The following is a 114,674-nucleotide window of genomic DNA, read 5'->3' as shown; positions in this document are numbered from 1 at the left end:
GGAGTCCCGATGGCCAGAACATTACCCGTGGCAGGTCTCGAAAAGGTGGCCTGCGCGCCGGGCAGGGGCGAATGTGCGGACTGGACCAGTCGTCCGAACAAGGTCAGACCCGCCGACCAGTTCGCCGGGGTTCTTTCGCCATACCATACGGAAAGATTACGTCCTGCTCCATGGACCGCCAGCGGAAATCCCGTGTGCTGGAAGAGGGCGAGATTAGGCAACACCGTATAACGGTGCGTGGTGGGCAACTGCAAGGTGGAATCAGGGAAAATGGATACCCTACCTCCCGCAATCTGAAAGGTGATGTGATTTTCACCGCCTGCCAATGCCGAGAAAGGGATAGTGGTTTGGTAATTGGCTACCCCTGGGGTAAGTTTCCACTCGGATATCCAGTGGTGATTGGCCATGACGGTGATGATGGGCTGGGTGGTGGGGTTCGTCAGCGGCACCGTAGCCATGGTCAATTTCATTTTTAAATTGCTCTGCCGCGAGGCAAAGAGACCGCCGGGCATCCAGAAGTCGATATCCGCGCTGCCGTGAGGCGTGTTTAATGTGGAGTTGCCGCCGTAAAGGTCGTGCAAACTCACCACCTGTCCCGGATACACGGCATTCTGGGGACCAAAATTCATGGCCATCACCTGCGCACTACCGATGACACTCCAGCGATGACCGAGCGGTAGCATGTTACGGTTCACTGCAAAGGCGCGAGCAGCGGCGAGCACCTGGGCGTCGTCGGTGCCGGTAAATACCAGGATGGCCCCCAAAGAGTTGTCAGGATCGCGCGCCAGGAAGACCGTCGGACCCGTAATGGGTGTGCGCGGTCGCAGTGCCGCAGGCAACTCCGAAGCTTCTCCGATCACGCCAGAAACACCCAGATGAGCGGGCAGCGCAGAAGATGTGACGGCAGCGCCCATTTGCGCATCGACGCGCAGCAAATTGGCCGAGCGCAGGGCCAAACCTGCGATCGCCTCTTGTGCAGCAGTGAGTAATGCAGGGTTGGTATTGCCATAAAACTGAATATGCAAGGGTAAAACGCCTTTTGTTGTAGCGGCCTCACTCAAAATCATGGGTAAATGCGAAAAATCCATATGCTTCCACGGGATACGCTGCGGAGCGTAACTGAGCTGTGAGGCACTGTAGTCAATCTGGGTCCAGGCCCCCGTAGGTACCGCTTTCGCAGATGGCGTCGCATGCCCGGGAATAGTCTGGATTTGGAGCAGGTAGGTACCCGCAGTAAAGGTCTGATGGCCGAGCAAAACCGTGAAGCTTCCCCGTGGCAGTTTGGGGTTCAGGGAGACAGCACCGATAATCTTATGATCCATGGAGACCACCAGCTGAGACCCCGCCGTGGTATCCGGACTGGTCAGATAACGAACCTGGAGTGTTGCGTTTTGGGCCGTGTAATGGGGCTGCACCTTCCAGGTCAACTGCGCGGCATCATGACCGGAACGCAGCACCGTGATTTTTTTGCCTTGGGCCAGTGCTGAAAGAGGCAGTATCACCGGATCGCCCGCCGTTAACGCGTTCGCTGGCACGATACCAAGCAGCATGCAGGCAAGACCTGCAGAGCATATAGTTGTTGCGTATTTGCGTTTCATCGCTAGCATGACGTGTCCTTTATGGTTTTATCCGCGATCGGAACGATTGTAAAACGCCACTGTCCACAAGGAGCGCGCATTTACCACAAACAGACGATGGGTACTACGCATCACAGCATGTACTCCTTGTTTCAGGATGAACTGCATGTTGTTACCGAGACCTGCAGTAGACTTTTTGGCAATGTACAAATAAGCAGCGAAAAAAGAGATTCTTTTACGCCGTTGCTCCAATCGTTCCTCCAGTTGTCGACTGTCGCCGTAGATCAAGTCCACTATCTCGGCTTTTTGCTGGGTGTTTTGGTATTGGAATTGCACCCCAAGCTGCCCAGAAATATTGCTCTTTACTTTTGCTGGAATATGAATTACACGCCCCTTCTCACGTACGCTTTCTAACCAAATAATGATATTTTCTTGTGGTTTTAATGTTTCATGAACGCCTTCTGGACTGGGCATTCGGAGAGATGCTCCTCCCGTGGACAGATCGGTGATACGTACTGCTATACGACGATCATTCGCAGCGTGAAAAACAGCAGGAATGGGGTGCATCGGCACAATGCGGAATTGTTCGCGACGCTGTTTACGCTCTAGGGTCACACTGACGGCTGCAGCTACAATCATGAAGTTAATGAATTCCCACATCATAGTGAAAATAAGCTGCGGACGCTCCCCAGGATGGTTCAGCCAACGCCAGCCACCCACAATCAATGATAGTAAAACAATCAACAGCAATAGATACTGCACCCACGCTGTCGGAGCTATGGAATCCCTGTCCAGTTGTTCACCTTTTGGGGTTACCTTGAAGGACAATTTTCCGGGCCTGAGAATGGTCGCGGCAAGTGCCGGCGCCGCCAGAGGTGTTTGTACCATCTCGTACACATCAGAGATCAGCGGCCAACGAATTTTTCCAAAGATGAAGTCGGAAAAAATCATGGTGGACAGAAAGTAGGGCACACCATATATCGCGTACTGCTCTGTGGTAGCATTATAAACCATGATTCCGAACAGGAGAAACATGGATGGCGCCAGAATCGTTATGATGCGTGAAAATGGAAAAAACCAGTAGGAAAAACTCGCCAAATAAGCAATGCGTTGCATCGGCTTCAACCCAGGGAGGGTCAGTGGATTTTTAAAATGCAGCAATTGCAACGCGCCCTGTGCCCACCGTACGCGTTGTGCAATGAAACTCATCATTGTTTCGGGTTGCAAACCAATGCTCAGGGATTCATTCAAAAATACGCTATGATATCCCTTGGCGTGCAGAATCATCGCAGTTTCAGCATCTTCCGTAATGGTATCGCCTTGAATGCCACCTACTTCCAGCAGCATGCTTCGGCGCATAACTGCCGCAGATCCGCAAAAGAAAGAAGCATTCCACCCATCCAAACCCGCTTGAATGACGTTATGAAACAGTTCTGTCTCGGGTGGTGAATCATAGAAGATACCCAGATTTTTCTCAATGGGATCAGGATTAATAAAACTATGCGGAGTCTGTACGAGAAAGCATTTTTCATCCTGAAGAAAGAAACCGACAGTCTTTCTTAAAAAATCTCTGGTAGGGACATGATCTGCGTCAAGAATCACCATTAATGCACCGTGCAGAGAATCCAAGGCAGCATTTATGTTGCCCGCTTTGGCGTGATCATTGTGTACCCTGGTATGATAGGTGACACCTAAATTCAAGCAAAGCTGCTGAAGTGTGCGACGACGTGCGCGCGATTGTTCGGCAATTTTTTGTTTATTACATCGATCATCCGTACCCCCATCATCCAACAAATGAACCTGAAACTTATCTGACGGATATTGGATGTTTAGCGCACCCAGTAAAGTCACCTCTAGCAACTCTGCGGATTCGTTGTAACTCGGAATCACAATATCGACGGTCGGGAATTGCGACTCATCAGAAGGTAATGGTGCTGGGATACGACGGCGCGGGTTTACATTGACGAAGTAACCCAACAACGCAAATCCTGCCGAATATATTTCGGCAGCAAACAGAGTGAGGCCCACAATCAGGCTGACGACTCCATAACCACCAATAGTAAATTCTACGCGCCAAATCAAATAACGCGCGGTCAAAAAAATGGCGAGAAAAATACTGATGATACGCAATGGGGCGACCCATGGCCCCTGAAAATGGAGCTTACGCCCCAAGAACAAAATAACGATCATCGCCAAGAGCATGACAGCGCCAATGTAGCCTTCCGCCCGGGTCGAGACGGGGCTGGCTGCCAATAACCACACGCCGCACAGCCCTACCAGAATACTGAGCACAATTACCATGGTTACTAAGGAGCTTATCGTTGTTCGGATTGACATAAGTAACCTCGTTCAATTCGTGTCTTTAAGTTGATGCAGATCGTGCTCGAACGAGAGCAGGTCTACACGCTGCAAAGCACTCTACACGCCGACAACACCTCTTTATCTGGGTAGAAACACCCCTGCGGCAAGGCCGGTCATGGATCATAAAATCAAGGTTCCCGCTGGTTCTCCCTGCAAGTTTGCCAAAGCCACCTCAGTATCGGGCTTCGTTCGGAGCGATGGCTCCGTGCAGCGGAATAAGCGTGCTCATCGGTGAAACGCGTCTCCAGTAGGAAATCGTTCTGGACATCGTAGCAACCGTATTGAGCAAGACCCATGCCATACAAGTTCTATCTATGAGTTACAGCGCCTTAGAACATACCAGAGACTTAAAACACTTTTTTCTGGACACATTTTCTGTAGGCAAAAAGCTACAAAAACATATGACGCACTTGAAGATGAATATTTTATTTAAAAAAAACAACGATATAATTTGGTAGCCATTTTGCAACGTGCCTCACGCGCCAAAGCCTTGGCGATCGGGCCACGGATTTTTTCACTCGTCTGGTGGACCAATTGGAAGTCGGTTCTTCCTTGAGATGCAACGCCTCTGTGGAGTCTACTGTGATGGCGGTGGCAACGGGGTGGTGTCAAGCGATACCCCCTGCCTGATCTCATCCTGGTGCAGGAGCACCTCCCCTGGCCAAAGCCGGTGGGGATAAGGCATTCGTGGAGGTTCTGCGGGCTGCTCTTTCCTATCGGGGGTACTTCGGAACATCTCCGTCAATGATACCGACGGCGTACTTTGGCAATCGTTTCACCGAATATTTGTCATATATCTGACCCAATAATATTGTATATATTATCCATAATAAGTAATATAATTTATAAAAATTCACATTTATATAATATAAAAACCATAACAACAGTAATATGCGATTTTTATGGCCTCCATCCCATTTTCCGATTCATGAAATCACCAGCGCCAGACTCCACCCATCGCGAGTCCAGTGGTTGAGGTGTTGCCGGCATAGTTTCCCAGATACTCGGCGTACAAAGATAATCTATGGATAATATGCAGATCAACGCCCACATCAGTGGCCAGCGACGTCCTGTCCGGAGCTATACCCACCTCCGACACCGGGGGCAACTGGCCTAATGCTTCCGTGATAGCACGTGTATTACCGGTTAAAATACGCTGGACCCCGAGATCAACATGAGGTGTTACGGTCATTTTCCCGATATGATAAACGCGGCTAAAGTTGACGCCCGCTGTAGCATCCGTTTCATTGTCCGTCTGGGCGGCATAGTTTAAGTCGAGGAGCGATGTGGCCCCATGCTCCGAGAATCCCGGTTGTGACTGTGAATAGCTTGCCACGCCGGCATTGGGGGTCACTGTCAACCAGGGCGTCTGAACAACATACCCGCCCTGCAACACAGCGTGTATCATCTGCCCGTGATAACTGCCTAAGGCTGTAGCGCCCGTATTCGGAAGATTACGCAGTCCCTGGATGGATTCGCTGCTGTACCCCACCAACACATTCATAACTACTTGATGGTACCTATACTTTCCATACAGCATCGTGCTCACACTCCCGATATTGGCCTGGCTACCGTCCGCATATCCCGTAGCGGGCAGGTTCAACAAAGTATGCACGTACCCCATCGCCACACCTGCCGTAAAGCCGTGGTGCCGGAAATCGGCGCCGCCATAGACGCCACCGCTTTGATCGGAGAACGCAGATATTCCGGCAGATCCAGTAGCATTACCGACGTCGCCCAATCCCTGTAACCAGAATCCGAATGGTGACCTGCCACTCTGTGTATTCTGATCCTGCGCACCGGGGACGGATAAATTGGCCAGTTGCCCTGACATGACGGTCCCCATGGAGTCCAGCATGGTGTGCGCAATCACCGCACCTGCGGAACCTTTATCATGCGCAAACACCAGCGCATCCGCCTGCGTCGTCATGTTGATTAATACGGTAGGAATATCTGCGTAAATCTGCCCGCCGAGATACGCCGGGGCGTCATTCATGCCCACTTGCCCAGGAGTGGCAACCAATTGGATGCTGAGCCCGTTTTCGTTGGTCACCAGATTGGGGGTAACATAGGCCGGAAATGGATCATAAACAGTTGTCGAGAATGCCCCCCTAATCCCCCCTCCCGCAGTAAGTATCTGGTATTGATCCCCGGCCACATAACTGGCGCCGGGATCCACTTGTATCAGCAATTTTCCGGCAAGATCGGCGGTACCGGAAACGGCCAGCACATCATGCGCCAAAGGGGCAACTTCAATAGCCAGCGTACCATCAGCATTCTGTGTGTAGTTACCGTTGATATGCAGGGTGCCGATGCTGCCACCGGGGAATACTGTACCATCATTGGTAACATTACCCACGACCGTACCATGGCCGCGCAAAACACCTCCTGAAGTCACGGTTACAGCACTATTCAGGGTGGCACCAGGGTGCGTGGCGTCACCGACTTCCAGCGTGGTCGGTGTCGTGGCGGTGGAAAAGCCAGACACGCCGCCGACCGTTGCGTAACCCAGCGTATTGGAGGCGTTATCCAGGATCAACGATCCACCACCGACTATCGTCAGTGGACCGCTCCCGGAAAAGCGGCTATTTACCGTGTCGATATTACCGTCCGTGTCTACAACACCCCCATTGCTACTCACCACGACGGGCAACGACAGGTTCAAGCCTCGCGCGGTGAGGAATGTACCGCCATTCAACGTGAGGCCGCCGCCACCCAAGGCATCGACATTAGCGACATCGAGAGTGCCACCCGCAATCATGGTGCCACTTTGGTAGGTGTTGTCGCCAGTTAGTGTAAGCAGACCCGGTCCCTGTTGCCAGAGCATACCGTATCCACTGATGGCACCTGGAACCACAATGTTTCCGGCGCTATTGAACGCCAGCGCACCATTATCGACGACATTGCCCGGAAGATCCCCACCCATGCCCCCGCTGCCAATCTGAAGGCTCGTATAGCCATTAATCGTGGTGCCTCCGGAATACGTGTTCTCTCCGGAAAGGATGGTGGTACCGCCTCCGGAGATTGTCAGGCCGCCGGTTGAAGTGCCATTTGCGGGAATGAAATTCCCGGCAAAACGGTTGATGAAACCGGCATTATTGATCGTTCCACCATTTTGTCCGATAAAAAAGGCGCGGCCATCTTGTAATGCGGCCGTGGTCAGGAATGTCCCGTTATTGAGGGTAATGTTACCACTACCCATTTCAGATTCAGCGCCAATAGCCAGGGTGCCGCCATTACTGACAACAGTGCCGCCAGCGTAACCATTGTTGCCAGTGAGGGCCAAGATGCCAGAACCTTCTTCACGGACGCTGCCTGATCCGTTAATCATACCCGGGAAAAACACCTGTTCAGGCACATCAAAAACAATGGAACCGTTATCCAGAACATTGCCCAGAATACCGCTCTGACTATTGTCGCCATTACCAATCTGGAGCGTGGTACCCGGCGTGATCGTGGTACCCCCTGTATAACTGTCCTCCCCGGTAAATAACGCTGTGCCGCCCCCGGTGACAGTGACACCGCCATCGCTGGTGCTGTTCATTGGTATGAAATTGCCGGCGAAGGTATCCGTATAACCATCCGTATTCAGAGTACCGCCGTTGAGACCGATGAAGAACGCTTTACTATCCTGTAATGCCGAAGTCGTTTCAAAAGTGCCACCATCCAAGGTGATATTGCCACTGCCCAGCGCACTCTCGGCACCCACGCCCAAGGTGCCACCCGTAACCAGGGTGCCGGCGGTATAACTGTTGTTGCCGGTCAAATACAAAGTGCCAGGTCCCTGTTGCCATACGATGCCCAGGCCGCTGATCTGACCCGGAAAGGTGACATTGCCGGACCGATGAAATGACAAAACGCCGTCATTGAGAATGTTGCCAAGAATACGGCCCGTGCTACCACCATTGCCCAACTGTAATAGGGTTGAATCTTCAATATAGGTGTTTCCGGCATAGGTATTGTTCCCGGTCAGCGTCACACTACCGCCCCCGACCACGAATAAACCCCCATTACCTGAAAAAGTACCATTGAATGTATCGGCATTTCCTGCCGTATCAATGGTTCCACCATTGCGGATCTCCTGTACGGTGCTGGCGTTCGCCGTACCGTTGACCCATGCCCGCCCGTTCGCGTTGAGCACATAGGGTCCATTGCCAATCTCGGCAGTGTTCGGGGCGCCATTGCTGTTCACCAGTCCGAAGTAGTCCGAAGAAGTGCCGAAATAATCGACGCCATTGATCGTTGCGTGATTCATGTCGTTGAAAAGTGCCATAGCGAGACTGCCAAAGACGCCCTGCTGCTGTAACTCAGGAGAAACCTGCAAGATTTCGGCATAGGCTTTGGCAGCAATCGCCGACCAGTTTGCGGTATCGCCTGCTGGCGTGTACGGATTCATCATCATGTACCCGAGCAATAACGGTTTGCCATAGGTCGCTTGCAGATAGCGGGAAAAGGCGATAACCCTACCGGCTATGGTGCTCATACCCTCCTGCTGGGGAGTGACCACCGCGCCACCGGTAACTGCGCCACGCATTTCCTGAAAAGTGATGAAGTTCAGGTATGGCGCGGCGACGCTCAGGGCTGGATAAAAGTTGGACCATTGGGACGCGTTTTCGGTGCTGCCGCTATAAACGCCGAAGTCTCCGACGCCAGCACTGGTGAGAATAGTCAGGCCAGGATGCTGGGCATGTTGAAGAATCTGTGCGGCCTGGGCGAGCCATGCCCCGAATTGCGCCTGATTACCTACCCCAGGGACATTGAACTCAGGTTGAATCACTACGGACACGGTACCACTCAGCGTGGACAGATAGTTGGCGAGCAGTTGGGTGTTTGCCAACCACGCTTGTGCATTTTGCTGCACATAACCCCAGGCACCTGAACCCATGGAGCCCAGGTCACCCAGGTAATAATCAAACAGAATGGGTACGGAACCCTGTTGCATAGACTTTTGCATGCCTGCCATCCAGTTGGCCTGCCAGCCTTTGGTAAGCCATATGCCGAGCGCCTTGTTATTGCTGGGGAATTGCATTTGTTGCAGGAGGGAAGGCGTACTCACGTAGGTATTACCGACCGTATTCAACGTCATACTGTCGCCGACCCCAAAGCAGTAGGCCCCCCCGCAAAGAGAAGTCAAGGCGGCGGGTGGAACACCCTGATCTAGCGCAATGTTGTTATCGATCGTCATGCTGCCGGAAGTACGTAGCGCCCCATTTTGGAGGTCGAGCAACCCGCTACCCAGACCAGAGCCAGCGGCAATATCCAGAGTGGAGGCATTGACCACGATCCCGGCATTACTGGTGTTGCCTGCGCCAGCCATGACCGTACCACCACCACTGATGAGCTGTGGCGTGGCCGTGGCGGCACATGAGAAGCACAACAATGGGAACATAAGCTGACTACGTACGATTAAACGTATGGCATGCGCCAGATTAAATGTTACGGGCCGATCTGGGGTGCTGCCGGACAGGTAATTATTGTTTGATGGCATATTAGATAGCCCTTGCTTAATGATTACCATAATACAAATCAGAACGCTGATTTATATAGATATTATAATGTCACGATTCAATATATAAGAATATATTTGTGCCATTGATGTACCATATTATGTATCACACACAACATGGTCAATAATTATTTCGACTCAATTCTTGGCCAATTTCAATACCTGAAAGCATTGCCGCATGGATTATATATCAGAATTTTATATCACATAAAAACGTAACATAATGATATGCATTGAAAATGCAACTGGTCGAACCTGCCCCCGAGTTCGACGGTTCATCGGCAAAAATCGTCTATTTCGTAACGCTGCCCCAGTATTCACAGGGGCTTCAACGTCGAATTTCTAAAACTTCTGATGCCGGGGTGCCGGAAAGACCAAAAAGCATACCGTCGCCACACTGGGGCGGCTGGACCAGGTCGATAGTCAGTTGAATGCCGTGATTCAGGGTCTGATGAAGGTCAGCGGGCAGGCACCCGCCGCGACGCAAGCGGTTTCTTCCCCGCCGGACGATGTGGAAGTTCTGACCCGGGTGCTGGTCCTCAACCGGCTCTGCGAGCCCGAATCGAAATTGGGCGTACTGCGCTAGATGGAAACCGTCGCTTTGCCGTCAGAAGGCGGGAGTTCAATCTCAGGCTGCCCCGTGTGACATCAACCCGGCGGTGGCCCAGGCGAATATCCGTGAAGCCATTTGCCGGCGCGATCGGCTATACCAGTCACCGGTTGCGGGAGTATTTGGTGGGCGGTGCAGGGTTTGAACCTGCGACCCCTGCCGTGTGAAGGCAGTGCTCTACCGCTGAGCTAACCGCCCAAAATGAGCAAGCTCATCTGGAGACGGCATAAAATACCAATCAAAGGCATCAAGGTCAAACGCTTTCGACCTTCTCACATCCTTTTTTTCACGTTAGACTGCCAACCGCTATCACTCCACATGGTGCCTCAGATGCCCTATCAGCGACGGTCACCCTATCCATGATGTTCCTGAGACACCTGCCAACGGTTCAGGAACCACGACTTTACATGGCCCTGGAGCGCACCTATCTGGGCTATTTCAAACTCCTCTTCGTTGCTATCGGCACTGGCCTGGTTTCCGCGCGTCTGGCGGTACTATTTAAAGCGCTGCATTATGCAACATTGGCACATTTCTTTACCGAACTTTTCAACTGGCTGACTTGGCCCGCCATCGCCCTGGTTTTTGTGGTAGGATTTCGCTTTATGTCGGACTTGGAACACATCGAAAAAGGACTCCCTGTGGCTGCAAAAGAAATCATTGATCCGCGCATTTACATGGCCGCCGAACGCACCTTCCTGGCTTGGGTGCGAACCGGTATCGGCCTGATTGCCTTTGGCTTTGTCATTGAGAAGTTCGACTTCTTTCTGGAGCAGCTCTCCACCATGCTGCACACCAAGCTCGTCATGGGAGAAGGATTCTCCGGGATGGGGATCATCTTTATTCTTCTCGGCATCACCAATCTGGTGATCGGAGGCATCAACTTCATTCGCACGGTCAAAAAAGTGGACGAGGGTTCTTATCATGTCCACAAATTTCTCTACGGCCTCTATGGTGTCATTCTGCTGAGTATCACGCTCGTTCTGGCAGTCATGATCATCCGTGTGTCGCCCTGATGCCGATTTTGCCGCTAAGGCATCCGTACGAGTGTTAGATAGTCGTCATAAGCCCAATAGCACGCATGAAATGGATATTTTTCTGATCCCCTTCTCTCATTTCTCCAGATAACCGATTTACTTTTGTCCAATATACCGAGGCAGTGCTCCACGCGCCGATCGTAGGAGACGGGCGGAATACCCGCATGGCCACCCCAGGCAATAATGACGGCGTCATTTTCCGGACCAATGACATAGGCCTCTCCCTGTTGTCTCAGCGTGCCGCCTACTTCCTTGCTATCAGTGCCGCGTAAGGCGTAAAGATTCAAAACATGTAGCCCGCCCGCTTGCGGGAAATGGCGCCAGACATACTCTGAAGCAGTGCGTACGGTCTTGTCAGCGGTCATCTCGCTTGCACTGGAAGGGTTTTTCAGGAAAATCGTAAGCATGCTCCCCTTGCGGCCGGAAAACGGGAGAGTGAGCCGGTATCGCCATGTCCTGCAGGGCGAGAACAAGGCAGTGATCTGAGTGGTATCTACGGCGGAGGCATGCTGAACAGTCCTACCAATGCGCAACGGTTACCTCCTTCACAAAGTGGCCAGATTGGAGCAAAGGTAGCCGAAGCCATAAACATGAGGGTCTCAAAAATAAAAGGGCAGAGAGGAATACCTCAATGCCCTTACTTTATGGTGCGCTCGGAGAGAGTCGAACTCCCGACCTACTGGTTCGTAGCCAGTTGCTCTATCCAGCTGAGCTACGAGCGCGTGGAGGGCGTAATATACCTACAGACGGGGGGTCGGTCAATTCCTCTGCCACGGCACCTATCGGAGCCCTCAACCACCGGTGATACCGCCCTCCGATGTGTCCTTATTCTTCGCCATTTCCGCCTTGAGCCTGGCGAGATCATCATCCACACCGCTCGTCGCACGCACCTTGTCCATCTCTTTCTCGGTCTGACTGCGGCTATCAAAAGGATCATTCAGCGCACCAGACTCCATCAGGCCATCCATCGCCACTGCCTTGGCCTCCATGTGCTGGGCACGATCCTGAGCGCGACGCATGGCATCACCGGCGCCATCCATATCCTTGTCAATGCCCGTGAGTGCCTGGCTGACTTTGACCTCCGCCTGCGCTGCCGTCAGTTCACTCTTGGTGATCTCCTTTTGCGTTCTGAACCGCTCTATATGCTCCTGAAGCTTATTCTCGTAATCCGTCAGCTTTTGCGCCTGAGCCGCCACCGTATCATGCGCTTCCTTGAAGGAAGCGATCTTCTGCAATTCAGACTGCTTCTGGGCTAATTCAGCGCGCGCCAGGTCTTCCCGATTGGCTTCTAGGGCCATTCGCGCGTCCGCATCCGCTTTGTCGACGGCCTTCTGCGCCTGCGCCATCTGATTTTCCAAAGAGACACGCTCGGTCACCACATCGGCAAGATGCCTTTTGGTATCCTGCAAATTCGTAATCATTTTTTCATAGGACAAGTCTAGGCTTTCCCCCGGGTCTTCCGCATTATCGAGAAAATGATTCACTTTGCCTTCCAGTATCTCTGCGGCACGTTTAAATATCGACATCAGATCACTCCTTACGACGGCGTCGCGCTGTTCATTGCATCAATCATTCACCGGGATCACCAGTTGCGGGCTCAGGGCGTCGACCAGGGCATCCGCGTTGTCCATGGCCTTCACCGCTGTACCCACCGCAAAAAACTCAATGATATGCGGTTTCCAGTTGTGGCTGCCTTCATGCAGTTGCACTCCGGTAATGCCATCCGCCTGGGCCTCCTGTGCCTCATGCTGCATACGCTCCATGGCCAGTTCACGCGCGTCATACATGGCCTGCGTAAATTGCTCCATTTCTGTATTGCGCCCTATATTACCCATGGATTGCAAAAAACTCTGGTGGGCCACATGGTATACACAGGAGCCCATTACCATTTCCATCGGCCGATAACCCGCCTGCAGCAACATCCAGAAATCCTGCCCACTGAGATCACTGGTAAAAGGTTTACCCCCTACCCCCTTGAATCCAGAGGCGCCGCTGCGATGCGCGATAGCCGTACCGATCGCCATGAATTCGAGAATATCCTGATCCCATTCCATGCGTTTGACTTCCAGACGCACACCGACAATACCGTCCGCCTGTAGCAAGGTAGCCTCCTGTTCCATGCGACTCATAGCCAGTTCGCGGGCTTGATACATCGCCTGGGACAACACATCCATCTCCATGTTCTGATTCCAGTTACCATACTGAATACCCATGTGGTAAATGCAGGATCCCACCACCAGCCCTAAAGGCTCAAAATTGGCCTTGCGGACCATGACGAATTCGTTGACGGAGAGATCGGAGGTAAATATGCCTTCGTGGCTGCCCTGCGAGCGCAAACCCTTCAGACGTTCGACGGCATGGGGAGCCAGTTGTTCCGTAGTATCGGTCATATAAGATCCTTTCGTGTCGTGGCGGCACTTTTCAATGAGTGGTCAACAAGAGAAATCATCGGAATCAACTCGTGCCGGGGGGTGTTTTTCGGCAAATAACTGATGGCCGTGCCAATACTGATGTGACGGCACAGAAAGCGTTCCGGATTATTCTGATCGGCGGCAACCCGAAACATCTGGGTAGTGCTGGTATGCGCCAACACTGCGGCCGCCATACGCCGCCCGTCTTCACGTAAATCATAGAGGGCGCGACGGCGGACATTTTCCTGGAATGCCGACAGGTCGGTGATTTCCATATTCCAGTAACGTGCCGCAAAGGGGGAGGACTGAGCGGCCTGCACGGCAACGGTACCCATCCACGGGCTGTACCAGTCAAAATTAGCACCGATAGCGATGCCCACGGGCACCACTCCATCTTCCAGCAACCGGACAAATTCCAGTGCCGAAACAGTAGCTACGACCGGCTCCGCAGACGGTGGCAGCCCGCGAATGCGGATGGCCGTGCCGGTAACGCCATAATCCATATCTTCGTGCTCACCATGATGCACTTTCATCCGTACATCGACGATGGCATTCGCACCCATGGCCAGTGCCTCCAGGCGCATGCGCTCTACCGCCATGTGCCAACCATCATAGTGCCCCTGGGTCCAAGAATACCCAAAATGGTACCAGCAGTTGCCGGTCACCATACCAATGGGTTGTACGCCGTGGCTACGCTGCAACAGCAACTCAGACGCCCGCGCCGTACTGATCCAGGGCAATTGCCCTTGGCTGGTCTGAAACATGCGGCTTTGAACGAAAGAAGGGAGGCGGTGTTGGCGCAGCGCCAACTCCCATTCGGAGTCACGCTGCATTTCTTCGGGGGTTTGTGAGCGGATGCCTTTGCTGGTGCTCTGACCGATATTTTCTGCGGCACGCTGGGCGTCATGTGCGACTTCCTCGATGCCGTGTTTGATCTTGTCCCAAATGGACATAACCCCTCCTTCAAATCACCCCATAAGAAAGTCGTGTAAGGTATCGCTGGCGCCCCGCATTTCGCCGGAGAGATCAGCCAGGTCGGCAACCAAGCTTTCCAGCCAGACGGATAACGATAAATCTTCGTGTTTGAGCACTACGCCACGTACGGTTTTCGCGCGCACCGTGCTGATATGGGCGCCCTCTTTTTTGAGAATATAGTCGTTATTATTAGTATGGATAGTAATGGACTCAATGTGGCTGGTTTTCGCAAAAAATCCATCCTTCTTGCGCTCTACCTCCACAAAACCCGGCACGTCACCCTCAAGACGCGCGGCCAACCCTTCCACAAAGGCCTTCATGTCTGTTTGTGCCCGTCTGATCCAGGCCGTATTCCGCTCAAAATCCGTACTCATACAGGGCCTCCCTCCCTAGATTGCCACTCATATACCGGAAATGAGACTCTTCGTCCCAACTTTAGTTCGCGAATCCCGATCATGCACGAATTTTTTGGAGTTCCGGCCCATCTTCCATTTTCACATGTAAACGCTGCAATTGCGCAAACTGACGATAAAGCGGACAGAGCAGTTCGCCGAGGGCGGCCAGAGAAATCGCCATCAGCGCATAGAGCAGAAAATCCGCCAGTACCCCAATCCCCACTTCGTGGTGCAACACGGCCAAATTCAACTTGTCCACTTGCGTCTATTCCACCAGCGGATCCCCTGCTTGCTGGCCGTGGACGCCCTCCATTTCGCCAGTTCTCCCCGATAACCGCCGAAGAGAATTCGCCACAATCACTACCCACCGCAGAGCCAAATAGAAGTACCCAAAAACGTCAACCTTTCACACCCCACATCCCGGCAAATAGCGGCCTTGCGCAAAACAGTTGATTTTAGTCGAAGGATGCTTATCATTTGCGCTCTTGCGCGCATTTCTCGCGCCCGATAAGTTTGCCCCTGGAGTTGATGATCGTGGATATCCGCCTTTCTCGCCGCGTGAATGCGGTGCGCCTCTCCCCCACGCTTGCGGTCACTGCCCGTGCCCAACAACTGCGCCGCGCAGGGAAGGACATTGTCAGCCTGGGTGCTGGCGAACCGGACTTCGACACCCCGGAGTACATCAAGGAAGCAGCCATCGCCGCCATCCACCGGGGCTTCACCAAATATACCGCCGTCGGCGGCACACCGGAGTTGAAGGCCGCTATCATCGGCAAATTCGCCCATGACAACCATTTGTCATACCATCCCGACGAAATTCTCGTTTCCGTCGGTGGCAAGCAAAGCTTCTTCAATCTTTGTCAGGCGCTTCTGGATGCCGACGACGAAGTCATCATTCCCGCGCCTTACTGGGTATCTTATCCGGACATCGTGCTGCTGGCTGAAGCGCGGCCCGTCATCATCGATACCGACGCCAGCCGGCGTTTCAAGATCAGCCCGGAGCAACTGGAAGAGGCGATCACCCCCAGCACCCGCCTGCTGGTCATCAACAGCCCCTCCAACCCCTCCGGCGTGGCCTACAGTCGCCCGGAACTGGAAGCACTGGGTGAAGTACTCCGCCGTCATCCGCATATCCTCATCGCCAGCGATGACATGTATGAGAAAATCCGTTTCTACGATGAAGACTTCGTCAACATCGCCAATGCTTGCCCGGATCTGACCCCGCGCTGCATCATCATGAATGGCGTGTCCAAAGCCTATGCCATGACCGGATGGCGCATCGGCTACTGTGCTGGCCCCAAGGAGCTGATCACCGCGATGAATACGGTACAGTCCCAAAGCACCTCCAATCCCACCTCCATCGCCCAGGTGGCCGCCCAGGCGGCGTTGGAAGGTGGCGACAGCGCCATCCACGAAATGGTGCATGCCTTCAAGCGGCGCCACCAATATGTCTACGACCGCCTGAAAGCATTGCCCGGCGTCGCCGCCATGCCCTCCGATGGTACCTTTTACAGCTTTCCGGGATTTCGCGAAGTCATAGCGGCGAAAGGCCTGCGTGACGATCTTGCCCTCGCTGAAGCCTTGCTGGAGGCCGGAGTGGCAGTAGTACCCGGCTCAGCCTTTGGTACACCCGGCCACATCCGTCTGTCCTTTGCGACCAGCGATAAGAATCTGGAAATGGCCCTGGACCGCATCAGCGCTTTTATCAACGGCCAGACAGACCGCTCCCGAAACTGAGGGCGCGTTACCCTAGTACCCCACCAGGATTAACCCCGATCAGGACGCAGGACTGATTATTATCGCCGCAGCCACTCGACGGGCGCGCCTCCGGGCTTCCTCCACATCATCGGCACCAGCTATACCCACCCCGAGGCGCCTGAGCTTGCTGGCTGTCGGCTTGCCGAAAAGCCGCAGATCACTTTCCGGCACGGCCAGCGCCTCCTCCAATCCTGAATATTCCGGCCCCCAACCCAGATCCTTCCCGCGAATCACCGCAGAAGCCGCCGGACGCCGGAAGCCCGGATCGACCGGCAAACCCAAAATGGCACGCAGGTGCAGGTCGAACTCGTTCTGCCGCTGACTGGCCAGGGTCACCAGACCCGTATCATGGGGCCGGGGTGAGAGTTCACTGAAGATGACATCTTCGCCGCGCACAAAAAACTCCACCCCATACAGCCCCCGTCCGCCCAGATTATCAGTCACCAATTCCGCCATCTTTTCCGCCTGCCGCAAAACTGCCTCACGCATCGGCTGCGGCTGCCAGGATTCCACATAATCACCGGCTTCCTGACGATGTCCGATAGGCGCACAAAACGTCGTCCCAAAGGCAGAGCGCACCGTCAGCAGCGTGATCTCGAAATCGAAGTCGACAAAGCCCTCGACGATGATCCGCTGACCGCCGACGCGGCCCGCCGTCTGCGCCTCCTGCCAAGCCAGCGCCAGTTCCGTCGCGCCGCGCACTACGGACTGCCCCTTACCACTGGAAGACATAACCGGCTTGATCACACAGGGAAAGCCCAGCATTATTGCCGCCTCTTCCAACTCTGCCAGTGTCCCCGCGAAACGATACGGCGATGTCGGCAAGCCCAACTCTTCCGCAGCGAGGCGGCGGATGCCCTCGCGGTCCATGGTTAACCGTACTGCCCGAGCCGAGGGCACCACGGTGGCCAACCCCAGCGCCTCGATTGCCGCCAGTGCGGGAGTCGCAATAGCCTCGATTTCCGGCACCACAAAGCGCGGACGCTCGCGTTTGACAATGGCCAGAATGGCCTCTGGATCGGTCATATCCAACACATGGGAACGATGGGCGACTTGCATGGCCGGCGCATCGGCGTAACGATCCACCGCAACAGTCTCCACCCCCAAACGTTGTGCGGCAATAAGGACTTCTTTACCCAGCTCGCCCGCACCGAGCATGAGTAACCGGGTAGCGGAAGCAGAAAGCGGTGTACCAAGTATCATTGCATTTCCCTTGTAAAGACAAAATCTTCGCGCAACTCACCGCAGGTTGAAGATGCCCCCCAGCTTATGCGCCTATACTTAAAGATAACATTTTCGACCAGGCGTGTACGCAAAGGAGCAAGCAATGGGTAACAAAAGTATCGGAATGGTCGGCTTAGGTCGAATGGGTGCCAATATGGCGAGGCGCCTGCACCGCAAGGGTCTGGAAGTCACCGTTTACAATCGCCATACCGAAAAAGCCACTGATCTGGCTAAAGAAACAGGCATGCACGCTGCCGAAAGTCTGGAAGCCCTCGTTCAGGCCTTGCCCGGCCGCCGGATCGTTTGGCTCATGCTCCCCGCCGGAGAGGCCACCCAAAGTCATATCGACTCCATTCTTCCCTTGTTGAACAGGGGTGACATACTGATTAACGGCGCGAATGCCTTTTATGAGGACTCCATCGCCCAATCCAAAAAAGTGGAAGCGGCGGGGGTGAATTACGTAGATGCCGGTGTTTCTGGCGGTGTCTGGGGTCTACAGGAGGGATATGCCCTGATGGTCGGCGGTAGCCAGGAAGCCGTAACTCAGGTAACGCCTTTTCTGGAGGCACTGGCGCCGGGCACCGACAAAGGCTGGCTGCATTGTGGGCCGGTTGGTAGTGGTCATTTTGTCAAAATGGTCCACAACGGTATCGAATACGGAATGATGCAAGCCCTCGCCGAAGGCTTCGCCATCCTACAGGGCAAAACCGAATTCGGACTGGATCTCGCCAAGGTGGCCGAAATGTGGCGCTACGGCAGCGTCGTCCGCTCCTGGCTCCTCGACCTTACCGCCGACACCCTCGCCAAAGATCAGGTGCTCGCCGACATCGCGCCCGTGGTGGCGGATTCCGGCGAAGGTTTGTGGACCGCGCAGGCAGCTCTCGCACTGAAAATTCCCGCGCCGGTCATCACCCTCGCTCTGCAGATGCGCTGGGCCTCTCAGGGGCGCGACGGCTACGCCGCCAAACTCCTGGCGATGATGCGTAACCAGTTTGGCGGCCATGCCGTGCAAAAGGAGGACTGAATGAGTAACTGTAATTGTCAGTTCGTCATTTTTGGGGCTACCGGTGATCTCGCCAGCAAAAAACTTCTCCCCGCACTGTATCATCTGCATTGCGCAGGCAGAATGCCTGACGAGTTGCGGATTCTCGCCTTTGGACGACGTCCCTGGGACGACAAGGCCTGGCAAGATTTTCTTCAGGAGCAGATGGAAACCTATGCCAGCAATTATCAAGCCGACCATTTTGCTGATTTCTACAGGCATTTTGAATATGTGCGCGGTGAAATCCATGAGCCGGAATCTTACGCCAGACTCCGCAACCTGCTGACTCCGGAAGGGGCCGAAAAGCCAGCGGACACCATTTTTTATCTCGCCATTCGTCCCGCCGATTTTATTCCAGTGGTACAGCGTCTCTCCGAGGCCGGATTTAACCAGGATGGCGACTACCGCATCGTGATTGAAAAACCCTTCGGTGATGATCTGGAAAGCGCCGTACAGCTCAATGAGCAACTGCATCGCCACTTCCGCGAAGACCAGATTTATCGTATCGATCACTATCTTGGCAAAGAAATTGTCCAGAATCTGCTGGTTTTTCGCTTTGCCAACTTACCCATCGAGGCGGTCTGGAACCGCAATTACATCGACCACGTCCAGATAACCGTGGCCGAAGATATCGGCATTGAAAACCGGGCCGGCTATTATGATCAAGCCGGTGCCCTGCGCGATATGCTGCAAAATCACCTGATGCAAATTCTGACGCTGATCGCCATGGAACCACCGCCGTCGCTGGAGGCGGACAGCCTGCGCGACGAAAAAGTCAAAGTCCTGCGTTCCATCCGCCCTATTCCCAAATCGGCCGTCACCGCCTATGCCATGCGCGCGCAGTATGGGCCTGGCGTTGTCCACAACAAACATGTTCCCGGCTATCAGGACGAGGCGGGAGTTGAACTCAACTCGGTAACAGAAACCTTTGTCGCCGCCAAATTTTACATCGATAACTGGCGCTGGCGCGGCGTGCCATTTTACTTACGTACCGGCAAACGCCTCACCGCCAAAACCTCCAGCGTCGCGATCCGCTTTCGCCATACGCCACAGCAACTTTTTCGCGAAACCAGCATTGAGCGCATTGAACCCAACTGGATATTACTTTCCCTCGAGCCCGAAAGCCTTAAAATCGAAATCCAGATCAAGGAACCCGGTCTGGAAATGCGCGCCCGTCCCGTGCAACTCAACGCATCCTATCGCAAAGAAGGGGAACAGGAACTGGATGCTTATGAGGCCCTGCTGCTGGATGTGATGCAAGGCGACAAAGCCCTGTTCATTCGCTTTGACGAGGTCGAATGGGCTTGGCGTGTCGTCGACCCCATCATCAAGTCCTGGGGACGGGAGACCGACTACATCCTCACCTACCCTGCCGGCTCCTGGGGACCAGACGAGGCCACCCGGATCATGGATAAAGAAGATCAGTACTGGCGCAATCAAATCTAAGTCGAATCGAATGGCGGAGACCACCCGCGCTCCGCCATTACCCCGCCTGTCGTCTGTTGCAAACAGAAAAAACTATATAAAAATCAATAATCCTAAGGCAACCTTCGGAAAAGCGTAGCCAGTAGTCTACAGACAGGCCCGGTACGAGCTTTGTTTTCCCGGATATTTTTTCACTTTAATATAATAATTTCAGATCACTAAAACGATATGGCACGATCCATGCTTACAGCTTAAGCGAAGGTCAAAACCTGATCATAAAGGAGCTTAACGATGCAAAATCCCATTATTCCCGAACGCGAAATTCAACGACTTTCCGAGGTTATCAAAGCCATGTCTCACCCCTTGCGGTACAAGATTATCTGCCTGTTGGGGCGCGGTGAAATGAGCATGCAAAACCTCGTAAAAGCCATCAATACCAGCCACAGTAATGCATCACAGCATCTTGCCCTACTGCAGGACAGTGGTCTGGTACTGGTGCGGCGGGTAGCCAGCCGTGTGTACTTTCGTATCCGCGATCAGCGCACCCTGCGTCTGCTGGCCATGAGCCACCACGTCTTCGCCTGACTTTCAATCTAACAGCGGCATACCGCGCCGCAGAAATTCTGCGGCGCTCTCACCGCTTTCAGCGGTACCCAGAAAGCGCCGCCATGCTCCCGCGCCATTTTGCCCAAAGCGCAGCCCATGCAAATGGCGACTCAAACGCGGGGCGGGCAACGCCTCTCCCCATTGCTCCGCATATTCTATCAAACCCGACAAGATCACTTCGGGCACTGGCAGAGTCTCCCTACGCCCCATGGTACGTTCAATTTCCGCCAACAGTAGGGGATGATGATAGGCCGCACGCCCGATCATGACCCCATCCACTGCGGAAAATTGCGCCGTCACCGCCGTCAATTCGTTAAAGCCTCCATTGATCTCGATGGTCAGATGTGGCAGTTCTTTTTTCAACTGATGCACCCAATCCCAGCGCAAGGGCGGCACGTCACGGTTTTCAGCCGGACTGAACCCCTTCAGCCAGGCATTACGCGCATGAACAATGAAGTGTCGGCATCCCGCCATCGCAACGATTTCGATGAAAGCACGCAGCGTCGCGTAATCCTCTTCCCGATCCAGACCGAGACGATGCTTCACGCTGACAGGCAAGCCACTTTCTCCCATCGCTGCCACCAACTCGGCGACCAACTCAGGCGTCGTCATCAGACATGCCCCAAAGCGGCCCTTTTGCACCCGTGGCGAAGGACAACCCACATTCAGATTGATCCCATCATAGCCATAGGTATGCGCCATCGCCGCGGCCGCACGCATCGCCGCTGGATCATCCCCACCCAACTGCAGAATCAGGGGGTGCTCTGCCTCAGAGAATTCGAGAAACCGCTCAGGATCACGCCCCAGAAGAAGCGCACTGGTGGTGACCATCTCAGTGTAAAGCACACAGGAAGGGCATAACAAACGCAGAAAATACCGACAATGACGGTCTGTCCAGTCGAGCATGGGGGCTACGGATAATATCTTGTCGTTTGATTTAATATTTTTATTGTTATTCATAAGACAATCTCATTCCCCGACATTCTGAATTATGCCGTATCTGACCGCTATAAGTCGCGCGAGCATCGGCTACCGCGGTGTTGCTTTGAAAGACAAGCCGATAAGCACGTTTTATCATCCCCTTGCTCAGGGCTTGAGGCGACAGGAGCGAAAGTGCTTGCCGAGCAGCATGAGGAACTGGATGGTCTGCTGGGTTTCCGGTTGTTTCATGAGGTCCCAGAGTCCACTGATACCACCCTTGGGTGCGGGGGTATGAGCCGCTTCTTCAGTAGCCCCAGCCAGACAGCAGAGGAAGTCGGTCAGGATATGCTCCTGATCCATTTTTTCCACCACAGCTAACAGCCGGTCCATGACGCCGGTACGGGTGGCACGGTCGAGCAGACACATGGCGTCGCTGGCCATGCCCGCCATCCTGGTCACCATTTCGTCGCTCATGGAGTCCTGCGCGGCACCGACCATACGCGCCAGATGCACGATACGCTCAAGGTCACCATTTTCCAGCAGTGCGGAGAGGGTGGGCAGGGCATGGACGATCTGGCTGCGATTGATCCGGTCCAGCAAATCGAGCCCGTCGCTGGCTAGCCCCGCCAGCCGCCCGACTATTTCATCACTCATGGAGTCCTGAGCGGCCCCAGCGAGCCGCGCCAAGTGCACAATACGTTCCAGATCGCCGTTTTCTACCAGACGCGTCAAAGCCTCTTGGGCTTTGGATAGCGATTCTTCGTGGGTGGCTTCTGATATTATGGCAGCCATAGATCACCTCCTTTCCTTTAGAGTAAACCACGGGCACTGGCCCAATAGAGCTTGTTATAGGCCATCTTAAAGGCATGGACCGCACCGTTTGGCGCCTTGGGCTGCGGGGGGTTTTGGTAATCAAACATGGCGTAGGTGGCGCGATCCTTGCCCGCCTCAATGAAGCAAAAGACCTTGCCGTCGTAACTGCGCACCGGTCGCCCTATCTTGATCATTGCCGCGACATTTTCTGCTGCCGTCTCCGCCTCAAAATGAGCCGTCGAGCCGGCCTTGCTGATAGGTAAGTTGGTGGTGTCCCCCAGGATAATGACATTCTGACCGTGTTCACCTTCCATGTGCAGGGAGGTACGGTTGGTGGGAATCCAGCCATTCTCACCGAGACCGTTCTTCTCGATGACTTCCTGGCCCTTGTGCGGCGGCACAGCCACCAGCAGGTCATACTTGACGGCAGCACCTTCTTCACTGAGCACTTCGGCGTTTTTACCGTCGACTTCCTTCATATTGAAGAGCGTTTCATACTTGATTCCCATACGGTCGAATTCTGGTGCCGCCCACTTCGCCACATTTTCCAAGCTATGGACCCGACCGATGGGATAGGTGTAGTAGAACTCGGTTTTATCCAGCAGGCCACGATCCTTGATGAAATCGTGCATGGCGAAGGTGAGTTCCAATGGAATCATCGGACACTTGTGCGGCAGACCGACGGTGACGGCGATGCGCCCGCCCTTGAAGTCCGAGAGTTGCTTGAAGAACTCCACAGCATTCTCCGCGGTATAGCAATTGATGGAGTTCTCCTTGAGGCCGGGAATATTTTCTGGCACGGGACGGGAGCCGGTGGAAATGACGATAATGTCATACTCATGGACTTTGCCACTCTTGCACTTGACATGGTTGTCGGCGAGATGAAACTCCTCCACGGGATCGACATGGAACTCAATGCCTGACTCCAGCAGGCTTTCTTGTTCGCGCACGAGTTCATCAGGGGTCGCACGCCCCATGGCAACATAGAGCCAACCAGGCTGATAGACGTGGTCGTAGCTGGCCGAGAGCATGGTGATGTGGGCCTTCCCGGTTTTCATTTCCTGTTGAATGCGGCGGGCAAGAAGATTCGCAAAAATCGTGCCTCCCATACCCCCACCGATGACGAGAACTCTCATGATGTCACTCCTTGTTTGTCTCTGCACTATTTGGACGTCGCGTTACTTGGCTTTACGAACCCGGATATGCCAGGTGCCTTCGCTATCCTGTTCGGTATCCAGCATTTCATGGCCGACTTTCTTGATCCACTCCGGCACGTCTGCGGCGGAACCGGCATCGGTGGACAACAGTTCCAGGGTGTCACCCACACTCATCACCTTCATGGTGGAAATCAGCTCCATAAGAGGCCCGGGACAAAAACTGCCGCGGGCATCTACGACTCTTTCACTCATCTGTTACTCCTTCGCTCGCGCTTGTTGTTAGATTATCGCTTCAAAAAGTAAGGATCTGCGCCCCTTCGGCATCGCTGAGAAATTTGGTGAGTCCCATGGGACCGGCGACAATATCCTCCATGCCATCCGCCTTAACCCCCATAACATCCATGGCCATGGAACAGGCCCATATCCTGGCATCCCCCAGTTCCACGGCTTGCTCAAAAATGTGATAAAACGGCGGCACATTGTGCCCGGCCATCATTTGTCCCATCTCTCCTTCCGCCGGGGCCTCCTTGCGGTGTCCCTTCACAAAATAGGGAAAGGCGTTCATGGATAGGAAGACATGTACTTCCGATCCCGAAACGGCCGCTACAGATGCCGCCATCGCCGCAAATTGCAACTTCTCCCGCTCGCCGCTTAAACAAATGATATAAAGTTTGGCCATGATGACTCCCCCAAAATATACGCCTGCAGTTTAGCAGGAGACTTGGTCATGTACGAATGAATAATCCTATATACGTAAACTAGCGCGGATATCTCTCAGGTTGACACCAAGTGTCGATATTTTCTTATAGACGGCACGTGGTGTGATCCCTAATTCTAGCGCAGCATCTTGTACTCGACCACCATTTTTGAGTAATACCTCCAACAAAAACTGCGACTCAGAGAACATTCTTGTTTCTTTTTGGCGGTCACGAAAAGACTCATTGCCACTGACAGGAGTGGTGAACTCGCTCCCAACCAAACAATCAATCACATGACTTTCGCTCAACAGGAACGAGCTTTCCAAGGTATTCTCCAACTGCCTGACATTTCCTGGCCAGCCATATGAATATATTTGTTTCCATGCTCCATGACCTAAAATTTTCTGAACATGATGGTGTTTAGCAGCGAGACGTTGCAGAAACAGATCGCAAAGTGGTCCGATATCGTCCAACCTATCCCGTAAAGGAGGGATTTGCACTTCAATAACCATCAACCGGTAAAACAAGTCTCTCCTGAATAAATTCTGCTCGACAAGATGTCGTAATGGTTGATTGGATGCGGCGATCACCCGCACATCAACTCTTAGTGAATGCTCACCACCAACCCGCACAACCTCGCCTTCTTGGAGGACCCGAAGCAATTTTACCTGTGCTGCATAAGGCAAAGAATTCACCTCATCCAAGAATACGGTCCCTTTGTTCGCTCTTTCAAAAATACCTCGTCTTTCACGATTGGCACCTGTAAAAGCACCGCGTTCAAAACCAACAATCTCGGATTCTATAAGCTGTTCTGGGATTGCACCACAATTTATGGCAATAAATGGCATTTCACTTCTATCACTCGTAGCATGTATTAGTCGCGCAATAATCTCTTTACCGGTACCTGTTTCACCTGTAATGACAACGCTCGTGTTTGTTGGTGCAATGAGCTCAACAGTCCTAAATACCGCGCTCATCGCCCTAGATTCTGCAATAATATTTTTGGCAACAGATCTATTATTTTCTGATCCAATGTCAGCTGCCTTACACCAAAGATTGAGGGAGTCACTTTCACCCTTGATAACATTCCCCGTCATGGATGAAGTTATTTTTCCGCCTTTAATACCATATTCTGTCCCCGATTCTTTTGAGGCCTCATCCTGATCCGTGTAGATAACAATTTCACAATTACTGTCGTTGGTGGCAATGCGCTTAATAAGGTTGACTTTAGCATAACCGAAATTTCGAGCCGCTATAGCACCAAAAACACTAGATGTCATTCTACATAATTCTGGAGACTCCTTGACCGATGTTCCAAATGGGCAGCAACAATTGATCACTTTAACTGCGTTTGGCGACACCTCCTCAACCGAAAAACCACCACCGATCCTATTTTTCAAATCAACTATAGTGTCTGCATATTGGGTAATATCGAGATTATCGTCCGCAGAAACGCCTCTTTCAGAGCGTATATAGGCTTCAAGACATTCGGCAGCGGACAGCCCCAAAACCTCTATACAATGCTCTCTACTTATGTTTTGTGCGACGTGCGTTTGAGTGCACGATTTGATACTTTGTGCTAAAAATCTTTGCAGAAAACTCACCTGCGAGAGTAGTTGTCCTTTAGGAAGATGGTGGATTGTCATATACCCCCCACTGAATACTTAGATGAAAGCGCAAGCTTGATTTAGTATAGCAGCTTCGGCAGCGGCAGAACTTAGCATCTTTACATATGGGAATGAGTGCTCTCCACCTTGCAGCATGAGCAAGCCCCTCTATCATGCCTGAGGGACTTCACAGCCAAGTCACGACCTATGCTCATTTGACCTCTGATAGCTGGAAGACCAAATTGTCGATTGGTCGAGCCGCCACAGCTAGGACAACACGGATTTGAGGCATTATAGGACATCAGATTTTCAAAAAATGTACCACATGAACTACAAGACAAGTTGAATAAAGGCATTTTATCACCCCTCACGAAAATTATAGTTCTTGCGCACCACCTAATGACTCATGACTCATAATGCTCTATTTTGCACCCATCGCCTTGTCTGTATTAACTTTTTCTCCTATTCTAAAATGTGGGGGACGCAGATGCCCGGTTTCGACCTCCCAAATCCATCCACTAATTGTCACATGCTTTGGTATAAGAGGATGCTTACGCATATATTCCACCTGCCTCGCGCAGGTTTCATCTACATCTTGGTACATCTTCACCCATTTGCCAAACATTCCAGCCTTTAGCGTCAATTCCGGCAAGTCTGGGTCGAGCTGAATATTATCCAAATCTATCCCCTTATCCTTCAATGACTTTACGATAGTATCTGTTTGTGCCGACATCATGCCACATTCGGTATGATTAATAATGACAATCTCTTCCGTGCCAAAGAAGTTGCAGGTAAGCATTGCCGAACGGATGGCGTCATCAGTAATTAATCCGCCGGCATTGCGAAAGACGTGAGCATCTCCCCTATCGCCACGAATTCCGAGCGCATCATCAACAGGTAACCGCTCGTCCATGCAGGCACACACCCACAACCGACGGTTGTTCGGGATACCCATCTGACGGCGGAGAGCCCAACGTTTGTGACCCTCAAAGTCGCTTTCGAGTTGCTGCTTTAGTGACATGATAATACTCCTTCTTCTAAAGATGAACCTCTGTGACAGTTAGGTGGCGCAAAACGATATGAGCATATTGCGTGCCCGGTTTTATACGCATAGAAACAACTGGTTGTCACTCATGGTTTGGAATTATGTGAACCCGTGGTTCACATGTGATGCTATATAACGCTTTAATTATCATTAAAAACATACTAGTGCTTGAGTGAACTTGGTATTCTTCATAAACGTCCCCGTGCTTCAGTCAGCATAGCTGCGACATACAGCGCAGGAGAGAACACACCGCCCGCCCCGCCGGAATCCAGCGTAATGGAAAAGTCATGGTCTTCAGCAAAAGCAGGAGAGGAATTTTTGATTCAGCGTTCGCAGGGCAAGCTTGCTCAGGAAGCAATCAAGCTTCGCAGGGTGCCCACCGCGCCAATCGTTTTAACGATATTTGGAGGCTGGGCCCGGAATCGAACCGAGGTACGCGGCTTTGCAGGCCGCTGCATGACCACTCTGCCACCCAGCCTTAAAAGAAAGGGGAAAGACTGAATGCTTTCCCCCGATTGTGGAGCGGGAAACGAGGCTCGAACTCGCGACCCCAACCTTGGCAAGGTTGTGCTCTACCACTGAGCTATTCCCGCATGGGCGAAGAGACTACCGGGATCACCTATCCTTGTCAAGACGGACGCCGCTGGCCATCAGGCTGGGCCAGGCGGCACGTAAGTAACCTACCATACTCCAGAGTGTCATCGCCGCCGCCACGATCAGGAGGAGAATGCCCAGCTTGCGTCCCGACAGGCCAAACAAAGGTCGTTCGTAGACCAGGAGCAGAATCGAAATCATCTGCGTAGCCGCCTTCGCCTTGCCCAGCCAGGAGACAGCCACCTTCTTGCGCTCCCCCAATTCTGCCATCCACTCACGCAGCGCTGACACGGTGATTTCCCGGCCAATAATCACACTAATCAGAATACCCGCCAGTATCTTTGGTATCTCTCCTGAAGACGCGATGAGCACCAGTGCAGTGATCACCATGATTTTATCGGCAACAGGGTCCAGAAAGGTACCAAAGGGGGACACTCCATGATAGCGTCGGGCCAGATAACCATCGGCCCAATCCGTAATCGCCGCTACCGCAAAAATGGCGGTGGCGGCGAAAGTGCGCACATCGCCCCCCCAGTAAAAGAGCGCCACAAAAATAGGCACCAGCAAGATGCGCAGAACCGTCAGGAAATTGGGCAGCCGTTTTATCACAATCAGGCACGTCCTACGTGGAAGAAATCATATATCCGCTGCGCGAGCTCCAGATGGATACCTTCTACGCGCTGCAAATCCTCTATACCGGCGTCACGAATCCCCCGTAAACCACCAAATGCGCGCAACAGCGCGACTCGCCGTTTCGGTCCGATCCCGGCGATGCCATCCAAATCAGACTCCTGTCGTGCCTTGCCGCGCCGCGCCCGATGACCGGTAATGGCAAAACGATGCGCTTCGTCGCGTATCTCCTGAATCACCAGTAATACCGGGTCATCATCGTCAAGTTGTCGCGCGGCGGCCCATCCGGGAATATGCAGCATCTCCAACCCCGGACGCCGCGTCGTCCCTTTCGCTACCCCACACAACTGAATACACTCTATCTCCAATGCGTCCAAAGCCACTTGCGCCCGGGCTACTTGACCGGGACCGCCGTCAATAAAAACGATCTCTGGCAAGGCCAAGCCTTCTTTTTGCAGGCGCGCGTAGCGGCGATACACAGCCTGCTCTATAGCCGCGTAATCGTCCCCACCCTGGATGTCACGGATATTGAAGCGGCGATACGCATTCTTCAGCGCCCCATCTTCACCGAAAACCACACAAGATGCCACCGCCGCTTCACCCCGCGTATGGCTAATGTCAAAGCACTCTACACGCTGCGGCACCTCTGCGAGATCAAAAAGCTCCTGCAACAGGAGCATACGCCGCCGTCCGGCAGTGGCGCTCTGCGCGCGTTGGCGCAACGCCCCCACGGCGTTGGTGAACGCCAATGCCATCCAGCGTCGGCGCGGACCGCGCTGCGGCTGATCAATCATGACCCGGTGTCCGGCTTCGCTGCTCAGAGCCTCCGCGAGTGAAGTCAGCGAACGCGGCAGCACATTGACCAGTAGATTCCCCGGCACCTCTTTATTACTGTAGAACTGCATGAGGAAGGCCGCGAGCACATCTGGCGCACGCACTTCTTCCGTATGGCGTGGGAAAATTGCGCGTCCGCCCAGTTGTCGTCCATTGCGGATAAAACTGACATACACCACCCACTGCCCATTCTCTTGGGCGGCCGCCAGCACATCAAAATCACCCCCTCCTGCCTGCGCCACATACTGACGCTCCTGAATTTTGGACAAAGCGGCGATCTGGTCACGCCGCCGCGCGGCTTCCTCAAAATCGAACTGCTCCGCCGCAGCCTGCATGCACGCGCTCAGTCGGCGAATTGCTTCGTCACTCTTGCCCTCCAGAAAGCGAATCGTGTCCGCCACATCCCGCGCGTAGTCCCCTCCGCTGATATGCCCGACACAGGGACCACTGCACCGGCGAATCTGGTATTGCAAGCAAGCCCGGCTGCGGTGATGAAAGGTATGATCCTCGCAGGTCCGCAAGCGGAAGGCTTTCTGTAACAGCACCATACTCTCACGCAGTGCGGTAACGGCCGGATACGGACCGAAGTAGTGCCCTTTGCCCTTCTGGGCACCCCGGTGCAGACTCATGCGCGGCGTGTCGTGACTGGTTTCTATGAACAGGTAGGGGTAACTCTTATCATCCCGCAGCAGGATATTGTACGGCGGGTGGTGGCGCTTAATGAGATTCGCTTCCAGCACCAGCGCTTCGGTTTCAGTGTGGGTCACCACCACTACGACGCGTTTTACCCGCGCCAGCATCGCCAGTGTTTTTGAGCTGTGACGCTGCTTTTGAAAATAAGAGCTGACGCGACGTTTGAGATTGCGGGCCTTGCCCACGTAGAGCAGACCGCCACCTGGGCCAACCATCTGGTAAATACCGGGCTGACTGCTTAATGTGCGCAGAAAGTCGCCAAGAACGAAAGACGTTTCTGCCGTCTCCATATCTCCCTGAGTATTTTCTATGGATTCAATATCCATCAGATTTCAGAAATTTTGAACAACCCATAGCGCTCATTCACTATCCAACATACGCAGATACTCCCACGTGAAAATGCCGGTGCTATGACCATCACTGAAATGCAGCTGCACCGCGTAGTTGCCCACCGGTGCCACCTCCACAATGCTCACGTCCTCTTTACCAGTAATCACCCGCGCCTGATCGGGTGTGTGCCCCTTACACTCCGCGCAGGGACACTCCACCCGCAGGTGTTCAAAGGTCAGACGGCTGGTGTGACCGTCGGCCCAATCTACTTCCATGACGCGGCTGATCATGAGGGGACGAATCTCCAGGGGCTGGGTACGGGGCTCAGACATGATTACCTCTCAGGGACCGGGCTGGTCAGAAATAAGCCTCTAGGGTACAATTCACGCCCTCTAAAGGGAATGCCCAGAAGGACCACAGTATGAAGATTTCCGCCTTTGATATCCGCCCCGGCAATATTCTGGAGCATGAAAAAGGACTTTGGCGTGTACTTAAAACCGATTTCGTGAAGCCCGGCAAAGGTGGTGCCTTCGTGCAGATCGAGATGAAGAATATTGAGACGGGCACCAAGTCCAATACCCGCTTCCGCTCTGGAGAAAGTATAGAGAAGGCCGTCGTCGAGCCGCGTACCATGCAGTATCTATATACAGATGCCACCGGCTATGTTTTTATGGACAACGAGAACTTTGAGCAGCTCATTCTCAGCGCGGATCTGCTCGAAGGACAAACCGGCTATCTCTTGCCCAATACCGAAATCCAGATCAACCTGCATAACGACAGACCCATTGGCGTTGAATTGCCGCCTGTGGTTGTTTTAGAGGTGAGTGAAGCCGATCCCGCCATTAAGGGACAAACCGCTACCGGCTCCTACAAGGCCGCACGTATGGAAACCGGCATTACGGTTATGGTCCCGCAGTTTGTGAATAAAGGTGAAAAAATCCGGGTGAACACGGTAGACGGCAGTTACATCGACCGCGCCTGACAGATCGTAAACGGACGGATTGCCGGACCTGCGAGACGCCCGGCACGAAACTCAGGACACCTGGGTAGTTGTATTCACGCTGTTGGGAGTGGCTTTGGCCGGGATCACCCAGACAAACACCTCTCCCTTACTGACCATCCCCAAATGACGTCGGGCCAGTTCTTCAACAGCATGGCTCCCCGTTTGCAGGCTCGTCACCTGCGCAGTTAAAAGATCATTGCGATCTTTTAACTGCTTTAAAATGACCTGCTTGTTTTCCAGTTTCTGGTGCAGTTCCACAACATTCCACCAGCTTCCGGAAGCAAACCAAAGTGGATATTGCAGGGCGCACAACACGGCTAGAAGCATAAAGTCCGCAAGGCGCATCTCTGCCTTAGCAATACCTATGCTATCTTTTACGTGCGCCCAATAGCCCATGCCGAAAAATCCCCGAAAATTTAATGGACCAGAAAATAGCTCATAAAATTCCTTTTAATCCAGATTATAAAAAGTTGCAAGTCCAGGATAACGGGCCGCGTCGCCCAAGTCTTCCTCTATACGCAACAAACGGTTGTATTTTGCAACCCGATCCGTACGCGACAAAGAACCTGTTTTAATCTGACCGCAACCTGTAGCCACTGCGATATCGGCCAACGTGGTGTCTTCGGTTTCTCCGGAGCGGTGCGAGACGATGGCTGTATAACTATGGATTTTTGCCATTTCAATGGCCGCCAGGGTCTCGGATAAGGTACCAATCTGGTTGAGTTTAATGAGGATGCTATTAGCGACACCACGCTCAATACCTTCGCGCAAAATGGTCGTATTCGTCACAAAAATATCATCGCCCACCAACTGCAAACGATCACCGAGACGATCAGTCAGCATGATCCAGCCTTCCCAGTCGTTTTGATCCATGCCATCTTCAATGCTGATCAACGGATAACGATCGGCCAGTGTCGCCAGGTAGTCTACGAATTGCGCGCTATCGAGTTCGCGCTTTTCACTGGCCAGATGATAACGCCCATCCCGATAAAATTCACTGGACGCCACGTCCATGCCCAGCCAGATATCTTTGCCCGGCTGATAACCCGCCTTGCCGATGGCATCCATGAGCAATTCCAGCGCAGCCTCGTTGGAAGGCAGATTCGGGGCGAAACCGCCCTCGTCGCCGACGGTCGTTGCCAATCCGCGCGATTGCAGTACGGCTTTGAGGCTGTGGAACACTTCCACCCCCATCTGCAGCGCCTCTGAGAAGGACTCCGCACCCGCCGGGATCAGCATAAATTCCTGCATGTCCACGTCATTATCGGCATGGGCACCACCGTTGATGACGTTCATCATCGGTACCGGCAATTGCAGAGGACCAAGGCCGCCAATATAGCGATACAAGGGTTGGCTGGCGGCGTGGGCGGCGGCATGGGCAGTCGCCAATGAAACGCTCAGGATCGCGTTGGCGCCGAGACGTGCCTTATTTTCGGTGCCATCCAGGGCGCAGAGGGCGGCGTCAATATGCTCCTGCTCTTCGGCTTCCATGCCGAGGAGTAGATCCTGGATCTCACCGTTGACGTGCTCCACGGCTTTGCGCACCCCCTTGCCACCGTAGCGCTGGCCCCCGTCACGCAATTCTACGGCCTCGCGCTCACCGGTAGAGGCGCCACTGGGAACAATAGCACGACCCATAGCACCATTTTCCAGATGGACTTCGGCCTCCACCGTGGGGTTACCACGCGAATCGAGAACTTCACGGGCTTGTATGCGGACGATGGTGTTCATGCTAACTCCTCAGGATGGTTTTCAGGAAAATCTTGGTCTTTCACGAGATGATCAATCCGCTGGAGGACACGCAACAGGCTCTCCATACGTCCCAGCGGCCAGGCGTTGGGGCCATCGGACAAGGCCTGCGCCGGATCAGGATGCGTTTCCATAAAAAGCCCTGACACACCTGCCGCCACGGCGGCGCGCGCCAGCACCGGGATAAATTCACGTTGGCCCCCGGATCGATCGCCCTGACCACCCGGGAGTTGCACCGAATGGGTTGCATCAAAAACCACAGGGCATCCGGTCTGGCGCATCACTGCGAGGGAACGCATATCCGACACGAGGTTGTTATAGCCGAAGGAGGCACCGCGCTCACAGACCATAATCTGGTCATTGCCGGTGGCTTTGGCCTTGTTGGCGACGTGCAGCATATCCCAGGGCGCGAGGAACTGGCCTTTCTTGATATTGACTGGCTTACCGGCAGCAGCGACGGCCTGAATGAAATCGGTCTGCCGACAGAGGAAGGCCGGGGTTTGCAGCACGTCGGCCACTTCCGCCACGGCCGCCACGTCTTCTTTTTCATGGATATCTGTAATGATCGGCACACCCGCTTCCCGGCGGACCTTTTCGAGAATGCGCAGTCCTTCGTCCCTACCGGGTCCGCGGAAACTCTGTCCCGAAGAGCGGTTCGCCTTGTCGTAGGAACTTTTATAAATAAAGGGGATACCGAGGCGTGCACAGATATCGCGCAGATCTTCCGCCGTGCGCAACGCCAGGGATTCACTCTCGATCGCACAAGGTCCGGCAATCAGAAAGAAAGGGTGCTGCAGACCTGCCTCGAAGCCACAAAGTTTCACGCTGCAGCCTCCCGTTCCCGCTGTGCTATGGCGGCGCGCATAAAGGCATCAAACAATGGATGTCCCTCACGCGGGTTACTGGTGAACTCCGGGTGAAACTGGCAGCCCAGAAACCAGGGGTGGCCCGGCAACTCCACCACTTCCACCAACTCGGTATCCGCAGAGAAACCCGTGTAACGCAACCCCGCCGTGGCCAACGAATCGCGGTAACGGTTGTTGAACTCGAAGCGATGGCGATGTCGCTCGTAAATCCGCTCCTGCCCATAAGCTTGTGTCGCCAGACTGCCGGGTTCCAGTCGGCACTCTTGCTCACCCAGCCGCATAGTGCCGCCCAGATTACCGCCCTCCTCCCGATACGCCTTATGACCTTCGGGATCGGACCACTCGGTCATCAGCGTAATGACCGGCGCCGGAGTCTGGGGGTCCAGCTCTGTACTGTTGGCATCCCTCAGCCCGGCGCAATGCCGGGCGAACTCAACGACCGCCAACTGCATGCCGAGGCAAATACCGAGATAAGGCACCTTCTGCTCCCGTGCGTAGCGAATGGAGGTGATTTTGCCTTCAGTGCCACGTCCGCCGAAACCGCCGGGCACCAGAATAGCGTCTGCTTCCGCGAGCATCTCCGTCCCCCGCATCTCAATATCTTCCGCATCCACATAAAGGAAGCGCACACTCCGTCGCGCCCGTAAGCCCGCGTGAAGCAACGCTTCGGCCAATGACTTGTAAGACTCGGTAAGTCCCACATATTTGCCCACGAGGGCAATCACCACCTCACCTTCCGGATGTTCCAGGGCATCTATAATGCCATTCCATACCGAAAGATCGGGGGCTGGCACCTGCAGGCCGAGAACCTGCACCACCAAATCATCCAGACCCTGCGCATGGAAAAGCAATGGAATACGATAGATGCTATCGGTGTCGATGGCGGAAATGACCGCCCTTTCTGGCAGATTAGAAAAGAGCCCGATTTTAGCCCGGTGATCGGCAGGTATAGGCCTGTCGGCACGGCAGAGCAACACATCCGGCTGAATACCGATGGCACGCAGTTCGCGCACCGAGTGCTGAGTCGGCTTGGTTTTCATCTCTCCGGCAGATGCCAGGTAGGGTACCAGCGTCAAATGCATGAAGAGGGTGTCACCATGTTCCTCCTCCACCGCCATCTGCCGGATCGCCTCCAGAAAGGGCTGCGATTCAATGTCACCGACGGTACCACCGATTTCCACCAGCGCCACATCGGCATTCGCCGCACCCAGCCGGATGCGCCGTTTGATCTCATCGGTGACATGCGGGATGACTTGCACCGTACGTCCCAGATAGTCGCCGCGCCGCTCTTTTTCAATAACGGTCTGATAAACCAGGCCCGTGGTGAAATTATTGCGCTTGTCCATCCGCGTCGAGAGGAATCGCTCGTAATGGCCCAGATCCAGATCCGTTTCCGCACCGTCGGCCGTGACGAAAACCTCACCGTGCTGAAAGGGGCTCATGGTGCCTGGGTCGACATTGATGTAGGGGTCTAACTTGAGCATGGTGACCTTCAACCCACGCGCCTCCAGCAGTGCACCAAGAGCTGCACCAGCAGCACCCTTGCCCAGAGAAGAAACCACCCCACCTGTTACGAAAATGTATTTGCTCATAGGACTCGCAGTGCGCGCATTTAACCTGCGCATGGTAGCCAATTCGGACGCGAGGCACAACGCAAACCGCCCTTCTGCGACAGCACGCGGGTAGCTCCTGCTGCCTTGACATTTTTCACCTTGAAACAAAAAACACGCCGGATTGTCGTTTATCACTTCAGCCCGGCGTGCTCTTCACTCTTCTGGCAATCTGGGCCGATCATCTCCGGCCCTGGGGGGATTATTTCAGCGTCGCCATGTCAATCACAAAGCGGTACTTCACATCGCTCTTCAGGATTCTTTCGTAGGCGGTATTGATGTAGTCCATGGGGATCATCTCGATATCCGACCCAATCCCATGCTGCGCGCAGAAATCCAGCATCTCCTGCGTTTCCCGAATGCCACCAATAAGGGACCCCGCAAGTTGCCGGCGCTTAAAAATCAGGTTGAAGACTTCCGGTGACGGATGGGGCTCTGCCGGCGCACCCACCAGCGTCATCGTACCATCCCGCTTGAGCAGGTTCAGGAAGGCGTCCAGATTATGGGACGCCGCCACGGTATTGAGGATAAAATCGAAGCTGTTGGCATGGCTGGCCATTTGCGCGTCATCTTTGGAGATACAGACCTCATCCGCCCCCAGCCGCTTACCATCCTCCACTTTGCCGGGGGAGGTGGTGAACAGCACCACATGGGCACCCATGGCGTGCGCCAACTTGACGCCCATATGACCAAGGCCGCCCAGACCCACAATGCCGACCTTTTTACCCGGTCCGACACCCCAGTGGCGCAGGGGTGAATAAGTGGTGATACCGGCGCAGAGCAGCGGTGCCACACTCGCCAGATCTTTTTCATCATGCTGAATCTTCAGCACAAAGGATTCTTTGACCACCACACTCTGGGAATAGCCTCCGTAGGTATTTTCGCCGCCGAATACCGGGCCATTGTAGGTTCCGGTGAATCCATTATCGCAGTACTGCTCCTCACCCTCGTCACAGGACGGGCAGTGCCCGCAACTATCCACCATGCAACCGACACCGGCGAAATCACCGACTTTAAAATTTTTGACATCCTTACCAACGGCAACGACGCGACCCACAATTTCGTGACCGGGAACGGAGGGATACAGCGTGTTTTTCCATTCATTCCGAGCGGTGTGCAAATCGGAATGGCAGACACCGCAAAAGAGTATATTTATCTGAACATCATCAGGACCCGGCTCACGACGCAGGACTTCGTAGGGCGCCAACGGACTGCTGGCGGTCTGAGCAGCATAGGCTTTAGCCTTAATCATCATGTTCTCCTGTCATTGCATACCGTCCGGTTGGTTTACAGGATAGGCAATGCCCTACGCGACGTCAAGGCTGCAAGGCGTGCTATTGTCCTTATGAGTCGCACTTCAGTCCTCTTCCAGAGATACCGGCAGATCGGTGCCCAGCAGACGGGTCTCCAGTTTTTTGATATCGTCCCGCAGCGTCGCCGCCTGTTCAAACTCCAGGTTGCGGGCATGACGGTACATGGCCTCCTCCAGCTCCTTGATTTTCCTGGCAACCGCTTTGGGGTCATTGAGCACGCGATAATCCGCGTTTTTTTCCGCGGCGCGCGCGGCGGGTTGCGCATTGCGCCGATAGACCCCTTCAATCATGTCCGACACCGGCTTGATGATGCCGCGCGGGGTGATGCCATGCGCCGCATTGAACTGCAACTGCTTCTCCCGGCGGCGGTCGGTTTCAGCCATGGCCCGGGCCATGGACTTGGTGATGCTGTCCGCGTAGAGAATGGCCCGTCCGTGCAGGTTGCGCGCGGCGCGCCCGATGGTCTGAATCAGCGACCGCTCCGAGCGCAGGAAGCCCTCCTTATCCGCATCCAGAATGGCGATCAACGCCACCTCCGGCATATCCAGGCCTTCCCGCAGCAGGTTAATCCCGATCAGCACGTCGAACACCCCGGCGCGCAGATCGCGAATGATCTCCACCCGCTCCACCGTCTCGATATCAGAATGCAGGTAACGGCATTTGATACCCAGTTCATGGAGATAATCGGTCAGATCTTCGGCCATCCGCTTGGTCAGCGTCGTCACCAGAATGCGCCAACCGGTACACACAACCATGTTGATTTCACTTATCAGATCATCGACCTGGCCTTTCGCCGGGCGGACGTCCACAGCCGGATCGACCAAACCAGTGGGCCGTACCACCTGCTCCACCACCTGTCCAGAGTGCTCCAGTTCGTAGGGACCAGGCGTTGCGGAAATAAACACGGTCTGCGGCATCAGCGACTCGAATTCAGGGAACGTCAGGGGCCGGTTGTCCAGCGCCGAGGGCAGACGAAAACCATATTCCACCAGGGTTTCCTTGCGCGAACGGTCGCCCTTGTACATTCCCCCGAACTGCGGGACGGTCACATGGGATTCATCCATAAACAGCAGGGCATCCTTGGGGAGGTAGTCCATCAGGGTTGGCGGCGCCTGGCCGGGCACCCGTCCCGAGAGGTAGCGGGAGTAATTTTCGATCCCCGAGCAATACCCCAGCTCGGCCATCATCTCCAGATCGAAGCGGGTGCGCTGCTCCAGCCGTTGCGCCTCGACCAGCTTGTTGGCGCGGCGCAGGTCGTCCAGACGCGAGCGAAGCTCATCTTTAATAGCGTCCAGCGCCGCGAGAATGGTCTCGCGCGGGGTGACGTAGTGGCTTTTGGGATAGATGGTGTAACGCGGCAAACGGGTGATCGTCTTGCCGGTCAGAGGATCAAAGAGCGAGATACGCTCCAGTTCGTCGCCAAAAAGCTCAATCCGAACGGCTTCGTCCTCACTTTCTGCGGGCCATATATCGATGACATCGCCATTGACGCGAAAGGTGCCGCGCTTCATTTCCAAAGGATTGCGGCTGTATTGCATCTCCGCCAGACGCTTGAGGATAGCGCGCTGATCCATGGTGGCGGACTCGCGCAGATGCAAAATCATACCATGGTAGGAGGCCGGATCACCCAAACCGTAGATAGCGGAAACGGTGGCCACGATGATGACGTCCGGCCGTTCCAGCAGGGCCTTGGTGGCTGAGAGGCGCATCTGCTCGATGTGGTCATTGATGGCGGCGTCTTTTTCGATGAAGGTGTCGGAGGACGGAACGTAGGCCTCGGGCTGGTAGTAATCGTAATAACTGACGAAATACTCCACGGCATTGTGGGGAAAAAACGCGCGCATCTCCGCGTAGATCTGCGCCGCCAGGGTCTTGTTGGGCGCCATGATGATGGCGGGCCGATGAGTGCTTGCGATGACGTTGGCCATGGTAAAGGTCTTGCCCGAACCGGTCACCCCCAACAGGGTCTGGAAAAATTCGCCGGAGGCAAGGCCGTTCACCAACAGCCGTATGGCCTCCGGCTGGTCGCCCTGTGGTGGGAAACTGCTCTCCAGGGTAAAGCGCTTATCCATGCTCTGCTCCGATCGGCCTATACCACCAACCATACACGCTGGCAGCCGTCAGCGAAAAGGGGCACGCACCGGCACCGGCACCGGCACCGGCTTCCCTGACCGCCACCGCTCCTCTACAATGACGCGGACGATTTATTGTCGGATTATCCCTTGCGCCTGTAGCTCAACCGGATAGAGCAACGGCCTTCTAAGCCGTAGGTTACAGGTTCGATTCCTGTCAGGCGCACCAAATAAAACAAAGGCTTAGGTTATTCTCCTGAACCTTTTTTCAAAAATGTACCACCAAAATACACCAGTGCCACACTCACAGGCTATTCCTTCGTGTTATCAGGGAGTTGAAATTTTCAGCGGCTTGTTTAGTACTTTCGGAAAGCATATCTCGTTGGCAATTCGTCTTTGGCCTCTACGCCAGTATTGCCTACAAACGACGTGGGGCCGTATTATCCGGTATAATGAACGGCAGTAGCAGACTGATTGCAGACATTCACCAACGGAAAGCAAATGACACCATCCGACCCACTCCGGCCAGTCATATAACACTAACACTCCGTCGGCTATGGACCCATCAGCGGCCGTTCAACGCCTTGGCTTTCGACGCACCGGAGCGCCACCGTAGGTGCGTCCGGCAACAGCCACTTGTTAGTTACCTATCACAGAATTCAACTCATTACAGACAAACATCTATTCAGAACTTGTTGGTTCCCAATTATTATAAGCTTCAGTTTTTTCCTAGTTCTAGTTATATTTTGGAGCAACATTTTTACCGAATCATAATAAGTTTTTGAATTGTAGGTTAACAATCCTTTGGCGTTATAAGAAAAATACTGATCGATAACAACCGCGACATTATCAAACTCCTGCCCGATCACTCGATGTGATGTCTTGCTGGATAGCTGTGAGTATGACTCATGATGCTCTGTCTCGTATTGAGAAGGCGTCAATCTAAGAACCTCCCATCCATTATTACTTATAAGTGAAATATAATCTTTAACATCTGAGGTGTCAGTGAAATAGTCGAAATCAACATTCCCACAATCCGAAAAAGATATGTCATTTCTTTGATTGTTGAATAGGAGTTTGATGAAGCCAGCAATTTCTTTATTTGTTCTGATTTTTTCAGACAACTTAAACTTCAACACGAATTCTAAAGCGTCAACTTTTCCCTCAATATTCGTTCGCGATTCTGCGGACGACAAAGTTTGTTGCTTGTCATACGAAAATATACAATTCGCATTGCTTGTTTTAGCGTCACCGACCAATCTATCAAACTGACTAGAATATATTCTTTGCGCCTCATCAACGACAACTAAATCTATATTAGTTAAATCATAGTTTCTGAAATCTTTTATTGAAACTATATTCCATCCAATTTTTATCAGTCGATGGTGACCATCATTTAGCTGCCCACAATGTACAATAATTGTACGTTTTGATTTTTTTACAGACTTAACAATATCATATGTCAACAGTGTTTTACCGGTACCTGCTCCCCCAGTAATTGAAATGAAAGCAGTTGCACTATCGTCTATTATACCCAACACTTTATCTCTAATATCCTCTTGCTGGCTTGTAAGAAAATACTGACCATTGACAAATTTGTCCGTGGAATTAAAAGGGGAAACTAAGTAGTCAGAAGGGTTAAACAAATTATCTGGGCTGTCTAACTCAATTAAATTCTGATTTGTTAATAATTCAATCAAAAATTTGAGATCAACTGCCTCAGGATCGCCTGCAGAATTTAGTTTGTATAAGGTTTTTGTTTGAGCTATGAAGCACAAATTATGGACAACTTTATTTATATGGCTAAGATAATAATTATTTCTTGTTAACTGTTTCTTGATCTTAGTCTTTGTACTTGTATTTTTAATCTCTATATTCAGGATGTAGTTGCTGCCAAATCTTAGAAAATCAAATTCTTTGCTAATATGCTGTATTTTATACCCGACATAAAACTCGTTGAATATGCTTACAAACCGAAGCCGCGTCGACATCTCCTCTATCAGAACCTTCAGGTCGACAACTTCGTTATTTTTGATATCTACGCCATAATGCTCTATAAAACTATCGTATTCATTAGTCGGAAGCGAACCATGTGCTTGCACAAGAGATATTAAGTTAATTTTTTTCATAAATTTAGGCGTCCTTATTTAGACCTTGCGCAACCATCCATCAGATCTTTTCAAATGGGTCAACGGAATTAGATAGCGCAACTAACGTTGAAGCTGTGCGGCGCAAACGAAACGCAGTGTAGTTTGCACCCGAACGAGTGTCTTGTAACGACTCTTTTCTTCTGCAATCCTGCCGTCCAACGGTTTGAGAATGAACGGCTGGATGTGGCCGATAGTAGCTCTTCCCATGCCGCCTGTGAAGGACCGCTCTCGCTGCGTACCTATCATTGGGGCGATCACACAGCGGCAAAACGGTGACGGCGTCTTTGGTAGAATAGTCCGGTGTCAGACGGTGAAGGAGGCTTGGGAATAATTGCACGCAGGACAGCTATCCCCAGAATGATCTTTTGGCCGCTGAGCGGCATGCGGAGATGGCGGCCACCATGCGTGACCCGCTGCAAGAGATTGCTGCTATCACTGAGGTCATGGTACGAGTCCTGGTGGTCAAGCACCTCTTCATGGCCTGTCTGACGAACAGACCGAATTCCAGCTCTTGGACCGACGCAGTTTTCAACGATTCTAAGGCTTGATCCACAGCATCTCTTCTCTTTTGCTTGCTAAAGTGTCTATTTCTACAGAGAGGGTTTGCCATCCCTCTCTTTCCAATTGTATATATGCTTGCGAATTGTAACCGCTGAGGATTGCTGAACCTTTGATCCTCAGCAGTAAATCTACTAAGCGATGATGATCCTCATTAGTGAGTTCTCCGGCATAGTCACCCTTGCCTGTTCGTCTAGTATCCATGACGTATGGCGGATCGATGTAAAAGAACACGTCTTTTTCATCTGCATATTCCTCGATGACGGCAAGTCCATCACCCTGTTCTATAATAACGTTCTCCAATCTCCGTCCTGCACGGTTCAAGGTGTCCAACCACTTTTTCATGATGTGCGGCGTGACTTTTTTTGTAGCATTCTCATCATATTCAAAATGATCCAGATATCCCAGCGAGCGCATACCGTAGCTGATTTTGGCACAGATGTAGTACGCTCTCGCCAAGGTTATGTCATCTGCGGAGCCGATGTTAATACCTTTTGTAACTCTTTTTTCTCCACTGCCATTTACTGTTTTCGTCTTTTTAGCCAGCTTACCGAGAAGTGGCAGATGTAGTTCTCTTGTCTTGGGAATCATTAGATAGTGTGAGAGTTGATCCAGTAGAATCTGACGCGATGCAGGCTGAGACAGGACGGTATAAAAAGTTATGAGGTAACCGTCAAAGTCATTAATAATTTCTACAGGCGATGGCTGCTGGGCTAGTGTCATGGTGGCAGAACCGCAAAATGGTTCTATCCAGAGCTTATGCTGTGGTATGATAACTTTCTTTTCCTTTATAAGTTTAGTTAACCATAGTTTATTACCCATATATGTTATGGGTGGATGGTACTCTGTATTGAAACACACCTGTCTGTATCTATTAGAATCCAGCGCAGATTCAATGTATCCGTACCCATGCGTCACATAGTCAGATGGACTGGCACTCAAGCCATAAAAACCACTGACAGTGGTCTGAAGATTGCTGATTATTTCTCTATGCTCCAGCGGACTGACATTGCCAAGTTTTTGCAATGCTAACAGGTCAAAAAGCATATGGTACTCGAACGTAGATTGGTCTAGATTATTGGCGGATAATATGCCAATAAAAAGCTCTTTCTGGTCATCCGGCAGGTAAGATACAAGCTGGTCAAAAGTGAGGTCATGGGTGGCATCCGCAGGATCATGGATGTCATCTTCATCAATATGTCCAGCTTTTGTGTTGAATGTTTTATTTTTCATCGAGCCATTTCACTATATCATAATTATTTACATACTGTTCTTCTTTGTTGACCAACTTTGCCGTAGCTTGCTTGGTTATCTGTATGGTCACCTTTATATCGTCTGGCGCTATGTTATGTTTTTTAATAGCCTCATCTATCTTGGCTACAGAGTTAATGAAGGTATCCATTGTGACAGTGGCTTCTCTATAGAACACCGGTGGCGCAGGAGGATCTTTGCTATCATTATTTTTTGTATACACAGAAGATGAATCTGCTCTTGTATATGTAGTTTTGCCATCTCCTGACAACACCGTACTATCTACAACTTTCTTCGCGTCTTCCAACTGTGAATCAATAATGCTTTTAGGTACTGATTGTCCTTCTAAACTTTTAAGTGTGGTGAGCAGTGTATTTCTGGTTATTGGATTCTGCATATAAGGGCTATCACTAGCCATAGCAGTCTGTATGCGTTTTAGCGTAGTGATTGCGGTTTCAGGATACTTTCTCAGTAAATCCTCATACTCCGGTGTAATAGAAAACAAAGCGTGAGTGATGCGTGTGCGCGGAATATGGAATTTAGTGAATATGCTATTCTCAGTCTCACCATTGCTTATTAAGTGATTTATCCATGCCGCCAACTCTGGCAGGGAGTAGTCTTCTCTAGCCATGTTGCCTATAAAGGCTCTATGCAGCGCGTCTTCCTGCTCGATCACCACGGCTGGTATCTTTGTGGATATCTTCAGCTTTTTAAATATGGCAAAGCGTAGCAGTCCTTCTGCCAACTCATATGAGGTGCCTTTGCCTTTTTTGCTATAGACTTTGATGGGTTCATAGAGACCGTAGTCTTTTATAGCCTTGTAAAGTATAGACAGGTTGGAGTCCAGGTCTTCTATGTTATTGGAATTTTCTATCGTAGACAGGGTTTGAGCGCGTGCTTGTTGTAAAATTGGAGGAATGCTAATACTGTTTATAGTTAAGTGGATGACTTCGATGGTCTTGCTTGGATTTGCGTTGAGCATGCCTTATGTCCATGAAGTGGCGGTTGGCTGTCCAATCTTGTAGCACAGCGCTGCCATTTGTGTCAATTTTCGTTTGTCATCAGTCTCTTGGAGAGTTACTATCTAGTCAGAGTTCACCTTCTGGAGGTTGAGATGGGTACCATCCGCAAGCGCACCACTACTGCCGGAAACGTGCGTTATGAGGTTCTCATACGGAAAACAGGCTTACCTCAAGTTTCAAAAATGCTGAAAACGAAGAAAGAGGCGGAATCTTGGAAAGCTGAAACCGAGACTGCCATCAATAAAGGCACGTATGACTTTGGTGACAAGATAAAGAAAGAGTCGTCAGACACGGACGTTGTGAATACATCCATGACCCTTGAATCCTTGTTTACTGTATATTTTAAAAAGTTTGCAAGTGGTCTAAAAGATGGTGGACGGAGAGATCGGCAACGGATCAAGCCTATAGTTGAGTATATGGGGTCCGTTAAGCTTATAGATTTAGGTAGAGACAAGATCACAGAATATGTGCTTAAAAGACTTAATTCGACAGGATTCAGGCGCAAGACTAAAATATCAGGTGAAACCATTAAGCATGAAGTTAATTTGATTAAGAGAGTCATCAACGTTGCCATAGATTTATATAACTTGAAATTGCCATACGGCAATCCTGCCGTTCTTCCACGGACTAGCGCCATCACTAAAAAACTTAAAGGAGTGAGCCGAGAAAGAATTTTAAGCGTAGATGAAGAAGTCAGGCTATTAGCTGAGTGCGGCGCGTCACGCAATAGTGAGATTCTCAATATAGTGCTATTGGCCATCGAGACGGCGATGCGCAAAAATGAAATACTCACGATGGCATGGGATCGGGTTGATCTAGACAGAGGAGTCATTGCCATACCTAGCGACATTGCAAAAACTGGCACTGGCAGATTGGCACCACTGACTCAGTCGGCTGTCCAGATTCTTACAAAGATGAAGGACGCAGGCAGTGGCAGTGGACTGGTGTTTAAGTCTAAGTATGACGCCGTTCAGCGCTGTTTCACACGTGCCTGCCAGCGTGCAGACATCAAAGACTTCAGGTTCCACGACCTACGGCATACCGCAATAACAAGAACACATGACCGGACTGGGATGCAGATGCTACACTTAATGCAGTTTTCCGGCCATAAGAGCACACAGATGGTCAAGCGATACTATACTGACAATGTCGATGATGTTGTGAGTGAACTTAATAAGACGCGGTAGGTTATTTAGCGTTCTGATGGTGTAAACACCTTAGAAGTGTCCATGTTCGCTCATATAGTCTGCAATTTGCCCTTCTGTCAAGTTTCTTTCCAGCATATCATAAGGTAGTTGAGCGCCAAGGTACATCAGCAGCCCGAGAACCTCCTCGCATCGCTCATCAAAAGATAAGGATATTCCTTCCGCGCCAAACATTGCCAAAAACGTTTCTCCGGTTTGTTCCAAAAGAAGATCATCCAGGCATTTTATTTTGTCGGCTTCACTGTATTTGTGCCCATTGATAAGACCTTCCTCCACATACGATAATTTTTCTTTTTGTTTGAAATATTGCATATAATCATGAATCTCTTTAATCTTTTTTGGCGAATCCGGTTTTATTACATAACCCGCGCACATTTCCTCATATTTGTCATTATTATATTCTCTATGTCTTTTATATATCATCTCACCAGATAAAAACTTTGCCATTAATCGGTACGTCTGCCAAACATCCGAACGGCACGCCTCTGTTAATTTTTCTGTGCTCATATCCTTCATTTTGCGCCCATCAGTATGCTTTCTTTCGCCTAAATTAGCCCTAGATAAATCATCAAGTTTGTATCTTTTGCCTTCTTTATTATGGATTAAATCTAATAAATCATAATGGTTTTTTTTCTTTGAAAGAGGATCATGTTTATTTCTTCCGAGATTCTTCAGTACAACATTTATATCAAAACTTTTACCATTGAAACTCAATATATTGCGTTTCAATAACTTTTTATAAAGCAAATGAAAATCATCAGGCAGATATGTTTCGTACTTGTCGGACAGGCTGTCGTAACAGACACAAACTCGCGGTTGTGGCATGTGTTCAAATGTGTCTATGCCACTATTCTGTGCATCTGAAAACTTTTTAGTAAAGGCTCTGTTTCTATATCAAATACCACCACGTCGTTTAAGATATTTTTTTCCATCGATTTGTAGCACCTATTGGTAGAACGTAGCGGCAATTGATGGAAGTCACATCACTCCACAAGATACTTCAGACTTGATGCTCATCTTCGTTCTCGTCTTCATAGTCCGCGTTGCCTGCATCTGCCACAACAGGTTCCATTGGTGTCTGTTTCTGCACAGGTTTAGCGTCTATACCCTTACCCGTCAAGGACATATCGTACAAGCTGGCCACTGCATCCGCAATCGATAGACCCGGCACCACTCCTGCCAGTTCATGCACTGCGTTTTTCTCCACCACATCTCCAATGGCATCACCCTCTCCCGTATCTGCTGGCTGTAGCTGTTCAAGTTTAACATCCGGCGCGATGATCTGCTGCTGCGCTACTCCCTGTGGCCGGTCCTCTACCGGTTGCTTTCCGAAAGCAGCGGCGGGTGGCTCCCACCTGCGGTGGTACGGCACCCCAGTCCGGTCGCTTGTAGCCTGCCTGTGTCCATGCAGCGGGTACTATCATCGGGTGATACTTCGTCAGCTTTGGAAACCTCCAACACAGTATAGCGGCATGTTCTCCCTGCATGATGAGTGCGGTCGGCCCCACATTCTCCTTCACATTTAGCCGTCGACCGAAATCCGAAGGCATCATGACGTGTTCTTTCACGGGTTGAAAACCACCAGACTGGCTTGGCGATCCTCCGGAGGTGGAGGACATGGGTGATGATATCTGGCGCTGGTATCTCTCCACTTCCCGTTCTCCCAGTAGATCCGATGCCCATTTTTGATCCTGTGGTGCCGTGAGTCTGGCGATGATCTTCGTTGCCGTCTGTCCGGCCCAGATGGTCGATGTATGTCGGTCATATTCACGTTCAATCTGACTGATGCTCTGCGTTCCCAATATCACCCGCATGCCTTTACTCCGCAGGGTCTCTAGCGCCTCCGTGATCGATGGCACCTTCCCGCACTGCGGCACCTCGTCCAGTATCATCCAGATCCGACGCTCGGAAGGATCGCAGTCCGGCATCTCCGATACCTGACGCACGACCTGCTCGATGATCGATGCCACCCATGACCGGTTCAGCGATTTGTTGCTCGGACGATAACCCATGATCGCCACGTTTGAAGTCTTGCCGCTCAGCCATCCTTTGACGCTCCACGGCTTATTTTTGCCGTTGCATACCTCACCTGTGCCGATGTTAATGACTGCTGAGAGTTTGGCCGCCATCTCAGCGAGAAAACTGGCGGTGGTCTTCGAGTCCTTGCCTCAGCAAATAAATTGCAGATGTTGAAGCAGTACACTCATCTAAGGGCGGAGGATCTGGCGAAGAGGATGGAGTGAACAACGATCAGTTAAAGCACATAGCCAGCACATTGAACGCCATTGCTTTTGCCGAGTTCGCGGCCTTTGGGTATGCTGGTTCATGGCAGACCTTTATGACCCGCTAACGACGCCACAGATTCTAGCCAAAGCACATCATGCCCTAGATCGTGCTGTAGATCTCGCGTATGGTCGGAGATCGTTCGTTGGCGATGCAGATCGTGTTAGTCTTTTGTTCGGGATCTACCAGCAAGCTACCTCCGCCCTGTTTTCTCCTGAGAAGACAAAGAAGCCCGGGAAGCTGCACAAAGACAATGAAAAATTTAATTAATGATATACAGTTAAAAATTATATACTGTAAACCATAAAGAGGAGTAAGAACATGATGAATTGGAAAAACAAGAAAGTTTCCATAAGATCAGGCAAGAAAATTGAAATAACCTGTAAAGACATAATTCACAAGGTTGCGATGAGCAACTATTTGCCAACAGCAACAGGGCAAGTTGAATCAAAGAATCCTGGTGAATTAACTTTGTTATTGGAAAAGCTAGGAGAAGACTTATTATCTGTAAATAATGGGGTATTGAGTTTTGATAATAACGGGAAATTAAAAATTTTTGAGATAATCGGAATATTACATACATCTGAAAAATCAATTACATTCTCAGTTGCCCCGCCAGAGTAAGCAAGGCGCGACAAAAGAAAAACGAAGGTTTTCTGAACACTTCGTTTCTGGACACATTCGGGGCTGTTCCCGGCCCTGAATCTGTCCATCAACCCGTCCACCTTTCTGTGCCCGATAAACCCCACTGCATCACGCCTTGCGCTGGATATACTCGCGCAGCACGGCGTCCATGCGGGATTGCCACCCTTCTCCGGTCTGCCGGAAGTAGGTGACTACCTCCGGGCTGTAACGCACCGAGAGCAGCACCTTGCGACTGGCCAGCTTCGGGCGCCCCCTGCCGCGCCGGATCAGTTGGTCCCCCTGATATAACTCCGCTTCCCGAAAAAACTGCGCGTCCAGCTCGGGGGCGTCGTCCGGATCAACCCAGGTGCTGGGCATATTGGGCTTGTTCTCGCTCATTGGCTTTCCTCATGCTGATGATGTGCCGATCATTGATATTACGAGGCGTCCATACCATGACCACCATCCGTTCCCGCAACATGCCTGCCGTGATGAGGCGGACTTCTCCGTAGTCCTTGCGGTCGTCCTCGCGGGTAAAGTGCTTTCCCGCAAACACCAGCGGCGCGTCCTCAAAATCCAGTCCGCGCTCTTCGAGAGTCTTTTGGCGCTTGGAGGGATCGTAGGTGATCTTCATTTATTTATTATAGCTACATATATTTAAAACGCCAGTGGCGACTGCTCTCAAAACCGGCCGTTTTCGAGATGTTTCAAGCGATGATCATTGCCGCACAGTAAATCAATGGGTTGCAATTCTCGAAAACCATTTTCAGTAGGCAGCCACGGTTTCCAATCATGGTGACGAGTTTGGAGAACACGATGGTCAAGCCGCCGGACGACAGCTTCCGCTGCATCACCGACCACTCGCCAGGCAACTGCCAGCCCAGTCCGTCCGTTGTGAGGCTCGGCATGGAAAGTGATTAGGTACGCAGTGGCTTGATTGGGCCCGTCTTGTGTAATATATTGCGTACACAATGTGGCTGAAAGGAGGCGATTATGAGCCTACGTGTAGGAGTGCGAGAATTGCGCGACAAATTAGCTGAATATCTGGAAGCCTCAATGCCCATTGAGGTTACCCGACATGGGCAGACCATCGGCTTTTACATCCCTGTCCCCAAAAAACCCAGCCAGTCAGAGAGGGATGCTTTGCTCGAAGCGGGGCGGCGAATGCGTGAAGAAATGGAACGCTTGGGTATCACAGAGGACCAACTGGTTGCAGGGTTCAAGAAATGGCGCAAAAAAGATCATGCCGCGTAGGAGGTTGGTTGTAGACGCCAATATCCTGATTCGTGCTGTCTTGGGGCGGCGAGTGCGGCAGCTCATCGCCGATGCATGTGACAGGGTCAGTTTCTATGTGGCCGAAGCGAATTATGACGAAGCCACGCACTACTTGGCAGAATTGGCCCCCGCCCGGGAGATAATGGTGGCCGTACAGTTGATTGGCCAGGAAACATTGTCGCCTGTAGAAAACGCCGCAAAAGCCAGAATTGCCCGGAGAGCCGAACGGGATTGGCCGGCGGTGGCAGCGTCCTTGCTGCTGGACTGTCCGATCTGGACGGAAGATCGAGATTTCTTTGGCGCAGGTGTGGCAACAAGGATGCGCTGCCTTCATTGGGTTCTGATCGGCGGCACTAGACTTAACTGGAAGCGGCCGTTTGATTGGGTTAGGCTTACAAAGCGAGAATCGCTTACTCCAGAAGGAGACCAAGCCATGAATCAAACGAATGAAGCGTTCAGGCTTGGTGTAATTCTTGGGTAAACACGATAAAGATCCAGACCGCCGTTCTCAGCGGTCGGAGCGATGCCAACATAGCTTTTGCTGACCTTTTGTCCTTGTTAGATGGGCTTGGATTTATGCTTCGCGTGAAGGGAGGCCATCATATCCTTACCAAAGAAGGGGTGGCCGAGATCATCAATCTCCAACCCATAGGACGCATGGCGAAGCCCTACCAAGTGAAGCAAGTGCGCGGCATACTCACCAAGTATCACCTGGGGATTAATAACGATGAGTAAGTATGAACTGGTCATTTATTGGAGTAATGAAGACAACGCTTTTATCGTGGAAGTTCCTGAGCTCCCTGGCTGCATGGCCGATGGCGCCACTTATCAAGAGGCGGTAGCCAATGCGGAACGGGTGATTGGTGAATGGGTCGAGACGGCAACAGATCTGGGGCGCTCCATACCAGAGCCACGCGGGCGGTTGCTCTATGCATGAAGCACTCTTTCAAAAGCGATGGATGGCGAAGAAATCATTGGCGTCGAGGTGGGTACCTGGCCGCTGACCTTCACCAGGCCCTGAATCACGGCATTCAACTGACTGTCGACCTGATCCAGCCGCCCCAGTGTGGCGACGGTACACTTTTTGACCTTCTGCCGCAGTCAAAGCCTGTTGGACAGCAACAGGCTGTAAGCGGACTTCATGGATGTTTATCAAGGGACAGCATTAACGGCCCAAAACGACAATCGACCTCGTGACAGCGAATATCCAGCACTATTGTTTACTGGACTGGGCAGCCTTGCCCTGTTCTAGCGTATCCCAATCTCCAACAAGGTGAAGATGCCTGAACCGCCCCGGGTATTGTAGAAACTGATTGACTGATTAATGTAAGTCATGCCGCTTTACCGGCCTGACGGGCGAGTTTCTGGTAATATTGTGCCTCAGCTTCTGCCGGAGGGATATATCCCAAGGGTTCCAGAAGTCGGTGGTGGTTAAACCAATGCACCCATTCCAGGGTGGCCAGTTCCAGGGACGCTTTGGTTTTCCAGAGCGCCTCGGCAAGCCGTTCTGCATAACGGATGCTGACATACTGCGAACCACGGTCGCTGTGGTGAATCAGGGATTGGCCCTCTGCGGTTGTCGTCCGGCGGCGCTGTCCAGAGAGCGGGGATGGGTTTCCTGTACCACCAGCGCAATCCACAGCCCTGAAAGAGCGACAATACCGGCCGTAGCCCAGATGGCGGGGAGAATTTCATTACTCCATTGCGCTACCAGCCCCAGCAGCAATCCGCCGATGGCATAACCGGTATCACGCCAGTACCGATAGACACCGAGGATGCGTCCGCGCTCCAGCGGTGGGGCCGTGTCGGACATGGCGGCGACCAGATTCGGGTACAGGAGCGCCATGCCCAGACCCATGATGAGCGCCGCCAAAACCCACAAAGCAAAGCCTTGCATCAGGGCAGTGGTCGCCAGGCCCACAGACAACAGAAAAAAGCCGCTGACGATGGGGATCTTGCGCCCGATGCGATCGGCCAGATGGCCGGTCCAGAGTTGCGAGAGCCCCCAGACGGCCCCGTAGACACCGGTGATCCAGCCGATGGCCACCACCCCCATGGCGTGCTGCAGGAAGTAGAGCGGAAAGAGCACCCAGACGAGTGTGTCGGCCACCTTGTTGGCCACCCCCGCCTGACAAAAGGCGCGGTAGCGTGGGTTTCTGAAAGAGACGTCGATAAAGCCGTGCATCCAGTTCGTGGTGGCCGGAGACGCGGATACGGGATGGGCGGCATGCTCGGCATGGACCCAGGCGATGGTATCACGCACCCGCATCAGCAGGACCAGGGCGACCAGGATCGCGCCCAGTCCGAAGAGCAACAAGGCCCAGCGCGGGCCATAGAGCACCGCCAGATAACCGGTGGCGAGACCCGCCAGTCCCATGCCCACATAACCCGCCGCCTCATTGATCCCCACCGCCAGGCCCCGCTGTCGGCTGCCCGCCAGGTCGATCTGGCTGGTCACCGTCATGGTCCAGGTGAAGGCCTGGTTGATGCCGAGAAAGACGTTGGCGGCGATGATCCACCACCAGTTGGGGGCGAAGAAGATCAGCAAGGGGATGGGGATGCCCGCAATCCAGCCGAACAACAGGACACGCTTGCGCCCGATACGATCGGAAAGGGAGCCTGCCACCAGATTAAGCGCCCCTTTGACTAGGCCAAAGGAAATCACGAAGCTCGCGAGAAAGAGAAACGCCCCCTTGGTCACCCCGAAATCGTGGGCGAGTGAAGGCAACACCGTGCGCTCCATGCCGATGACCAGGCCGACAAAGAACACTTGCACGGTCTGCAGCAGAAATTGGCCACGGTTGCGGGCGATTCCGCGCTGATAGGTCATAGCCGGTACATGCACCGGCTTCATGACGGCGCTTTGCGCAGCGGTACGACTTCCGCCAATTGCTGGCGGCAAGCGGTGGTGATATCCATCTGGTCAAGGATCAGCTTCCGCACGATCTCACAGGTCTCCAGCACATCCGGGCTGGTGAGGCGGTAATGACAGAAGGTGCCGCACTTGTCGCAGTGCACCAGACCGCGCGCCTTGAGTACGTTGAGATGTTGCGAGACATTGGCCTTGGACAGGCCGGTCAACTCCGTCAGTTCCCCCGCGGTATGCTGCCGTTCACCCAGGTAGTGGATCATCTCCAGGCGCTTGGGATGGGCCAGCGCCGCAAAGACCTCGGCGAAGAGGGCGAAGCGCACCGTTTCCGCATTCATATCGCCGCCCCCAGATTGGCCGCCACGATGCGCGCCATCTCCGCCGGCCGTTCCGGAATGTTGGCGGTGAGTTCGCGGATGAAGGTGTCTCGATCAGTCATGGACAGATAGGGGTCCCAGCGCTTCTCGAAGCCGATGGTGGAAGACGGCTTGCCGGACAGACCCGCACCACAGACACTGCCCGCTGCATGGCCAGGGAATATCTCCAGATCGTCGGGCAGGGTGAGGAGTTTGTTGTGGATGCTGTCGAAGATCAAGCCCGCCATTTCCTCCTGCGCCCCCCCCAAATCGGGCCGACCAACACCACCGACAAACATGGTGTCCCCCGTCAGCACGAACCAGGGGTCGGCGCTGCGCCGCAGATCACTGACCAACAGGCAGATGCTGTCGGCGGTATGGCCGGGAGTATGGAGGACTTTCGTTACCACATTACCGCTTGCCAGCACCTCGCCGTCCTTGAGCCCGCGGATTGGAAAATGGACCTTGCCCACGTCGCTTTCGTGCAGGCAGTAGGGTGCATCCGCCAGTTCCGCCAGTTTCCGGCCGCCGGAAAAATGGTCGGCATGGATGTGGGTGTCGATGACAAAGTCGATCCGCACGGCGGCCTTTTGCGCTGCATCCAGAAAGCACCGTTCATCGCCAGCCACGACATCCACCGCCACCGCCGAACCCTTGCTGCCACATCCATAGAAATAGGACAGGGTGCCATCAGCATTGCTGTGTTGTTTGAAAAACATGGATCACTCCCCAATATTCATTAGTTAACATGCTACGCAACTAATAAACTAATAGCACCTCCACTATTTGTCAATGTGCCCCAAGATGCCGTGATCCATAGTGGTCACGCACGGGAGGAGCGTATCGGTGCATGCGTCCCCCCGAGGAATCCGCAGTCGTTAGCACTTCCCGGCGGGAGATCTCAAACCCGATGATCCGGCGCCAGTGCGCATGGATGGGCCGGATCGCCGGTCTCCACCTGCAAAGTGGGATGATCGATACGAAAACGTAGCTGCAATTCATCGCCAATCTGATTCAGAAGTGCGTCCCCCGGATAGCCGTTCGGCATGACCAGATGCGCGGTCAGTGCCGTTTCCGTGGTGCTCATGGCCCAGATGTGCAGGTCATGCACCGCCGTCACATTCGGTAGGGCGGCGAGATAGGCGCGCACCACCTCTGTCTCGATCCCTTCTGGCACGCCATGGAGGGCCAACTGGGTGGAATCCCTCAATAACCCCCAGGTGGCGATCACGATCACCGCGCTGATGAGCAAACTCACCGTGGAATCCAGCCAAAACCAGTGCGTAAAGAGCATCACGATTCCGGCGATGACCACACCCAGCGAAACTACCGCGTCGCTCGCCATGTGCAAAAAGGCTGCCCGGATATTCAGATCGCCCTTACGCCCTGCCATGAACAGCAGCGCCGTCCCGGTATTGATCAGCACCCCGAAAGCCGCCACACCGATCACGATACTGCCGTCTACCGGAGCTGGCTGCAGCAGACGCTGAATCGCTTCCCAGGCAATCCCGCCAGTCACCACCAACAGGAATACGGCGTTGGCCAACGCCGCCAGAATAGACGAACTGCGCAGCCCATAGGTGAAACGGACTGAAGGTGGGCGGCGGGCCAGGGCAGTGGCGCCCCAAGCCATCAGCATGGCCAGCACGTCACTGAGGTTATGGCCGGCATCCGCCAACAGGGCCAAGGAATGTCCAATCACCCCGAACACGGCCTCAACCAGCACGAAGCTCAGATTGAGCGCCACCCCGATGGCGAAGGCACGTCCGTAGTCCGCCGGGCCATGGGCATGATTATGCCCATGCGCGTGGCCGTGGGTCTGTTGGTGACCAGTGGTATGGTCGACATGATCATCAACGTCATGTTGGTCGTGTGTCATACATCAATCCTTCCCCGCAAAAATCCGAATGTCTGCCCATTAAAAATCTTTTGGTGGCCGCCGCCCAAGGGGGATGCTGTGTATGTCATGGCGGTTTATTCCGTCTCCCCCGAAATGATTACCATGCCGCCCCAAGGCAGCGTGTGGGGCAGCAGCCGTTCCATCGTCCGTGCCACCCAATTCCCGGCAGGAAGAAATATGGCGGAATGCATCACCAGTCGGGATACCGGCAAACCGGCGAAGAAATCGAGCAACTCACCGGGACGATGCCAGCGCGCTCCATGGTAGGCCCCGCTCCCACCGCCCTGCCCTTTCTGCACATAGAGCAGGCTGCTCCGGTTGAGCCAGCCGATGGCGAAACGCTGGCGCGCCACCCGCACGATCTCGGCCACGGCCTGCCGCTCACCATCCACAAAACACAGGGCCGCAACCGAGACCACACGGTCAAAACTGCGGTCCGAAAAAGGCAGGGAGCGGGCATCTCCAGCTACCCAGCGGATCGCGGGGGGACCCTTGGCGTGGGCGAAGGCAAGCCCGTCCGGGCTGGGATCAAGACCGGTGACGCGGAGGTCTTTCTCGGCAAAGCGGCGGGTAAACCACCCGGTACCACAGCCCACATCCAGGAGTGTATCTCCCGGCCGCGCCTGGAGGAGCCCCGAGAGCAGGCGGAACTCCGCCGTGCCGATCCAACGCCCCCGAGGGGTGTCATACCAGGCGTCATAGGTGGCGGCGTCCATCAGGCTACCACCCCGTCGATCTCCGCCCCAATAGTGAAGAGATCCAGACGCGCCCCCCATGGGGGCCTATCGGGGCGCCGGCGTTGCAATCGAGGTGGCCCGGTAAATCGCTCACCCTTGACGGAGATCCGCCCACCATTCCTGCAGGGTGGGAATATCCACGACCACCTGTTCCCCAGCGGCCTGGCCCTGCAATACGTGCGCGGGGGATGCCGTTTCTCCCAAATGATCGAGAACCCGCAGCGCTGCGCTAAAGTCTTGTCCTTTGGTATATTCCGTCTGGGTAATGATGGTAGCAAGCCCCGCTCCACGGGCGGACTGTAGTCCATTCGCCGAGTCTTCAATCGCGAGGCAGTCTGCGGCAGGCAAACCTAATTGACCCAGCACATAGGTATAAATATCCGCTGCCGGCTTTTTGTGAGAGACAATATCCCCGGCGCCGATCGTATGAAAGCGCTGCGGCGCCTCCGCGCCTAAGGTGCTCTTCAACAGGGACTCGACATTGGCCGGCGTGGTGGTCGTGGCAATGGCCAGCAACAAACCGTGATCCCGTGCCGCATTCAGCAAACGCTCCACACCGGGGCGTAGCGGCAATAGTCCGGCATTCATCATCTCCACATAATACCCGGTCTTTTGGCGATGGATAGAAGCAATGTCAGCATCGCTCAGTTGCGGCAACTCCGGATGTTCATTCAGGAAAGCCCTGAGGCGTTCTTTGCCGCCGGTAACCCTCAGATAGTAGCCATAGGTCGGTACATCCCAGCTAAAAGGAAGGCCAGCTTCGGCAAAAGCCTGATTGAAAGCGACCCGGTGGGCATCCCGCTCGGTATCGGCAAGGGTACCGTCCACATCAAAAATCAACGCGCGCAACGACATGGATCTAAGTGTCTCCTGAATTTACGGTAAAATATAGTGTCATAACCATCCACCAGAACCGTCAGCATCTCAACGGTCTGGTGGAGCATTGTAACCAGCACGCATTAGATTGCCAAAACAGCTATTCTCTGTTAAACGTAAGCGCGTTATTACCCAGGACAGGAAGCCCCCCATGGACGAAAGCATGCCCCAGCCCGCGAAAAAAGTGCCCGGCGCAGCCCAGCAATTCACCGCCTTCACCCCCTACGAGCCCGCTCCCAGCGAAGAGTATATGAACCCCACGCAGATTGCCCACTTCCGCCAAATTCTGGAAGATTGGCGCAGCGAACTGATGGCGGAAGTCGACCGCACCGTACAACACATGCAGATGGAAAACGTCAACTATTCCGACCCCAATGATCGGGCCAGTCTGGAGACGGACATGGGCCTGGAACTGCGCGCCCGTGACCGGGAACGCAAGCTGATCCGTAAGATTACCCAGGCTCTCGACCGTATCAAGACCGGAGAGTATGGCTACTGCGAAAGTTGTGGCGTGGAGATCGGCCTGCGCCGTCTCGAAGCCCGTCCTACCGCCACCCTCTGTATCGATTGCAAAACGCTGGAAGAAAAACGCGAGAAACAGATGGCGCAGGAATGATACCATGCGCCTGCTGGTCCGTAACGCGCGCATCGCCCTACCCTCCGGTGAACTCTATCATGGTGACCTTTTTGCCGAAGATGGTCGCATTGTCGCCATCGATCGGGATATAGACCGCGCCGCCGATACAGTGATTGACGCCGAAGGTCATATGCTGATGCCCGGCGTTATGGACCCGCAGGTGCATTTCCGCGAACCCGGCAATGAACAGAAGGAAGACATTTCCAGCGGCTCGCGAGCCGCGGCCAAAGGCGGTGTTACCAGTTTTCTGGAAATGCCCAATACCAATCCGTCCACCACCAGCCCCGCTGCCGTGGCGGACAAACTGGCCAGAGGCGCGGAAAAATCCGTGGTCAACTATGGATTTTTTATCGGAGCCACCCCGGACAATCTCGACAATCTGCTGGCCGCCGATGCGGCCTGCGGCATCAAGATTTTTATGGGTGCCAGTACCGGCAATTTACTGGTGGACAAGGAGGCGGACCTGGATCGCATTTTCGCGCATGGCCGTAAACTAATAGCGGTCCACGCCGAAGACGAGGCCCGCATTCGTGAACGGCGCGCCCGGTTTACCAACAGTGGTGATCCTGCCGATCATTCCCGTATCCGCGATGAACAATCGGCGCTTATTGCTACCAAACGAGCCGTTCGGCTGGCGAAAAAATATCAGCGCCGTCTGCACGTCCTGCATGTCTCCACAGCCATGGAGACCGAGTTCTTACGGCAGGAAAAGACGCCTTATATCAGTTGTGAGGCGATTCCCAACCATCTGTTCCTGACCACCGATGCCTACGCTAAAATGGGTCCTCTGGCGCAGATGAACCCTCCCATTCGCAGTGAGCACGACCGTCAGACCCTCTGGGAGGGTTTGCGCAGCGGTGTCATCGATTGCATTGCTACGGATCACGCCCCGCACCTGCTGGCAGACAAGGCCTTGGGATACCCGCACGCACCCTCCGGCATGCCCGGCGTGGAAACCAGCCTGCCCCTGATGCTTACCGCCATGCGCGACGGCCATTGTAGTCTGGCCGAGTTGCAGCGCTGGATGTGCTACAATCCGGCGCGCCTCTATGGCGTGGTGAACAAAGGGCGCATTGCCATCGGTTGGGATGCGGATCTGACCTTGGTCGACATGACCCAAGAAAAGCCCGTTCGCAACGAGGAGATGTTCACCAAGGTGGGCTGGAGTCCCTTCAATGGCTGGCTCCTGACGGGTTGGCCTATCACTACCATTGTCGGCGGCCGGGTGGTTTTCGATAAGGGCGAGATTCTCCCCAACGCGCACGGGCAGCCGCTGCACTATGTCGAGCCGACGCCCCTGCCGGCGGTGGACTGAACACCGGCATTCCAGAGGCAGAGGGCCGTTCCCCCGGGGGCGCTCGCCCAGGGTGCGGTGTAGTAACCCAGAATGAGCAGCAAATGCCCCGCTTCGTCCCAGAGTAAGGGCACATCCGCACGTCGATCCGGTGGGACCCCCGCCTCCAGCAGCAATTTCTTCAGGGGACGATGTTGGCCCTGCCCGGTTAGGGTGAGCGCCCCCTGGCGGCGGCGGCGCCAGTACAAGCTCGTCTCCGCAAAACGCTCAGCCAGCGCGTGATGAAAACCGTCCGGTGCGGTATCCCGGAGAGCACACTGCCAGCCAGAAATCGGCAGCGGATCTCCCTGAGCGGCACACCAGGGGCCTTCTTCCCATTCCTTTTCCGCCATCGTGCACGGTTGCGGCCAAGCGCGCAGCAGTCCGCCCTGCAACCAGGCTTGCCCCCCCTCCCACTGAATCCTCGCGCCCCCGCGTCTCTGCATTACCGCGTCCCGCAGAGCCTCCAGACGCTCCCGGCTCGGCACGGGAATCTGCCTCTGTTGAAACCATCCGCGCAGAAAAACCCGCTGTGCGGCAGCAGAAAGGGACTGCAAATACTCCAGGGAGAGCCGCTCCGCAGAAAGTTCAGGGTAATCTGCCCGATACTGCTGCCAACGAGAACCAAACCAATCCGCCGCGATTTCCCGCATATCGGCGAGATTATCCGCAGCACGGGCGATATTTGGCGCCGCATGCGGCCAGCCCAGATCACCCAGTTGCGGGAGCAGGATATTGCGCACTCGTACCCGGTCATAACGCATATCGGCGTTAGCCGGATCATTCAGAAAAGGTAAGTGCCACTGCTCCAGATAATCCCGCAGCACCTGTTGAGGTACATCCAGTAGTGGACGGATCAGCAGCCCGGTACCCAGTGGGCGCTGCCAGGGCATGCCCGCCAGCCCGGCTACACCAGCACCGCGCAACAGCTGCAAAAGCAGAGTCTCGGCCTGATCCTCCAGATGCTGTGCGGTGAATAGCCAGTCACCCTGACCCAACTGCGCCGCCATGAGGGCATAGCGGGCACGCCGGGCTTGATCCTCCGGCCCTTCGCCCGGGGTGTCCGCGGGTAGGTGCAGCAGGGTGAAGGGAACCCCCAGCGCCGCCGCCTGCCGCTGGCAGGACTGTGCCCACTGAGCGCTGTCCGGATGCCAGCCGTGATCCACATGCAAGGCGTGAACGGTGTACCCTAAAGAAACCAGCGCCACGAGCAGAGCCGTAGAATCACCACCGCCACTGTAAGCCACGTACAATATACGCCCTTCCGAGGGGTGCAAACTCCCCTCCAGACGCGTCCGGAGACGTCGCTCCAGCTCAGGCGGCGCCGATGACTCCATAGTGCATCAGGCGTTCGTAGCGGGTGGTCAGCAACTTGCTGGTATCCATCGCCTGCAGCTCCTGCAGGTGATGGGCGAAGCGCTCGCGGGTCAGTGCAAAGACCGCTTCCGGATCACGATGCGCGCCACCAAGGGGCTCTGCCAGCACCTCATCGACCAGACCCATTCCTTGCAGACGACGTGCAGTGATACCCAGTGTTTCCGCTGCCTCGGCCGCCATGGCGGCGTTCTTCCAGAGGATTGAGGCGCAGCCCTCCGGCGAAATGACGGAGTACACTCCGTACTCAAGCATCAGCATCCGATCACCCACGCCGATCGCCAGCGCCCCACCGGAGCCGCCTTCGCCAATCACTGTGCAGATAATAGGCACTGCCAGGTCGGACATTACCGCGAGATTGCGGGCGATGGCCTCACTCTGGCCGCGCTCCTCGGCGCCAATACCCGGATAGGCACCCGGCGTATCAATGAAAGTAAATACCGGCAAGACAAAACGTTCGGCAAGGCGGAGCAGACGTAACGCCTTGCGATAACCTTCCGGTCGCGGCATCCCGAAGTTGCGCTGAATCTTTTCCTTGGTGTCGCGACCCTTCTGATGTCCTATCCAGACGATAGGCTGCCCACTGAAGCGGGCCAGGCCGCCAACAATCGCCTGATCATCGGCAAAGGCGCGGTCCCCTGCCAGTATCTGTACTTCCGTGAACAGTGCCTGCACATAATCCAGGGTGTAAGGCCGCTGTGGATGCCGGGCCACCTGTACCGTCTGCCAGGCACCAAGCTTGCTGTAAATATGCTGCAATTCTTTGCGCGCTTTGACCTCCAGACGGCTGATGTCATCGGCAATACCCGGCTGATTCAGGGCGCGAAGTTCTTCCACCTTGGCATCCAGCTCCGCTACCGACTGTTCAAAGTCCAGATAACTGATTTTCATGTTCACTCCTTATCATTCCGAACAGGGCCAACGCTCAGGCCGGGCGGCGTGCCCCATATCGGGCACGCTCCAGTGGGACGACATTATTGACGAGGGATGTCGTCGACCGATAGTCCCAATGCCAGCGCGCGGTGGGTGCGAGCACCATCAAGGCGGCGATAGCGGCGGGACCCGCCGCGAAGCTCAGGCTCTCCGCCACCCGTAATTGCGCGACAATATCGGCACCGACGCGCAAACGCAGACGCAAAGCCGTTTGGCCAGGGTATTTACGGAGCACGGCAAGCAGGTCTTGGGGAGCCAATTCTGCAGCGATTTCCAGCTCCAGGGTCAGTTGCGTAGCCAATTCCTCACGCGCCCGCGCCGTATCCAGCACGCGCAGGGCACTGAGCCGCAAGCCACCAGAATAGCTGTCCTCGCCCACCTCCCCCAAAATCAGCACCGGCTCCTCACCCTCCCCGACTTTACCGGCCTGCGCCCAGACTTCGGCAAAAATGACAACCTCCAGCCGCCCCCGACCGTCGTCCAGGGTCAGGAAATATATACGATCACCACGCTTGGTCCGGGTGCTGCGCCGCGCCACCACCAACCCAGCCACCAGCACCGTGGTGCCACTGCAGATGTCGCCGAGAGGCACCGTTCCCAGTGCCGCCAGATCATCCCGCAGACTAGCCATGGGATGGCCACTGAGATAAAAACCCAGGGTCTCCCGTTCCTGACGCAGGGTTTCGGTGAGGCTCCATGCTTCCGCCAGCACCGGCGGTGGCGCCACCGGCAATGCTTCCTGTCCGCTAAACAACGATTCCTGCTGACTTGCCCGATTGCTCTGAAACTGCGCCGCTGCTTCAATACAACTGTCCACGGAAGCAATCAGGCTGGCCCGCGACACACCCCAGTCATCCATAGCGCCGGCACGAATCAAGGCTTCCAGGGCACGGCGATTGATCTTCTGGGTATCCACCCGGCAGAGCAGATCGAAAAGATTCAAGAAGGGCCCTTCTCTACGAGCGTCGAGAATCGCCTGAATGGCGGTCCGCCCCAAACCTTTAATGGCTCCCAGACCAAAGCGGATATCACCATCCCCCTCCGGTCGGAACTCCAATACCCCCTGCTGAACGCTCGGCGGAACAATCCGTAGCCCCATACGGGTACACTCGGCAAGCATCGCCACGACCTTGTCGGTATGGTCCATATCCGCGGTCAACACAGCCGCCATAAAAAATTGTGGATAGTGCGCCTTCAGGTAAGCCGTCTGATAGGACACCAGAGCATAGGCTGCCGAGTGCGACTTGTTGAAACCGTACTCAGCAAACTTTTCCATGAGGTCGAAGATCGCCCCGGCCTGGTCCGCTAGCAGACCATTTTTGTGAGCCCCCGCCAGGAAAATAGCGCGCTGCTTGGCCATTTCCTCCGGTTTTTTCTTGCCCATGGCCCGCCGCAGCAAATCAGCGCCGCCGAGGGAATAACCCGCCAGCGTCTGTGCGGATTGCATGACCTGCTCTTGATAAACAATCACCCCATAGGTTTCATCGAGAATCGGCGCCAGGTCGGGATGCAGAAAAGTTACCTGCGCCTTGCCATGTTTACGGGCGATGAAGTCATCGACCATGCCTGACTGCAGTGGTCCGGGCCGGAACAAGGCGACGAGGGCAACGATATCTTCAAAGGTGTCAGGCTGCAGACGCCGCACCAGATCACGCATGCCAGACGACTCCAGTTGGAAGACCGCCGCCGTCTCGGTGGATTTGAGCAAGGCAAAAGTCGCCGCATCGTCTAAAGGTAATTGCTGAATATTCACTGGTGCGCGCCCCGTCGCCGCCGCATCGGCATTGATGAGTTTGACCGCCATATCAATGATGGTCAGGGTGCGCAACCCGAGAAAGTCGAACTTTACCAGTCCCATCTTCTCCACATCATCCTTGTCGAGCTGGGTGACGTTGCCCCCCCCTTCGGAGCCGTCGTTAAAGAGCGGCAGGCGGTCGGCCAGCGGTTCCGGGGAAATCACCACGCCACCCGCATGGGTCGAGGCGTGGCGCGGCAAGCCCTCCAGGCGCAGGGCGATGTCCAACAAGTCACGGACATCGTCTTCCTCGGTCTGGCGGCGGCGCAGTTCCTCGGATTCCTCCAGGGCCTTCGCCAGAGTCATACCCAGATCGCCCGGCACCAACTTAGCCAATTGGTCGACAAAGCCGTAAGGCAAACCCAGCACCCGGCCGACATCACGTACCACCGCCCGCGCCTTCATCGTCCCGAAGGTAATGATCTGCCCGACCCGATCGCGACCGTATTTGTCGGCCACATACTGAATCACGCGGTCACGCTGATCCATGCAGAAATCCACGTCGAAATCAGGCATGGAAACACGCTCGGGGTTGAGAAAGCGTTCGAACAACAGGCCATTGCCAATGGGATCGAGATCGGTGATCCGCAGTGCATAGGCCACCAGCGATCCGGCACCGGAGCCACGCCCCGGCCCTACCGGGACGCCATTATTTTTTGCCCACTGTATGAAATCCGCAACGATGAGAAAATAACCGGGGAAGCCCATCTGCTGAATGACGCTGACCTCACGCAACAGGCGTTCATGATAAGGCGGCGTGGCGTCGCCGGTGATATGCAGTTCCTGCAAACGTTCCTGTAGACCTTTTTGCGCCGCATCATGCAAATATTCATCTACGGACTGACCGGCAGGAATGGGGTAGTCCGGGAGCGCATACTGGCCTAACACCAGCTCCATATTACAGCGTCGCGCGATTTCGATGGTGTTGTCGCATGCTTCCGGCAGGTCCGCAAAACGCTCTCGCATTTCTTCGGGGCCTGGCAGACGGTGTTCCGGCGTAAAACGGCGGGGACGGCGTGGGTCATCCAGGGTAAAACCCGCCGAAATACACTGCCGCGCATCGAAAGCGGCAAAGTCCGCCGCATCCAGAAAGTGTGCATTGTTGGTGGCCACCAGTGGTAAATCCAGTTTTCCTGCGAGCAGCACCGTGGCCTGTACCAGCGCCTCCTGCCCAACCTCGCCATTGCGCTGCACTTCCAGATAAAAACGTTCGGGGAAAAGCTTTGCGTAGTATCGTGCTCGGCTTTCCGCCTGCTGGGGATTGCGCTGCAGGGCACGCCCGATTTCCCCCTGGCCTGCCGCAGACAACGCGATGAGACCGTCACTCGCGCCTTCCAGCCATACCGCGTCGATCTGTGGACGTCCGTGGCGACTACCCTCCAGGTAAGCCCGACTGAGCAAGCGACTGAGATTGCCGTAGCCGGTTTTATTCATACACAGCAGGACCAGACCGGCGGGCCGATCTAAATCTGCCGCATCATGCACCCAGATTTCACTGCCAATCAGGGGCTTGACACCCAGACTCCGGGCCGCGTTGTAGAATTTGACCAGGGCGAAGAGATTGCCATGATCGGTGATCGCTACGGCCGACATGCCCCGCTCCGCACAGCGCCTGACCAGCGCCTTCACCGGAATAATGCCATCCTCCAAGGAATATTCAGAGTGTACGTGCAAATGGACAAAGCGGGGGGCACTCATTGCACCGCCGCCCAAGCCCGATCCACAGGAGCGAAACCACGCCGGTGCAGGACCGAGGGTCCACAGCGCCGCAGGGCAGCCAAGTGCACCACAGTGCCATAACCCATATGTCGCGCCAATCCGTATTGGGGATAATACCTGTCGAGCAAGAGCATCTCCTCATCCCGCGCTACTTTGGCCAGAATACCCGCGGCAGCGATCGCATCCACCTGACCGTCGCCACCCACCCGCGTCTCTACCTGCCAACCGGGGGGTGACTGGTTGCCATCGACAATAATCCGCTGAGGTCGCCGGGGCAGGCCCGCAACCGCCCGGGCCATGGCCCGCAAAGACGCCTGTAAAATATTGTAGCGTTCTATCTCCCAAACCGCAGCCCGGCTCACCGACCAGGCCAGGGCCTCGCTGCGGATACGGGCAGCCCAATGCGCCCGTGCCACTGCCGTCATTTTCTTGGAATCATTCAGGCCATGGAGGGGGGCGCGCAGAATCACCGCTGCCGCCACCACCGGCCCGGCAAGCGGCCCCCGCCCCGCTTCATCCACTCCGGCACACTGGGGACCCCAGTGTTCCAGGTCCGGTGCGTTTTTCATAGGACGACCGGCTTCACGTCAGCATCTCGCGTAGTACCTGCTGCAATTGCTCCGGGGGATCGCCTTCCAGCAAACCGCGCAGTTTTTGCAATTCTGCCACCTGCACGGGGCCTGCCGGACCCAAAAGTGCGGCTAGGGCATCCGCCACTTGCGCGGGCTCGAATGCCTCCTGGAGAAATTCCGGGTACACGGATTTTTTCAGTAGAACATTGGGCATGGCCACGAAGGGTGTCTTCACCAGCCTGCGGACAACAGCAAAGGTGAGTGCGTTCAAAATATAGACGACCACCGCCGGGCGCTGCATGAGTGCGGTTTCCAGGGTGGCGGTACCGGAGGCGACCAGCACCACATCGGCGGCCGCCAGCACAGTTTGAGTCTGGGCGACCACCAGCCGTGCATCTTTCGGCCCGGCACCTTGTTTCCAGAGCCGCTCCCAGAGGGGGCGTAACTCCTCCCTGGCCAAAGCCACCAGAATTCGCAGATCCGGCATCTGTTCGCGCAAGCGGCGAGCCGTTTCGGCATAACGCAATACCAGTCGTTCCAGTTCACCACGCCGACTCCCGGGTAAAAGCGCAAGCACCCGGCCATCTGCCGCCATGTTCAGTGCCGCCCGCGCGCTTTCCCGGTTGGGCACTGCTGCAGTCTGCGCCAACAGTGGATGTGCCAGCACATGCACCGGCACCCCCACCTGTGCATAAATGGGCACTTCAAAGGGAAAAAGCACCAGCATGTGGTCCACCACGCGCTTGATCTGATGAATCCGCTGCGAACGCCAGGCCCAGATCTGTGGACCTACCACATAGAGCACCCGAATGCCCAGATTTTTAGCCAGCTTGGCAATGTGCAGATTGAACGCCGGATGGTCGATCAACACCACGCAATCCGGCCGTTCCGCCTGCAGATGCTGCCGAATCTGCCCATAGAGCCTGCGCAGGCGGCGGTAGTGCCGCAAAACTTCGACCAACCCTATCATCGCCAAGACTTCACCATCGGCAATATTCTGCACCCCCGCAGCCTGTAGGCGGGATCCAACCACCCCCGACCACTGTAGAGCGAGTCCGGCCTGCGCTGCATTCGCCATGATTTCCAGCCCGAGATTTTCGCCGGAACGCTCTACCGCGAGCATAAAGGCCTTGCCCAAGGTCCTAGCCGTGCAGGGTGCGACGGATCACGGCAGCAATCCTGGCAATCTGCTCTTCACGCAGTTCCGGGAACATGGGCAGCGAGAGCACCCGCTCCGCCAGACGCTCCGCCACCGGACAACGGGCTTGGGGCTGATGCGCAAACATCTTCTGCCGATGCCCCGGAATGGGATAGTAGATAGCACTGGCGATGCCCTCCGCATGCAGTGCCGCTTTGACCGCATCCCGTGCATCCGATTGGATGGTAAACTGGTGGAAGACGTGGTGATAGCCCACCGGCACCGCAGGCAACTGTAGATCGAGACCCGCCAGATGTTCGGCGTACCACCCCGCCGCCTGCCGCCGTCCAGCGTTATAAGTCGCCAGATACGGGAACTTCGCCCGCAAAATCAGCGCCTGCATTTCGTCGAGGCGGCTATTATAGCCCAACACGTCGTGGTGGTAGGTTTGCCAGGAACCATGGTTGCGCAATCCGCGCAGTTTACGTTCCAGTTCCGCATCCGCCGTCACCACCATTCCACCATCCCCGGCAGCACCGAGGTTTTTACTGGGGAAGAAAGAAAAACAGCCGAGGTCGCCAAAGCTTCCTACCCGCTGTCCGTTTATTTCGGCGCCAATGGCTTGGGCACAATCCTCAATGACCCGTAAACCATGCTTCTGAGCGAGCGCCATGATGGCAGGCATATCGGCGGGCAAGCCGTAGAGATGTACGGGGATGATCGCCTTGGTCCGCGGCGTAATCGCGGCCTCGATACCGGCAACGGTCATGGCGTAAAAACGATCATCCACATCCACAAAGATGGGCGTAGCACCCACATAAAGCACGGCTTCCGCAGTCGCAATGAACGTAAAGGCAGGGACGATCACTTCGTCGCCGGGACCAATCCCCAGGGCACGCAGAGCCAGCATCAGGGCATCCGTACCGGAAGCGCAGCCTACACCGCAAGCAACACCGGAGAGTCCCGCCACCTCCGCCTCCAGCGCACGTCCATGATTTCCCAGAATAAAGCTGGCCTCTTCCAGAATTTTCCCTATCCCCGTCAGAATCTCATCCCGCAGTGGCGCAAAGTGCGCGCGCAAATCGACCATGGGAATTGCTGTATTTTGCGTCATGCATCACCGTCCAAAAAACGTCAAGACCAGCACCAGTATGCCTCTCAGTGCTGTAGAAAAGCCTCCACGGCCACCCGCACCTGCAGCGCCGCCGCCAACACCCGCCGACCCGCGATGCCATCACAAAACACCGGCCGGTGCGTCACGATGGCGTTCAGAAAATCCTCAATCTCCGCCGCCAGGGCATCCCGTTTGGGTAACTCCACGGCCTCATCACGCACACCGGGAATTCCCGGCACAGCTCCCGCACCGCGATGGTAGATATGCAGGGTGTTGTTGAGAAAATCCACCGAGGCATAACGATCCTGCCAAAAAATACGCATGCGCCGTGCTGGCTCCCGCACCACCCGGGAGGCCGCCAGGTTGGCCACCGTGCCATTGTTCAGCGTCATCCAGGCATTGGCCATATCCGCCTTGTCCGTCACTGCCGCGACACCCACAGCGCGCACATCCACCGGCTCAGCACCGGTCAACAGCAATGTCAGATCCAGATCATGAATCATCAGATCCATAATCACGTCGATATCCAGCGAGCGCGGCTTGAAGGGCGCCAGACGTTCCGCTTCGAGATAGCGAGGCGCTCCGTAGCCCGCCTGGCGCAAATGCTGAATCGCCGGATGCACCCGTTTGATATGGCCGACGGCCAGCACCAAGTGACGTTCCTGCGCCATGCCGATCAGTGTATCCGCTTCTTCGGTATCCAGGGTAAAAGGCTTTTCGACCAGACAGTGCACACCTGCCTGCATGGCCGCTTCCGCCACAGCGAAGTGGGTGGAGGTGGGGGTGGCAATGGACACCGCATCCACTTCGGCCAGCAACGCGCCGACACTGGAAAAAGCCTGGCAATCCAGCTCTGCCGCCACCTCTGCAGCGTGCTCGGCATTTTGATCAAAAATACCCACAAATTGCGAAAGCGCGGCATATTTCTGAGCGTGGAAACGACCCAGATGACCCACGCCGATAACACCGGTTCTCATGTTTTTCATGGCCGGGTAATTCCCCGCTTGCTGCTGCGGATAAAGTCCAGGAGATAGGCCACTTCAGGCGCGTTCAGACCACGTTGCAAGACTTCATCCATGGCACCTTCCAAACGTTGCCCAGAACGGAAGAGTAGGCGGTAAGCCCGCTTAATCTGTAGGATAGTCTCCCGGGAAATACCCCGCCGCGCGAGACCGCGAACGTTAATCCCATGCAATCTGGCATGGTTACCCGCCGCCATCATAAAGGGCGGAATATCTAGCGGAGCCATGGTACCGCCGCCGAGAATCGCATGTGCCCCTACCCGCGCATACTGATGTACTGCCGACAATCCGCCGAGGATGGCGTGATCTTCGACACTGACATGACCGGCGAGTGTTGCAGCATTGGCCATCACCACCTGATCGCCAATACAACAGTCATGCGCCACATGGCAGTAGGCCATGAGGAGATTGTGATTGCCAATCCGCGTGACCCCACCACCTTTCACGGTGCCGCGATTGATGGTGACAAACTCGCGTATCGTATTGTGCGAGCCGATTTCGAGCGCGGTAGGTTCACCCGTATAGCCAAGGTCCTGGGGAGCAGTGCCCACAGATGCAAATTGAAAGATATGGTTATGGGCCCCCAAGCGGCTAGGACCTTCAATGACTGTATGCGCACCGATCTGGCAGTGATTGCCGATCTCCACATCTGCACCAATGACCGCAAAAGGCCCGATTACGCAACCCTCGCCGATCCGTGCCAAGGGATCAACGATAGCCTGCGGATGAATCTGTGCAGTCATTGGGCATGCTCACGCAATGTGGCCAATAGCAACGCAGAGGCGACCTCCACCCCATTGACCAGTGCCATCGTTTCCATCTGCCACATACCGGAACGCCGACGACTTACATTGGCGATGAGTTCCAACTGATCACCCGGCGTCACCGGCTTGCGGAAACGTGCCTTATCGATCCCGGCAAAATAAACCGCCGCGTTATCGCCATACTTGTCTTCGGAGACAAAGGCGAGAAGAGCCGCAGCCTGGGCAAGCGCTTCAATGATGAGCACCCCCGGCATAACCGGAAATCCCGGGAAATGCCCCTGAAAATACGGCTCATTCATGGTGACATTTTTCAAAGCGCGCAAACGCTTCCCTATCTCCATTTCAACCACCCGATCCACCAGCAAAAATGGATAGCGATGTGGCAAGCGTTTAAGAATATCCTGAATATTCAGCTCATTCACGATCAGATGGCTCCCCGTTTGTAGATAAATCCTGCCCGGCTTCACGCTCGATTCGCTGCACCCGACGGAACAGTGCGTCCAGCCCGTTGAGACGCGCGACGATCCGTCTCCAGCGGTTCACTTCCTGTGCGGGGATCACCCCCGAATAAACACCAGGACGATGCAAGGAATGCGTCACCGCGCTCTGTCCGGCAATCACACAGCCATCGGTAATTTCTATGTGACCGGTAATCCCCACCTGACCACCAATGCGGCAATGACGGCCAACCCGCGTACTTCCCGCGATACCAGTCTGTCCGGCGATAACCGTATGCGCACCGATCTGGACGTTGTGCCCAATCTGCACCAGATTATCTATCTTTACCCCGTCTTCAATCACCGTGTCGGCCAACGCGCCACGGTCAACGCAAGAGTTGGCACCAATCTCCACGTCATTTCCAATGAGCACACGACCCACCTGCGGTATCTTCAGAAACCGGCCATCCGCCTCGGCAAAACCAAAACCATCGGCACCGATCACCGCACCCGCATGGAGGATGCAATCGGCGCCCAACTTGCAGCCCGCATAAATTTTAACACCGGGGTAAAGATGTGACCCCCTCCCAACCGCCACGCCCGCACCAATAAAGGTGCCGGCCTCCAGCCAAACACCCGCGGCGATCACCGCTCCGGCCTCTATCTGCACGTAGGCATCTATGCGGGCACCGGGATCCACCTGCGCATCTCGCGCCAGTTGCGCCGTATGGTGCAGCCCAGGCTGAAGGGTGTCCTGCGGATAGATGTGCTGCATGATCCGCGCAAACGCCGCATAGGGATTGTCCGTCAACAGGCAGTTGCCGACAAAATCCTCCGCATCCTGCGGAGTAATTACCACTGCTCCCGCTCTACTCGCTTTTAACAGACTTCGCAAATGCGGGTCCTGATAAAAAGTAAGGTCCGCACTGCTGGCCGTATTGAGAGGCGCCACAGCACTAATCTGGTATCCAGCGTCGCCACGCAATTGAGCGCCAGCTACCTGTGCAAGATCACCGAGGAGATACAAGCCATGCGCCACGCTATTTACCACCCTTCACTTTATCAGAAGGAGGTTTGGCCGCCATCGCCGCCACCACCTGCGAGGTAATATCAATGGCGCCATTCACATAAAGCACAGACTTATCATTGAGGATAACCGTATAGTGCCCGGCACGCCCAATTCTGCTCACCACTTTGACCAGTTGATCCTGTATGTTTTTCAGAATCTGATTACGTTGATAGTTTAAACCATCCTGGGCCTGCCGCTGGAACTGCTGAAAATTGAGGATCATATTTTGCAATCGTGCCTCTCGTTCCTGCCTTTGCGCATTGGTCAGATGCGGAAAATCTCTTTCCAAGGTCTTTTGAAAGGTGTTGACCTGTTGGCGTTTCGCCTCGATTTCCTTCTGCTTAGCCGCTATCTGTTTGTTGAGGCTGGTCGCGCCTGCCTGCGCCTCGGGCAGTTCGCGCAATGCGCGATCGAGATCCACAAAGCCGATCTTCAGTGGGGCTGCCCACGCTACCGCCGAAGTCAGCATCAACAGGAGAACGACCCCAATGCGCAGTTGCCAATTCATATCCTAACGCCACACTATCAAAAATTATTACCCACGGTGAACTGCAAAGGCTGGGTCAAATCGTTCGGATGCCTATTGAGTGGTACGGCGAGAGACAGGCGCAGAGGTCCCATCGGGCTGATCCACAGGAAACCGACACCCACCGTCGTCCGCATTTGGCCCAAACTCGGGAAATACTGATTGTTGTATGAGTAGTTATTTCCACTGGCATCCGAGTTAACACCATAAACCCATCCGCTGGCCGCAAACAGAGACATCCGGAAATTATTGTTATCTGCGAGGCCCGGAAGCGGGAAATACAGGCTGGCATTAAACAGCAACTCACGAGTACCGCCTACGGGGTAGCCACCCACTTGTGGTCCCAACGAATAGGTCTGGTAACCCGGCAAGGTGGTCGGGCCGCCCATATAGTAGTTATTAAAGAATGGCACACTTAACCCGCCATAGCCGTTGATAAAGCCGTAGCGCCCACTCAATCCACCCGTCAGCCAGGAAGTAATGGGATGATAATAGTCCGCTTTAATCTCCGCCTTATACCAGCGCAGTTTCGCGGGGGGCACCGCAGCCTTCAGCGCCAGACTTCCGTAGAAACCTTTAGTGGGAAATATCGGTGAATTCCGGCTGTCAAAAGTCAGGGCATTTCCAACCGTCAGCGCTGTGGCTGTGTTACCAAATGTCTGGACATATTGGGAGTAAATTGCTGGCGGATTAGCAAAGAGATTAATTGTTGTATTACTGAAACCCAACGACATATAATCATAGATATACTGCATCACTGGAATACCCAGCGTGGCAGTTCCGCCGTAATCAATTTCCTGATAGGGGGCTACGGACAGAATGGAAAGATTGGTGTTGTTCCGATATAGGCTGAAGCCGAGACTGATGCCGTCCGGCGTAACATACGGGTCTGTAAAGGAGAGATTGTACGCCGTCCCCAAACCACCCACATTCGCCGAGAAAGACAGCGCGTTACCCGTACCCATAAAATTGTTTTGACTGATCGAACCATTGAACAGGATACCCTGGGCATTGGAGTAGCCAACACCAATACTAAAACTACCCGTCGGCCTTTCGCTCACATCGACATCCAGATCCAATTGATCAGGATGCCCCGGAACGGGTACGGTTTTGGTGTTGATCTTGTCGTAAAAACCGGTCTGCTGCAGACGCAGCTTGGAGCGCCGGATCAGCGCGCCATCATAAAGCGCGCCTTCCATCTGCCGGAATTGACGCCGAACCACGTAGTCCCGGCTTTTGTCATTACCAGTGATTTCAATGCGGCGTATATAGACCTTACGACCTGGGTTCACCTCAAAATTCAGAGCCACTTCGTGGGTTTTTGCGTCCACTTTGGGCACTGGCGTGGTATTGGCGAAAGCGTAGCCCAGGTTTCCCAGCTTTTCCGCAATGGCACTATTGGTGTCATTGATCTTAGCGCGGGAAAACACGTCGCCCGCCCGGATCTCCATCAGTTTTTCGAGTTCCGGCTTTGGCACGACCAAATCACCACTCAGATGCACCGACTGGATATGATAGAGATTCCCTTCATGCACATTGACCGTGATATACACAAAGCGCCGGTCCGGCGTTACCTGCACCTGACTCGATTCGACATCAAAATTCAGATAACCCCGGTCCAGATAATAATTGTGGAGTTTCTCCAGGCCTTTCATAAGCTTTTCACGGGAATAACGATTGTTTTTGCTAAAGAAGGAAAACGCATCCGGCGCGCCGATGCTGAAAAGGCCGCGCAGACGGCTTTCACTGAAGGCATGATTACCGACAATGGTCACCTGCTTGATGGTCGCCTGCTCGCCTTCCTTTGCGTCAATATGGATGGCCACCCGATTGCGCGGCAACTTTATTACTCGCGCATGAATCTTGGCGTTGTAATAGCCCATGCCTTCATACTGTTCCTGCAGACCATGCACCACCTGATCAAGAATCGAGCGATTGAAGATATGCCTTTCCACCAGACCGACTCCTTTGAGCGTGCCATTCACCTCGCTCTTGGAAAAGGCCTTGATACCCTCCATCTTGATGCTGGAAATGATGGGCCGCTCCTGCACGATGACCAGAAGATTGTCGTCAGAACGGGCAATGGTCACATCCTTGAAGAATCCCGTGGAATAGAGATCCTTGATGGCCTGCTGCGCCTTCTGGTCATCCACCTGCTCGCCGATATGGATAGGCAGGTAGTTGTAGACCGTACCTGGCGCGATATGCTCCAGACCACGAATTTCTATATTCTTGACCGTGAAGGGCGTAAATGCCCAGGCTGGTGCCGCCCAAACGGCGCTAACACAAGCCACACTCGCGGCGAGAAAAACGGGGGATGCCGAACTGAGGCTAAATTTTTTCACGGTGTCAACAATCTCATAATATCATTGTAGAAGGCGAAGGACATAAGCATCAGAAGCAGCACTATACCGATCTGCTGCGCTTTTTGCACCACCACCGCAGGGAGTGCTTTACCACGCACCATCTCCACGGCGTAAAACACCAGATGGCCCCCATCCAGAATCGGAATGGGTAGAAGATTAAGCACCCCCAGGCTGATACTAATCAGCCCGAGAAAAGACAAAAATGGCGCCAGACCAGCTTGTGCCGACTGCCCGGCAAATTCCGCGATGGCAAGCGGACCACTGATATTATCCGGGGATACAAAACCCTGCACCATACGCATGATCATCTCCACGGTCATACGCGACATTTGCCACGTGGTTCGCACCCCATAGATCAAGCCCTCCAGGGGACCTCGCTCGCGCAGGACAATCAGATTTTTGGGGAGAGGTGCCATGATGATGCCGATACGGCCTATCGGCTTTCCGGCCTTGTCGAGAAACATCTGTGGGGTGAGACTTACGACTTTTGCGAGTCCTTGCGCCGTCACATAACGCAGCTGAATCACTTTATCGGGGTGCGATTCGACATACCGGGCCAAGCCCTCCCAGCCGGGGACCCTGTGACCATCGATGGCAACTATGCGGTCTCCTGCCCGCAGGCCGGCCAGTTGGGCCGGGCCATGCGGCTCTACAGCACCGATGACAGCGGGCAGGTAAGGTTCCATCCCGATGACTTTACTGATAAAGTCTGGCCCTACCGCATCAGCGGTAAGCGTCTGCAGAGGCAGCATGTGGATCATCACCCGAGCACCGTCACCGCGCGTCGTCTGCAAGGTCACCGGAGTGCGTGCAATCGCCGCGGAGAGGAGCCTCATGCGCACATCCTCCCAGGTATAGACACGCCGCCCATCGATCATCGCTATACGTTCCCCCGGCTGCAATTGCGCCTGAGCCGCAAGAGAATGGTCCTGAACCGGACCAACGATGGGTGCCAATCCCGGGATACCGAGCCACGCCACCCCCGCATAAGCCACGACCGCAAACAAGAAGTTAGCCAGCGGTCCCGCCAGGGCAACCAAAAAGCGTTTACCGGGCGAGAGCTTATCAAAGGCCCGTTTACGGTCTTCAACCGAGGCTGGCTCACCCTCCTGTTCGCCGAGCATTTTGACGTAGCCACCCAGAGGAAGTGCGGCAATCACATACTCCGTCTGATCCCGTCCCCAACGGCGGCTGATCAGTGTCGGCCCAAAGCCGATGCTGAACTTGAGTATCTTGACACCCATGGATTTGGCGACCGCGAAATGGCCCGATTCGTGGATCAGCACGAGGATACCGATAGCCAGAATAAAGGCTCCTATGGTCTCAAAAATCTGCATTTGTTCTCAGGAAAATCACTGCATACCCGACCTGTGCCGACGAAGATGGCGGACTGCGGCTTCCCGTGCGAGTTGATCAACGGCCAGCACAGCATCCAGATGATCGGGAGCGGCAGGCTGTAATTCGCTGAGCGTGTCTTCAACGACGGCTGCGATACGGGAAAACGGCAGGGCACCCTCCAGGAAGGCCTGTACCGCCACCTCATTAGCCGCATTGAGCACGGTCGCTGCGGCACCGCCAACCTTCAACACATTGAACGCCAAAGCCAAACAGGGAAAACGCTGTAAGTCCGGCTCTTCGAACTGCAGGTCCGGCCCACGCGCCAGATCCAACGATGAAACCCCGCTTTCCATGCGCTCCGGATAAGCCAGGGCATGGGCAATAGGGGTGCGCATATCAGGGTTACCCAGTTGCGCCAGCACGGAGCCATCCACGTACTCCACCATGGAATGGATGATGCTCTGCGGGTGGATCAATACATCAATCTGGGATGCCGGGAGATTAAAGAGCCAATGCGCTTCAATGACCTCCAACCCCTTGTTCATCATGGTCGCGGAGTCTACGGAGATTTTCCGGCCCATAACCCAGTTGGGATGGGCGCAGGCCTGATCCGGCGTTACCGCCGCCAGACGCTCGACAGGCCAGGCCCGGAAGGGTCCCCCGGAGGCGGTCAGCAGAATGCGGCGCACGCCTTTGCCTTCGGCAAAGCACTGGAATACAGCATTGTGCTCACTGTCGATGGGGAGCAGCGTCACCTGATGATGCCGCACCCGCTCCATGAACAGGCTACCCGCCATTACCAGGCATTCTTTGTTGGCCAGATAGACTTTTTTGCCAGACTCCACCGCCGCCAGGGTCGGTAACAAGCCGGCGGCGCCCACAATAGCCGCCATCACTTCATCGACACCTGGCATACGCGCTGCCTCTGCCAATGCCTCCCGACCGCTTTCCACACGGATATGCTTCAAACCCGCATCACGCAGGGCAACGCGCAACTGCTGCGCGGCCTCCGGAGCGGCCATCACCACCAGTTCAGGGTGATGCTGCTCACAGAGTGCCTGCATTGCAGCGACACGATGATTACCGGTAAGCGCAACGATCCGGAATTGATCGGGGTGGCGCGATACCACATCCAGGGTGCTCTTGCCGATGGAGCCTGTAGCCCCGAGTATGCAGATGCCGCGTGTCATTTCCACCAACCCAGATAATAAAGCCCGGCTACAAACACCGGAATACCCGCACTCATGCTGTCCAAGCGATCCAGCAAGCCACCGTGTCCTGGCAACAACTGGCCACTATCTTTGCAATTGGCGCGGCGTTTCAGAAAACTCTCGGCAAGATCGCCCAAGACCGCGAAGATGCCCGTAATCAAGCCCAAAACGGCGCCGGAACGAAGACTCGAGACTGCCGCGCCTACCAACATCCAAGCGCCCAGTGTGCCCATAATGGCGCTGGCAAGCAAGCCGCCCAATAAACCCTCCCAGGTCTTGCCAGGGCTGATACGTGGCACTAATGGATGACGCCCCCAGATTTTACCAAAAATCATCGCACTCGCGTCATCCACACTGATGATCAGAATCACCCATAACAAAAACCGTGGGGCACGTTGCTGGAGGGACAAACTGAACAGCAAGGCAGGCAGAAGCACAGGAAAGATCGCCATAGCGCTCACCGTGCGCTGCCAGGTCGCGGCCTCGGGTAACCGAGAAGGCGGCATCAGCATCAGCAACACCGCAAGCAGTGCCCACCAGATCACGCTGCCCTGTGCCAACGCTGACCAAGGAAGATGCTGCGAGAAGATGAGCATCGGAAGCAGCGCCGCCAACATCAAGGCCAGTCCGTTTGGCCAAGCTATCAAACTGAGGTGTCCCCACTCCTGTCCTGCCAGGAACGCCAGCAACATGAGAAAAACAAGAAAAACCCAATAAGGTGCCCAAAAAATCAGCACAAGAATCAGCAGGAATAATAGGGAGGCCGTAATCAGTCTCTGGCGAAGCAATCGCCCTCCAGCACCTGATCACCCGTACGTCCAAAGCGCCGTTGCCGATGTGCGAAAGAATGCAGGGCATGCTCCAAAGCCGTACGGTCAAAATCCGGCCAAAGCGTATCACAAAAATAAAACTCGGTATAAGCCAACTGCCAAACCAGGAAATTGCTGATGCGCTCTTCGCCACCGGTACGAATCAGCAGATCGGGCTCGGCGATATCCGCCAGGCTGAGGTACCGGGCAATATGTGCCTCAGAGAGGTCTTCGAGGGCGAATTCTCCCGCCTGTATTGCCGCCATGGCCGCGCACGCTGCCTGCGTAATATCCCAACGTCCGCCATAATTCACCGCAAGATTGAGCTGGAGTCGCTTATTGTTGCAGGTGAGCGCCTCAGCCTCTTCGATGAGCTGCCGTATGTCACGCTCCAATGCACTGCGATCACCGATGATACACAGGCGAACGCCATTCTCATGGAGTTTACGGACTTCTCGCCGTAATAAAAGACGGAAGAGGTTCATCAGCAAACGTACTTCGAGGGCCGGACGCCGCCAGTTTTCGGTGCTGAAGGCAAAAAGCGTCAGGTAAGGAATACCGATATCCACGCAGGACTGCACCATTTCCCGCACCACTTCCGCACCGCGCCGATGGCCGGCCACCCGCGGCAAACACTGGCGGTGAGCCCAGCGACCGTTGCCATCCATAATGACGGCAACATGACGTGGCAAAGCGAGCACGGTTTCATCAGCGCTAGGCATGAGTCAGACCTCCATGAGGTCAGCTTCCTTGGCCTCCACTACCGCGTCCACCTCATCGATAAAGCGGTCCGTCAGTTTCTGAAATTCTTCCTCGGCGCGCCGTGCTTCGTCTTCCGAAATAGTTTTCTGCTTGTGCAGTTCTTTGACCTGAGAAATACCGTCGCGACGAATATTGCGAATGGCTACACGCGCCCCCTCACCCTCCTGCCGAACCACTTTGACCATTTCCTTGCGGCGTTCTTCGGAGAGTGCGGGCAGTGGAACCCGCACATTATCCGAACCCGCCACCGGATTCAGCCCTAGGCCAGCGTCACGGATCGCCTTATCAATCTTGGGAATCAGGTTTTTTTCCCACGGCGTGACCAGCAGCGACCGAGCATCGGCGACCGAAACCGAAGCAACCTGCGCCAAGGGTGTCGGTGACCCATAATAGTCCAATTGCACATGGTCAAGCAGGCCGGCACTGGCCCGGCCCGTCCGCAGTCGGGTGAGTTCCCCCTTCAGAGACTCGATGCTCTTCTTCATCCGGGTTTCGGAATCTTTTTTAATCTCTTGAATACTCATGCAATCTCTCTGCGCACGGAAGTGCCTTCCTCTTCACCCAGCATCACCCGCATCAAAGCGCCGGATTTATTGATGGAAAAAACGATGATCGGCATGTCGTTATCACGGCAAAGGGTGATGGCCGTTGCATCCATAACCTGCAGATTCTGCTCTAACACCTGGCCATAGGACAGTTCCCGGTAGCGCATGGCCTCAGGGTGAGTAACCGGATCATCGGTATACACGCCATCGACCTTCGTTCCCTTGAGCACCACCTCGGCATTGATCTCCACGGCACGCAGACTGGCCGCCGTGTCGGTAGTGAAAAAGGGATTACCGGTACCGGCACCAAAAATCACGACTCGCCCCTTCTCCAGATGACGGATGGCCCGCCGCCGGATATAGGGCTCCGCCACTTGCTCAATATGCAACGCCGACAGCACCCGGGTTGGCAAACCCAGATGTTCCAGGGCATCCTGCACGGCAAGCGCGTTCATGACCGTCGCCAGCATGCCCATATAGTCGGCGGTGGCGCGGTCCATACCTTCAGCCGCCTTGGCCATGCCCCGGAAAATATTGCCACCACCAATCACGATGGCAATCTGTACCCCGGTATCAGAGACGTCCTTGATTTCCCGTGCCATACGCTGCACAACTTCACGGTCCACACCATACTGACCGTCGCCCATGAGTGCCTCCCCGCTCAGCTTGAGGAGAATGCGGGAGTACAAGGGCGCTGTCATTCAGGACCCCCGGACTTGCGCCATAACCTCGGTGGCAAAATCCGTGGCGGGGGCCTTCTCGATCCCTTCTCCCACCTCGAAACGCACGAACTCCAGCACTTCGACACCGGGAAAACCCTGCACCAGTTGTCCGACGCTGCGGTCGGGATCTTTGACGAAAGGCTGCCCGGTGAGCGCGATTTCATTGAGCAGTTTATTCAGACGTCCAGAGATCATCTTCTCAATGATGTCAGCAGGCTTACCGCTGTCTGCCGCCTGGGTAATGAGAATGTCCTTCTCACGGGCCAGACGCTCGGGAGAAACCTGACTGGGGTGGATCACCTCGGGACGGGCTGCCGCCACATGCATGGCCACATCACGACCGAGTTCGCTGGTAGCTGCCTGACCTTCCAAGGCTACAAGCACACCGATGCGGCTGCCATGAACATAGGCACCGATCACACCCTCCTCGACCTGCAGATGTTGCAGACGGCGCAAACTGATGTTCTCGCCAAGCTTGCTGACCAGTCCCTTGCGACGCTCTTCCACACTCGCATCGGTCAGTAAGGCATCCACTTCCTTGAATCCCTGCGCCAAGGCCTGGCCGGCGCAATCTTTCGCCAGGCCCAGGAAATCTTCATTTTTGGCCACAAAATCGGTTTCGCAGTTCACTTCGAGCACGATGCCCCGTTTCTGATCGCTACTAAGGGCCACGACGATGACCCCCTCCGCAGCGACCCGACCCGCCTTTTTATCGGCCTTGGCCAGACCGCGCGCGCGCAGGAGGTCGATAGCGGCCTCCAAATCACCATCGGCTTCGGTCAGCACCGTTTTACATTCCATCATGCCAGCGCCGGTGCGCTCGCGTAGTTCTTTGACCTGTTGTGCACTGATAGCCATGAAAGCTCCTTAGATTCTGGTGAATGCTCTAGTCGGCGCCGATTTCGATCGTTTCTTCGTCCACCTCAACAAATTCGTCGAGCAGCGCAGATTCACCACCCTGACGACCATCGAGAACGGCATCGGCCACCAGCGAGGCATACAGACGAATGGCGCGGGTGGCGTCATCATTACCGGGGATGGGGTAGTCGATAAGCAGTGGATCACAGTTGCTGTCCACCACGCCGATCACCGGGATACCCAACTTTCGGGCTTCCAGCACGGCAATATTTTCATGACCGACATCAATCACAAAAATAGCGTCCGGCAGACCGTTCATGTCTTTGATACCGCCGAGGCTACGTTCCAGCTTGTCGCGCTCGCGGGTCAGGGTGAGCGCTTCCTTCTTGGTCAGCTTTTCCATGGTGCCGTCGGCGGCCATCTGATCCAGTTCGTCAAGGCGGCGAATCGATTGACGGATGGTCTTAAAGTTCGTCAGGGTACCACCTAACCAGCGCTGATTGACAAAGAAGGCGTTGCTGCGGCGGGCCTCCTGCTCGACCGCCTCGCGTGCCTGGCGCTTGGTGCCGACAAAAAGGATACGGCCATGCTTGCGGGAAATCTGCTCAACAAAGCTCAGCGCGGCGCGCAGCATCGGCAGGGTATGCTCGAGGTTGATAATGTGAATGCGGTTACGCTCACCAAAGAGATACGGCGCCATCTTCGGATGCCAGTAACGGGATTGATGACCAAAGTGGACGCCAGCTTCCAATAGGGCGCGCATGGTTACATTGCTGCTCATAAGGGTTTCTCCAGTTTTCAAGGGTTATGATCCGCCACACACCTCAAGCAGCCATCCTCGCGGACACCCAGCTGACCTGGATCGGTGTGTGTGAGTATTTAGGCCGAAGCCCAGCGCTTTTTAGCATAAAACCGGGCTCTCTAGCAAATCGCCATGCAGTTCAGCGCATACGGTGCCCGTCTTACCCGCCATGATGTGGCCACAGCACGTTATTCACCATGCCGATGCCACCACCAGTACCCCCCCACCCCCGCAATCAATAACAGCAGCAGCATGATCTGCACATGCTGAACGCCTTGCAACAGGCTCTGCAGTGAGGCGCCGAGGACATAACCGACCCCGGCGATGGCCGCCGCCCATACCGCTGCCGCCAGCGGATTCATCCATAAGTAGCGGCGTACCGGGTAGCGGTGCACTCCCAAGAGGATGGGAGTGATGGTACGTGTGCCATAAATGAAGCGGAACAACAATGTCACCCAGTCACCGAAGCGACGAATCAAGCTTTCGGCCTGATTTATATGGCGACGCAGAAAGCGCGGCAGAATATTCAGCAGGTGTTCACCATAACGATAACCGAGCTGGTAAAGCACTTGATCGTTGAGGGTACTGCCCAACCAGGAGATGAATATCACCATGCGAAGATCCAGGACGCCGGCATGCGCCAGGGCACCGGCAACAATCACCACAGCCTCCCCTTCCAGCAGGGTGCCAGCAAAGAGGATCCAGTAACCATACTGGCGCAGGAAGGCAATAATCACCGCTAACGTAATGGGTTGAAGATGCAACCAGCTCAGCACCTCGTTGATCACATCAATGATTGCATCCTCCCCCTTCCTGCCAGAAGCGTTTCCGAGCTGCGCAACGATGGCAAAGGTGCTGCAGACACAAATTGGGTTTTAGGGCGGCTCAAGAAATTTTCTCCAGGCTATTCCGGTACTCTCCGAGGAGCGCATCGAAAATATGTGTCCAGGTTTGTCCTTCTGCGCGTTGCCGGGCACGCCGGCCCATTTCCCGTAACCGCACGCGATCCATAAGCAGATTACTTATGGCGTCGGCAAAATCACTCTCCAAGGGCAGCAGGACACCTTCATCTGGCGAACGGAAATGTTCATTGACGCCGGAGGTGTCATAGGCCAATACCGGCAGGGCACTGGCCATAGCTTCCAGCACGACGTTACCAAAAGTCTCACTACAGGAAGGGAAACAGAACAAGTCCGCACTGGCATACCATCGCGCCAGATTATCACCTTTTTGTATGCCCTCTAGGGAAAAACCAGCGAGGCGCAGCCGGGTGAGACTGGCCGCCAGGGGCCCGTCTCCGATCAGGGCGAGATGCAATTTGCCCGGCCCCTGCCAAGTTTTCCGCAAGTGTTCGTAAGCATTCATTAAAACAGGTATATTTTTTTCATGAGCCAGACGCCCAACATAAATCAACAGCGCATCATCCCCATCCAACCCAAGTTGCGCGCGTAGTGCTGTGCTGCGCCAGCGCGGATTGAAGAGCAGCGTATCCACGCCGCGTCGCCACATGGCAAGGTTAAGGAATCCTTGCGCCCGCAGATGGACGAAAGTCCCCCGACTGGGTACCAGGGTTTTGCGGGTGGCGTTGTGGAAACTACGGAGATAGCGCAACACCAGCCCCTGCAGAAATTGCAGACGGTAATACCGGGCATAGCCGTCAAAATTTGTGTGAAAACTGCTCACCACGGGAATTTTAAGGTGCCGGGCCGCCCACAGTCCGGCGAGACCCAGTGGGCCTTCCGTAGCAATATGTACCAGATCTGGGCGCAAGACTCGCAACCGCTGAGCGATATAGCCAGGTCGGCAGTATCCCACCCGTACCTGCGGATAGAAGGGTAAAGATAGGGCTCGCAACAGGTCACTCCCTGCCCTTTCACCCGCCTGCTGCGGGCGTAACACGGTGACCCGATAACCGCGCTCGCGGAGATTCTCTACCATGTGCTGCAGCGTATGGGCAACGCCGTTCACCTCTGGCGGATAGGTTTCCGTAATGAGGGCCAGGTGAGCAAAACCTTCTGACATGCGTACCCCGCGCCTCGCGTCGCTAAAAAAATGGTTTAACGGATTACCATTGCAGGTGAAAATCCGGCGTGACCCATTCCTGCTCCTGCTCCAGATCGGCAGCCATCAGCGGCATTTCTGTCGACCATTGCGGCGGCAATGCCAGCAGCAGTTTTTTACCAGACACGGTCAAACCCGGAGGAGCCGCCAGCGGTGCCGTGCCCCGATGAAAAAGGATAGCCAAGCGTAGCAGGACCGCCAGTTGCTGCAACGCCACCACATCTTCAGCCGCGATGCCCATGGCACGCAATTGGACAAGACCCGGCAAGCGTTTGCGCTGAGTGCGTACAAGTGCGGCAACAACACCCTGCTCACGACGGGAAAATCCCGCAATATCGGCATTCTGCCAGACATATTCACCATGCTTGTGAAATCCCGAATGGGCGATGTCGAGGCCAATATCATGGGTCAGGGCCGCCCAACGCAACCATTGCCGATGCCCGCCATGGAGTGGCCAGGATGCGGCTGCTGTCATAAAAAAGTGTTCTGCCCACCGGGCCACGCCCTGATTACGCTGCACCTGGCTGTGAAAGCGTTCCTGGAGACCACGGATGCTCATCTCTCGGGTGTCTTCCTGATGGATGCGCCCGAGCAGGTCATAAATAGCCCCCTCGCGCAAAGCACCCTCAGAAAAACGTATTTCCTGCAGACGCAAGGACTCGAAGAGCGCGAAAAGAATGATGAAGCCACCCGGAAAAACGGCAGCACGATCCGCCTTCAGGCCTCTAAGCTGGGTCAGCGCAGGCACTGAACCGAGGCGTATCATTTGCTCACGCAGCCAGTGCATGCCGACATGGGTGATGCGCGAACCCTGACCATTCTCCGCGAGGATACGAGCAATTGCCTTAATGGTACCCGAAGAACCCACCGCCTGATCCCAACCGTGGCGGAGAAAATCATCGAGCATGGGTTCTAGCGCCATGCGCACCCGCTTTTCGAGACGCTCACAAGCAGCCACCGTAATCAGCTCTTCGGGAAAATAGGCACGGGTAGAAGCCACACAGCCAAAGTGCAGGCTCTCCCGCAGATTGGGGGTGAAACCCCGGCCCGCAATCAGTTCGGTACTCCCCCCCCCGATATCCGCAACCAGGCGCCGCTCATTCGCATCTACCGCGAGGCTATGCGCAACGCCCAGATAGACCAGACGGGCTTCTTCACGACCGGCCACGATTTCCAGCGGGTATCCGAGCGTCGCTTCAATGGCATGCACAAAACCTTCTGCAGCCTTTGCATGGCGCAAGGTATTCGTGCCGATCACCCGCACCCGCTCCGGGCGAATACCACGCAGGCGCTGCCCGAAGCGAGCCAGGCAATCCAGTGCGCGCTGCTCCACCGCAGGGTCAAGACTACCGTCATCGCGCAAGCCCGCTGCCAAACGAACGCCTTCGCGCAAACGATCATGCAGACGGATATCAGAGCCAATCTCTTCCGCAACAACCATATGAAAGGAGTTGGAACCCAAATCCACCGCCGCCAGAAAATTGGTGAGTTCTGCTGTGGCTGTGGGTTCCGCCATGGCTATTTCCCCTGGATGCTTTGTTCTACCTCGTCTAGCGGAAGATGTCGGACATTTTTTCCTTTGGCAAGGTAAATAACATATTCGCAGATGTTCCGGGCATGGTCACCTATACGCTCAATCGCCTTGGCAATAAAAAGGGCATCAATGGCTGGGGTGATGGTGCGCGGATCCTCCATCATGTAAGTGATCAGGCGGCGCAGGGCAGAACGGTATTCCTGATTGAGCACTTCATCGCCTTTGGCGACGGCGATGGCTTCCTCCGCATCCGCACGGGCCAGAGCATCCATGGCACGGCGCAACATATTCAGGGCATAGTCGGCCATAACGCCCACATCTCTGAGAAAGGCTGGATTGGCGTTACGCGCACCGTGTCCCATGGCTAGGGCCATGTCGGCAATTTTACTGGCTTTGTCTCCCATACGTTCCAGATCCGCGATAGTCTTGATCAGGGTCATCACCAAACGCAGATCACTGGCGGCAGGCTGACGCATAGCCAGAATATTGATACACTCCTCCTCAATACGCACCTCATAACCATTCACCTCATGGTCACGGCCAATCACCTCACGGGCCAATTCGGCATCGGACTCCTGCAGTGCCCTGACGGCATGCGTGATCTGCTCTTCCACCACGCCCCCCATGGCGAGCACTAAAGCGTGGACCTCATGGAGTTCATCCTCAAAACGCCGGGAAATATGTGGTTCTTTGTCCATAGCTGCACTCCTTAACCGTAGCGACCCGTGATGTAGTCTTCCGTCTGTTTTTTACTGGGATTGGTGAACAACTGATTGGTAGACCCGAACTCCACCATTTCTCCGATATACATAAATGCCGTATAATCAGAAACACGCGCCGCTTGCTGCATGTTGTGAGTGACGATCAGAATCGTAAACTGATTCCGCAATTCACTCACCAGTTCTTCAATCTTGAGGGTGGCGATAGGGTCCAGCGCCGAGGTCGGCTCATCCAGCAGGATCACTTCTGGTTGCACCGCAACCGCACGCGCAATACACAGGCGTTGCTGCTGGCCACCGGACAATCCCAGCCCACTCGTCTTGAGCTTATCCTTCACCTCTTCCCAAAGGGCCGCCTGACGCAACGCCTGTTCCACCCGATCATCCATCTCCACCTTGCGCAATTTTTCATAGAGCTTGATGCCAAAGGCAATATTGTCATAGATGGACATGGGAAAAGGCGTCGGCTTCTGAAATACCATACCAATTTTAGCGCGCAGCATATTTACATCCATGCCGGGGGCCAGCACATTTTCTCCGTCCAGCAGTACCTCGCCGGTCGCCCTCTGTCCAGGGTACAGAGAATACATGCGATTAAATACCCGCAGGAGTGTCGACTTACCACAACCAGATGGCCCGATGAACGCTGTCACCTGGTTTTCTGGCATTTCCAGATTGATATCTATGAGGGCCTTGTTGCTCCCGTAAAAAAAATCCAGGTGGCGGACAGATATTTTGGTTTTCTGAGGTTCCGACATCAACACGGACTCCTGTCTTTGATAAGAAAGCGGGAAACAAGGCTCAAGACTAGCACAGCCATGGCAGCTATCAACGCGCCTGCCCAGGCAAATGCTGCCATTCCGGATAATGACTCATGGCAAATTGAAAAATAACGGCGGGGGCATCGGCGATCGGCTTGTCCAGATTCGTGCTGAAGATAAGTCACCTTAGAAGAATTGCCTTCCAGTAGGGTGCCCCCAACAAGACCAGGACCGCCTTACGCATAGTACTGGAGGACAAGCCCAACCGCTTTAGCTCAGGTCCTGCACAGAAACTATAGCAAGACCTTGTTACAATTTTATGACACTGCGGAATCAGGCACAACACTACGGGCGAGGTGGAGGGGAAAATGCGCAGTAAAAGTGGTTCCTTTACCTACTTCACTGGCTACTTCCAGATGCCCCTGATAGCGCTCGACGGCATGACGGACAATAGCCAATCCCAGCCCCGTCCCACCTATGCGTCGGGATCGGCCTTTGTCCACCCGGTAAAAGCGCTCGGTGATACGCTGCAAATGCTCGACAGCGATACCATCGCCGGTATCTTGCACCACAAAAAGCAGTTCGCCGGGACGGCGCTCCCAACGTACATTGACGGTGCGGTTTGCCGGGGTGTATTTGATGGCGTTTTCTAATAAATTGCGAATGATACTGGTCAGATCGATGGTTTCTGCGAAAAAACCCAAGTCGCCATCCAGCGTCGTATTGATCTGCAAGCGTTTTTGCGCTATCGCCGGTGCCAGGGTGTCCAACATGTTGTGTATCATATCTGCGATCCTCAGCGTTTCGCAGTGTTCCGGATTCGCTTCGGCAGCTTCCATGCGCGCCAGAGACAGCAGGTCTTCGACCAAAGACTGCATGCGCAGCGTCTGCTGTTCCATGAGACGGAGTTGACTGCTCACCTCATCGTCGGCGACGATGGAACTGTCCAACATGTTTTCCAGGAAACCGCGCACCACTGTCAGCGGGCTGCGCAACTCGTGAGAGACATTAGCCACGAAGTCTTGACGGACCTGTTCGAGTTGACGGATACGAGTCACGTCCCGGAAGATGACCAAGGCGCCGGCATCGGCAAGAGGATAGCGCATCCCCTCCAGTATCTGCTGGGCATCCGCCGGGGCGGGGAGTTGCAGACTGGGCGGCCCTTCACCGGCCAAAAAGGCGCGCAGATTAGGGGTTCGCAACCAGAACGCCAGCGGTTTGCCAGCATCCTCCGGCCATTGCAACTGCAGTAAGCGGATACCGGAAGGATTCACCCAAAGTAGCTGGCCGCGCGCATCCATGAGCACCACAACGTCAGGCATGGCCTGCAAGGCGTCGCGCAATTGGACAATTTGGGCGCTGAGCAGGCGATGTTGTGCTTCCTGATCACGCCGCCAGTGGTAGCCCTCGGCAAAAGTCTCCTCCCACATCCCCCCCGCCAGTGGCGGCAGCAAGGTGTCCGGGTTACGGAACCAGGCGCTGAAACTCTGGGATTGCTGACGATGCCAGCCGACCCAGAGCGCCAGCAAGAACGCGATGATCACCAATGGGAGGCAGGACCAAGCACGCCGCAAATCATCGGCGACCCAAAAAATCGGAATCAGCGCCCAGAGTGCTGCGGGGTAAAACCAGGCACGGAGGTATTTCACGCCGGAAAAGGGTAACAACGTGCATGGCGACAGCCCGAACGCTCAAAGGCTACCGTGCCGGTCATCGTTCGTCCACCGCTTCTCGCTGCAAACCCAGGGCACTACAGCGATAGCCTTCACCCCTTACTGTTTCGATGATATGGGCGTAACCATGGTGGTCCAACTCCCGCCGCAAGCGGCGGATGTGGACATCGACCGTCCGCTCTTCGATGAAGCTCTGCCGCCCCCATATCTGATCGAGTAGCATGTCCCGCGAAAAAACTCGTTCCGGGTTGGTCACAAAAAGACGCAAAAGGCGAAACTCGGTAGGGCCGAGATGGATTTGCACCTCACCGGCGTACACCCGATGCGCGCGCAGGTCCACCTGCAGATCGCCGAGCCGTACCCGGCTGGCTGCCGTCGTACCACCATAACTGCGCCGTAACAAGGCATTGACCCGTGCCACCAACTCCCGCGGAGAAAAAGGTTTGGCCAGATAATCGTCCGCACCTGATTCAAGACCATGCACCCGGTCGCCCTCCTCACCGCGCGCAGTAAGCAAAATGATGGGCAGCTTCCGGGTCTCTTCACGACGGCGCAGGGTACGACACCATACCAGGCCGTTCTCACCAGGAAGCATCCAGTCAAGAACGAGTAACTGCGGCCCCCAGGTCAGAAGTACCGCTTCCGCAGATTCGACACTCCCCTCACAGCGCACCTCGAAGCCCTGACGCTGCAGGGTGACGCGCAGAAGCTCCTGAATACCTTCCTCATCTTCAACCACCAGGATGCGGGAGGATGCCTTGTCTTCGTCCATACCTGCCTTTCGCTCAGACGCGCTCATCATCTGCTTATTGTGACGCAAGCCCTGGCGAGATGCCAGGGCTTGCGGACGAAGGTAACCCGGTCAGTGCAGGATGGGAAGGATCATACCCTTAGTAGGTGCGGCGGGCACGGCCCGAAGGCGCCGCCCTTAAACCGGGTCGACCCCGCCCTGCGGCTTGAGCCGGACGGCGTGAAACCGATGATGGCGCATGACTGGAGAAGGGGTGGCGCGGCTCGAAACCGACGACGACCTCCCGGTCAAAGGAGCGGCGCAGCAGTTTTTCCACATCCTGCAACTGCTTACGCTCCTCACCGCTCACCAGCGATACCGCCTGGCCATTGTTGCCGGCGCGACCGGTTCGTCCGATGCGATGGACATAATCCTCTGGCACATGGGGGAGTTCAAAATTAACCACATGGGGCAACTCACTGATATCGATACCGCGGGCGGCGATATCCGTCGCGACCAATACCCGTACTTTACCTTCCTTGAACTCCGCCAGGGCGCGGGTACGTGCGCCCTGACTCTTGTCGCCGTGAATGGCCATGGCCTGCATACCATCCTGGGACAAATGCTTGGCAAGTCGATCGGCGCCATGTTTGGTGCGGGTGAAGACCAGCACCTGCCCCCATTGATGTTCTTCAATCAAGTGCGCGAGGAGTTCGCGCTTGCGATCCTGATCGACGGCGAAAACCCGTTGCGCGACGTTGTCGGCAGTGGCATTGCGCGTCGCGACCTCGACGCTGGCCGGGTTGTTCAGCAGGCCGTCGGCCAGACTGCGGATTTCCGGTGAAAACGTCGCCGAGAACAGCAGGTTTTGGCGTTTTTTCGGCAATACCGCAAGGATGCGTCGGATGTCACGGATAAAGCCCATGTCGAGCATGCGGTCGGCTTCGTCGAGCACCAAAATTTCGACGTGAGAGAGGTCGACGCTGCGCTGCTGGATATGATCCAGCAGGCGACCGGGGGTAGCGACCAATATGTCCACACTGCGGCGTAGTTTCTGCATCTGCGGATTGATCTTGACACCACCGATGAGCACCAGCGAACGCAGGGAGAGATAGCGCCCGTATAACTGCACGCTCTCCTCTACCTGCGCCGCCAGCTCACGGGTGGGAACCAGAATCAGCGCGCGCACACTGGAGGGAGCACGCGCCGCGGTATCTGCGGTAGCGGACAGTTTGTGCAGAATGGGCATGGCAAAGGCAGCGGTCTTGCCGGTACCCGTCTGCGCGCCGGCCAACAGGTCGACGCCGGACATGACCACGGGGATGGCCTGCTCCTGAATGGGGGTGGGGGTAGTGTAACCGCGCTCGGCAGCTGCACGCCAAATGGGCTCAGAAAGCCCAAGGGATTCAAAAGATGACATAATTTTTGCTCCGAAAACACCGGCCTCGCCACAGGGGCGCCAGTCTATGGCAGACGCTTCATCAAGGTGGGGACCAGTGCGACGCACATCATACAGACTGAGGCATGACGGCGGGTGCACTTTAACAGAACATACTAATTATTGCGAGTAATATAATGACGACAGGGATAGCCGCGGTACTGATCGCCTATCTCGACTGCAAAACAGTCGCCGCGGATTTGCGGGTCATCTACGTTTTATTTGCCCTGCAAAACATCAGCCAGAAGTGGGACCATGCCGATCCGGGATTGGAAAGCCGCCCTAAACCGCTTTATCATCCAGTTCGATAACCGATTGCCGCAACGTCAAATGAACACACCGTGTACACAAAATTCAGGACACCCTCATGACCACATCCACACTTAACCCTTCCAATGGAAATGACACACTGCTCAAGGTACCGAAAATCACCGCGTATTTCTGGATGGCGAAACTCCTGACCACCGCCATGGGAGAAGCCACATCGGATTTTCTCGTTTTCCACACGAACCCCTATCTGGCCGTGGTAGGTTGTGGGTTGTTGTTCCTGGCCGCCATCTGGCTACAGATGCGAAGCAATCGATATACCGCACACTATTACTGGTTTGCCGTCATCATGGTGAGTATCTTCGGTACCCAAATAGCGGACGTCACCCATGTCGTGCTGGGCGTTCCCTATGACATCTCGACATCCGTGTTTCTAGTTGCCTTGATCGGGATTCTTAGCATCTGGAAACTCAAAGAAAAAACCCTTTCCATTCACAGTGTGCATACACCTCGGCGAGAGGCATTCTATTGGGCGACCATCGTAGCCACTTTTGCCCTGGGCACCGCCGCAGGTGACATGACAGCATCGAGCCTGGATTTAGGCTACCTTGGGTCGGGTTTACTATTTGTCCTCTTGTTTGGCATTCCCGTCATCGCATACTTCATGTTCGACCTTAACGAGATCGCCGCCTTCTGGATAGCCTATATCTTGACTAGGCCACTGGGGGCCTCCTTCGCGGATTGGACAGACAAGCCAATACGCTTCGGTGGTCTTGGCCTCGGCTCGGGCCCGGTGAGTATATCGTTGACGCTGGTCATTTTTATGCTGCTCATCTTCCTGATAATTTCCAGAGTAGATGACCCCAACCGAGCCCAAAAGATAGAGGCGCGCTGGTAAGCTGCTGTTAAAATCAAAACGCCCATTGGAACTACCTGCCATAACGTGACCTACCGCGTGGCGCACCACCCGTGAGGGTTGATGTGGCGTATTCACCAGTCGCCAGAACTCATCCAGGCTATGGATGGTTACCTGGACCAAAACCGCGCGGGATATCCTGCAAGATGTTATCGATATTGCTGGTGTCAATCAGCGTGCGTCCATCATCTGCTGATGTGGGCGGAGGGGAAACGGCCTGCCGCAGATAGGGTCTCCTGTGTTCATCAGGAATTTGCATGGTGTTGGCGGAGAGGGTGGGATTCGAACCCACGTGGGGTTGCCCCCCATCCGATTTCGAGTCGGCGCCGTTATGGCCACTTCGGTACCTCTCCGTGGGAGCATACCTTAATCTTTCCCGACGCCAACGGCAAGTGCGCCGCGCCGGCAAACGCAGTACAGCGCTACAAGGTGGCGCCGTCGTTACGATCCTTGGCACTGATAAACTGGCGTTTGAGGACGTGCTCCCGCTTGAGCCCCAACCACAGGGCAATCGGGCTCGCGACGAAAATTGAGGAATAAGTGCCCACCACCACACCGATAACCAGGGCCGTGGCAAAGCCGTGAATCACCGGCCCGCCGAAGAGGAAGAGCGACAGGGCGACCATGAAGGTGATGAAACTGGTAATCACCGTCCGTGACAGGGTCTCATTGATAGCGATGTTGAAAATCTGCGCCACATCGCCGCTGCGGGACGCCCGCAGGTCTTCACGCATGCGGTCGAAAACCACCACCGTATCGTTGAGCGAATAGCCCATGATGACCAGCAAAGCCGCAATCACGGTCAGGGAGAACTCTTCCTGGCTGATGGCGAAAAAGCCCACCACCAGAATGGGGTCGTGGAGCATGGCGAACACACCCCCCACGGCAAAACGCCACTCGAAGCGAAACCCCACATAAATCAGGATGCCCAGAGTCACGATGATGAGCGCCATGATCCCCTTATTCCGCAATTCCTTACCCACCTCCGGGCCGACATATTCCGTGCGGCGCAACTGCACATCCGGATACTTCAACTGGTCTTTCTGAAACACCTGCAAAATCTTGTTACCCACCGCGCTGCTCTCGCCAGGCACGGTGCGCAAACGAATCAGCAGATCACGATCTCCACCGAAGGTCTGCACCACCGCATCGTGAAAACCCGCCTGCGCGAGCGTCCCACGCACGGTCCCCAAGTCCGGAGTCTTGCTGAAGGCCAGCTCCACCAGCGTGCCGCCGGTGAAGTCGATGCTGTAGTTCAGCCCGCGTACCAGAAAAACGGCGACTGAGGCAACGATCAGCAAAGCGGACACGCCCAGAAAAATCCAGCGTCTGGACATGAAATCAACATGGGTACGGGTTCTAAAGAGTTCCATCGCGGCCTCAGATATATAGCTTTTGCACACGCCGCTTACCGAGGGCGAGTTCGATGATGCCACGACTCATCATAGTCGCGGTAAACATGGACGTGATCACTCCGATAGTCAGCACCAACGCGAAACCCTTGATGGCTCCGGTGCCAAACTGGAAGAGCACCAGCGCGGCGATAAGTACCGTGACATTGGAGTCCACGATGGTGGCAAAGGCCTTCTTAAAGCCGGCATCAATAGCGGCACGGGTACTCATGCCATGCCGTAATTCCTCGCGGATGCGCTCGAATACCAGCACGTTAGCATCCACCGCCAGGCCGATCTTCAGTACGATACCGGCAATACCCGGCAGAGTCAGGGTACCACCCATTATCGAGAGCACCGCCAGAATGGCCAGAACGTTCACCAGGATAGCGAGATCGGCAATCAGACCAAAAGCCCGGTAATAAAACGTCATGAAGAGCACGACGAAGAGCATGCCGAAGACCACTGCCATCACCCCGTCGTGGATGGAGTCCTGGCCCAGAGTCGGACCAACGGTGCGCTCTTCCGAAATATGAACGGGCGCGGGTAACGCGCCGGCCCGCAATTCAATCGCGGCATTACTGGCGTCTTTCAGACCGGAGAATCCGGTAATCTGGGCCCGGCCTCCCGTAATGGCTTCACGTATCACCGGCGCGGTCACCACCTTGTTATCCAGCAAAATAGCCATGCGCTTGCCCACATTTTTGGTAGTCAGATCACCGAAGATACGGGTTCCCGCATTGTTGAAACTGACATTGACAATGGCCTGACCGCTACTGTTGTCTACCCCCGCGCTGGCGTTGCTGAGATAGCGACCCGTGAGCACCGTATTCGTATAAAGTACGTAAGGCGCGCCATGAGCGCCGTAAAACAGGGCGGTACCGGGGGGCAGGTCACCTTTGAGCGCAGCCGCCATGTTGGCCTGCTCATCCACCATCTTGAATTCAAGTTGGGCAGTGGAACCGATAATGGATTTAGCGCGCTGGGTGTCCTGCACACCCGGCAATTGCACAGCGATATGCGCAGCACCCTGACGCTGGATGACCGGCTCGGAAACACCCAATTCATCAATACGATTGCGAATGACGACAATGGCCTGTTGCAGCGCGTCATCCTTCATTTTTCTGGCGGCATCGGGGGTGAGGCTTACGTCTAACACCGCATTGGGCTGCAGGGTGATGGCATAATCGGGATAATGCCCGGCAATAACCTTTTGCGCCTGCGCCGCGACTGCCGCGTTTTCCATCTCGACGGCAAGATTTTGCGGTCCGGTTACATTGACCGCCAGATATTGCAGATTCTGGTGGCGGAGGAAGGTACGCAAGCTGCCGCTGTCCTGTTCCAGAGCATGTTTGATAACGGCATCGGTGTCGACGCGCAGCAGGAGGTACACACCGCCGCGCAGATCGAGACCCAGATTGACTGGTTTGCCGCCGAGGCTGCTTAACCAGTCCGGCTCTGCAGACATCTGCGAAAGAATGACCTGAGCATTGCCAGGGAGTTTACTTTGCAGCAACGTTTCGGCCAGACCCTGGGCATCATTGTTGGGGAAAAAGAAGGTACTGCCCGTCCCATCCGAGTTGACGCGGGTGACCGGAACATTGACCGCTTGCAGCCAGCCCCGCATCGTAGCCACCGGCGGCAGGAGGGTCCCCGCGGGCGCGCGCACTTCTACGGCAGAGTGCCAGCCATAGAAGTTGGGCAGTGCGTAAAACAGGGAAGGCAATACAACCGCCAGGATAATCAGGTACTTCCACCATGGATAACGGGTCATGAACGAGCCTTTACAGTTTTTTCAATGTCCCTTTGGGCAACAGTAACGTCACTGAGGCTCGCTGAACTTTTACAATGACCCCTTCAGCAATTTCAAGTTGCAGATAATCCTCACCCACCTGCATGACCCGCCCGGCCAGACCACCCTGAGTAACCACTTCATCACCCTTGGAAATCGCCGCAATCAACTGGCGTTGCTCTTTCGCTTTTTTCATCTGCGGACGAATCAGCAGAAAATAGAAAATGGCGAAAATGATAACCAGCGGGACGATCTGCATAAAAATGGAATCTGGACCACCCCCCCCCACCGCAGTTCCGGCATAAGCATTGGCGATAGGCGAAAAATTCATTATGTACTCCAGATCAGGTCTGCGGGCCGCTATTGTAGCCTTTAGGCATCGACTAGGGAACCAGCACGACGGCGGCGATAGAAATCATCTGCAAATGCATCCAGGTGACCAGCAGCAATGGCCTCCCGCAGCCCCGCCATCAGCTCCTGATAGTAGTGCAGATTATGCAGCGTGTTCAGGCGTGCGCCGAGGATCTCATGACTACGCTGTAAGTGACGCAGATAGGCCCTGCTGTAGTTCTGACAGGTGTAACAGGCGCATTGCGGATCCGGCGGCAGGGCATCTTTCTCATAACGAGCATTGCGCAGCCTGAGAATGCCATCACGGGTAAAAAGCCAGCCATTGCGGGCATTGCGGGTCGGCATGACACAATCGAACATGTCGATACCACGACGTACGCCCTCGACCAGATCCTCGGGCGTCCCGACGCCCATAAGGTAGCGAGGCCGATCCTCGGGCATCTGCGGCATGAGATCTTCCAGCACCTTCATCATCTCCGCCTTGCTCTCTCCTACCGAAAGTCCACCGATAGCAAGACCGGGGAAATCCAGTCGCTGCAATCCCGCTAAGGAACGCTGACGTAAATCTCCATACATTCCACCCTGGACAATGCCGAAGAGCTGACCCGGCCCGGCGTAAGAGGCACGGGAGCGCGCCGCCCAGCGCAAAGAAAGCTCCATGCTGACACGGGCTTCTTCGTAGGTGGCAGGGTGGGGCGTACATTCATCGAAGACCATAGCGATGTCCGAACCCAGCGCCGCCTGAATCTGCATGGACTCTTCCGGCCCCAGAAAAACCTTGTGGCCATCGGTGGGCGCACGGAATTGCACCCCTGCCTCCGTCAGCCTGCGCAGCGCGCCCAGACTGAAGACCTGGAAACCGCCCGAATCGGTGAGGATGGGCCGATCCCAATGCATCATCTTATGCAGACCGCCGACCGCGCTGATGACCTCCAGACCGGGACGCAGAAAGAGATGAAAGGTGTTGCCGAGGATAATTTCAGCCCCCAGCGTCTTCAACTCCTCGGGAGACATGGCCTTGACGGTGCCATAGGTACCCACCGGCATAAAGGCGGGCGTCTGAATATTACCGCGGGGCAGACGCAGAACGCCGCGCCGGGCTGCGCCATCACGGGCCAACAACTGATAAATACTCACCGCTGTCCGACCTGAGGGGAAATCAGCATCGCATCTCCGTAGCTGAAAAACCGATAGCCCTCTGCCACCGCGTGGCGATAGGCAGCGAGCATGCACTCCGTACCAGCAAAAGCACAGACCAGCATAAGCAGGGTGGATTCCGGGAGGTGAAAATTGGTCAACAGCCCATCTATCACCTGAAAGGTCTTACCGGGATAGATGAACAGGCGGGTCTCCCCGGTGTAAGGGCGCAAGGTCCCATCCTGCGCCGCTGTCTCCAACGCGCGGCAGGCCGTGGTACCTACGGCGATCACCCGCTTGCCCCGCGCCTTCGCAGCGGCAACGGCGGCTACAGTCGCCGCGCTGACTTCCATGGTTTCGGCATGCATGGGGTGCTCGGTAATATCATCACTGCGTACCGGGAGGAAAGTCCCGGCGCCGACGTGGAGGGTCACGAAGGTCCGTTCAATACCGCGCGCCGCGAGGGCATCCAGTAGCTGCGCATCGAAATGCAACCCGGCGGTGGGTGCGGCCACCGCACCGGGATGGGCCGCATAGATGGTCTGATAGCGCTCCCGATCACAGGCCTCCGGCGCGCGCCTGATGTAGGGCGGCAAAGGCACGCTCCCTTCAGCTTCAAGAATGGGTAACCACTGGGCGTCCGCAGACAGTCGCAGGCGAACTTCCATGCCATCCTTTTCCTCTACCATGGCAACGGCACCACCCGACAAATGAATGGCCATACCCGGCCGCAGAGCTTTCGAGGATTTCGCCAGAAACCAACCCTCCTGAACATCGAGCAGTCGGTCGAGCAGTAGTTCCACCGTGCCGCCCGTTGCTTTGCAGGCCTGCAAACGCGCGGGAAGCACACGGGTATCATTGAGTACCAGCAGGTCTCCGGGCTGAAGCAGATTGGGTAGATCGCGTATCCGCGCATCTTCCCAGCTGCCCTGACGGCCATCGACGATAAGCATGCGCGCCGCCCCGCGTTCCGCGAGTGGGACCTGAGCGATCAGTGCGTCGGGCAATTCATAATAAAAATCACTTTTTTGCATGGAGTTTAGTGTCAGGAAAACCAGTCGGATTCAGGTTGGTCAGGGTGCGGGATCACCTGCACCAGTGTGATGCGTGGGCCCTTTTTACGCAAGACTACCACGTCGAAATTGGCAAAAGCGACCCGCTCGCCCTCTTCCGGAACCCTTTCGAGCTGGCGCATGATCAGCCCACCGATGGTATCTGCGGTCTCCTCCTCGATGTCGATGTGGAGGCTGCGCTCCAGGGAATACAGCGAGAGACTGCCCGAGCCCACCCAACTGCCATCGAGGCGCCGTCGCCACTCCCGCCGCTGGTGGCGGAACTCGTCGGGGATAACTCCAAGCAGGCTTTCCAGTACATGATCCAAGGTGACAAAGCCGGTGATGGTGCCCAAATCATCCACCACCAACGCAAAATGCGGGTGGCCGGAACGGAAATGGCTGAGCAAGTCCATGGCCGGTAACGCCTTGCCTACGGAAGGTAGCGGGCGCAGGAGTGTTTTCAGGTCACCCAGGTCCGGGCGCTTTGACAGGGCCGCAAAAGCATCCTTGACGTGGAGCAAGCCGACCACATGCTGGCGGTCCCCTTCGCACACCGGGTAACGAGTAAAGCGATGGCGCATCATCACTTGGCGGATCTCTTCCGGGCTGTCTTCCAACATCAGACAAACCATCTCGGCGGCGGGACGCATCAGGTCCCCAGCCGTCAGCTCCGTAAAATCGAGGGTGCGGTCGAGAATATCTCCGGTGCGCTGGCCGAGGGTGCCCTGCGCCTGACTGAGGGCCAGGATCATCGCCAGTTCATCGCGGGAATGGGGTGCTTCGCCGGCATGCTGATCCACCCGCAGCGCAAAGAGGCGCAACACGATGCGGGTCGCGCCATTGAGTACCCAGATCGCTGGGTACATGAGCCAGTAAAAAGCGTAGAGGGGCGCACCGGTCCACAGGGACACCGCCTCCACCTTGCGGATGGCTAGCGACTTGGGTACCAGCTCGCCGATCACGATGACGATGAAGGAGATCAGGGCGAAGCCGACGGCAAAAGAAACTGATCGCAACGCCGTCGGATCACTCACCCCAGCAGCCCGGAAAAGAGGTTGGAGCAAACGCGCTACAGTGGGTTCGCCAACCCAACCGATACCCAACGACGCAATAGTAATACCGAGTTGTGTGGCAGAGAGATAAGCATCCAGCCGCCGATGCATCCGCATCAAAATGCGCCCGCGCAACCCATGCTCCTGGGCCAGGGTACGAGCATGGGTACTGCGTAATCGCACCAGCGCAAATTCTGCCGCAACAAAAAAACCATTCAGCAGAATCAGCAGGACTGCCAGCAGCAGCCCGTTGATCTCATGCATGGGAGGGCACTCCCGCCCGCGCGTGGCGGGGGTGTCGTTCAGTCATCACTGGTGATGAGTTGCTCCAACCCGGCAAAACTCTGTACCACATCGTTGGTCTGTATGGCCACCCCCAGTTGTCGCGCTATCTGACTGATGGAAAAAACACCGCGAATCTCTTCACCGCGGAGTGTTTCCTCACGCACCAGGGCATGCTGACGCCCTGCCTTGCGCAGGGTGAGAACGATATCTCCCACGGTAGACCGCTCCACTTCAGCGAAGTCGAGTACATCAATCTGACCCCGAGGCACCATGATATCTTGCACCTTGATGGAGTCCCGCACGACGTGGTTTTCGGCTGCCAGTTTGACGGGTTTTTCACCCATGAGGTCACGGGCGGTGGCCAGGCCGATCAGCATACCGAAGTCATCCAGCACAAAAAGCATTCGGACACCCGCATGAATCATGCGTTGCAGGGCCTGATCGATGGTGCTTTCCGGCTTCGTCGCCACAGCGGGTACCCGACCGAGGTCGGTCATGCTTTTGATCGCCATGTCGCTGGGCGTCACTGTCAATGACATCCCGTCATCAAACATACAGATACGCGTGTCCGGCTTGAGTCCATGACGTTGTAATGCACGGAATCTTGTCATTTCATTATCTCCGCAGTTGAAAAGGTGGCTGGAAAAACTCGCCTCTGTCCAAGAATAGCGCAAATCAGCGGACCGCAAGGGCGGCGAAGCCGTGCTCCAGATCATCGCGCAGGTCGTCAGCATGCTCCAGTCCGACACTGATCCGCAGCAAACCATCGCCAATCCCCGCCGCTGCCCGCGCCTCAGGACCGACCCGGCTGTGAGTCGTGCTGGCGGGGTGGGTAATGGTGGTCTTGGCATCGCCGAGATTGGCGGTCAAGGAGAGCAGGCGCAGGGCATCCGCAAAGGCCCAGGCCGCAGTCTGCTCACCATGCAGATCAAAGGACAGAATGGCACCCGGCAGGCGTTGCTGACGCGCCGCCAGGGCTTGCTGGGGATGGCTCTTAAGGCCTGGATAATAGACCCGTGCCACCTCCGGCCGTGCTTCCAGCCATTCGGCAATCTGCTGGGCATTGGCGCAATGACGCTCCATACGCAACCCCAGAGTTTCCATACCTTTGAGCTGCACCCAGGCGTTGAAAGGGCTGAGACTTGGGCCCGCCGTGCGTACGAAATTGCGTGGCCCGCTGTTGAGCAGTTCGGTACTGCCGCAAACCGCCCCGCCCAGGGTCCTCCCCTGCCCGTCCAGATATTTGGTGGCGGAGTGAACGACCAGATCAGCGCCAAACTTGAGAGGCTGCTGCAAGGCCGGGGTACAGAAACAGTTGTCCACCACCAGCCAGGCATCATGGGCATGGGCCAGATCCGCCAGTGCCTGCATATCGCCAATCTCGGCAAGCGGATTGGAAGGCGTTTCAAGGAAGAGCATCCGGGTATTGGGACGCAGAGCCGCGTGCCACGCCGTCACATCCGCCAGCGACACAAAACTGGTCTCCACCCCGAAGCGACCGAGAATATTGCTGAGCAGTTGCGCCGTCGTACCAAAAATAGAGCGGGAGGCGACGATATGATCGCCCGCCTTGAGCATCCCCATGAAGACCGTCAAGCAGGCGGCCATGCCAGAGGCCGTGGCGACACAAGCTTCCGCACCCTCCAGCGCGGCAAGCCGCTCTTCAAAAGTACGTACGGTGGGATTGGTGAAGCGCGCATAAATATTCCCCGGAGCCCGTCCGGCAAAGCGCTCCGCGGCCTCTTCTGCCGAGTCGAAAACAAAACTGGAAGTCGGAAAGATGGCTTCGCTGTGCTCCTGCTCCTGAGTGCGGTGAATACCGGCGCGGATGGCGAGGGTCTCCGGGCGGAGATGCGCCGCCCAGTCCGGGTTGGAATCCTGAGAGTTCATCGCAACTCCTCGATCAGATGCAACTGACGCGAGCCATGTCCTTCCGGCGTCGGCAATGGATAATCGTCACTAAAACAGGCGTCACAGAAACCCTGCCCACACCCGCCCACGGCTTCATAAAGCGCCTCCAGACTAATGTAGCCCAGGCTGTCGGCACCAATGATCTTACGCACCTCTTCAATTGTGTGCTGGGCCGCGATGAGCTGGGAGCGATCCGGGGTATCGATGCCATAATAGCAGGGTCCGGTCGTGGGGGGCGCACTGACCACGAAATGCACCTCACGCGCGCCGGCAGCCCGCACCAGACTGACAATTTTGGCGCTGGTCGTGCCCCGGACGATGGAATCGTCCACCAGGACCACCCGCTTACCACGCAGGATGTTGGGCTGGGCATTGAGCTTGACCTTCACTCCGAAATCACGACCGCGCTGTGCCGGTTGAATGAAGGTGCGGCCCACATAGTGATTGCGGATCAGACCCAGCTCGAAGGGCAGACCGGAGGCCTCGGCATAGCCCATGGCCGCCGCAACGCCGGAATCAGGGACGGGCACCACCAGGTCCGCCTCCCGCGGGTGCAGGCGTGCCAGCGCCTGACCAATGCGTTTGCGCGCTGAATACACGTGGACACCGTCCAGGACGCTATCCGGACGGGCGAAATAGATATATTCAAAGACGCACATGCGCCGACCGACGGGCGCAAAAGGCTTGCGGCTCTCGATGCCCTCTTTGGAAATGACGATCAGCTCTCCCGGCTCAATGTCGCGGACGAACTCCGCCCCCATCAGGTCGAGGGCGCAGGTCTCGGAGGCCAGCACAAAGCCCCCGGAATCAATCAGACGCCCCAGCACCAACGGACGAAAGCCCATGGGATCACGCACCCCGATCAGTCGGCTCTCCGTCAGGCAAACCAGCGAGTAGGCACCGGAAACCTGCTGCAGCGCCGCTGCGAGCCGGGTCCCCGTATCGTCGCCCGGTACCCGCGCCAGCAGATGGACGACAACCTCGGTGTCCATATCCGTGTGGAATATGGCCCCTTCCCGCTCCAAGCGGGTGCGGAGTTCAGCCGCATTGACCAGGTTACCGTTATGACCGACGGCAAAGGCGCCATGACGATAATTGATGAATACCGGCTGGGTATTCCGTAGTACTGACCCCCCCGCGGTGGAATAGCGCACATGACCGATCGCCTGATCACCGGGCAGCTTGCTAATCTGCTCCAACCCGAAGACATCGGCTACCCGCCCCATACCGCGCTGCACATAAAGCTTGCCCTGATCGCCAGAAACGATACCCGCCGACTCCTGCCCCCGGTGCTGCAGAGCATAGAGGCCGAGATAAGTCAGATTGGCAGCTTCCGGATGACCGAATACGCCAATGACCCCGCATTCATCATGAAAATGGTCATCATCTACGGCATGCTGCACCACATTGTCATTTTGCAATTTTTTGCGACTCCAGATAAGACACGGCAGGTGCCGTCAACGATTGCGACCAGTGTTTCACCGGCTCCTGTGCCAACCAGGAACTCTCCCACCAAGGAGACTGGGACAAGGTCGAGGACTGCACCAAGGTGACCACAATGGCAATCAACACTAGCCCCCGCAAGAAACCGAAGAAAGTCCCCAAAAAGCGGTCCGTCGCCCCGAAACCAATGCCATATAATAGCTTACGGACCAGGAAAGCGCACAGAGTACCAATGATCAGGCAAGCAAAAAAGAGGATAAAAGAAGCTAGCGGCACCTTCCAGCCCGCGGGGATCTGCGACGACAATTGGGGCGCCAGCCAACTTCCGCCCCAATTCCACGCCACATAAAATCCGCCAACCCATGCTACCAGTGAAAAAAACTCGCGCACCATTCCGCGAAAAAGCCCCCAGATAGCGGAAAGCACCACCAGGCCTACGGTAGCGGCATCTACCCAGAACATCATGCCGGGTCACTCTGCAGCCACGCCATAGGCAATTGCTTGACGAGGTGAAAAGAACCAAAGCAGAGCAGAATATCGCCGCCCGTCAGAGTCGTTCTTGCCGCCACCAATGCCTGTTCCATGCCCGCACCCGCGGATAATACTGTTGTCGCATTCATCCCCTCAAGCACAGCGCCGAGTTGCGTCGCCGCAGCCGCCCGCGGGGTACCGGTAATCTCCAGCACATACCAAGCATCCACCCAGTGCAGCAGTGGCGCAAGCGTCCCAGCCATATCTTTGTCAGCAAGCATGCCGACAATGGCGTGACAACGCGCGGCACCTTTTCGCGCTGCCAGCAATGCCGCTAGCTGCCGCGCCGCCTGGGGGTTATGGGCGACATCCACCAGCAAATCAGGACCGGCCTTCCCCCAGGGCCGACGCCATTGGCAGCGTCCCGGCAACTCCGGCGCCCGCGTCCATGCGGAGATGGCCGAAGCGGGCACCGGCAGCTTTGCCTCCAACAAAGACAGCGCCGCTACCGCCAATGCCAGATTGGCCCATTGTGACGGTGCCGCCCACAAGGGTGCGGGCACCTGTTTTTCCTGCCCGAATCCCGACCATTTCCCGCGCAGAGGATCAATATGGAAATCCCGCCCCAACTGCTGCAGGGGCACGTCAGCGCGTACCGCCGCTGCCAATACCGAAACACAGGGGTCTTCCGCATCCCCATAGAGGGCCGGCACCTTACGACGGAAGATACCGGCCTTTTCCCGACCGATGGATGCGCGATCGGGCCCCAGCCAGTCCTGATGATCCAGGTCCACGGTGGTTACGATACTACAATCAGGGGTAAAGGCATTGACCGCATCCAGACGTCCCCCCAAACCGACCTCCAGAATTGCCACATCGACCCCGGCGGCTAACATCATCCGCACCGCGGCGAGGGTCGCAATCTCAAAATAGGTGAGCGGAATCTGGCGTGCTGTGTCGGCCATTTCTGCAAGTAGTCGGTGCCAGAGGGACTCAGATGCAGGCCGGCCATCCAGCCGCAAACGTTCAGTAAACTGCCAAAGGTGCGGGCTGGTATAAGCACCAACGCGATAGCCCGCCTGACGATAGAAGGCCTCCAGATAAGCTACCGTGGAGCCCTTGCCATTGGTGCCCCCTACCAAAATCACCGGCATGGGCAAACGCGCGGGAATATCCAGCGCCGCTAAAGCGGCCAGCATCCGCTCCAGACCCATGACAATTTGCTCGGGTGGCCCAGCAAGTTCAGCGACCCGATCACTGAGGGTGTCTGGCAAAGACACCACCGGGCTACATCCGCCCCCGTATCCGGCGCTTAATACGCGCTCTCGGCATGAGTCAGCATCCTCAGCATCTCGCTCACCACCGTGCGCATCTGGCGACGATCGACAATCTGGTCAATGGCGCCGTGCTCCAGCAAATACTCCGAGCGCTGAAAACCCTCCGGCAGTTTTTCACGGATGGTCTGCTCGATCACCCGCGGTCCGGCGAAGCCGATCAAGGCCTTGGGTTCCGCAATCAGGATATCCCCCAAAGTGGCCAGGCTGGCAGAAACACCGCCCATAGTCGGGTCGGTGAGCACCGAGATGAAAGGAATCCCCGCCTTGGCCAGTCGCTCCACGGCGGCTGAAGTCTTGGCCATCTGCATCAGGGAAAAAAGTCCTTCCTGCATCCGTGCCCCACCGCTGGCACTGAAGCAGACCAGTGGACAACGTTCCGTCAGCGCCGTCTCCGCCGCCTTGGCAAAGCGGGCGCCCACCACCGAGCCCATACTCCCGCCCATAAATTCAAAGGCAAAGGCGGCGGCCACCACCGGGCGCCCTTTGAGGAGGCCGCGCATCACCACCAGGGCATCTTTCTCTCCGGACTTGGCTTGGGCTTCCTGCAGTCGATCCTTATAGCGCTTCTGATCCTTGAAGCGCAGGGGGTCCACCGGGACGTATTCCTTCGCGATCTCCAGGCGGGGCTCCGCATCGAGGAAAAAATCCAGACGTTGCCGGGCACTGATCCGCTGATGGTGTCCGCAGTGGGGGCAGACGAAAAGGTTCTCCTCCAACTCCGTGCGGTAGAGCACCACCTGACAGGTGGGGCACTTGGACCACAAGCCCTCGGGCACGGTACGCTTATTTTCGGTTGCGCTGGGGGTCGCTATGGGCGCCTTTTTTATTTTGGGCGGCAGCACCCGATCGAACCAACTCATACGCCTCTCCTTTCCGTCGTTCGCACGGCCTGGGCCAGCGGCTCGATAAAGCGGGTGGCCGCCGCAATGGCTTCCTGATCCGTCGCGCACTCCGCCAGTTGATCGACCAGTGCGCTGCCGACGACCACCGCGTCGGCGCCGGCCGCCACCCGTACCACCGTCGCCGCATCGCGAATGCCAAAACCGATGGCCACGGGCAGACCCAACTGCCGACGCAGGTCCTGTACCCGTTGCAAGACTTCCGCCCAGTCCGCCTGGGTTACGCCGGTAATACCGCGCAGAGAAACATAGTACACAAAACCGCTACCCATACTGCGGACGGTCGCCACGCGTTCCGGGCCGCTGGTCGGCGCCAGCAGGAAAATGGGATCAATACCGTGCTGCTGGAGAACGACGGCCTCACCGCGTCCCTCTTCCGGAGTCAGATCGACCAGGATGACCCCGTCCACCCCCGCCGTCGCGGCGGCCTCGGCGAACAAGGTTACACCCATGGCTTCCACCGGATTCAAATACCCCATAAGGATGATGGGCGTGTGGCTGTTGGTCATGCGAAATTCGCGCACCCACTCCAGGACCATGCGCAGCTTCACCCCCCGCGCCAGCGCCCGCTCACTGGCGCGCTGGATGCTGGGACCATCGGCCATGGGGTCGGAAAAGGGCATCCCCAGTTCGATGGCATCGGCTCCGACAGCGACCAGCGCGTGCATCAGGGGCACGGTCGCGGTCAGCGAGGGGTCACCCGCCGTCATAAAAGGAATGAGGGCGGCACGACCCGCATCCTGGTGTTGGGCAAACAACCCGGCCAGACGACTCATAAATGAATCCCCTCGAGAGCGGCGACGGTATGAATATCCTTATCGCCTCGCCCGGACAGGTTAACGATGATGGTCTGATCAGGGCGCATGGTCGGCGCCAGATGGAAGGCATGGGCCAGCGCATGAGCGCTTTCCAGTGCCGGGATGATGCCCTCTGTGCGGCACAGCCGATGGAAGGCGGCCAGCGCTTCTGCATCGGTAGCGGCCACATACTCTGCCCGCCCGGTATCCTTCAGATAGGCATGCTCAGGCCCCACCCCCGGATAATCCAGCCCCGCCGAGATGGAGTGCGTCGGCAGGATCTGGCCGTCTTCATCTTCCATCAGGTAGGTCCGGTTACCATGCAGTACCCCTGGGCGCCCCGTCGTCAGCGGAGCGGCGTGTTGTCCGGTGCCGAGTCCCAGCCCGCCCGCTTCGACACCGATCATCCGCACCGCCTTATCTTCGATAAAGGGATAAAACAGACCGATGGCATTACTGCCTCCACCCACACAGGCGATCAGGCAATCGGGGAGCCGTCCTGTCAGTTCGAGGCACTGGGATCGAGCCTCGTCACCGATCACCCGGTGAAATTCCCGCACCATGACCGGATAAGGATGCGGTCCCGCGGCCGTCCCGATTACGTAAAAAGTGCTTTCGACATTGGTTACCCAGTCACGCAAGGCTTCGTTGAGCGCATCTTTCAGGGTACGCGTACCACTGCTTACCGCCGCCACCCGCGCGCCCAGCAAACGCATGCGAAACACATTGCTGGACTGCCGCTGGATATCCTCTTCGCCCATATACACCAAGCATTCCATACCATAGCGGGTCGCTACCGTCGCTGTGGCTACGCCATGCTGCCCTGCGCCCGTCTCGGCAATTACCCGTTTTTTGCCCATACGCCGGGCGAGCAGAGCCTGACCGACGGCATTATTGATTTTGTGTGCACCGGTGTGGTTAAGGTCTTCCCGCTTGAGGTAAATCTGCGCCCCCCCCAGTTCCCTGGAGACACGCGCCGCATGACAGAGCGGATTGGGACGACCGACAAACTGACGCAACTCATTGTGCAGCTCGGCACGAAACTCCGGATCCCGTTGCGCCTCCTGGTACGCGTGCTCCAGTTCCGCCAACGCCGGAATCAGCGTTTCTGCAACAAAACGCCCGCCGTAAGGCCCATAGTGCCCGAATGCGTCCGGCAAAGCATAAGTTTCCATTTTCTCTCCCTCAGGCACCGCGCACCCGCGCAACAAATTGTGCCATTTTGTCATGATCTTTGCGTCCGGGCGACATCTCCACCCCGCTGCTCACATCTACCGCATAAGGCCGGGCGATGGCGATAGCTTCGGCAACATTTCCGGCGTTCAGCCCGCCGGCCAAAATCCAGGGCTTACCCAGATCCGATAGCCGCCACCAGTCGAAGCTCTGGCCCGACCCCCCCCAGACTCCTGGCACTGCGCAATCCAGCAATAGTCCTTGCGCGTCATGATAAGCATCCACCGCGGGTCGCAGATCTTGCGCCGCCGTCACCCGCACTACCTTGATATAAGGCCGGTCAAAACTGCGACAGAAGGATGGTGATTCATCGCCATGAAATTGCAGGACATCCAAAGGGTATTGCCGCAGAGTTGCGGCCACTTCGGTAGCATCTGCGTTGACAAAAAGGCCAACACGGGTGATGAAGGGCGGCAAGGCAGTGAGGACTTCCTGGGTCCGCGCAGCATCCAAAGCCCGCGGGCTTTTTCGATAGAATACCAGTCCGATGGCATCCGCACCGACGGCCGCCGCCGCGCGCGCGTCCGCTGCATTCGTGATACCGCATATCTTGATACGTACCATCAGCGCATTCTAACACCGCGGCATGCAGAAAGCATGAGTGCGGTTATCCGGTCGCGTCCGTTAATGCCCCATCAAGAAACCGGCGTCCACCGCATCCACCGGCAGCCCGAACTCCGCAGGGTAACGCGGCGCCACAAAATAGAGGCCGTCCGGTGGGGCCGTAACGCCGGCCTGACAGCGATCGCAACTGGCCAGCACCTCTGCTGCCCAGTCCGCGGGTCGGTCACCTTTGCCTACGGCAATCAGCACTCCCGCAAGATTACGCACCATGTGATGCAAGAAACCATTAGCCTCGGCATCAATGGCGATCAGATCGCCCCGACGCGTGACTTGCAGTCGGCACAAATTCCGTATGGGGCTTTTGGCCTGACAGGCAGAGGCGCGAAAGGCGGAAAAATCATGGGTGCCCAGTAGGGTTTGCGCTGCCACCTGCATGGCCTCCACATCCAAAGGGCGATATATCCAAGCCGTGTGGTTCCGCCATAATGCTGGTTTTTCACGCTGATTGAGAATCATATAACGATAACGCCGCGCCATGGCGGAAAAACGGGCGTGGAAATGGTCCGGGACAGCCTGGGCCCAACGTAGTGCCACGCCTTTGGGTAAGCAGGTGTTGGCACCACGTACCCAGGCCTCGGGGGGACGCACGACCGGGCTGTCAAAATGCACCACCTGACACAGGGCATGCACCCCCGTATCGGTACGCCCGGCGACAATGACGGTGATCGGACACTGGGCCACATGACTCAGCGCTGTTTCCAGAACACCTTGCACGCTTTCCTGATCCGACTGGCGTTGCCAGCCACAGAATCCATGGCCATCGTATTCAAGCCCCAAGGCCCAGCGGGTGCCAGACATTGGCATAACGGATTCCATCACCAAGCGCGGCTTAAAGCGTTTTCAGCAACTGCCTGGCTTCTTCCTGCTGAGCGCTGCTGCCTTCCCGCGTCACTTCCATGAGCAAATCGCGCGCCGATTCGCCCTCTCCCATTTCCACATAGGCCTTGGCCAGATCGAGCTTGGTACCGACCGCATCCCAATCCGCAACATCATCCTTGGCAGGATATATTTCCCCGGCGGCTGGAGTTTCCCACGCGGCGAGCGATCCTTCTGAATTTGAATCGATATCCAGCGTCTCATTGGTCTCGCGTGTCTCATCCATCAACCGGAATTGCTCGTCAATGTCTTGCAGAAGCCGGGCTTTCTCCTCCGGCGGGAATGCTTCTTCTGCCGCGGCAGTCGGCTCCACTGGAGCATCGCCAAAGTGGAAATCCAGCACATCCAAGGGAGCATGTGCCGCGGACTCTTCCACAGGCTCGGCAGGCAACGATGTCTCCTTGACGGGTTCGGAAACCATCGCCGTCGTCTCCTCCGCGGAGCCGGTAAAGAGCGCATTGCCGGGGAAAAGCCGTGCCCCTTGCAAGGCCACTTCCTGCCACACAGCATTATGCGGTCCGAAACGCCCCCGCATGCGTTCAGCGAGGTCCAGATACGCCTCATGGCGATCCAGATTGGCATAAATATCGAGCAGTTTGACGTACAGCTCCTTACGCCGTGGGTTCGCTTCGAGAGATTCATTGAGCACGGAAACTGCCTGTTCCGCCTTACCGTAGGTCAGGTAGAGGTCGGCCTGTTCAAGCGGATCGACTTCCGCGCCGACGTATGCATCCTTGGCGCTTTCCTCCGGATGATTTGCAGATACGGCACGACTTGGCAGGGCATCGTGTACGGGTGTGCCGACCGCGGCAGGCTGGATACTCGACGGAGACGATACAACGGGGGTAGGCGCAGGCGCCGCACTAGGCACCGGCGTGGGAGACTGGGGTTGCGGATTCGCCCCTTTCGGTGCTGCGCTCAAAGTAGAAATTCGCTGCGCAATCTCGCGCTGGCGCCGTTCCGCCTCTTTTTGACGACGCAGCATCCAGAGAAACAAAAGCAGCAGCAGAATATTGCCGCCCACCGATACGAGCAGCGGAAAGTCATTAAAAAATCCGCTGTTATCCGTCGTCCGGGAAAGGGTTGCGAGTTGCGCTTCCTGACTGGCCAGCAGCCGCGTCTCTGCGTTCAGGCGCCGCCCCAGGCTGGCCACCTCGGCCATCAATTTTTGCTTGTCATCACGAAGTACCGTATCCGCCATCGGCGACTGACCTGTTGTGGCAACAGATGTGGCGCTGGCTACAGCAGCGCTAGCCGCAGGCGCACTGGAAAGTACCAGATGCGTCGAGTTGCCGGCGGTTTTCACCGCTGCTGGCACAGCAGCGGTCGGTACAGAAGCGGGGGGCATTGCAGCAGGCGCAGCAGCAACAGACGCACTGTTTCCTGCGCGCTGAGCAGACAACCAAGCGCTGGCCTGCGCGGGCGAAACGGACTGCACCTGTGCCAGACTGGGCACCATCAGCATGCTTCCGGCATAAAGATATGCAGGATTGCCGCCCTTAAAGGCCCGCGGGTTGGCCTTCACCAGAGCGGCCATGACCTGGTCAAGGGTGACCGCGCTACTGCGTGTGATATCTTGAGCCGCCTGGAACAGAGATCCATTGACCGGCACCGGGCCATAACGGTTCACCCTGGACCAACCATGATAGATGCGGGCAGGTACTGCGTGGCGGTCGGGCTGCGGCATTGTCGGCGGGGTGCTGTGCTGCGGAGCAGACATCATCATGGTTCGGGGTGCGGAAACAACGTTGGCTCCAGCGTTGTATGCGGCGTATTCACGTACCATCTGCCCTCCCGACCAATCCATCTGCACCAGAAAATGCAGCGCTGGCTGGGTCAGTGGCAGTGGACTACTGATCAATATGGCCGGTCTATCGCCACTTCGCACCGTAAAGTGCCAATGATCCAGCACGCTCGCCTTGGGAAGATTGATCATTGCGAAGGCGCTGGCAGGTGCCAGACCAGCACTGAGACTAGCTTCACTTTGCGGATTCAACGACTGTATGGAAATCTCTGCACGAAAGGGTTCTCCCGGCGCCGAAAGCACATGCAGCCCGCCAAGCCCCAGCGCCTGCGCCATGCCCGGCAAGAGGAGACCCATGCCAGCCATGACCCACAACCAGTTCTTCCTATCCATCATTATCTTCCTCGTTTTGGTAACAGACGCGCAACTCGGCAAACTATGGGATTGCCCATAACATCCCTATAAATAGTCGCGAACCAGCAACTCTGCAATCTGTACACTGTTCAGCGCCGCCCCTTTGCGAATATTGTCGGCCACCACCCAGAAATTGATTCCACGTTCATGGGAGCAATCGCCGCGAATGCGACCTACATAGGTGGCATCCTGCCCCGCCGCATCCAACGCTGAGGGCCAGGTAGCGTTGCTGCGATCATCGACGACAACGACACCCGGCGCCTTCTCCAACAACGTGCGGACGGCCTCTGGCGTAATCAGTTCACGGGTTACCACATTGACTGCTTCGGAATGGCCGTAAAACACGGGCACTCGCACACAGGTGGCGGTCAGCGCGATATCTGGAATCTCCAGGATCTTACGACTCTCCCAAAGCATTTTCATCTCTTCCTTGGTGTAGCCGTTTTCCTGAAAAACATCTATTTGCGGCAGACAGTTGAAGGCAATCCGCTTGGGGAAGACCTCGGCAACACCCTCTTCATGACGAAAAATCGCCAGGGTTTGCTGCCCCAGTTCTTCAATCGCCCGCCGGCCCGCACCGCTGACCGCCTGATAAGTCGCGACCACCACGCGCTCGATGCCCGCCACGTCGGCGATGGGTTTTAGCGCCAGTAGCATCTGGATAGTCGAGCAATTGGGGTTGGCGATAATGCCGTGGCGCCGGTAATCGGCAATCCGCTGCGGGTTCACTTCGGGCACCACCAACGGAATTTCGTCGTCGTAGCGGAACTGAGAGGTGTTGTCGATGACCACACACCCGGCGGCCACTGCCTTTGGGGCATACTCCGCGCTGACCTTGGCACCGGCAGAAAACAGCCCGATATCGGCCTGCGACCAGTCAAAAGTCGCCGCATCGCACACCAGAACCTGCTTACCCATGAAGGACAGGCGCCCCCCCGCCGAATGGCTGCTGGCCAGCAGATAGAGTTTATCCACCGGAAACTTCCGCTGCTCGAGAATTTGTAGCATGGCCTCACCAACAGCTCCGGTAGCTCCCAGAATAGCCACGTTGTATCGTGATTTTTGCATCTGCGTATCAATCCTTCAGGTTCAGGGCGTTGACCACCGCGGCACCCATGGCTTTGGTGCCGATTACCGGCGTTCCCGGCGCTGCGATATCCGCAGTGCGCAAGCCCTGATCCAGCACTCGCTGCACTGCCGCCTCCACCCGTTGCGCCCAGGGTTCGGCGTTGAGGGAATGCCGCAGCATCATCGCCACGGATAGAATCGTGGCCAGGGGATTCGCCTTGTCCTGCCCGGCGATGTCCGGCGCCGAGCCATGGATGGGTTCATACATCGCCCGACCCTCGCCCAGTGAAGCCGAGGGCAGCATGCCGATGGATCCGGTCAACTGACTGGCCTCGTCGGAAAGAATGTCGCCGAACATGTTGCCGGTCAGCAGCACGTCGAACTGTGCCGGGGCGCGGATCAATTGCATGGCGGCATTATCCACATACATGTGGCTGAGCTGCACATCGGGATAGTCCCGCGCCACCTCGGTGACCACCTCGCGCCACAGACGCGTGGTCTCCAGGACATTGGCCTTGTCCACCGAGCACAACTGCTTGCGACGCCCCTGGGCAGCACGGAAGGCCACATGGGCGATACGGCGAATTTCATCCTCGTCATAGACCATGGTGTTAAAGCCGCGGCGCTTGCCGTCGATGACTTCCAGACCGCGTGGCTGGCCGAAGTAGATATCCCCGGTCAGCTCGCGCACCACCAGGATATCGACGTCGCGCACCAGCTCCGGGCGTAGGGGCGAGGCATCCAGCAACTGCGGAAAAATCTGCGCGGGACGCAGGTTCGCATAAAGGTCCAGGCCTTTGCGCAGACGCAGCAGTCCCTGTTCCGGGCGCTTGGCGGGTGGATACGCGTCCCAGCGGGGGCCGCCCACCGCACCCAAAATGACTGCATCCGCCGCCATGGCCAATTGCAAAGAGGCCGCTGGCAAGGGATCATCGCTGGCATCCAGCGCGGCCCCGCCCACCAGGCCTTCGGTACAACGCAGGCCAAGATGGGCGGCCTGATCCACTGCATCCAGCACTTGCCGGGCGGCTGCCACGATTTCCGGACCGATGCCGTCACCGGCGAAAATGGCTATTTTTTTCATACCAGATCCTTTTTCATCACGACGCGAATAATAAAAGGGTTTTCCGTCCCCGGATGGGGGTTTTCGGGAATATGGGTAAAGGGATAGACCCCGGCCCCAAGACCATGGGTATCGGCGTTGACAATGGCCTGATCTTCCGGCGTGGCCGTTTCCGGTTTCAGTAGAGTCAGGCGCAGTCCCACCGCGCCTTCGCGCTGCCGGGCGGCTTCCACATACATGCGCCGGGTAATCTCGGCGTGCAGCACCCGAAAAAAACGCGCCACGGTGTCAGCATCCACGCCAAAGCGCACCCGCAATCCGGCCTTTGCCACCAATTGCTGGGCGCTAACGCGCGGCATGTCCCGGAGGAAATCACCGCTCCGCGCCGTCTCCAGCAGAATCCGACGCAGTTCGGGGTTTTCCGGAAACAAACGGAAGCCGTTGTAGTGCAGGATAAAAAGGGGCTCCGGCAAGGGGAGTTCCGCCACCCGGTCCTGCGCCGGGATACCCGCATCTATCACGACTCCGCTAGGCGGGGCGACAGGCTCCGTCCTGCCCCGCAACCAATTCCACATAACCGCTCCGGGTTTTACTCAGAAAAGAATTGTGGAAGGATAGCATAGGCATTACCAGCAAGGCACGACACCCGTGAACCCGTCCATCAGCACCCCCCCCCCCTTATACAGACCCAACGCAGGGAACGCACACCAACGGCTACCGGTCACCGGAATCATTCTGGCCGGTGGCGCCGGTCGGCGCATGGGTGGGGCGGATAAAGGCTGGCTGGACTGGCAGGGAAAACCCCTGATTGAGGAGGCCATCGCCATCCTGCACGGGGATTGTACCGACATCGTCATCAGCGCCAACCGCAATCTGGAGCGTTATGCACAATGGGGGTATCCGCTCGTCTCTGATCCGCTGGCAGATTTTCAGGGTCCGCTCATGGGCCTGGCCGCCGGGATGCGTGCCGCGACACAAGCCTGGGTAGCCAGTATCCCGGTAGACAGCCCCTATTTACCCCAGGATATCGTGCGCCGTATGTGGCAGGCCAAAGGCGGACATGACCTGGTGGTAGTGCGCAGCGCCGACCATTGGCACGCAGTCATCTGTCTGTGTCGCCGCGCTCTGCTGCCCCAGCTACAGCGTTATCTGGACGGCGGCGGGCGGCGAGCGCAAGGCTGGTTCCAGGACCTCTCTTTTGCCGGTCTTACCCTGCCCGCCGACTTGCTGCGTAACTGCAATCATCCAGAGGATATGACATGAAAACGCTCTGTGTAGTAGGATATAGCGGTAGCGGTAAGACCACCCTGCTCTGCGCCCTGATTCCCTTGCTGCGCGGATATGGACTGAAGGTCGCCGTCGTCAAGTCGACTCATCATGATGTGGACTGGGATGTACCGGGAAAAGACAGTTATCGTTTACGGGAGGCAGGTGCAGATACCGTATTACTGCAGGGTCCGAAACGCTGGTTTATGAGCCGACCCGCGCCGGCGGAAGTCAACCTGGAGACCATCAGCGCCAGCCTGCAACCACTGCCAGACCTTCTCCTGTTAGAGGGAAACAAGGCACTGGCGGTGCCGAAAATCGAAGTGCATCGGCCAAGTCTCGGGCGTCCCCTGCTTGCGGCGGATGACCCCTGCATCATGGCCGTGGCGACAGATAGCGTTCTGGACATTCCCGGCGTTCAACTGGACCTGAATACGCCATCCGCCATCGCGCAATTCATCCGGCAATGGATAAAAAAGGAAGATTAAACATGGCTCACTGTTGTGGTGGTAACGAACATGATTCCCTGGCTAAAAGTGTCGCCGATGCACGGGATACCATCCTCGCGGCCAGCCTGCCGGTGCAAGGTACCGAAAGCATCCATCTCGGCAATGCGTTGGGACGGGTACTGGCCACGGACATTCATGCCCCTGCCAACGTGCCCGCCTGGTCCAATTCGGCCATGGATGGCTACGCCCTGCGCAGCATTGACGGCGATGCCGTACGACGCATCATCGGCCAGTCCTTTGCCGGACATCCCTTCAAGGGGCATGTCGGTGCCGGTGAGTGTGTACGTATCATGACCGGTGCCGTGGTCCCGGAAGGCGCGGATGCCGTGCTCATTCAGGAGCAGGCAGAAGTCCACGCTGATCAGGTCACTCCGCAGGTGGTCAGCAAGACGGGAGCGAACATCCGCCAGCCCGGTGAGGATCTGCAGGCCGGGGCCCTGGCCCTGGAAGCCGGAACCTGGCTGCGTCCCGCCCAAATCGGGCTGCTCGCCAGTCTGGGCGTTGCTGAACTCACCGTGTATCGCCGTCTGCGGGTCGCATTTTTCTCTACCGGCGATGAGTTGCGCCCACTAGGCGGCGCGCTGGGTCCAGGACAAATCTACGACAGCAACCGTTACGCCCTGCACGGCATGCTGCAACGCCTCGGCTGTGAAATCCTTGATCTCGGGCGTATCGTCGACAATCCTGAGCAGATCGAAGAGGTCCTGCACAGCGCCGCAACCATGGCCGACATGGTGATCAGCACCGGCGGCGTCTCCGTGGGCGACGCCGACTACATCGCCGAACTTCTCGGTCGCCTCGGCACCATCAATTTCTGGAAAATAAACATGAAACCCGGGCGTCCTCTGGCTTTCGGACAACTCGGCAACGCCGCCTTCTTCGGTCTGCCCGGCAACCCCGTTTCCACCATGGTGACTTTTTACCAGTTTGTACGCCCCAGCATCCTCAAGCGCATGGGCAAAGCGGCACCCTGGATCGCTCCGCTGGTACAGCTTCCTTTGGCAGAGGATCTCCAAAAAAAGGGGGGACGCACCGATTTCCAGCGCGGTCGGCTGCTGCTGACCCCCACCGGGCTACAGGTAAGGGGGATTGGTCAGCAGGCCTCCCATATCATGAGTGGAATGGCCCATGCCGACTGTCTGATCATTCTCGCGGCCGAAGCGGAGCATGCCAAGGCCGGCAGCCTGGTCGACATACAGTTGCTGGAAGGGCTCGTCTAGGCTGGCTTAATCCAGACCATGACGCGCCCTGTAGGGCGTCGAGTGGCTGAGATGAAAGCGGAAGTTGTCAGCGTAGAGCCGCTGTAGTGCGGGATTTCCCCGAAATATCAGGAGATTCTCGGCGTTGGCCTGCTCTGCCGCCTTGCTGAAATTAAAGCTGCCCGTGATCAGCGTCCCCGAATCGATCACCATCACCTTGTTATGGGCAATAGCGTGCTGGTCATCAACGTAAACAGGCACACCCTGGTTGGCGAAAAAATCGGCCACCGAATATTTCTGGGTGCGCTGGCTTTTATCCAGCACCACCTTCACCTCGACCCCCCTTTTGGCGGCGCTGAGCACGGCCTTGGCGATCGGCGCGCTGGTGAAGCTGTAGGCCTGCACCCAGATCCGTTGCTTCGCCTCGCCAACTGCCTGCACAATAGCCGCCGTCGCCCCGCCCGGCGGCGAGAAGGCCACCTCAATCGTCCCCTGCGCCGGCACTGTCGCGGGCAGGCGCGGCACCGTGGCGGTGGTCGCTGCCCACTGATTTTGGCCCCAACTTTTTAACGATTGCCAGGTACCAGCACTGTCAGCGTGTGCTGCGGCAGCGATAGATGCCAGCAACAGTCCATAAACCAGCACACTGCTCGCCCGCTGCGGACCGCGCATTGACCTGGATTTTCCTTTTACATTCATCCGCACGATTTGCTGGATTTCACCTTTGCCCTGCTGGGATTCGCGGCATTGGCAATAGGGCTCAGTCACCACGGGATTCGCCTGATGGCTTATTATGGCCGGCACGCTTGACGCATGCAGATCGCTATTCCGTGACAATTCGGCCCTT

At 55.7% G+C, this 114,674-nt stretch carries 110 protein-coding genes, 6 tRNA genes and 4 pseudogenes (2 of these 120 only partly in view); 23 read left to right on the top strand and 97 right to left on the bottom strand.

The window, feature by feature from the left end; all coding sequences use genetic code 11:
* The 3 genes from PJU76_RS05365 to PJU76_RS05355 all read right to left on the bottom strand — a co-directional run.
* Nucleotides 1-1,550, bottom strand: the 5' portion of a protein-coding gene (locus PJU76_RS05365) for a cellulose biosynthesis cyclic di-GMP-binding regulatory protein BcsB (RefSeq protein WP_271780790.1). It extends 487 nt beyond the left edge of the window; 1,550 of the gene's 2,037 nt are visible here — the first part of the coding sequence; the start codon lies at nt 1,548-1,550; its stop codon lies beyond the left edge, outside the window.
* Between the two features lie 75 nt (nt 1,551-1,625).
* On the bottom strand, nt 1,626-3,914 hold the full coding sequence (bcsA, locus tag PJU76_RS05360) for a UDP-forming cellulose synthase catalytic subunit (RefSeq protein ID WP_271780789.1): 2,289 nt from the start codon (nt 3,912-3,914) through the stop codon (nt 1,626-1,628).
* Between the two features lie 958 nt (nt 3,915-4,872).
* Nucleotides 4,873-9,327 carry an autotransporter outer membrane beta-barrel domain-containing protein gene (locus tag PJU76_RS05355; protein WP_271780788.1) on the bottom strand — a complete coding sequence of 1,485 codons (4,455 nt, stop codon included), beginning with the start codon at nt 9,325-9,327 and terminating at the stop codon, nt 4,873-4,875.
* A 481-nt stretch (nt 9,328-9,808) separates the two neighbouring features.
* On the opposite strand from PJU76_RS05355, the pseudogene PJU76_RS05350 reads away from it, so the two are divergent.
* Nucleotides 9,809-10,027: pseudogene (locus tag PJU76_RS05350) on the top strand (IS1634 family transposase); the annotation flags it as partial.
* Nucleotides 10,028-10,177: 150 nt separating this feature from the next.
* On the opposite strand, the gene PJU76_RS05345 reads toward PJU76_RS05350, so the two are convergent.
* Nucleotides 10,178-10,252: transfer RNA gene (locus PJU76_RS05345), tRNA-Val, on the bottom strand.
* A gap of 209 nt (nt 10,253-10,461) precedes the next feature.
* Between PJU76_RS05345 and PJU76_RS05340 the strand changes: the two genes are divergently transcribed.
* Nucleotides 10,462-11,067 (top strand): YidH family protein, encoded by a 606-nt coding sequence (locus PJU76_RS05340; protein ID WP_226817574.1) that lies wholly within the window; start codon nt 10,462-10,464, stop codon nt 11,065-11,067.
* Nucleotides 11,068-11,081: 14 nt separating this feature from the next.
* Here PJU76_RS05340 and PJU76_RS05335 read toward each other — a convergent pair whose 3' ends face one another.
* From PJU76_RS05335 to PJU76_RS05305, 7 genes are all read right to left on the bottom strand, one after another.
* The gene (locus PJU76_RS05335) at nt 11,082-11,561 is read right to left on the bottom strand and encodes a DUF1643 domain-containing protein (protein ID WP_271780994.1); all 480 of its coding nucleotides are present in this window, start codon (nt 11,559-11,561) and stop codon (nt 11,082-11,084) included.
* 172 nt (nt 11,562-11,733) lie between these two features.
* Nucleotides 11,734-11,810, bottom strand: a tRNA-Arg gene (locus PJU76_RS05330).
* A 69-nt stretch (nt 11,811-11,879) separates the two neighbouring features.
* A complete protein-coding gene (locus PJU76_RS05325; RefSeq protein ID WP_271780787.1) occupies nt 11,880-12,614 on the bottom strand; it encodes a PspA/IM30 family protein in 735 nt (244 codons plus the stop codon).
* 39 nt (nt 12,615-12,653) lie between these two features.
* The gene (locus PJU76_RS05320) at nt 12,654-13,478 is read right to left on the bottom strand and encodes a heavy metal-binding domain-containing protein (RefSeq protein WP_271780786.1); all 825 of its coding nucleotides are present in this window, start codon (nt 13,476-13,478) and stop codon (nt 12,654-12,656) included.
* Nucleotides 13,475-14,452, bottom strand: coding sequence for a heavy metal-binding domain-containing protein (locus tag PJU76_RS05315; RefSeq protein WP_271780785.1), 978 nt, complete (start codon nt 14,450-14,452; stop codon nt 13,475-13,477). Before PJU76_RS05315 ends, PJU76_RS05320 begins: the two co-directional genes overlap by 4 nt.
* A 15-nt stretch (nt 14,453-14,467) precedes the next feature.
* Nucleotides 14,468-14,848, bottom strand: coding sequence for a hypothetical protein (locus PJU76_RS05310; RefSeq protein WP_215861066.1), 381 nt, complete (start codon nt 14,846-14,848; stop codon nt 14,468-14,470).
* Between the two features lie 79 nt (nt 14,849-14,927).
* The gene (locus PJU76_RS05305) at nt 14,928-15,128 is read right to left on the bottom strand and encodes a hypothetical protein (RefSeq protein ID WP_271780784.1); all 201 of its coding nucleotides are present in this window, start codon (nt 15,126-15,128) and stop codon (nt 14,928-14,930) included.
* A gap of 269 nt (nt 15,129-15,397) precedes the next feature.
* Here PJU76_RS05305 and PJU76_RS05300 point away from each other — a divergent pair, with 269 nt between their 5' ends.
* Nucleotides 15,398-16,606: a pyridoxal phosphate-dependent aminotransferase gene (locus tag PJU76_RS05300; protein ID WP_271780783.1), complete on the top strand. Its 1,209-nt coding sequence runs from the start codon at nt 15,398-15,400 to the stop codon at nt 16,604-16,606.
* Nucleotides 16,607-16,645: 39 nt separating this feature from the next.
* On the opposite strand, the gene purT is transcribed toward PJU76_RS05300, so the two are convergent.
* On the bottom strand, nt 16,646-17,830 hold the full coding sequence (gene purT / locus PJU76_RS05295; RefSeq protein WP_271780782.1) for a formate-dependent phosphoribosylglycinamide formyltransferase: 1,185 nt from the start codon (nt 17,828-17,830) through the stop codon (nt 16,646-16,648).
* Between the two features lie 124 nt (nt 17,831-17,954).
* Between purT and gnd the strand changes: the two genes are divergently transcribed.
* The 3 genes from gnd (at nt 17,955) to PJU76_RS05280 (ending at nt 20,903) form a co-directional block, all read left to right on the top strand.
* On the top strand, nt 17,955-18,875 hold the full coding sequence (gene gnd / locus PJU76_RS05290) for a phosphogluconate dehydrogenase (NAD(+)-dependent, decarboxylating) (RefSeq protein ID WP_271780781.1): 921 nt from the start codon (nt 17,955-17,957) through the stop codon (nt 18,873-18,875).
* Nucleotides 18,876-20,339: a glucose-6-phosphate dehydrogenase gene (zwf, locus tag PJU76_RS05285; RefSeq protein WP_271780780.1), complete on the top strand. Its 1,464-nt coding sequence runs from the start codon at nt 18,876-18,878 to the stop codon at nt 20,337-20,339.
* A 270-nt stretch (nt 20,340-20,609) separates the two neighbouring features.
* Nucleotides 20,610-20,903, top strand: a complete 294-nt coding sequence (locus PJU76_RS05280) for an ArsR/SmtB family transcription factor (RefSeq protein WP_014028775.1) — start codon at nt 20,610-20,612, stop codon at nt 20,901-20,903.
* A gap of 3 nt (nt 20,904-20,906) precedes the next feature.
* On the opposite strand, the gene dusA is transcribed toward PJU76_RS05280, so the two are convergent.
* The 13 genes from dusA to PJU76_RS05220 form a co-directional block, all read right to left on the bottom strand.
* Nucleotides 20,907-21,884, bottom strand: coding sequence for a tRNA dihydrouridine(20/20a) synthase DusA (dusA, locus tag PJU76_RS05275; protein WP_271780779.1), 978 nt, complete (start codon nt 21,882-21,884; stop codon nt 20,907-20,909).
* 126 nt (nt 21,885-22,010) lie between these two features.
* Nucleotides 22,011-22,637, bottom strand: a complete 627-nt coding sequence (locus PJU76_RS05270; protein ID WP_271780778.1) for a hypothetical protein — start codon at nt 22,635-22,637, stop codon at nt 22,011-22,013.
* 17 nt (nt 22,638-22,654) lie between these two features.
* Nucleotides 22,655-23,794 carry an NAD(P)/FAD-dependent oxidoreductase gene (locus PJU76_RS05265; RefSeq protein WP_271780777.1) on the bottom strand — a complete coding sequence of 380 codons (1,140 nt, stop codon included), beginning with the start codon at nt 23,792-23,794 and terminating at the stop codon, nt 22,655-22,657.
* 42 nt (nt 23,795-23,836) lie between these two features.
* Nucleotides 23,837-24,067: a sulfurtransferase TusA family protein gene (locus PJU76_RS05260; protein ID WP_064218829.1), complete on the bottom strand. Its 231-nt coding sequence runs from the start codon at nt 24,065-24,067 to the stop codon at nt 23,837-23,839.
* 40 nt (nt 24,068-24,107) lie between these two features.
* Nucleotides 24,108-24,494, bottom strand: coding sequence for a DsrE/DsrF/DrsH-like family protein (locus PJU76_RS05255; RefSeq protein ID WP_271780776.1), 387 nt, complete (start codon nt 24,492-24,494; stop codon nt 24,108-24,110).
* Nucleotides 24,495-24,560: 66 nt separating this feature from the next.
* A complete protein-coding gene (locus PJU76_RS05250; RefSeq protein ID WP_271780775.1) occupies nt 24,561-26,159 on the bottom strand; it encodes a sigma-54 interaction domain-containing protein in 1,599 nt (532 codons plus the stop codon).
* Nucleotides 26,160-26,239: 80 nt separating this feature from the next.
* A complete protein-coding gene (locus PJU76_RS13715) occupies nt 26,240-26,476 on the bottom strand; it encodes an FmdB family zinc ribbon protein (RefSeq protein WP_408629750.1) in 237 nt (78 codons plus the stop codon).
* Nucleotides 26,477-26,541: 65 nt separating this feature from the next.
* A complete protein-coding gene (locus tag PJU76_RS05245; RefSeq protein ID WP_271780774.1) occupies nt 26,542-27,141 on the bottom strand; it encodes a beta-class carbonic anhydrase in 600 nt (199 codons plus the stop codon).
* 428 nt (nt 27,142-27,569) lie between these two features.
* Nucleotides 27,570-27,643, bottom strand: a tRNA-Cys gene (locus PJU76_RS05240).
* Between the two features lie 40 nt (nt 27,644-27,683).
* Nucleotides 27,684-27,758 (bottom strand) — tRNA-Gly (locus tag PJU76_RS05235).
* A 22-nt stretch (nt 27,759-27,780) separates the two neighbouring features.
* Nucleotides 27,781-28,368: a CDP-diacylglycerol--glycerol-3-phosphate 3-phosphatidyltransferase gene (pgsA, locus tag PJU76_RS05230; protein ID WP_271780773.1), complete on the bottom strand. Its 588-nt coding sequence runs from the start codon at nt 28,366-28,368 to the stop codon at nt 27,781-27,783.
* 2 nt (nt 28,369-28,370) lie between these two features.
* Entirely contained in the window at nt 28,371-30,242 is a 1,872-nt protein-coding gene (gene uvrC / locus PJU76_RS05225) for an excinuclease ABC subunit UvrC (protein ID WP_271780772.1), read from the bottom strand.
* A 33-nt stretch (nt 30,243-30,275) separates the two neighbouring features.
* Nucleotides 30,276-30,578: a gamma-butyrobetaine hydroxylase-like domain-containing protein gene (locus PJU76_RS05220; protein ID WP_064218833.1), complete on the bottom strand. Its 303-nt coding sequence runs from the start codon at nt 30,576-30,578 to the stop codon at nt 30,276-30,278.
* Nucleotides 30,579-30,667: 89 nt separating this feature from the next.
* Here PJU76_RS05220 and efp point away from each other — a divergent pair, with 89 nt between their 5' ends.
* On the top strand, nt 30,668-31,228 hold the full coding sequence (gene efp, locus PJU76_RS05215; RefSeq protein ID WP_271780771.1) for an elongation factor P: 561 nt from the start codon (nt 30,668-30,670) through the stop codon (nt 31,226-31,228).
* A 51-nt stretch (nt 31,229-31,279) separates the two neighbouring features.
* Here efp and PJU76_RS05210 read toward each other — a convergent pair whose 3' ends face one another.
* From PJU76_RS05210 to uvrB, 6 genes are all read right to left on the bottom strand, one after another.
* Nucleotides 31,280-31,645 (bottom strand): septum formation initiator family protein, encoded by a 366-nt coding sequence (locus PJU76_RS05210; protein WP_271780770.1) that lies wholly within the window; start codon nt 31,643-31,645, stop codon nt 31,280-31,282.
* Between the two features lie 54 nt (nt 31,646-31,699).
* Nucleotides 31,700-32,980: a phosphopyruvate hydratase gene (eno, locus tag PJU76_RS05205; protein WP_271780769.1), complete on the bottom strand. Its 1,281-nt coding sequence runs from the start codon at nt 32,978-32,980 to the stop codon at nt 31,700-31,702.
* Nucleotides 32,977-33,822, bottom strand: coding sequence for a 3-deoxy-8-phosphooctulonate synthase (kdsA, locus tag PJU76_RS05200; protein ID WP_271780768.1), 846 nt, complete (start codon nt 33,820-33,822; stop codon nt 32,977-32,979). The genes eno and kdsA overlap by 4 nt, the downstream gene beginning before the upstream one ends.
* Nucleotides 33,819-35,456, bottom strand: a complete 1,638-nt coding sequence (locus PJU76_RS05195) for a CTP synthase (protein ID WP_064218838.1) — start codon at nt 35,454-35,456, stop codon at nt 33,819-33,821. The genes kdsA and PJU76_RS05195 overlap by 4 nt, the downstream gene beginning before the upstream one ends.
* A gap of 220 nt (nt 35,457-35,676) precedes the next feature.
* Entirely contained in the window at nt 35,677-36,726 is a 1,050-nt protein-coding gene (locus PJU76_RS05190) for an NAD(P)-dependent alcohol dehydrogenase (RefSeq protein ID WP_271780767.1), read from the bottom strand.
* 105 nt (nt 36,727-36,831) lie between these two features.
* On the bottom strand, nt 36,832-38,859 hold the full coding sequence (uvrB, locus tag PJU76_RS05185) for an excinuclease ABC subunit UvrB (protein ID WP_271780766.1): 2,028 nt from the start codon (nt 38,857-38,859) through the stop codon (nt 36,832-36,834).
* Nucleotides 38,860-39,011: 152 nt separating this feature from the next.
* On the opposite strand from uvrB, the gene PJU76_RS05180 reads away from it, so the two are divergent.
* Nucleotides 39,012-39,088: transfer RNA gene (locus tag PJU76_RS05180), tRNA-Arg, on the top strand.
* A gap of 430 nt (nt 39,089-39,518) precedes the next feature.
* On the opposite strand, the gene PJU76_RS05175 is transcribed toward PJU76_RS05180, so the two are convergent.
* The gene (locus PJU76_RS05175) at nt 39,519-40,988 is read right to left on the bottom strand and encodes a DNA/RNA helicase domain-containing protein (RefSeq protein ID WP_271780765.1); all 1,470 of its coding nucleotides are present in this window, start codon (nt 40,986-40,988) and stop codon (nt 39,519-39,521) included.
* Between the two features lie 410 nt (nt 40,989-41,398).
* On the opposite strand from PJU76_RS05175, the pseudogene PJU76_RS13710 reads away from it, so the two are divergent.
* Nucleotides 41,399-41,547, top strand: a pseudogene (locus PJU76_RS13710) (transposase); the annotation flags it as partial.
* Here PJU76_RS13710 and PJU76_RS05170 read toward each other — a convergent pair.
* Entirely contained in the window at nt 41,547-42,800 is a 1,254-nt protein-coding gene (locus PJU76_RS05170; protein ID WP_271780764.1) for a DNA adenine methylase, read from the bottom strand. The pseudogene PJU76_RS13710 and the gene PJU76_RS05170 overlap by 1 nt on opposite strands.
* Nucleotides 42,790-43,800 carry a ParB N-terminal domain-containing protein gene (locus tag PJU76_RS05165; protein ID WP_271780763.1) on the bottom strand — a complete coding sequence of 337 codons (1,011 nt, stop codon included), beginning with the start codon at nt 43,798-43,800 and terminating at the stop codon, nt 42,790-42,792. Before PJU76_RS05165 ends, PJU76_RS05170 begins: the two co-directional genes overlap by 11 nt.
* Before the next feature lie 132 nt (nt 43,801-43,932).
* Between PJU76_RS05165 and PJU76_RS05160 the strand changes: the two genes are divergently transcribed.
* Nucleotides 43,933-45,027, top strand: coding sequence for a site-specific integrase (locus PJU76_RS05160; RefSeq protein WP_271780762.1), 1,095 nt, complete (start codon nt 43,933-43,935; stop codon nt 45,025-45,027).
* Between the two features lie 30 nt (nt 45,028-45,057).
* Here PJU76_RS05160 and PJU76_RS05155 read toward each other — a convergent pair whose 3' ends face one another.
* The 3 genes and pseudogenes from PJU76_RS05155 to PJU76_RS05145 form a co-directional block, all read right to left on the bottom strand.
* Nucleotides 45,058-45,870, bottom strand: coding sequence for a ribonuclease H-like domain-containing protein (locus tag PJU76_RS05155; RefSeq protein ID WP_271780761.1), 813 nt, complete (start codon nt 45,868-45,870; stop codon nt 45,058-45,060).
* A 175-nt stretch (nt 45,871-46,045) separates the two neighbouring features.
* On the bottom strand, nt 46,046-46,252 hold the full coding sequence (locus PJU76_RS05150; RefSeq protein ID WP_271780760.1) for a hypothetical protein: 207 nt from the start codon (nt 46,250-46,252) through the stop codon (nt 46,046-46,048).
* Between the two features lie 55 nt (nt 46,253-46,307).
* Nucleotides 46,308-47,192 (bottom strand): annotated as a pseudogene (locus PJU76_RS05145) (type IV secretory system conjugative DNA transfer family protein); the annotation flags it as partial.
* A 178-nt stretch (nt 47,193-47,370) separates the two neighbouring features.
* On the opposite strand from PJU76_RS05145, the gene PJU76_RS13705 reads away from it, so the two are divergent.
* Nucleotides 47,371-47,598 (top strand): type IIL restriction-modification enzyme MmeI, encoded by a 228-nt coding sequence (locus PJU76_RS13705; RefSeq protein ID WP_408629749.1) that lies wholly within the window; start codon nt 47,371-47,373, stop codon nt 47,596-47,598.
* A 51-nt stretch (nt 47,599-47,649) separates the two neighbouring features.
* Entirely contained in the window at nt 47,650-47,952 is a 303-nt protein-coding gene (locus tag PJU76_RS05140) for a hypothetical protein (RefSeq protein ID WP_271780759.1), read from the top strand.
* A gap of 129 nt (nt 47,953-48,081) precedes the next feature.
* Here PJU76_RS05140 and PJU76_RS05135 read toward each other — a convergent pair whose 3' ends face one another.
* Complete coding sequence (locus PJU76_RS05135) at nt 48,082-48,351, bottom strand: BrnA antitoxin family protein (protein WP_271780758.1); 270 nt, start codon at nt 48,349-48,351, stop codon at nt 48,082-48,084.
* Nucleotides 48,311-48,586 carry a BrnT family toxin gene (locus PJU76_RS05130; protein ID WP_271780757.1) on the bottom strand — a complete coding sequence of 92 codons (276 nt, stop codon included), beginning with the start codon at nt 48,584-48,586 and terminating at the stop codon, nt 48,311-48,313. Before PJU76_RS05130 ends, PJU76_RS05135 begins: the two co-directional genes overlap by 41 nt.
* A 359-nt stretch (nt 48,587-48,945) precedes the next feature.
* Between PJU76_RS05130 and PJU76_RS05125 the strand changes: the two genes are divergently transcribed.
* From PJU76_RS05125 to PJU76_RS05110, 4 genes are all read left to right on the top strand, one after another.
* Complete coding sequence (locus tag PJU76_RS05125) at nt 48,946-49,206, top strand: prevent-host-death protein (protein WP_271780756.1); 261 nt, start codon at nt 48,946-48,948, stop codon at nt 49,204-49,206.
* Entirely contained in the window at nt 49,091-49,708 is a 618-nt protein-coding gene (locus tag PJU76_RS05120) for a PIN domain-containing protein (protein ID WP_334212477.1), read from the top strand. Before PJU76_RS05125 ends, PJU76_RS05120 begins: the two co-directional genes overlap by 116 nt.
* A gap of 95 nt (nt 49,709-49,803) precedes the next feature.
* A complete protein-coding gene (locus tag PJU76_RS05115; RefSeq protein WP_271780755.1) occupies nt 49,804-49,962 on the top strand; it encodes a hypothetical protein in 159 nt (52 codons plus the stop codon).
* On the top strand, nt 49,955-50,164 hold the full coding sequence (locus tag PJU76_RS05110; protein WP_215860274.1) for a type II toxin-antitoxin system HicB family antitoxin: 210 nt from the start codon (nt 49,955-49,957) through the stop codon (nt 50,162-50,164). Before PJU76_RS05115 ends, PJU76_RS05110 begins: the two co-directional genes overlap by 8 nt.
* A gap of 394 nt (nt 50,165-50,558) precedes the next feature.
* On the opposite strand, the pseudogene PJU76_RS05105 reads toward PJU76_RS05110, so the two are convergent.
* The 7 genes and pseudogenes from PJU76_RS05105 to PJU76_RS05075 form a co-directional block, all read right to left on the bottom strand.
* A pseudogene (locus tag PJU76_RS05105) lies at nt 50,559-50,789 on the bottom strand (IS3 family transposase); the annotation flags it as partial.
* Entirely contained in the window at nt 50,783-52,081 is a 1,299-nt protein-coding gene (locus PJU76_RS05100; RefSeq protein WP_271780754.1) for an MFS transporter, read from the bottom strand. The pseudogene PJU76_RS05105 and the gene PJU76_RS05100, both read right to left, overlap by 7 nt.
* Nucleotides 52,078-52,434, bottom strand: a complete 357-nt coding sequence (locus tag PJU76_RS05095) for an ArsR/SmtB family transcription factor (RefSeq protein WP_064218842.1) — start codon at nt 52,432-52,434, stop codon at nt 52,078-52,080. Before PJU76_RS05095 ends, PJU76_RS05100 begins: the two co-directional genes overlap by 4 nt.
* Complete coding sequence (locus tag PJU76_RS05090) at nt 52,431-53,171, bottom strand: MBL fold metallo-hydrolase (RefSeq protein ID WP_271780753.1); 741 nt, start codon at nt 53,169-53,171, stop codon at nt 52,431-52,433. Before PJU76_RS05090 ends, PJU76_RS05095 begins: the two co-directional genes overlap by 4 nt.
* Before the next feature lie 182 nt (nt 53,172-53,353).
* Nucleotides 53,354-54,331, bottom strand: a complete 978-nt coding sequence (locus tag PJU76_RS05085; RefSeq protein ID WP_271780752.1) for a cation diffusion facilitator family transporter — start codon at nt 54,329-54,331, stop codon at nt 53,354-53,356.
* Between the two features lie 95 nt (nt 54,332-54,426).
* The gene (locus tag PJU76_RS05080) at nt 54,427-55,068 is read right to left on the bottom strand and encodes a class I SAM-dependent methyltransferase (protein ID WP_271780751.1); all 642 of its coding nucleotides are present in this window, start codon (nt 55,066-55,068) and stop codon (nt 54,427-54,429) included.
* A 111-nt stretch (nt 55,069-55,179) separates the two neighbouring features.
* Nucleotides 55,180-55,944, bottom strand: coding sequence for an HAD family hydrolase (locus tag PJU76_RS05075; RefSeq protein WP_271780750.1), 765 nt, complete (start codon nt 55,942-55,944; stop codon nt 55,180-55,182).
* Between the two features lie 172 nt (nt 55,945-56,116).
* Between PJU76_RS05075 and dksA the strand changes: the two genes are divergently transcribed.
* Together dksA and PJU76_RS05065 are read left to right on the top strand one after the other, a co-directional pair.
* Complete coding sequence (dksA, locus tag PJU76_RS05070; protein ID WP_215860453.1) at nt 56,117-56,581, top strand: RNA polymerase-binding protein DksA; 465 nt, start codon at nt 56,117-56,119, stop codon at nt 56,579-56,581.
* Nucleotides 56,582-56,585: 4 nt separating this feature from the next.
* The gene (locus tag PJU76_RS05065) at nt 56,586-57,917 is read left to right on the top strand and encodes a dihydroorotase (protein ID WP_271780749.1); all 1,332 of its coding nucleotides are present in this window, start codon (nt 56,586-56,588) and stop codon (nt 57,915-57,917) included.
* Here PJU76_RS05065 and tilS read toward each other — a convergent pair.
* The 28 genes from tilS to PJU76_RS04925 all read right to left on the bottom strand — a co-directional run bounded on the left by tilS (nt 57,881) and on the right by PJU76_RS04925 (nt 88,709).
* Nucleotides 57,881-59,212 (bottom strand): tRNA lysidine(34) synthetase TilS, encoded by a 1,332-nt coding sequence (gene tilS, locus PJU76_RS05060; protein ID WP_271780748.1) that lies wholly within the window; start codon nt 59,210-59,212, stop codon nt 57,881-57,883. The two genes, PJU76_RS05065 and tilS, sit on opposite strands and share 37 nt — an antisense overlap.
* A 37-nt stretch (nt 59,213-59,249) precedes the next feature.
* A complete protein-coding gene (locus tag PJU76_RS05055; RefSeq protein ID WP_064219480.1) occupies nt 59,250-60,200 on the bottom strand; it encodes an acetyl-CoA carboxylase carboxyltransferase subunit alpha in 951 nt (316 codons plus the stop codon).
* Between the two features lie 34 nt (nt 60,201-60,234).
* Nucleotides 60,235-63,735, bottom strand: coding sequence for a DNA polymerase III subunit alpha (gene dnaE, locus PJU76_RS05050; protein ID WP_271780747.1), 3,501 nt, complete (start codon nt 63,733-63,735; stop codon nt 60,235-60,237).
* Entirely contained in the window at nt 63,732-64,325 is a 594-nt protein-coding gene (locus PJU76_RS05045; RefSeq protein WP_215850342.1) for a ribonuclease HII, read from the bottom strand. The genes dnaE and PJU76_RS05045 overlap by 4 nt, the downstream gene beginning before the upstream one ends.
* Nucleotides 64,326-64,338: 13 nt before the next feature.
* Nucleotides 64,339-65,466: a lipid-A-disaccharide synthase gene (lpxB, locus tag PJU76_RS05040; protein ID WP_271780746.1), complete on the bottom strand. Its 1,128-nt coding sequence runs from the start codon at nt 65,464-65,466 to the stop codon at nt 64,339-64,341.
* A 4-nt stretch (nt 65,467-65,470) separates the two neighbouring features.
* A complete protein-coding gene (locus tag PJU76_RS05035; protein WP_271780745.1) occupies nt 65,471-66,580 on the bottom strand; it encodes a DegT/DnrJ/EryC1/StrS family aminotransferase in 1,110 nt (369 codons plus the stop codon).
* Between the two features lie 44 nt (nt 66,581-66,624).
* Complete coding sequence (locus PJU76_RS05030; protein WP_271780744.1) at nt 66,625-67,566, bottom strand: Gfo/Idh/MocA family protein; 942 nt, start codon at nt 67,564-67,566, stop codon at nt 66,625-66,627.
* Complete coding sequence (gene lpxA, locus PJU76_RS05025; RefSeq protein WP_064219708.1) at nt 67,563-68,345, bottom strand: acyl-ACP--UDP-N-acetylglucosamine O-acyltransferase; 783 nt, start codon at nt 68,343-68,345, stop codon at nt 67,563-67,565. The genes PJU76_RS05030 and lpxA overlap by 4 nt, the downstream gene beginning before the upstream one ends.
* A complete protein-coding gene (fabZ, locus tag PJU76_RS05020; protein WP_064219709.1) occupies nt 68,342-68,788 on the bottom strand; it encodes a 3-hydroxyacyl-ACP dehydratase FabZ in 447 nt (148 codons plus the stop codon). The genes lpxA and fabZ overlap by 4 nt, the downstream gene beginning before the upstream one ends.
* A complete protein-coding gene (gene lpxD / locus PJU76_RS05015) occupies nt 68,781-69,842 on the bottom strand; it encodes a UDP-3-O-(3-hydroxymyristoyl)glucosamine N-acyltransferase (RefSeq protein WP_064219710.1) in 1,062 nt (353 codons plus the stop codon). Before lpxD ends, fabZ begins: the two co-directional genes overlap by 8 nt.
* 1 nt (nt 69,843) lies before the next feature.
* A complete protein-coding gene (locus tag PJU76_RS05010) occupies nt 69,844-70,293 on the bottom strand; it encodes an OmpH family outer membrane protein (RefSeq protein WP_231104529.1) in 450 nt (149 codons plus the stop codon).
* 104 nt (nt 70,294-70,397) lie between these two features.
* Nucleotides 70,398-72,743, bottom strand: coding sequence for an outer membrane protein assembly factor BamA (gene bamA / locus PJU76_RS05005; protein WP_271780743.1), 2,346 nt, complete (start codon nt 72,741-72,743; stop codon nt 70,398-70,400).
* The gene (gene rseP, locus PJU76_RS05000) at nt 72,740-74,101 is read right to left on the bottom strand and encodes an RIP metalloprotease RseP (RefSeq protein WP_271780742.1); all 1,362 of its coding nucleotides are present in this window, start codon (nt 74,099-74,101) and stop codon (nt 72,740-72,742) included. Before rseP ends, bamA begins: the two co-directional genes overlap by 4 nt.
* 15 nt (nt 74,102-74,116) lie before the next feature.
* Nucleotides 74,117-75,292 carry a 1-deoxy-D-xylulose-5-phosphate reductoisomerase gene (gene ispC / locus PJU76_RS04995; protein WP_271780741.1) on the bottom strand — a complete coding sequence of 392 codons (1,176 nt, stop codon included), beginning with the start codon at nt 75,290-75,292 and terminating at the stop codon, nt 74,117-74,119.
* The gene (locus PJU76_RS04990; protein ID WP_271780740.1) at nt 75,289-76,101 is read right to left on the bottom strand and encodes a phosphatidate cytidylyltransferase; all 813 of its coding nucleotides are present in this window, start codon (nt 76,099-76,101) and stop codon (nt 75,289-75,291) included. The genes ispC and PJU76_RS04990 overlap by 4 nt, the downstream gene beginning before the upstream one ends.
* Nucleotides 76,083-76,844: a polyprenyl diphosphate synthase gene (uppS, locus tag PJU76_RS04985; RefSeq protein ID WP_271780739.1), complete on the bottom strand. Its 762-nt coding sequence runs from the start codon at nt 76,842-76,844 to the stop codon at nt 76,083-76,085. Before uppS ends, PJU76_RS04990 begins: the two co-directional genes overlap by 19 nt.
* 3 nt (nt 76,845-76,847) lie before the next feature.
* A complete protein-coding gene (gene frr / locus PJU76_RS04980) occupies nt 76,848-77,408 on the bottom strand; it encodes a ribosome recycling factor (protein ID WP_014028711.1) in 561 nt (186 codons plus the stop codon).
* Nucleotides 77,405-78,130, bottom strand: a complete 726-nt coding sequence (pyrH, locus tag PJU76_RS04975) for a UMP kinase (protein WP_064219717.1) — start codon at nt 78,128-78,130, stop codon at nt 77,405-77,407. The genes frr and pyrH overlap by 4 nt, the downstream gene beginning before the upstream one ends.
* Nucleotides 78,131-79,009, bottom strand: a complete 879-nt coding sequence (gene tsf, locus PJU76_RS04970; RefSeq protein ID WP_271780738.1) for a translation elongation factor Ts — start codon at nt 79,007-79,009, stop codon at nt 78,131-78,133.
* A gap of 28 nt (nt 79,010-79,037) precedes the next feature.
* Entirely contained in the window at nt 79,038-79,790 is a 753-nt protein-coding gene (rpsB, locus tag PJU76_RS04965; protein WP_271780737.1) for a 30S ribosomal protein S2, read from the bottom strand.
* Between the two features lie 209 nt (nt 79,791-79,999).
* Nucleotides 80,000-80,599: a DedA family protein gene (locus PJU76_RS04960; RefSeq protein WP_271780736.1), complete on the bottom strand. Its 600-nt coding sequence runs from the start codon at nt 80,597-80,599 to the stop codon at nt 80,000-80,002.
* A 97-nt stretch (nt 80,600-80,696) separates the two neighbouring features.
* Nucleotides 80,697-81,833: a glycosyltransferase family 4 protein gene (locus PJU76_RS04955; protein ID WP_271780735.1), complete on the bottom strand. Its 1,137-nt coding sequence runs from the start codon at nt 81,831-81,833 to the stop codon at nt 80,697-80,699.
* A gap of 43 nt (nt 81,834-81,876) precedes the next feature.
* The gene (locus PJU76_RS04950; protein WP_271780734.1) at nt 81,877-83,388 is read right to left on the bottom strand and encodes a Ppx/GppA phosphatase family protein; all 1,512 of its coding nucleotides are present in this window, start codon (nt 83,386-83,388) and stop codon (nt 81,877-81,879) included.
* A 2-nt stretch (nt 83,389-83,390) separates the two neighbouring features.
* Nucleotides 83,391-84,104: a phosphate signaling complex protein PhoU gene (gene phoU, locus PJU76_RS04945; protein ID WP_271780733.1), complete on the bottom strand. Its 714-nt coding sequence runs from the start codon at nt 84,102-84,104 to the stop codon at nt 83,391-83,393.
* Between the two features lie 11 nt (nt 84,105-84,115).
* Complete coding sequence (gene pstB / locus PJU76_RS04940; RefSeq protein ID WP_271780732.1) at nt 84,116-84,883, bottom strand: phosphate ABC transporter ATP-binding protein PstB; 768 nt, start codon at nt 84,881-84,883, stop codon at nt 84,116-84,118.
* Between the two features lie 320 nt (nt 84,884-85,203).
* Nucleotides 85,204-86,535, bottom strand: a complete 1,332-nt coding sequence (phoR, locus tag PJU76_RS04935) for a phosphate regulon sensor histidine kinase PhoR (protein ID WP_271780731.1) — start codon at nt 86,533-86,535, stop codon at nt 85,204-85,206.
* Nucleotides 86,536-86,596: 61 nt separating this feature from the next.
* On the bottom strand, nt 86,597-87,331 hold the full coding sequence (phoB, locus tag PJU76_RS04930; RefSeq protein ID WP_271780730.1) for a phosphate regulon transcriptional regulator PhoB: 735 nt from the start codon (nt 87,329-87,331) through the stop codon (nt 86,597-86,599).
* Between the two features lie 118 nt (nt 87,332-87,449).
* Nucleotides 87,450-88,709, bottom strand: a complete 1,260-nt coding sequence (locus tag PJU76_RS04925) for a DEAD/DEAH box helicase (protein WP_271780729.1) — start codon at nt 88,707-88,709, stop codon at nt 87,450-87,452.
* Nucleotides 88,710-88,864: 155 nt separating this feature from the next.
* On the opposite strand from PJU76_RS04925, the gene PJU76_RS13700 reads away from it, so the two are divergent.
* Nucleotides 88,865-89,038 (top strand): hypothetical protein, encoded by a 174-nt coding sequence (locus PJU76_RS13700; protein WP_408629768.1) that lies wholly within the window; start codon nt 88,865-88,867, stop codon nt 89,036-89,038.
* A gap of 56 nt (nt 89,039-89,094) precedes the next feature.
* Complete coding sequence (locus tag PJU76_RS04915) at nt 89,095-89,892, top strand: COG4705 family protein (protein ID WP_271780728.1); 798 nt, start codon at nt 89,095-89,097, stop codon at nt 89,890-89,892.
* A gap of 282 nt (nt 89,893-90,174) precedes the next feature.
* Here PJU76_RS04915 and PJU76_RS04910 read toward each other — a convergent pair.
* The 21 genes from PJU76_RS04910 to PJU76_RS04810 form a co-directional block, all read right to left on the bottom strand.
* Nucleotides 90,175-90,263: transfer RNA gene (locus PJU76_RS04910), tRNA-Ser, on the bottom strand.
* Between the two features lie 69 nt (nt 90,264-90,332).
* The gene (gene secF / locus PJU76_RS04905) at nt 90,333-91,247 is read right to left on the bottom strand and encodes a protein translocase subunit SecF (protein WP_271780727.1); all 915 of its coding nucleotides are present in this window, start codon (nt 91,245-91,247) and stop codon (nt 90,333-90,335) included.
* A gap of 43 nt (nt 91,248-91,290) precedes the next feature.
* Nucleotides 91,291-93,075: a protein translocase subunit SecD gene (gene secD, locus PJU76_RS04900; protein ID WP_271780726.1), complete on the bottom strand. Its 1,785-nt coding sequence runs from the start codon at nt 93,073-93,075 to the stop codon at nt 91,291-91,293.
* A gap of 10 nt (nt 93,076-93,085) precedes the next feature.
* Nucleotides 93,086-93,424, bottom strand: coding sequence for a preprotein translocase subunit YajC (gene yajC, locus PJU76_RS04895; protein WP_271780725.1), 339 nt, complete (start codon nt 93,422-93,424; stop codon nt 93,086-93,088).
* Between the two features lie 41 nt (nt 93,425-93,465).
* The gene (tgt, locus tag PJU76_RS04890; protein WP_271780724.1) at nt 93,466-94,581 is read right to left on the bottom strand and encodes a tRNA guanosine(34) transglycosylase Tgt; all 1,116 of its coding nucleotides are present in this window, start codon (nt 94,579-94,581) and stop codon (nt 93,466-93,468) included.
* Nucleotides 94,578-95,615, bottom strand: coding sequence for a tRNA preQ1(34) S-adenosylmethionine ribosyltransferase-isomerase QueA (gene queA / locus PJU76_RS04885; protein ID WP_215850263.1), 1,038 nt, complete (start codon nt 95,613-95,615; stop codon nt 94,578-94,580). The genes tgt and queA overlap by 4 nt, the downstream gene beginning before the upstream one ends.
* Nucleotides 95,616-95,626: 11 nt before the next feature.
* Nucleotides 95,627-96,952 carry a hemolysin family protein gene (locus PJU76_RS04880; protein WP_271780723.1) on the bottom strand — a complete coding sequence of 442 codons (1,326 nt, stop codon included), beginning with the start codon at nt 96,950-96,952 and terminating at the stop codon, nt 95,627-95,629.
* 38 nt (nt 96,953-96,990) lie between these two features.
* Nucleotides 96,991-97,584 (bottom strand): CBS domain-containing protein, encoded by a 594-nt coding sequence (locus PJU76_RS04875; protein WP_271780722.1) that lies wholly within the window; start codon nt 97,582-97,584, stop codon nt 96,991-96,993.
* A gap of 64 nt (nt 97,585-97,648) precedes the next feature.
* Entirely contained in the window at nt 97,649-98,863 is a 1,215-nt protein-coding gene (locus PJU76_RS04870) for an O-succinylhomoserine sulfhydrylase (RefSeq protein WP_271780721.1), read from the bottom strand.
* Nucleotides 98,860-100,305 (bottom strand): amidophosphoribosyltransferase, encoded by a 1,446-nt coding sequence (purF, locus tag PJU76_RS04865; RefSeq protein ID WP_271780720.1) that lies wholly within the window; start codon nt 100,303-100,305, stop codon nt 98,860-98,862. Before purF ends, PJU76_RS04870 begins: the two co-directional genes overlap by 4 nt.
* A complete protein-coding gene (locus PJU76_RS04860; protein ID WP_271780719.1) occupies nt 100,295-100,792 on the bottom strand; it encodes a CvpA family protein in 498 nt (165 codons plus the stop codon). Before PJU76_RS04860 ends, purF begins: the two co-directional genes overlap by 11 nt.
* Nucleotides 100,789-102,078, bottom strand: coding sequence for a bifunctional folylpolyglutamate synthase/dihydrofolate synthase (locus PJU76_RS04855; RefSeq protein WP_271780718.1), 1,290 nt, complete (start codon nt 102,076-102,078; stop codon nt 100,789-100,791). Before PJU76_RS04855 ends, PJU76_RS04860 begins: the two co-directional genes overlap by 4 nt.
* 32 nt (nt 102,079-102,110) lie before the next feature.
* Complete coding sequence (gene accD / locus PJU76_RS04850; protein ID WP_215860401.1) at nt 102,111-102,995, bottom strand: acetyl-CoA carboxylase, carboxyltransferase subunit beta; 885 nt, start codon at nt 102,993-102,995, stop codon at nt 102,111-102,113.
* Nucleotides 102,992-103,810, bottom strand: coding sequence for a tryptophan synthase subunit alpha (gene trpA, locus PJU76_RS04845; RefSeq protein WP_271780717.1), 819 nt, complete (start codon nt 103,808-103,810; stop codon nt 102,992-102,994). The genes accD and trpA overlap by 4 nt, the downstream gene beginning before the upstream one ends.
* Entirely contained in the window at nt 103,807-105,006 is a 1,200-nt protein-coding gene (gene trpB / locus PJU76_RS04840; RefSeq protein WP_271780716.1) for a tryptophan synthase subunit beta, read from the bottom strand. Before trpB ends, trpA begins: the two co-directional genes overlap by 4 nt.
* A 10-nt stretch (nt 105,007-105,016) precedes the next feature.
* Complete coding sequence (locus PJU76_RS04835; protein ID WP_271780715.1) at nt 105,017-105,628, bottom strand: phosphoribosylanthranilate isomerase; 612 nt, start codon at nt 105,626-105,628, stop codon at nt 105,017-105,019.
* Nucleotides 105,629-105,688: 60 nt separating this feature from the next.
* On the bottom strand, nt 105,689-106,492 hold the full coding sequence (gene truA / locus PJU76_RS04830; RefSeq protein WP_271780714.1) for a tRNA pseudouridine(38-40) synthase TruA: 804 nt from the start codon (nt 106,490-106,492) through the stop codon (nt 105,689-105,691).
* Nucleotides 106,493-106,517: 25 nt separating this feature from the next.
* Entirely contained in the window at nt 106,518-108,704 is a 2,187-nt protein-coding gene (locus PJU76_RS04825; protein ID WP_271780713.1) for a FimV/HubP family polar landmark protein, read from the bottom strand.
* Nucleotides 108,705-108,767: 63 nt separating this feature from the next.
* A complete protein-coding gene (locus tag PJU76_RS04820) occupies nt 108,768-109,790 on the bottom strand; it encodes an aspartate-semialdehyde dehydrogenase (RefSeq protein WP_271780712.1) in 1,023 nt (340 codons plus the stop codon).
* A gap of 7 nt (nt 109,791-109,797) precedes the next feature.
* Entirely contained in the window at nt 109,798-110,874 is a 1,077-nt protein-coding gene (gene leuB, locus PJU76_RS04815; protein ID WP_271780711.1) for a 3-isopropylmalate dehydrogenase, read from the bottom strand.
* Nucleotides 110,871-111,428 (bottom strand): hypothetical protein, encoded by a 558-nt coding sequence (locus PJU76_RS04810; protein WP_215849191.1) that lies wholly within the window; start codon nt 111,426-111,428, stop codon nt 110,871-110,873. The genes leuB and PJU76_RS04810 overlap by 4 nt, the downstream gene beginning before the upstream one ends.
* Nucleotides 111,429-111,501: 73 nt before the next feature.
* On the opposite strand from PJU76_RS04810, the gene mobA reads away from it, so the two are divergent.
* From mobA to moeA, 3 genes are read left to right on the top strand one after another with little or no spacing between them, the layout of a single operon-like run.
* Nucleotides 111,502-112,116: a molybdenum cofactor guanylyltransferase MobA gene (mobA, locus tag PJU76_RS04805; protein ID WP_271780710.1), complete on the top strand. Its 615-nt coding sequence runs from the start codon at nt 111,502-111,504 to the stop codon at nt 112,114-112,116.
* Nucleotides 112,113-112,607 carry a molybdopterin-guanine dinucleotide biosynthesis protein B gene (gene mobB / locus PJU76_RS04800; protein WP_271780709.1) on the top strand — a complete coding sequence of 165 codons (495 nt, stop codon included), beginning with the start codon at nt 112,113-112,115 and terminating at the stop codon, nt 112,605-112,607. The genes mobA and mobB overlap by 4 nt, the downstream gene beginning before the upstream one ends.
* 2 nt (nt 112,608-112,609) lie before the next feature.
* Entirely contained in the window at nt 112,610-113,848 is a 1,239-nt protein-coding gene (gene moeA, locus PJU76_RS04795; RefSeq protein WP_271780708.1) for a molybdopterin molybdotransferase MoeA, read from the top strand.
* A gap of 6 nt (nt 113,849-113,854) precedes the next feature.
* Here the strand turns inward: moeA and PJU76_RS04790 are convergent, their stop codons facing one another.
* Nucleotides 113,855-114,499 carry a phospholipase D family nuclease gene (locus tag PJU76_RS04790; protein ID WP_271780707.1) on the bottom strand — a complete coding sequence of 215 codons (645 nt, stop codon included), beginning with the start codon at nt 114,497-114,499 and terminating at the stop codon, nt 113,855-113,857.
* A gap of 151 nt (nt 114,500-114,650) precedes the next feature.
* Nucleotides 114,651-114,674, bottom strand: partial view of a GGDEF domain-containing protein gene (locus tag PJU76_RS04785; RefSeq protein WP_271780706.1) — the end only. It continues 1,113 nt past the right edge of the window; 24 of the gene's 1,137 nt are visible here — the last part of the coding sequence; its start codon lies beyond the right edge, outside the window; it ends in the stop codon at nt 114,651-114,653.

Source organism: Acidithiobacillus ferriphilus, from assembly GCF_028215975.1.
Classification (GTDB): domain Bacteria; phylum Pseudomonadota; class Gammaproteobacteria; order Acidithiobacillales; family Acidithiobacillaceae; genus Acidithiobacillus; species Acidithiobacillus ferriphilus.
This window is presented reverse-complemented; position numbering and strand designations above follow the sequence as displayed.

Excerpts from the sequence above, each read along its gene's own strand:
- bcsA (WP_271780789.1), bottom strand. The coding sequence starts at position 3,914 with ATGTCAATCCGAACAACGATAAGCTCCTTAGTAACCATGGTAATTGTG.
- PJU76_RS05355 (WP_271780788.1), bottom strand. The coding sequence starts at position 9,327 with ATGTTCCCATTGTTGTGCTTCTCATGTGCCGCCACGGCCACGCCACAG.
- PJU76_RS05340 (WP_226817574.1), top strand. The coding sequence starts at position 10,462 with ATGGCCCTGGAGCGCACCTATCTGGGCTATTTCAAACTCCTCTTCGTT.
- PJU76_RS05325 (WP_271780787.1), bottom strand. The coding sequence starts at position 12,614 with ATGTCGATATTTAAACGTGCCGCAGAGATACTGGAAGGCAAAGTGAAT.
- PJU76_RS05320 (WP_271780786.1), bottom strand. The coding sequence starts at position 13,478 with ATGACCGATACTACGGAACAACTGGCTCCCCATGCCGTCGAACGTCTG.
- PJU76_RS05315 (WP_271780785.1), bottom strand. The coding sequence starts at position 14,452 with ATGTCCATTTGGGACAAGATCAAACACGGCATCGAGGAAGTCGCACAT.
- PJU76_RS05310 (WP_215861066.1), bottom strand. The coding sequence starts at position 14,848 with ATGAGTACGGATTTTGAGCGGAATACGGCCTGGATCAGACGGGCACAA.
- PJU76_RS05300 (WP_271780783.1), top strand. The coding sequence starts at position 15,398 with ATGATCGTGGATATCCGCCTTTCTCGCCGCGTGAATGCGGTGCGCCTC.
- purT (WP_271780782.1), bottom strand. The coding sequence starts at position 17,830 with ATGATACTTGGTACACCGCTTTCTGCTTCCGCTACCCGGTTACTCATG.
- gnd (WP_271780781.1), top strand. The coding sequence starts at position 17,955 with ATGGGTAACAAAAGTATCGGAATGGTCGGCTTAGGTCGAATGGGTGCC.
- zwf (WP_271780780.1), top strand. The coding sequence starts at position 18,876 with ATGAGTAACTGTAATTGTCAGTTCGTCATTTTTGGGGCTACCGGTGAT.
- PJU76_RS05280 (WP_014028775.1), top strand. The coding sequence starts at position 20,610 with ATGCAAAATCCCATTATTCCCGAACGCGAAATTCAACGACTTTCCGAG.
- dusA (WP_271780779.1), bottom strand. The coding sequence starts at position 21,884 with ATGAATAACAATAAAAATATTAAATCAAACGACAAGATATTATCCGTA.
- PJU76_RS05270 (WP_271780778.1), bottom strand. The coding sequence starts at position 22,637 with ATGGCTGCCATAATATCAGAAGCCACCCACGAAGAATCGCTATCCAAA.
- PJU76_RS05265 (WP_271780777.1), bottom strand. The coding sequence starts at position 23,794 with ATGAGAGTTCTCGTCATCGGTGGGGGTATGGGAGGCACGATTTTTGCG.
- PJU76_RS05260 (WP_064218829.1), bottom strand. The coding sequence starts at position 24,067 with ATGAGTGAAAGAGTCGTAGATGCCCGCGGCAGTTTTTGTCCCGGGCCT.
- PJU76_RS05255 (WP_271780776.1), bottom strand. The coding sequence starts at position 24,494 with ATGGCCAAACTTTATATCATTTGTTTAAGCGGCGAGCGGGAGAAGTTG.
- PJU76_RS05250 (WP_271780775.1), bottom strand. The coding sequence starts at position 26,159 with ATGACAATCCACCATCTTCCTAAAGGACAACTACTCTCGCAGGTGAGT.
- PJU76_RS13715 (WP_408629750.1), bottom strand. The coding sequence starts at position 26,476 with ATGCCTTTATTCAACTTGTCTTGTAGTTCATGTGGTACATTTTTTGAA.
- PJU76_RS05245 (WP_271780774.1), bottom strand. The coding sequence starts at position 27,141 with ATGTCACTAAAGCAGCAACTCGAAAGCGACTTTGAGGGTCACAAACGT.
- uvrC (WP_271780772.1), bottom strand. The coding sequence starts at position 30,242 with ATGGATATTGAATCCATAGAAAATACTCAGGGAGATATGGAGACGGCA.
- PJU76_RS05220 (WP_064218833.1), bottom strand. The coding sequence starts at position 30,578 with ATGTCTGAGCCCCGTACCCAGCCCCTGGAGATTCGTCCCCTCATGATC.
- efp (WP_271780771.1), top strand. The coding sequence starts at position 30,668 with ATGAAGATTTCCGCCTTTGATATCCGCCCCGGCAATATTCTGGAGCAT.
- PJU76_RS05210 (WP_271780770.1), bottom strand. The coding sequence starts at position 31,645 with ATGGGCTATTGGGCGCACGTAAAAGATAGCATAGGTATTGCTAAGGCA.
- eno (WP_271780769.1), bottom strand. The coding sequence starts at position 32,980 with ATGAACACCATCGTCCGCATACAAGCCCGTGAAGTTCTCGATTCGCGT.
- PJU76_RS05195 (WP_064218838.1), bottom strand. The coding sequence starts at position 35,456 with ATGAGCAAATACATTTTCGTAACAGGTGGGGTGGTTTCTTCTCTGGGC.
- PJU76_RS05190 (WP_271780767.1), bottom strand. The coding sequence starts at position 36,726 with ATGATTAAGGCTAAAGCCTATGCTGCTCAGACCGCCAGCAGTCCGTTG.
- uvrB (WP_271780766.1), bottom strand. The coding sequence starts at position 38,859 with ATGGATAAGCGCTTTACCCTGGAGAGCAGTTTCCCACCACAGGGCGAC.
- PJU76_RS05175 (WP_271780765.1), bottom strand. The coding sequence starts at position 40,988 with ATGAAAAAAATTAACTTAATATCTCTTGTGCAAGCACATGGTTCGCTT.
- PJU76_RS05170 (WP_271780764.1), bottom strand. The coding sequence starts at position 42,800 with ATGAAAAATAAAACATTCAACACAAAAGCTGGACATATTGATGAAGAT.
- PJU76_RS05165 (WP_271780763.1), bottom strand. The coding sequence starts at position 43,800 with ATGCTCAACGCAAATCCAAGCAAGACCATCGAAGTCATCCACTTAACT.
- PJU76_RS05160 (WP_271780762.1), top strand. The coding sequence starts at position 43,933 with ATGGGTACCATCCGCAAGCGCACCACTACTGCCGGAAACGTGCGTTAT.
- PJU76_RS05155 (WP_271780761.1), bottom strand. The coding sequence starts at position 45,870 with ATGCCACAACCGCGAGTTTGTGTCTGTTACGACAGCCTGTCCGACAAG.
- PJU76_RS13705 (WP_408629749.1), top strand. The coding sequence starts at position 47,371 with ATGGCAGACCTTTATGACCCGCTAACGACGCCACAGATTCTAGCCAAA.
- PJU76_RS05140 (WP_271780759.1), top strand. The coding sequence starts at position 47,650 with ATGATGAATTGGAAAAACAAGAAAGTTTCCATAAGATCAGGCAAGAAA.
- PJU76_RS05135 (WP_271780758.1), bottom strand. The coding sequence starts at position 48,351 with ATGAGCGAGAACAAGCCCAATATGCCCAGCACCTGGGTTGATCCGGAC.
- PJU76_RS05130 (WP_271780757.1), bottom strand. The coding sequence starts at position 48,586 with ATGAAGATCACCTACGATCCCTCCAAGCGCCAAAAGACTCTCGAAGAG.
- PJU76_RS05125 (WP_271780756.1), top strand. The coding sequence starts at position 48,946 with ATGAGCCTACGTGTAGGAGTGCGAGAATTGCGCGACAAATTAGCTGAA.
- PJU76_RS05120 (WP_334212477.1), top strand. The coding sequence starts at position 49,091 with ATGCTTTGCTCGAAGCGGGGCGGCGAATGCGTGAAGAAATGGAACGCT.
- PJU76_RS05115 (WP_271780755.1), top strand. The coding sequence starts at position 49,804 with ATGCTTCGCGTGAAGGGAGGCCATCATATCCTTACCAAAGAAGGGGTG.
- PJU76_RS05110 (WP_215860274.1), top strand. The coding sequence starts at position 49,955 with ATGAGTAAGTATGAACTGGTCATTTATTGGAGTAATGAAGACAACGCT.
- PJU76_RS05100 (WP_271780754.1), bottom strand. The coding sequence starts at position 52,081 with ATGAAGCCGGTGCATGTACCGGCTATGACCTATCAGCGCGGAATCGCC.
- PJU76_RS05095 (WP_064218842.1), bottom strand. The coding sequence starts at position 52,434 with ATGAATGCGGAAACGGTGCGCTTCGCCCTCTTCGCCGAGGTCTTTGCG.
- PJU76_RS05090 (WP_271780753.1), bottom strand. The coding sequence starts at position 53,171 with ATGTTTTTCAAACAACACAGCAATGCTGATGGCACCCTGTCCTATTTC.
- PJU76_RS05085 (WP_271780752.1), bottom strand. The coding sequence starts at position 54,331 with ATGACACACGACCAACATGACGTTGATGATCATGTCGACCATACCACT.
- PJU76_RS05080 (WP_271780751.1), bottom strand. The coding sequence starts at position 55,068 with ATGGACGCCGCCACCTATGACGCCTGGTATGACACCCCTCGGGGGCGT.
- PJU76_RS05075 (WP_271780750.1), bottom strand. The coding sequence starts at position 55,944 with ATGTCGTTGCGCGCGTTGATTTTTGATGTGGACGGTACCCTTGCCGAT.
- dksA (WP_215860453.1), top strand. The coding sequence starts at position 56,117 with ATGGACGAAAGCATGCCCCAGCCCGCGAAAAAAGTGCCCGGCGCAGCC.
- PJU76_RS05065 (WP_271780749.1), top strand. The coding sequence starts at position 56,586 with ATGCGCCTGCTGGTCCGTAACGCGCGCATCGCCCTACCCTCCGGTGAA.
- PJU76_RS05055 (WP_064219480.1), bottom strand. The coding sequence starts at position 60,200 with ATGAAAATCAGTTATCTGGACTTTGAACAGTCGGTAGCGGAGCTGGAT.
- dnaE (WP_271780747.1), bottom strand. The coding sequence starts at position 63,735 with ATGAGTGCCCCCCGCTTTGTCCATTTGCACGTACACTCTGAATATTCC.
- PJU76_RS05045 (WP_215850342.1), bottom strand. The coding sequence starts at position 64,325 with ATGAAAAACGCACCGGACCTGGAACACTGGGGTCCCCAGTGTGCCGGA.
- PJU76_RS05035 (WP_271780745.1), bottom strand. The coding sequence starts at position 66,580 with ATGACGCAAAATACAGCAATTCCCATGGTCGATTTGCGCGCGCACTTT.
- PJU76_RS05030 (WP_271780744.1), bottom strand. The coding sequence starts at position 67,566 with ATGAAAAACATGAGAACCGGTGTTATCGGCGTGGGTCATCTGGGTCGT.
- lpxA (WP_064219708.1), bottom strand. The coding sequence starts at position 68,345 with ATGACTGCACAGATTCATCCGCAGGCTATCGTTGATCCCTTGGCACGG.
- rseP (WP_271780742.1), bottom strand. The coding sequence starts at position 74,101 with ATGCAGATTTTTGAGACCATAGGAGCCTTTATTCTGGCTATCGGTATC.
- ispC (WP_271780741.1), bottom strand. The coding sequence starts at position 75,292 with ATGACACGCGGCATCTGCATACTCGGGGCTACAGGCTCCATCGGCAAG.
- uppS (WP_271780739.1), bottom strand. The coding sequence starts at position 76,844 with ATGCCTAGCGCTGATGAAACCGTGCTCGCTTTGCCACGTCATGTTGCC.
- frr (WP_014028711.1), bottom strand. The coding sequence starts at position 77,408 with ATGAGTATTCAAGAGATTAAAAAAGATTCCGAAACCCGGATGAAGAAG.
- pyrH (WP_064219717.1), bottom strand. The coding sequence starts at position 78,130 with ATGACAGCGCCCTTGTACTCCCGCATTCTCCTCAAGCTGAGCGGGGAG.
- tsf (WP_271780738.1), bottom strand. The coding sequence starts at position 79,009 with ATGGCTATCAGTGCACAACAGGTCAAAGAACTACGCGAGCGCACCGGC.
- rpsB (WP_271780737.1), bottom strand. The coding sequence starts at position 79,790 with ATGAGCAGCAATGTAACCATGCGCGCCCTATTGGAAGCTGGCGTCCAC.
- PJU76_RS04955 (WP_271780735.1), bottom strand. The coding sequence starts at position 81,833 with ATGTCAGAAGGTTTTGCTCACCTGGCCCTCATTACGGAAACCTATCCG.
- PJU76_RS04950 (WP_271780734.1), bottom strand. The coding sequence starts at position 83,388 with ATGGCGGAACCCACAGCCACAGCAGAACTCACCAATTTTCTGGCGGCG.
- phoU (WP_271780733.1), bottom strand. The coding sequence starts at position 84,104 with ATGGACAAAGAACCACATATTTCCCGGCGTTTTGAGGATGAACTCCAT.
- pstB (WP_271780732.1), bottom strand. The coding sequence starts at position 84,883 with ATGTCGGAACCTCAGAAAACCAAAATATCTGTCCGCCACCTGGATTTT.
- phoB (WP_271780730.1), bottom strand. The coding sequence starts at position 87,331 with ATGGACGAAGACAAGGCATCCTCCCGCATCCTGGTGGTTGAAGATGAG.
- PJU76_RS04925 (WP_271780729.1), bottom strand. The coding sequence starts at position 88,709 with ATGTCATCTTTTGAATCCCTTGGGCTTTCTGAGCCCATTTGGCGTGCA.
- PJU76_RS13700 (WP_408629768.1), top strand. The coding sequence starts at position 88,865 with ATGACGACAGGGATAGCCGCGGTACTGATCGCCTATCTCGACTGCAAA.
- PJU76_RS04915 (WP_271780728.1), top strand. The coding sequence starts at position 89,095 with ATGACCACATCCACACTTAACCCTTCCAATGGAAATGACACACTGCTC.
- secF (WP_271780727.1), bottom strand. The coding sequence starts at position 91,247 with ATGTCCAGACGCTGGATTTTTCTGGGCGTGTCCGCTTTGCTGATCGTT.
- secD (WP_271780726.1), bottom strand. The coding sequence starts at position 93,075 with ATGACCCGTTATCCATGGTGGAAGTACCTGATTATCCTGGCGGTTGTA.
- yajC (WP_271780725.1), bottom strand. The coding sequence starts at position 93,424 with ATGAATTTTTCGCCTATCGCCAATGCTTATGCCGGAACTGCGGTGGGG.
- queA (WP_215850263.1), bottom strand. The coding sequence starts at position 95,615 with ATGCAAAAAAGTGATTTTTATTATGAATTGCCCGACGCACTGATCGCT.
- PJU76_RS04880 (WP_271780723.1), bottom strand. The coding sequence starts at position 96,952 with ATGCATGAGATCAACGGGCTGCTGCTGGCAGTCCTGCTGATTCTGCTG.
- PJU76_RS04875 (WP_271780722.1), bottom strand. The coding sequence starts at position 97,584 with ATGACAAGATTCCGTGCATTACAACGTCATGGACTCAAGCCGGACACG.
- PJU76_RS04870 (WP_271780721.1), bottom strand. The coding sequence starts at position 98,863 with ATGAACTCTCAGGATTCCAACCCGGACTGGGCGGCGCATCTCCGCCCG.
- PJU76_RS04860 (WP_271780719.1), bottom strand. The coding sequence starts at position 100,792 with ATGATGTTCTGGGTAGATGCCGCTACCGTAGGCCTGGTGGTGCTTTCC.
- accD (WP_215860401.1), bottom strand. The coding sequence starts at position 102,995 with ATGAGTTGGTTCGATCGGGTGCTGCCGCCCAAAATAAAAAAGGCGCCC.
- trpA (WP_271780717.1), bottom strand. The coding sequence starts at position 103,810 with ATGAGTCGTCTGGCCGGGTTGTTTGCCCAACACCAGGATGCGGGTCGT.
- trpB (WP_271780716.1), bottom strand. The coding sequence starts at position 105,006 with ATGGAAACTTATGCTTTGCCGGACGCATTCGGGCACTATGGGCCTTAC.
- PJU76_RS04835 (WP_271780715.1), bottom strand. The coding sequence starts at position 105,628 with ATGGTACGTATCAAGATATGCGGTATCACGAATGCAGCGGACGCGCGC.
- truA (WP_271780714.1), bottom strand. The coding sequence starts at position 106,492 with ATGCCAATGTCTGGCACCCGCTGGGCCTTGGGGCTTGAATACGATGGC.
- PJU76_RS04825 (WP_271780713.1), bottom strand. The coding sequence starts at position 108,704 with ATGATGGATAGGAAGAACTGGTTGTGGGTCATGGCTGGCATGGGTCTC.
- PJU76_RS04820 (WP_271780712.1), bottom strand. The coding sequence starts at position 109,790 with ATGCAAAAATCACGATACAACGTGGCTATTCTGGGAGCTACCGGAGCT.
- leuB (WP_271780711.1), bottom strand. The coding sequence starts at position 110,874 with ATGAAAAAAATAGCCATTTTCGCCGGTGACGGCATCGGTCCGGAAATC.
- PJU76_RS04810 (WP_215849191.1), bottom strand. The coding sequence starts at position 111,428 with ATGTGGAATTGGTTGCGGGGCAGGACGGAGCCTGTCGCCCCGCCTAGC.
- mobB (WP_271780709.1), top strand. The coding sequence starts at position 112,113 with ATGAAAACGCTCTGTGTAGTAGGATATAGCGGTAGCGGTAAGACCACC.
- moeA (WP_271780708.1), top strand. The coding sequence starts at position 112,610 with ATGGCTCACTGTTGTGGTGGTAACGAACATGATTCCCTGGCTAAAAGT.
- PJU76_RS04790 (WP_271780707.1), bottom strand. The coding sequence starts at position 114,499 with ATGCGCGGTCCGCAGCGGGCGAGCAGTGTGCTGGTTTATGGACTGTTG.